Origin of the sequence: Bradyrhizobium sp. WSM2254, from assembly GCF_000472645.1 — a bacterium.
Classification (GTDB): domain Bacteria; phylum Pseudomonadota; class Alphaproteobacteria; order Rhizobiales; family Xanthobacteraceae; genus Bradyrhizobium; species Bradyrhizobium niftali.
In genome coordinates, this window is record NZ_AXAB01000014.1 from 1 (window position 1) to 115067 (window position 115067).

The 115067-nt window shown below is 64.8% G+C and carries 102 protein-coding genes (1 of these 102 running past the window's edge); 59 read left to right on the forward strand and 43 right to left on the reverse strand.

Annotation, left to right across the window (positions count from 1 at the left end):
• Positions 1–79: 79 nt before the first annotated feature.
• A complete protein-coding gene (locus A3M7_RS0110860) occupies positions 80–1114 on the forward strand; it encodes an IS110 family transposase (protein ID WP_027543953.1) in 1035 nt (344 codons plus the stop codon).
• Positions 1115–1467: 353 nt separating this feature from the next.
• Here A3M7_RS0110860 and rocD read toward each other — a convergent pair whose 3' ends face one another.
• Both rocD and A3M7_RS0110870 read right to left on the reverse strand, forming a co-directional pair.
• Positions 1468–2682: an ornithine--oxo-acid transaminase gene (gene rocD / locus A3M7_RS0110865; protein WP_027543954.1), complete on the reverse strand. Its 1215-nt coding sequence runs from the start codon at positions 2680–2682 to the stop codon at positions 1468–1470.
• A gap of 194 nt (positions 2683–2876) precedes the next feature.
• Positions 2877–4097, reverse strand: coding sequence for a cytochrome P450 (locus tag A3M7_RS0110870; RefSeq protein WP_027543955.1), 1221 nt, complete (start codon positions 4095–4097; stop codon positions 2877–2879).
• 105 nt (positions 4098–4202) lie between these two features.
• Here A3M7_RS0110870 and A3M7_RS0110875 point away from each other — a divergent pair, with 105 nt between their 5' ends.
• The 9 genes from A3M7_RS0110875 to A3M7_RS0110915 all read left to right on the forward strand — a co-directional run bounded on the left by A3M7_RS0110875 (position 4203) and on the right by A3M7_RS0110915 (position 16213).
• The gene (locus A3M7_RS0110875) at positions 4203–4745 is read left to right on the forward strand and encodes a phosphonopyruvate decarboxylase (RefSeq protein ID WP_027543956.1); all 543 of its coding nucleotides are present in this window, start codon (positions 4203–4205) and stop codon (positions 4743–4745) included.
• Entirely contained in the window at positions 4742–5332 is a 591-nt protein-coding gene (locus A3M7_RS0110880; protein ID WP_027543957.1) for a thiamine pyrophosphate-dependent enzyme, read from the forward strand. Before A3M7_RS0110875 ends, A3M7_RS0110880 begins: the two co-directional genes overlap by 4 nt.
• A gap of 136 nt (positions 5333–5468) precedes the next feature.
• Positions 5469–6170 carry a TetR/AcrR family transcriptional regulator gene (locus A3M7_RS0110885; protein ID WP_198033731.1) on the forward strand — a complete coding sequence of 234 codons (702 nt, stop codon included), beginning with the start codon at positions 5469–5471 and terminating at the stop codon, positions 6168–6170.
• Position 6171: 1 nt separating this feature from the next.
• Positions 6172–7362 (forward strand): efflux RND transporter periplasmic adaptor subunit, encoded by a 1191-nt coding sequence (locus A3M7_RS0110890; protein WP_027543959.1) that lies wholly within the window; start codon positions 6172–6174, stop codon positions 7360–7362.
• Between the two features lie 75 nt (positions 7363–7437).
• On the forward strand, positions 7438–10533 hold the full coding sequence (locus tag A3M7_RS0110895) for a MexW/MexI family multidrug efflux RND transporter permease subunit (RefSeq protein WP_027543960.1): 3096 nt from the start codon (positions 7438–7440) through the stop codon (positions 10531–10533).
• Between the two features lie 162 nt (positions 10534–10695).
• Positions 10696–13827: a GAF domain-containing protein gene (locus A3M7_RS46370; RefSeq protein ID WP_084302015.1), complete on the forward strand. Its 3132-nt coding sequence runs from the start codon at positions 10696–10698 to the stop codon at positions 13825–13827.
• A complete protein-coding gene (locus A3M7_RS0110905) occupies positions 13824–14213 on the forward strand; it encodes a response regulator (protein ID WP_018648152.1) in 390 nt (129 codons plus the stop codon). Before A3M7_RS46370 ends, A3M7_RS0110905 begins: the two co-directional genes overlap by 4 nt.
• On the forward strand, positions 14210–15457 hold the full coding sequence (locus tag A3M7_RS0110910) for an adenylate/guanylate cyclase domain-containing protein (RefSeq protein WP_027543961.1): 1248 nt from the start codon (positions 14210–14212) through the stop codon (positions 15455–15457). Before A3M7_RS0110905 ends, A3M7_RS0110910 begins: the two co-directional genes overlap by 4 nt.
• Before the next feature lie 9 nt (positions 15458–15466).
• Positions 15467–16213, forward strand: coding sequence for a hypothetical protein (locus A3M7_RS0110915; protein ID WP_027543962.1), 747 nt, complete (start codon positions 15467–15469; stop codon positions 16211–16213).
• Here A3M7_RS0110915 and A3M7_RS0110920 read toward each other — a convergent pair.
• The 12 genes from A3M7_RS0110920 to A3M7_RS0110975 all read right to left on the reverse strand — a co-directional run bounded on the left by A3M7_RS0110920 (position 16210) and on the right by A3M7_RS0110975 (position 29956).
• Positions 16210–17094: an ABC transporter permease gene (locus A3M7_RS0110920; RefSeq protein WP_027543963.1), complete on the reverse strand. Its 885-nt coding sequence runs from the start codon at positions 17092–17094 to the stop codon at positions 16210–16212. The genes A3M7_RS0110915 and A3M7_RS0110920 overlap by 4 nt on opposite strands.
• A 4-nt stretch (positions 17095–17098) precedes the next feature.
• Complete coding sequence (locus A3M7_RS0110925) at positions 17099–18040, reverse strand: ABC transporter permease (protein ID WP_027543964.1); 942 nt, start codon at positions 18038–18040, stop codon at positions 17099–17101.
• Between the two features lie 31 nt (positions 18041–18071).
• Positions 18072–19583, reverse strand: a complete 1512-nt coding sequence (locus A3M7_RS0110930) for an ABC transporter substrate-binding protein (protein ID WP_027543965.1) — start codon at positions 19581–19583, stop codon at positions 18072–18074.
• A gap of 23 nt (positions 19584–19606) precedes the next feature.
• The gene (locus A3M7_RS0110935) at positions 19607–20707 is read right to left on the reverse strand and encodes an ABC transporter ATP-binding protein (RefSeq protein ID WP_049823325.1); all 1101 of its coding nucleotides are present in this window, start codon (positions 20705–20707) and stop codon (positions 19607–19609) included.
• The gene (locus A3M7_RS0110940; RefSeq protein ID WP_027543967.1) at positions 20707–21696 is read right to left on the reverse strand and encodes an ABC transporter ATP-binding protein; all 990 of its coding nucleotides are present in this window, start codon (positions 21694–21696) and stop codon (positions 20707–20709) included. The genes A3M7_RS0110935 and A3M7_RS0110940 overlap by 1 nt, the downstream gene beginning before the upstream one ends.
• Complete coding sequence (locus tag A3M7_RS0110945) at positions 21693–22403, reverse strand: DUF1028 domain-containing protein (protein ID WP_027543968.1); 711 nt, start codon at positions 22401–22403, stop codon at positions 21693–21695. Before A3M7_RS0110945 ends, A3M7_RS0110940 begins: the two co-directional genes overlap by 4 nt.
• A 10-nt stretch (positions 22404–22413) precedes the next feature.
• Positions 22414–24219: a gamma-glutamyltransferase family protein gene (locus tag A3M7_RS0110950; protein WP_027543969.1), complete on the reverse strand. Its 1806-nt coding sequence runs from the start codon at positions 24217–24219 to the stop codon at positions 22414–22416.
• An 87-nt stretch (positions 24220–24306) separates the two neighbouring features.
• Positions 24307–25296, reverse strand: coding sequence for an ABC transporter ATP-binding protein (locus tag A3M7_RS0110955; RefSeq protein ID WP_027543970.1), 990 nt, complete (start codon positions 25294–25296; stop codon positions 24307–24309).
• Positions 25293–26279, reverse strand: coding sequence for an ABC transporter ATP-binding protein (locus tag A3M7_RS0110960; RefSeq protein WP_027543971.1), 987 nt, complete (start codon positions 26277–26279; stop codon positions 25293–25295). The genes A3M7_RS0110955 and A3M7_RS0110960 overlap by 4 nt, the downstream gene beginning before the upstream one ends.
• A gap of 13 nt (positions 26280–26292) precedes the next feature.
• Positions 26293–27264 (reverse strand): ABC transporter permease, encoded by a 972-nt coding sequence (locus tag A3M7_RS0110965; RefSeq protein WP_027543972.1) that lies wholly within the window; start codon positions 27262–27264, stop codon positions 26293–26295.
• A gap of 10 nt (positions 27265–27274) precedes the next feature.
• On the reverse strand, positions 27275–28255 hold the full coding sequence (locus A3M7_RS0110970; protein ID WP_027543973.1) for an ABC transporter permease: 981 nt from the start codon (positions 28253–28255) through the stop codon (positions 27275–27277).
• Positions 28256–28360: 105 nt separating this feature from the next.
• A complete protein-coding gene (locus A3M7_RS0110975) occupies positions 28361–29956 on the reverse strand; it encodes an ABC transporter substrate-binding protein (RefSeq protein ID WP_027543974.1) in 1596 nt (531 codons plus the stop codon).
• A 399-nt stretch (positions 29957–30355) separates the two neighbouring features.
• Here A3M7_RS0110975 and A3M7_RS0110985 point away from each other — a divergent pair, with 399 nt between their 5' ends.
• The 6 genes from A3M7_RS0110985 (at position 30356) to A3M7_RS0111010 (ending at position 38183) form a co-directional block, all read left to right on the forward strand.
• Positions 30356–30613: a DUF6489 family protein gene (locus A3M7_RS0110985; protein WP_027543975.1), complete on the forward strand. Its 258-nt coding sequence runs from the start codon at positions 30356–30358 to the stop codon at positions 30611–30613.
• Entirely contained in the window at positions 30613–31413 is an 801-nt protein-coding gene (locus A3M7_RS0110990) for a triacylglycerol lipase (protein ID WP_027543976.1), read from the forward strand. Before A3M7_RS0110985 ends, A3M7_RS0110990 begins: the two co-directional genes overlap by 1 nt.
• 47 nt (positions 31414–31460) lie before the next feature.
• On the forward strand, positions 31461–33011 hold the full coding sequence (locus tag A3M7_RS0110995; RefSeq protein WP_027543977.1) for a wax ester/triacylglycerol synthase family O-acyltransferase: 1551 nt from the start codon (positions 31461–31463) through the stop codon (positions 33009–33011).
• 10 nt (positions 33012–33021) lie between these two features.
• Positions 33022–34017: an alpha/beta fold hydrolase gene (locus A3M7_RS0111000; protein ID WP_027543978.1), complete on the forward strand. Its 996-nt coding sequence runs from the start codon at positions 33022–33024 to the stop codon at positions 34015–34017.
• 129 nt (positions 34018–34146) lie between these two features.
• Complete coding sequence (locus A3M7_RS0111005) at positions 34147–37383, forward strand: bifunctional cytochrome P450/NADPH--P450 reductase (RefSeq protein ID WP_027543979.1); 3237 nt, start codon at positions 34147–34149, stop codon at positions 37381–37383.
• Positions 37384–37508: 125 nt separating this feature from the next.
• On the forward strand, positions 37509–38183 hold the full coding sequence (locus A3M7_RS0111010; RefSeq protein WP_027543980.1) for a spermidine synthase: 675 nt from the start codon (positions 37509–37511) through the stop codon (positions 38181–38183).
• A gap of 29 nt (positions 38184–38212) precedes the next feature.
• Here A3M7_RS0111010 and A3M7_RS0111015 read toward each other — a convergent pair whose 3' ends face one another.
• Both A3M7_RS0111015 and A3M7_RS0111020 read right to left on the reverse strand, forming a co-directional pair.
• Complete coding sequence (locus A3M7_RS0111015) at positions 38213–38677, reverse strand: nuclear transport factor 2 family protein (protein ID WP_027543981.1); 465 nt, start codon at positions 38675–38677, stop codon at positions 38213–38215.
• 128 nt (positions 38678–38805) lie between these two features.
• Positions 38806–39720: an alpha/beta fold hydrolase gene (locus A3M7_RS0111020; protein WP_027543982.1), complete on the reverse strand. Its 915-nt coding sequence runs from the start codon at positions 39718–39720 to the stop codon at positions 38806–38808.
• A gap of 168 nt (positions 39721–39888) precedes the next feature.
• Here A3M7_RS0111020 and A3M7_RS0111025 point away from each other — a divergent pair, with 168 nt between their 5' ends.
• The 16 genes from A3M7_RS0111025 (at position 39889) to A3M7_RS0111100 (ending at position 53853) form a co-directional block, all read left to right on the forward strand.
• The gene (locus tag A3M7_RS0111025; RefSeq protein ID WP_027543983.1) at positions 39889–40272 is read left to right on the forward strand and encodes a hypothetical protein; all 384 of its coding nucleotides are present in this window, start codon (positions 39889–39891) and stop codon (positions 40270–40272) included.
• The gene (locus A3M7_RS0111030) at positions 40269–41351 is read left to right on the forward strand and encodes an alpha/beta hydrolase (RefSeq protein ID WP_027543984.1); all 1083 of its coding nucleotides are present in this window, start codon (positions 40269–40271) and stop codon (positions 41349–41351) included. Before A3M7_RS0111025 ends, A3M7_RS0111030 begins: the two co-directional genes overlap by 4 nt.
• Positions 41348–41941 (forward strand): GNAT family N-acetyltransferase, encoded by a 594-nt coding sequence (locus A3M7_RS0111035; protein ID WP_027543985.1) that lies wholly within the window; start codon positions 41348–41350, stop codon positions 41939–41941. The genes A3M7_RS0111030 and A3M7_RS0111035 overlap by 4 nt, the downstream gene beginning before the upstream one ends.
• 213 nt (positions 41942–42154) lie before the next feature.
• A complete protein-coding gene (locus tag A3M7_RS0111040) occupies positions 42155–42610 on the forward strand; it encodes a phasin (protein ID WP_027543986.1) in 456 nt (151 codons plus the stop codon).
• A gap of 165 nt (positions 42611–42775) precedes the next feature.
• The gene (locus A3M7_RS0111045) at positions 42776–44062 is read left to right on the forward strand and encodes a DUF445 domain-containing protein (RefSeq protein ID WP_027543987.1); all 1287 of its coding nucleotides are present in this window, start codon (positions 42776–42778) and stop codon (positions 44060–44062) included.
• Positions 44063–44249: 187 nt separating this feature from the next.
• Entirely contained in the window at positions 44250–45020 is a 771-nt protein-coding gene (locus A3M7_RS0111050) for an alpha/beta fold hydrolase (RefSeq protein ID WP_027543988.1), read from the forward strand.
• Between the two features lie 208 nt (positions 45021–45228).
• The gene (gene paaX, locus A3M7_RS0111055) at positions 45229–46095 is read left to right on the forward strand and encodes a phenylacetic acid degradation operon negative regulatory protein PaaX (protein WP_027543989.1); all 867 of its coding nucleotides are present in this window, start codon (positions 45229–45231) and stop codon (positions 46093–46095) included.
• A gap of 76 nt (positions 46096–46171) precedes the next feature.
• A complete protein-coding gene (gene paaA / locus A3M7_RS0111060) occupies positions 46172–47164 on the forward strand; it encodes a 1,2-phenylacetyl-CoA epoxidase subunit PaaA (protein WP_027543990.1) in 993 nt (330 codons plus the stop codon).
• Positions 47165–47174: 10 nt separating this feature from the next.
• Positions 47175–47462 carry a 1,2-phenylacetyl-CoA epoxidase subunit PaaB gene (gene paaB / locus A3M7_RS0111065; protein WP_008136594.1) on the forward strand — a complete coding sequence of 96 codons (288 nt, stop codon included), beginning with the start codon at positions 47175–47177 and terminating at the stop codon, positions 47460–47462.
• Entirely contained in the window at positions 47462–48238 is a 777-nt protein-coding gene (gene paaC, locus A3M7_RS0111070; protein ID WP_027543991.1) for a 1,2-phenylacetyl-CoA epoxidase subunit PaaC, read from the forward strand. The genes paaB and paaC overlap by 1 nt, the downstream gene beginning before the upstream one ends.
• Positions 48232–48735, forward strand: a complete 504-nt coding sequence (paaD, locus tag A3M7_RS0111075; protein WP_027543992.1) for a 1,2-phenylacetyl-CoA epoxidase subunit PaaD — start codon at positions 48232–48234, stop codon at positions 48733–48735. Before paaC ends, paaD begins: the two co-directional genes overlap by 7 nt.
• Positions 48736–48737: 2 nt before the next feature.
• Positions 48738–49820 carry a 1,2-phenylacetyl-CoA epoxidase subunit PaaE gene (gene paaE / locus A3M7_RS0111080; protein ID WP_027543993.1) on the forward strand — a complete coding sequence of 361 codons (1083 nt, stop codon included), beginning with the start codon at positions 48738–48740 and terminating at the stop codon, positions 49818–49820.
• Positions 49821–49921: 101 nt separating this feature from the next.
• Positions 49922–50371: a hydroxyphenylacetyl-CoA thioesterase PaaI gene (gene paaI / locus A3M7_RS0111085; RefSeq protein ID WP_027543994.1), complete on the forward strand. Its 450-nt coding sequence runs from the start codon at positions 49922–49924 to the stop codon at positions 50369–50371.
• Between the two features lie 32 nt (positions 50372–50403).
• Positions 50404–51735: a phenylacetate--CoA ligase PaaK gene (gene paaK, locus A3M7_RS0111090; protein ID WP_027543995.1), complete on the forward strand. Its 1332-nt coding sequence runs from the start codon at positions 50404–50406 to the stop codon at positions 51733–51735.
• Positions 51736–51787: 52 nt separating this feature from the next.
• Positions 51788–52792 carry a zinc-binding alcohol dehydrogenase family protein gene (locus A3M7_RS0111095; RefSeq protein ID WP_027543996.1) on the forward strand — a complete coding sequence of 335 codons (1005 nt, stop codon included), beginning with the start codon at positions 51788–51790 and terminating at the stop codon, positions 52790–52792.
• Between the two features lie 2 nt (positions 52793–52794).
• Positions 52795–53853, forward strand: coding sequence for a YeeE/YedE family protein (locus A3M7_RS0111100; protein WP_027543997.1), 1059 nt, complete (start codon positions 52795–52797; stop codon positions 53851–53853).
• Here the strand turns inward: A3M7_RS0111100 and A3M7_RS0111105 are convergent.
• Positions 53832–54746: a DMT family transporter gene (locus tag A3M7_RS0111105; protein ID WP_027543998.1), complete on the reverse strand. Its 915-nt coding sequence runs from the start codon at positions 54744–54746 to the stop codon at positions 53832–53834. The genes A3M7_RS0111100 and A3M7_RS0111105 overlap by 22 nt on opposite strands.
• A 101-nt stretch (positions 54747–54847) precedes the next feature.
• Between A3M7_RS0111105 and A3M7_RS0111110 the strand changes: the two genes are divergently transcribed.
• Positions 54848–56278, forward strand: a complete 1431-nt coding sequence (locus A3M7_RS0111110; RefSeq protein ID WP_027543999.1) for a PLP-dependent aminotransferase family protein — start codon at positions 54848–54850, stop codon at positions 56276–56278.
• A 61-nt stretch (positions 56279–56339) separates the two neighbouring features.
• Here A3M7_RS0111110 and A3M7_RS0111115 read toward each other — a convergent pair whose 3' ends face one another.
• From A3M7_RS0111115 to A3M7_RS0111135, 5 genes are all read right to left on the reverse strand, one after another.
• On the reverse strand, positions 56340–57563 hold the full coding sequence (locus tag A3M7_RS0111115; RefSeq protein WP_027544000.1) for a bifunctional alpha/beta hydrolase/OsmC family protein: 1224 nt from the start codon (positions 57561–57563) through the stop codon (positions 56340–56342).
• A gap of 27 nt (positions 57564–57590) precedes the next feature.
• Complete coding sequence (locus A3M7_RS0111120) at positions 57591–58253, reverse strand: sulfite oxidase-like oxidoreductase (RefSeq protein ID WP_027544001.1); 663 nt, start codon at positions 58251–58253, stop codon at positions 57591–57593.
• 4 nt (positions 58254–58257) lie between these two features.
• On the reverse strand, positions 58258–59580 hold the full coding sequence (locus A3M7_RS0111125) for an MFS transporter (protein ID WP_027544002.1): 1323 nt from the start codon (positions 59578–59580) through the stop codon (positions 58258–58260).
• A gap of 34 nt (positions 59581–59614) precedes the next feature.
• Complete coding sequence (locus A3M7_RS0111130; RefSeq protein ID WP_027544003.1) at positions 59615–60835, reverse strand: cytochrome P450; 1221 nt, start codon at positions 60833–60835, stop codon at positions 59615–59617.
• 66 nt (positions 60836–60901) lie between these two features.
• Positions 60902–61111, reverse strand: a complete 210-nt coding sequence (locus A3M7_RS0111135; protein WP_027544004.1) for a ferredoxin — start codon at positions 61109–61111, stop codon at positions 60902–60904.
• Between the two features lie 148 nt (positions 61112–61259).
• Here A3M7_RS0111135 and A3M7_RS0111140 point away from each other — a divergent pair, with 148 nt between their 5' ends.
• Positions 61260–61907, forward strand: a complete 648-nt coding sequence (locus A3M7_RS0111140; RefSeq protein ID WP_027544005.1) for a TetR/AcrR family transcriptional regulator — start codon at positions 61260–61262, stop codon at positions 61905–61907.
• Here the strand turns inward: A3M7_RS0111140 and A3M7_RS0111145 are convergent.
• From A3M7_RS0111145 to A3M7_RS0111160, 4 genes are all read right to left on the reverse strand, one after another.
• Positions 61904–62542: an aspartate/glutamate racemase family protein gene (locus A3M7_RS0111145; RefSeq protein ID WP_027544006.1), complete on the reverse strand. Its 639-nt coding sequence runs from the start codon at positions 62540–62542 to the stop codon at positions 61904–61906. The genes A3M7_RS0111140 and A3M7_RS0111145 overlap by 4 nt on opposite strands.
• A gap of 206 nt (positions 62543–62748) precedes the next feature.
• On the reverse strand, positions 62749–63762 hold the full coding sequence (locus A3M7_RS0111150) for an amino acid ABC transporter substrate-binding protein (protein WP_027544007.1): 1014 nt from the start codon (positions 63760–63762) through the stop codon (positions 62749–62751).
• 12 nt (positions 63763–63774) lie between these two features.
• Complete coding sequence (locus A3M7_RS0111155) at positions 63775–65124, reverse strand: aspartate aminotransferase family protein (protein ID WP_027544008.1); 1350 nt, start codon at positions 65122–65124, stop codon at positions 63775–63777.
• 3 nt (positions 65125–65127) lie between these two features.
• Complete coding sequence (locus A3M7_RS0111160; protein ID WP_027544009.1) at positions 65128–66000, reverse strand: MurR/RpiR family transcriptional regulator; 873 nt, start codon at positions 65998–66000, stop codon at positions 65128–65130.
• 87 nt (positions 66001–66087) lie between these two features.
• Here A3M7_RS0111160 and A3M7_RS0111165 point away from each other — a divergent pair, with 87 nt between their 5' ends.
• Positions 66088–67275, forward strand: coding sequence for an amino acid ABC transporter permease (locus A3M7_RS0111165; RefSeq protein ID WP_027544010.1), 1188 nt, complete (start codon positions 66088–66090; stop codon positions 67273–67275).
• Positions 67276–67277: 2 nt separating this feature from the next.
• Positions 67278–68384 (forward strand): amino acid ABC transporter permease, encoded by a 1107-nt coding sequence (locus tag A3M7_RS0111170; protein WP_027544011.1) that lies wholly within the window; start codon positions 67278–67280, stop codon positions 68382–68384.
• 178 nt (positions 68385–68562) lie between these two features.
• On the opposite strand, the gene A3M7_RS0111175 is transcribed toward A3M7_RS0111170, so the two are convergent.
• The gene (locus A3M7_RS0111175) at positions 68563–69981 is read right to left on the reverse strand and encodes an amidase (protein WP_027544012.1); all 1419 of its coding nucleotides are present in this window, start codon (positions 69979–69981) and stop codon (positions 68563–68565) included.
• Between the two features lie 116 nt (positions 69982–70097).
• Complete coding sequence (locus tag A3M7_RS0111180; RefSeq protein ID WP_027544013.1) at positions 70098–70874, reverse strand: SDR family oxidoreductase; 777 nt, start codon at positions 70872–70874, stop codon at positions 70098–70100.
• A 155-nt stretch (positions 70875–71029) separates the two neighbouring features.
• Here A3M7_RS0111180 and A3M7_RS0111185 point away from each other — a divergent pair, with 155 nt between their 5' ends.
• On the forward strand, positions 71030–72103 hold the full coding sequence (locus A3M7_RS0111185) for a tartrate dehydrogenase (protein WP_027544014.1): 1074 nt from the start codon (positions 71030–71032) through the stop codon (positions 72101–72103).
• Between the two features lie 200 nt (positions 72104–72303).
• Here the strand turns inward: A3M7_RS0111185 and A3M7_RS0111190 are convergent, their stop codons facing one another.
• The 5 genes from A3M7_RS0111190 to A3M7_RS0111210 form a co-directional block, all read right to left on the reverse strand.
• Positions 72304–72945: a suppressor of fused domain protein gene (locus tag A3M7_RS0111190; RefSeq protein ID WP_027544015.1), complete on the reverse strand. Its 642-nt coding sequence runs from the start codon at positions 72943–72945 to the stop codon at positions 72304–72306.
• A gap of 156 nt (positions 72946–73101) precedes the next feature.
• Entirely contained in the window at positions 73102–74175 is a 1074-nt protein-coding gene (locus A3M7_RS0111195) for a malate/lactate/ureidoglycolate dehydrogenase (protein WP_027544016.1), read from the reverse strand.
• A gap of 11 nt (positions 74176–74186) precedes the next feature.
• Complete coding sequence (locus tag A3M7_RS0111200) at positions 74187–75098, reverse strand: NAD(P)-dependent oxidoreductase (RefSeq protein WP_027544017.1); 912 nt, start codon at positions 75096–75098, stop codon at positions 74187–74189.
• A gap of 12 nt (positions 75099–75110) precedes the next feature.
• Positions 75111–76361 carry a Zn-dependent hydrolase gene (locus tag A3M7_RS0111205; protein WP_027544018.1) on the reverse strand — a complete coding sequence of 417 codons (1251 nt, stop codon included), beginning with the start codon at positions 76359–76361 and terminating at the stop codon, positions 75111–75113.
• Positions 76362–76393: 32 nt separating this feature from the next.
• On the reverse strand, positions 76394–77311 hold the full coding sequence (locus A3M7_RS0111210; protein WP_027544019.1) for a LysR family transcriptional regulator: 918 nt from the start codon (positions 77309–77311) through the stop codon (positions 76394–76396).
• A gap of 120 nt (positions 77312–77431) precedes the next feature.
• Between A3M7_RS0111210 and A3M7_RS0111215 the strand changes: the two genes are divergently transcribed.
• From A3M7_RS0111215 to A3M7_RS0111240, 6 genes are all read left to right on the forward strand, one after another.
• Entirely contained in the window at positions 77432–78247 is an 816-nt protein-coding gene (locus tag A3M7_RS0111215) for a putative hydro-lyase (protein ID WP_027544020.1), read from the forward strand.
• 92 nt (positions 78248–78339) lie between these two features.
• Positions 78340–79584, forward strand: coding sequence for an ABC transporter substrate-binding protein (locus A3M7_RS0111220; protein ID WP_027544021.1), 1245 nt, complete (start codon positions 78340–78342; stop codon positions 79582–79584).
• 32 nt (positions 79585–79616) lie between these two features.
• Positions 79617–80495: a branched-chain amino acid ABC transporter permease gene (locus A3M7_RS0111225; protein ID WP_027544022.1), complete on the forward strand. Its 879-nt coding sequence runs from the start codon at positions 79617–79619 to the stop codon at positions 80493–80495.
• A gap of 1 nt (position 80496) precedes the next feature.
• Positions 80497–81474: a branched-chain amino acid ABC transporter permease gene (locus tag A3M7_RS0111230; RefSeq protein ID WP_027544023.1), complete on the forward strand. Its 978-nt coding sequence runs from the start codon at positions 80497–80499 to the stop codon at positions 81472–81474.
• The gene (locus A3M7_RS0111235; RefSeq protein ID WP_027544024.1) at positions 81471–82202 is read left to right on the forward strand and encodes an ABC transporter ATP-binding protein; all 732 of its coding nucleotides are present in this window, start codon (positions 81471–81473) and stop codon (positions 82200–82202) included. The genes A3M7_RS0111230 and A3M7_RS0111235 overlap by 4 nt, the downstream gene beginning before the upstream one ends.
• Positions 82186–82890, forward strand: coding sequence for an ABC transporter ATP-binding protein (locus A3M7_RS0111240; protein ID WP_027544025.1), 705 nt, complete (start codon positions 82186–82188; stop codon positions 82888–82890). Before A3M7_RS0111235 ends, A3M7_RS0111240 begins: the two co-directional genes overlap by 17 nt.
• Before the next feature lie 252 nt (positions 82891–83142).
• Here the strand turns inward: A3M7_RS0111240 and A3M7_RS0111245 are convergent, their stop codons facing one another.
• The gene (locus tag A3M7_RS0111245; RefSeq protein ID WP_049823327.1) at positions 83143–83817 is read right to left on the reverse strand and encodes an aldolase; all 675 of its coding nucleotides are present in this window, start codon (positions 83815–83817) and stop codon (positions 83143–83145) included.
• 105 nt (positions 83818–83922) lie between these two features.
• On the opposite strand from A3M7_RS0111245, the gene ltnD reads away from it, so the two are divergent.
• The 6 genes from ltnD (at position 83923) to A3M7_RS0111275 (ending at position 93511) form a co-directional block, all read left to right on the forward strand.
• Positions 83923–84840 (forward strand): L-threonate dehydrogenase, encoded by a 918-nt coding sequence (gene ltnD / locus A3M7_RS0111250; protein WP_027544027.1) that lies wholly within the window; start codon positions 83923–83925, stop codon positions 84838–84840.
• Positions 84841–84856: 16 nt separating this feature from the next.
• Complete coding sequence (otnI, locus tag A3M7_RS0111255; protein WP_027544028.1) at positions 84857–85639, forward strand: 2-oxo-tetronate isomerase; 783 nt, start codon at positions 84857–84859, stop codon at positions 85637–85639.
• Positions 85636–86910, forward strand: coding sequence for a 3-oxo-tetronate kinase (gene otnK, locus A3M7_RS0111260; RefSeq protein WP_027544029.1), 1275 nt, complete (start codon positions 85636–85638; stop codon positions 86908–86910). The genes otnI and otnK overlap by 4 nt, the downstream gene beginning before the upstream one ends.
• A gap of 170 nt (positions 86911–87080) precedes the next feature.
• Positions 87081–88772, forward strand: a complete 1692-nt coding sequence (locus A3M7_RS0111265) for a methyl-accepting chemotaxis protein (protein ID WP_027544030.1) — start codon at positions 87081–87083, stop codon at positions 88770–88772.
• A 370-nt stretch (positions 88773–89142) separates the two neighbouring features.
• Positions 89143–92322, forward strand: coding sequence for an efflux RND transporter permease subunit (locus tag A3M7_RS0111270; RefSeq protein ID WP_027544031.1), 3180 nt, complete (start codon positions 89143–89145; stop codon positions 92320–92322).
• Positions 92309–93511: an efflux RND transporter periplasmic adaptor subunit gene (locus A3M7_RS0111275; RefSeq protein ID WP_027544032.1), complete on the forward strand. Its 1203-nt coding sequence runs from the start codon at positions 92309–92311 to the stop codon at positions 93509–93511. The genes A3M7_RS0111270 and A3M7_RS0111275 overlap by 14 nt, the downstream gene beginning before the upstream one ends.
• A gap of 105 nt (positions 93512–93616) precedes the next feature.
• Here the strand turns inward: A3M7_RS0111275 and A3M7_RS0111280 are convergent, their stop codons facing one another.
• The gene (locus A3M7_RS0111280; protein WP_027544033.1) at positions 93617–95134 is read right to left on the reverse strand and encodes an acetyl-CoA acetyltransferase; all 1518 of its coding nucleotides are present in this window, start codon (positions 95132–95134) and stop codon (positions 93617–93619) included.
• Between the two features lie 116 nt (positions 95135–95250).
• Positions 95251–96384: a nitronate monooxygenase gene (locus A3M7_RS0111285; RefSeq protein ID WP_027544034.1), complete on the reverse strand. Its 1134-nt coding sequence runs from the start codon at positions 96382–96384 to the stop codon at positions 95251–95253.
• A 271-nt stretch (positions 96385–96655) separates the two neighbouring features.
• On the opposite strand from A3M7_RS0111285, the gene A3M7_RS0111290 reads away from it, so the two are divergent.
• A complete protein-coding gene (locus A3M7_RS0111290) occupies positions 96656–98314 on the forward strand; it encodes an NAD(P)/FAD-dependent oxidoreductase (RefSeq protein ID WP_027544035.1) in 1659 nt (552 codons plus the stop codon).
• A 247-nt stretch (positions 98315–98561) separates the two neighbouring features.
• Positions 98562–99437 carry a glutathione-dependent disulfide-bond oxidoreductase gene (gene yghU / locus A3M7_RS0111295; RefSeq protein WP_027544036.1) on the forward strand — a complete coding sequence of 292 codons (876 nt, stop codon included), beginning with the start codon at positions 98562–98564 and terminating at the stop codon, positions 99435–99437.
• An 81-nt stretch (positions 99438–99518) separates the two neighbouring features.
• On the opposite strand, the gene A3M7_RS0111300 is transcribed toward yghU, so the two are convergent.
• From A3M7_RS0111300 to A3M7_RS0111315, 4 genes are all read right to left on the reverse strand, one after another.
• Positions 99519–100136: a flavin reductase family protein gene (locus tag A3M7_RS0111300; RefSeq protein ID WP_027544037.1), complete on the reverse strand. Its 618-nt coding sequence runs from the start codon at positions 100134–100136 to the stop codon at positions 99519–99521.
• Between the two features lie 184 nt (positions 100137–100320).
• A complete protein-coding gene (locus A3M7_RS0111305; protein WP_027544038.1) occupies positions 100321–101598 on the reverse strand; it encodes an acyl-CoA dehydrogenase family protein in 1278 nt (425 codons plus the stop codon).
• A gap of 348 nt (positions 101599–101946) precedes the next feature.
• Positions 101947–102327, reverse strand: a complete 381-nt coding sequence (locus tag A3M7_RS0111310) for a VOC family protein (protein WP_027544039.1) — start codon at positions 102325–102327, stop codon at positions 101947–101949.
• Between the two features lie 131 nt (positions 102328–102458).
• Complete coding sequence (locus A3M7_RS0111315) at positions 102459–103238, reverse strand: SDR family NAD(P)-dependent oxidoreductase (protein ID WP_027544040.1); 780 nt, start codon at positions 103236–103238, stop codon at positions 102459–102461.
• A gap of 178 nt (positions 103239–103416) precedes the next feature.
• On the opposite strand from A3M7_RS0111315, the gene A3M7_RS0111320 reads away from it, so the two are divergent.
• Genes A3M7_RS0111320 through A3M7_RS0111330 form a run of 3 tightly spaced genes read left to right on the forward strand, consistent with a single transcriptional unit; the run spans position 103417 to position 105569 of the window.
• Positions 103417–104205 carry an enoyl-CoA hydratase/isomerase gene (locus A3M7_RS0111320; protein ID WP_027544041.1) on the forward strand — a complete coding sequence of 263 codons (789 nt, stop codon included), beginning with the start codon at positions 103417–103419 and terminating at the stop codon, positions 104203–104205.
• Positions 104202–105188, forward strand: a complete 987-nt coding sequence (locus A3M7_RS0111325; RefSeq protein WP_027544042.1) for a phosphotransferase family protein — start codon at positions 104202–104204, stop codon at positions 105186–105188. Before A3M7_RS0111320 ends, A3M7_RS0111325 begins: the two co-directional genes overlap by 4 nt.
• A gap of 3 nt (positions 105189–105191) precedes the next feature.
• Positions 105192–105569 carry a DUF6285 domain-containing protein gene (locus A3M7_RS0111330; protein WP_027544043.1) on the forward strand — a complete coding sequence of 126 codons (378 nt, stop codon included), beginning with the start codon at positions 105192–105194 and terminating at the stop codon, positions 105567–105569.
• Positions 105570–105771: 202 nt separating this feature from the next.
• On the opposite strand, the gene A3M7_RS0111335 is transcribed toward A3M7_RS0111330, so the two are convergent.
• A complete protein-coding gene (locus A3M7_RS0111335) occupies positions 105772–106551 on the reverse strand; it encodes an enoyl-CoA hydratase-related protein (RefSeq protein WP_027544044.1) in 780 nt (259 codons plus the stop codon).
• A 210-nt stretch (positions 106552–106761) separates the two neighbouring features.
• On the opposite strand from A3M7_RS0111335, the gene A3M7_RS0111340 reads away from it, so the two are divergent.
• Positions 106762–108036 carry an acyl-CoA dehydrogenase family protein gene (locus A3M7_RS0111340; RefSeq protein WP_027544045.1) on the forward strand — a complete coding sequence of 425 codons (1275 nt, stop codon included), beginning with the start codon at positions 106762–106764 and terminating at the stop codon, positions 108034–108036.
• A 318-nt stretch (positions 108037–108354) separates the two neighbouring features.
• Here the strand turns inward: A3M7_RS0111340 and A3M7_RS0111345 are convergent, their stop codons facing one another.
• Together A3M7_RS0111345 and A3M7_RS0111350 are read right to left on the reverse strand one after the other, a co-directional pair.
• On the reverse strand, positions 108355–109932 hold the full coding sequence (locus A3M7_RS0111345) for a fatty acid--CoA ligase (RefSeq protein WP_027544046.1): 1578 nt from the start codon (positions 109930–109932) through the stop codon (positions 108355–108357).
• Between the two features lie 243 nt (positions 109933–110175).
• Positions 110176–111048, reverse strand: a complete 873-nt coding sequence (locus A3M7_RS0111350) for an SDR family oxidoreductase (RefSeq protein WP_027544047.1) — start codon at positions 111046–111048, stop codon at positions 110176–110178.
• Between the two features lie 105 nt (positions 111049–111153).
• Between A3M7_RS0111350 and A3M7_RS0111355 the strand changes: the two genes are divergently transcribed.
• The 4 genes from A3M7_RS0111355 to A3M7_RS0111370 form a co-directional block, all read left to right on the forward strand.
• A complete protein-coding gene (locus tag A3M7_RS0111355; protein ID WP_027544048.1) occupies positions 111154–111963 on the forward strand; it encodes a crotonase/enoyl-CoA hydratase family protein in 810 nt (269 codons plus the stop codon).
• Between the two features lie 163 nt (positions 111964–112126).
• Entirely contained in the window at positions 112127–113671 is a 1545-nt protein-coding gene (locus tag A3M7_RS0111360) for an acyl-CoA synthetase (RefSeq protein ID WP_027544049.1), read from the forward strand.
• Positions 113672–113770: 99 nt separating this feature from the next.
• Positions 113771–114580, forward strand: coding sequence for an enoyl-CoA hydratase/isomerase family protein (locus tag A3M7_RS0111365; RefSeq protein WP_027544050.1), 810 nt, complete (start codon positions 113771–113773; stop codon positions 114578–114580).
• Between the two features lie 165 nt (positions 114581–114745).
• A protein-coding gene (locus A3M7_RS0111370) for a YccF domain-containing protein (RefSeq protein WP_027544051.1) crosses the window boundary here: on the forward strand, positions 114746–115067 show its 5' portion. 83 nt of this gene lie beyond the right edge of the window; 322 of the gene's 405 nt are visible here — the first part of the coding sequence; the start codon lies at positions 114746–114748; its stop codon lies beyond the right edge, outside the window.

Here is a 115067-nt window from a genome sequence, read left to right on the forward strand (position 1 = left end):
TTATGATGGGGTGGACGCCCCGCCGACGGCATCGATGTGCCAAAGTGGAGGTGTTTAGCACCACTTAAGGGAGGCGTCCGTGGCAGAGGTTAGCATAATCGGTCTGGATATCGCCAAGCATGTTTTCCACGTTCATGGCGCGGATGGGAAAGGACGGACTTTATTCAGCAAACGGATCAGCCGGGGAAAGTTGCTGGATTTCTTCGCGGCTCAGCCGATCTGCACAGTAGCCTTAGAGGCATGTGGAGGAGCTCATCACTGGGCTCGGCAGCTCGCGCAGCTTGGCCATAGCGTTCGGCTGATCCCTCCCGCGTATGTAAAGCCATTTGTGAAGCGACAAAAGAACGACGCGATTGATGCTGAGGCGATCTGCGAAGCCGCGCAGCGGCCGAGCATGCGGTTCGTTGCCGTAAAGAGCGAGGAGCAACAGGCTGCGGGCTTGGTATTTCGAACCCGTGACCTGTTAGTGCGGCAACGAACCCAGCTCATCAACGCGATCCGAGGACACCTCACGGAGTATGGTTGGATCGCGCCCAAGGGGCCATCACATGTGGCGAAACTTACCGACCACATCGAAGAAGAAGCTATGGCCAGTTCACTTCCCGAAGCGGCCCGCCCCATGTTACGAGTGATGCTAGACCTGCTCGCCGAGTTGAATGGCAAGATCGCATATCTCGACCAGGAGATCGCTCGGCGCGCTCGCGAAGACGAGGTATCGCGCAGGCTGATGACCATTCCTGGCATTGGCCCAATCTCCGCCACCGCGATCGCCGCTCTAGCACCGCCGGCCGAGACCTTTTCCAAAGGCCGTGACTTCGCGGCATGGCTCGGTCTCACGCCTCTTCAAAGATCGACAGGCGGCAAGCAGAAGCTCGGTGCGACATCCAAGATGGGCGAACGCACGCTTAGGCGCCTCCTCATCATCGGCAGCAGCGCGGTTGTGCAACAGGCAAGCAAACGCGGTGCGCCAAGGGGTTCGTGGCTCGAACAGATGCTGGCTCGCAAACCACGCATGCTGGTAACAGTCGCCCTCGCCAACAAGATGGCGCGGATCGTCTGGGCGCTACTTATCAAGCAGGAGAATTACAGGGCTCCGGTCGCAGCCAAGGCGTGATCCTGGCGGACCTGAGGTCGTCGGAGGTGTAGTCGGTCGAAGGAGAGTATGGCGCAACAGTCGGCGAGACGAGGCCGGAAGAACCAGGCGTACTCATCGTGCCCAGAGCACGCTTTTATGATTTGGTTCCGGTCTGCGAACTCCCATACGGGCCCGCAGCTTCATCGCTGCACCATCAGAGGCCGGACAGATGGCAGCATCCGACTACGTGCCGATCTTCTTCAAAAATCGCTTGCATCTCGCGGGGCGTCCACAGATGAGTAATCGCCCGGTGATCAGCTTTCAGCGCACAAATGGCGGAATGGTTCGTTGTTGGCTGCGGCTGGCATTGCGATCTTCCGACGCAGGCAGCTTCAGGAGAAATCCTGCGTCAGGGTCGTGGCGAATTGCTCCAGCGCCCAGTCGACCTCGTCGCTGGTGATCACCAGCGGCGGGGCGATGCGGATCGTGTGCCCATGGGTATCCTTGGCGAGGATACCCTTGCCCTGGAGCGCCTCGCAGTAGCGGCGCGCGCGGCCGGCCTCGGGATGCAGCTCGACCGCCAGCATCAGGCCGCGCCCGCGCACGTCGCGGACCGTGTTGGCGCGGATGTCCTTCAAGCCTTCCAGAAGGCGCGCGCCCTGCCTGGCCGCGTTCTCGATCATGCCTTCCTCGACCAGCACGCGCATCGCCGCGCGCGCCACCGCGCAGGCCAGCGGGTTGCCGCCGAAGGTTGAGCCATGCTGCCCGGGTCGCAATGTCCCGAGCACTTCGTTGTTCGAGAGCACGGCCGACACGGGATAGAAGCCGCCGGACAAGGCCTTGCCGAGCAGGGTCACGTCGGCCTCGATTGCCTCGTGCTGTTCGGCGAGCAGCTTGCCGGTGCGGCCGAGCCCGGTCTGGATCTCGTCGAGCACCAGCATGACGTTGTTGGCCGTGCACAGCTCCCGCACCCTGGCGAAATAGCCGGCGGGTGGAATGATGACGCCGGCTTCGCCCTGGATCGGCTCGACCAGAAAGGCGACGGTGTTTGGCGTGATCGCTTGTTCGAGTGCCGCGGCGTCGCCGAACGGGATGATCCTGAAGCCCGGCGCGAACGGACCGAAGTGTCCGCGGGTCTCGGGGTCCGTTGAAAAGCCGACGATGCCCAGCGTGCGTCCGTGGAAATTGTCGGCGCAGACGATGATCTCGGCCTGGCCGTCCGGCACGCCTTTCACCTCGTAGCCCCATTTGCGCACCGACTTGATCGCGCTTTCGACCGCCTCGGCGCCGCTGTTCATCGGCAGCACCTTGTGGGAGCCGGTCAGCGCCGCGATCTCCTCGTAGAACGGGGCGAGCTGGTCGTTGTGGAAGGCGCGCGAGGTGAGCGTCAGCCTGTGTGCCTGTTCCACCATCGCCGCCAGGATCTTGGGGTGGCAGTGGCCCTGGCTGACCGCGGAATAGGCCGAGAGGCAATCGAGATAACGGTTTCCGTCGGTATCCCAGACCCAGACACCTTCGCCGCGCGACAGGACGACCCCGATCGGCTCGTAATTATGGGCGCCAAAGCGTGCTTCCGTTGCGAAGTAATCAATGACGGACGAGCTCATCTTTCGTCACTCCATTATTGCGTGCCGGCGACAACCGACTGCACCGCGCTCAAATTCATCCGGGCCCGGCGAGATGCGCGAAGCCGCGGATTTGCCTCCCTTTGTCAAATGGTTATGCGGATCCACCGAGGCAATCTTCCGTTAGCCTCCGCTACTGTGCATGGGGTTGTTTTCGACATTTTTGTTTTCGGGCCTCAGCCGATCGCGCAGGGCACGCTCAAAAAGCCGCGGAACCGTACCCGTCCGCCGCGCACCGGCTGGCCGTTCACGGCGAAGTTCGGGAAGCGCGCCAGGAAGCGCGAGATCGCGATGGCGCCCTCGAGCCGCGCCAGCGCCATGCCGGCGCATTGATGCGCGCCGGTGGCGAAGGCGAGATGCCGGTTCGGCGTCCGTGCGATGTCGAAGCTCTCGGGGGCGGGAAACTGCGCGGGATCGCGGTTGGCGGCCCCGATGCACAGCGTCACCGACGTGCCGGCGTCGAGCATGACGCCGCCGAGCTCGATCTTCTCGGTCGTCATGCGGTTGCCGAGCTGGTTCGAGCTCTCGTAGCGCAGGATCTCCTCCACCGCTGTCTTGATCATGTCGGGGTTGCCGATCAGCCGCTGCTTCTGGTCCGGATTCCGGTCCAGTGCCACGAGGCCGTTGCCGATCAGGTTGGTGGTGGTCTCGTGTCCGGCATTGAGCAGGAAGATGCAATTGTGCAGCAGCTCCTTCTCCGTCAGCCGCTCGCCGTTACCTTCTCCCTGGATCAGGCGCGTCAGCACGTCGCGGTCGGGATTGCCGGGTTTGCCGCGCCGGCGCGCGACCAGCGTTTCGAGATATGCGAGAAAGTCCTTCACCGCCTTGTTGCCGCGCGCGGCCGCTTCGCTCGACACCACGGGTTCGAGGGCGCCGAGGATCGCCAGCGACCAGTCGCGCAGCGGCGCGCGCTCGTCATGGGGCACGTCGAGCAGATTGCCGATCACCTCGATCGGGATCGAGGCGGCAAAATCCTCGATCAGCTCGCAATGGCCCTTGGCGGCGATGGCATCGAGCAGGCCATCGACCAGCTTGACGAGATCGCCCTCCATCCCCGCGATCGCGCGCGGCGACAGCGCGCCCATGATCAGGCGGCGCACGCGGGTGTGTGCCGGCGGATCGTTGAAGACGAGGCTCGTGGTGTGGTGCTCGTAGAGCGGGGTGTCGCCGTATTTCGGCGCGAACTCGCGCTTCTTGTCCGAGCTGAACGACTTGGTGTTCTTGTAGGTGGCGACGAGGTCGTCGTAGCGGGTCAGGAACACGGTGCCGTTCGGCAGGCGCTTGACCGGCTCGTTCTCCCGCAGTGCACGATAGGTCGGGTAGGGGTTGTCGTAGAACTCCGGCGTCAGCTTCTCGAGGTCGAAGCTTGCCGCCAGCTCCTTCGCATCTGCGTTCATCCCGTTATACTCGCCGGTTAGGGCCGATATGCCGTTTTTGTTGTTCTGATCGACGCGAGCATGCGTCTACAGTCTTCGCACCTTGCTAGCCGACCGGACAGGAAAATGCACGCCCGCGCTGACGCTGCCGACACGGCCCCGAATTGGCCCGACGATATTTTCGCGACATTGCAACGCTTCGACGTCCGGCAGGTGCCTTACGTGCCCGATGCCGGCCATTCGAAGCTGATCCAGCGCGTGCTGGGATCCACCACGATGCGCGGGATTCCCTTGACGACGGAAGAGGAGGGCGTGGCGCTTCTCGCGGGCGCCTGGACCGGCGGGCAGCGCGGTGTCCTGCTGATGCAGTCGAGCGGGGTCGGCAATTGCATCAACATGCTGTCGCTCATCCCGATCCTGCGCTTTCCGTTCCTCACGCTGGTGACCATGCGCGGCGAGTGGGGCGAGTTCAATCCGTGGCAGGTGCCGATGGGTTCGACCACGCAGGGCGTGTTCGAGCTCTCCGGCGTCAAGGTGCTGCGCGCCTCCAATGCGGCAGAGGTGCCGGCGGTGTTGGAGGCGGCCGCAGCGCAGGCCTATAACGCGCTCACGCCCACCGCTGTCCTGTTGTCGCAGCGCCTGATCGGCGCCAAGGTTTTCACCAGATGAGCAAGGCCAATCTCCTCGACCGCCGCCAGGTGGTCTCGACGCTGCTTGCGGACCGCAAGGATGTGGTTGCGATCGGCGGCCTCGGGGCCTCCACCAACGACATGTGTGCCGCCGGCGATCACGCCCGCAACTTCTATCTCTGGGGCGGCATGGGCGGCGCCGCGATGATCGGGCTGGGGCTCGCGCTGGCGCAGCCGAAACTGCCGGTGCTGGTCATCACCGGCGACGGCGAGATGCTGATGGGCATGGGCAGCCTTGCCACCATCGGGCTCCAGAAGCCGTCCAACCTCTCCATCGTGGTGCTCGACAACGAGGCCTATGGCGAGACTGGCGGCCAGACCAGCCACACCTCGGCCGCCGCCGACCTCGTCGGCGTCGCCAAGGCCTGCGGCATCCGGGACGCCCGCGCGATCTCGACCATGGCCGAGGTCGAGGCCTTTGCCAAAGCCGTCCACGACGTCTCGGCAGGGCCGCGATTTGCCAATGTGAAGATCGACAGCGCCAGCCTTGAGCGGATCTTGCCGAGCCGGGACGGGACCTACATCGTCAACCGGATCCGCGGCGATCTCGGCTTCCAGCCGATCTAGGTCCATTCCCCGCGGCGACCTCGCCTGCACGTAGGCCGTGCAGGTGGGGCAATTTCCACTGAAATTACAACGCTTCCAGGTTGCGATGCAGCATAATGCTTGACTTTTGCGTGGGTGAGTGCTTACTCACTATCCCATGAGCTCACTGCGAATGACGAGCGACCTGAGGCGTCAATTGATCCTCGGCGCCGCAAAGCGCTGCTTTGCCCGACACGGCTATACCGGCACCACGACCAAGAGCGTGGCGGCCGCCGCTGCCATTTCCGAAGCCCTGCTGTTCAAGCACTTCCCCTCCAAGGCGGCGCTCTACGCTGAAATTCTCAGCGACGAATGCGAAGCCGATCCGGCGCTGACGGACCTTCTCGAGCGGGAGCCATCCACCGCCACCATGGTCGAGCTGATCCGCGGCATGGTCCAGCACTTCCTCCGCATCGCCGATGGTCCGGACCAGGAAGAGGCCCAGCGCCTGCGACTGATGGCCACGAGTCATTTGGATGATGGCGAATTCGCCCGTTTGCTATATGCCAAGATCGAGAAGCTGATCGGGGCGGTCTTCATCGCCTCGCTCGAGCGTGCGGTTGCCGCCGGGGACGCGCGGCCCTGCACTGGCGATCCACTCAACCTGTTCTGGTTTGCGCATCATTCGTTGATGACGGCGGCCCTGACCAGGCTGCCGGCTACGCCCTGTCTCGCTTACGGCAAGGCGAACGATCTGGAGCGTCAGCTCTGTGAGTTTCTCCTGAGAGGTATCGGACTTAACGACGCCGCAATTGCTTCACATCTGGGCCGCGATCAGGCGCCGGGTGTCGGCAAGACGGCGATTGCAGAAAGTGCATGACATGAACATCGTAACCGAACACAAGATTTCGGGCGAACCGATCGACAAGGCTCCCAAGCGTCCGGTCCGGCCGGTGCTCTGGTTCGTCATCGTCGGCACGCTGCTCGGCGTGCTCGTCGGCGGCCTCGTCTGGTTCAATTACTTCCGCGGCCAGATGATCAAGCAGTTCTTCGCCAACAACAAGCCGCCGCCGACCGTGGTCAGTGCGGCCGAGGCGAAGTCCGAGGTGGTGCCTAACCTGCTGACCGCGGTCGGCGGGCTTGCCGCCGTGCACCAGGTCGATGTCAGCGCCGACGTCAACGGCCGCGTCACCGAGATCAAGTTCGAGCCGGGTTCGCATGTCGAGGCCGGCACGCCGCTGGTGCAGCTGTTCGACGCGCCCGATCAGGGCGATCTCGCCAACTACAAGGCGCAGGCGACCGTCGCGCAGCTCTCGCTCGATCGTGCCAAGCAACTGGCGTCGCGCCAGTTCGGCCCGCAGGCGACCGTCGATTCGGCGCAGGCCGCGTACGACCAGGCGCTGGCCGGCATCGCCAAGACCGAAGCGCTGATCTCGCAGAAGTTCGTGCGCGCGCCGTTCTCCGGCGATCTCGGCGTCCGCAAGGTCGAGGTCGGCCAATATCTGACGGCCGGTACGGCGATCGTGTCGCTGACCGATCTGTCGGAGCTCTGGGCCAACTTCACGGTGACGGAAAAGGACTCGGGCAACCTCAAGGTCGGCCAAGCGGTTCGGCTGAAGGTCGACGCCTATCCGGGCCGCACCTTCGACGCCAAGATCACCACGATCGAGCCGCAGATCTCGACCGACACCCGCAACATTCGCGTGCAGGCGACCGTCGCCAATCCGGAGAAGATCCTGAAGCCAGGCATGTTCGTGACCACCACGGTGGTGCTGCCGGACAAGCCGGCGGTGATCACCGTCCCGGAGACGGCGGTCGACTACACGCTGTACGGCGACTCCGTGTTCGTGATCACCGAGAAGAAGGAAGAGGACGGCAAGACCAGCCTCTCCGCGGTGCGCACGTTCGTGCAGACCGGCAACCGGGTCGAGGGTCGCGTCGAAATCATCAAAGGCGTGAAGCCGGGCGACAAGGTCGTCGCCGTCGGCCAGCTCAAGCTGCAATCGGGCGCGGCGGTGTCGATTTCGACCGACCCGGCCCCGCAGATCCCGGCGCAGCCGCCGCGCTACTGACACCGCAAACGTCGCAGCATGATCCGGCACGGCCGGATCATGTTCGTGCAAGTCAACGAAATCGAGATCGCCGCGATGCGCTTTACTGATATTTTCATCAAACGCCCGGTCCTGTCGGTCGTTGTCAGCCTGCTGATCCTGCTGATCGGCCTGCGCGCGGCGATGGTGCTGCCGATCCGGCAATATCCGAAACTGTCGAACACGGTCATCAACATCACGACCGTCTATCCCGGCGCATCCGCGGACCTGATCCAGGGCTTCATCACCACGCCGATCGAGCAGGCGGTCGCTTCTGCCGAAGGCGTCGATTACATGACCTCGTCGTCGGTGCTCGGCACCTCGACGATCCAGGTCTACATCAAGCTGAACTTCGATCCGAACCAGGCGCTCACCGAGGTGCTGGCCAAGACGAACTCGGTCAAATACCTGATCCCGAAGGAATCCAACGACCCGATCGTCACCAAGACGACGGGCCAGACCACGGCGGTGATGTATCTCGGCTTCTCCTCCGAGGAGCTGTCGGGCTCGGCAATCTCGGACTATCTGACGCGCGTGGTGCAGCCGGTGCTGTCGACCGTCGACGGCGTGGCCTCTGCCGACATCCTCGGCGCCCAGAACTTCGCGATGCGGCTGTGGCTCGATCCCGTGAAGATGGCCGGCCGCAATGTCTCGCCGGCTGACGTCGCATCGGCGATCGCCGCCAACAACTTCCAGTCCGCGGCAGGCCAGACCAAGGGCTATCTGATCGTCTCGAACGTCTCGACGAATACGGGCCTGACAGACGTCAACCAGTTCAGAAAGATGATCGTGAAGGCCAAGGACGGCGGCTTCGTGCGGATGGAGGACATCGCCACCGTCGAGCTTGCAGCCCAAAGCACGGACGCCAGCGTCGCCTTCAACGGCGAGCACGCGATCTTCATCGGCGTGCAGGCGACCCCGCAGGGCAACCCGCTGACGCTGGTCAAGGGCGTGCGCGCGCTGTTCCCCGAGCTCGAGCGCAACCTGCCGCCGTCGATGAAGATGAAGGTGGCCTACGATTCCACCAAGTTCATCCAGTCCTCGATCGACGAGGTCGAGAAGACGCTCGGCGAAGCCGTGATCATCGTGATCGTGGTCATCTTCCTGTTCCTGGCGTCATTCCGCTCCGTCATCATTCCTGTCGTCACCATCCCGCTATCGATGATCGGCGTCTGCACGCTGATGCTGGCGCTGGGATTCAGCTTCAACCTGCTGACGCTGCTGGCGATGGTGCTGGCGATCGGCCTCGTCGTCGACGACGCCATCGTCGTGGTGGAGAACATCCACCGCCATCTGGAGGAAGGGAAGACGCCGGTTCAAGCCTCGCTGGAGGGCGCGCGCGAAATCGTGGGTCCCGTCATCTCGATGACCATCACGCTCGCGGCCGTGTACGCGCCGATCGGCTTCCTCGGCGGCCTCACCGGCTCGCTGTTTCGCGAATTCGCCTTCACGCTGGCGGGCTCGGTGATCGTGTCGGGCGTGATCGCGCTGACGCTGTCGCCGATGATGTGCTCGGTGCTGCTGAAGAACACCGAAGAGGGCCGGTTCGCCAAGTTGGTGAACAGGGTGTTCGGCGCGCTGACGCGCTGGTATGGCCGCAGGCTCGACCGCTCGCTCGACTACAAGGCCATTACCGGTCTGTTCGCAGTGACGATCCTCGGGCTGGTCGGCTTCCTCTACATGCACACGTCGAAGGAACTGGCGCCGGAGGAAGACCAGGGCATTGTGTTCGCGGTGACCAAGGCGCCGAAATACGCCAACATCGATTATGTCGATTTTTACGGCGAGAAGCTCGACGAGAAATTCCAGAAATTCCCGGAGACCGATCTGCGCTTCGTGCTGAACGGCATCAATGGTCCGCAGGGCGGCATCGCCGGCATGCTGCTGAAGCCGTGGGAGGAGCGCAAGCGCTCGTCGATCCAGTTGAAGCCCCTGGTGCAGGCCGAGCTCTCCAAGATCGAGGGCGTGCAGGCTTTCGCCTTCAACCTGCCGCCGTTGCCCGGCGGACCCGGCGGCCTGCCGGTGCAGATGGTGATCAACTCCACCGCCGGATTCCAGACCGTCTATGAGCAGATGGAGAAGCTGAAGGACGCCGCGCGCAAGAGCGGCATGTTCATCGTCTCCGACAGCGACCTTGCCTATAACCAGCCGAATGTGCAGGTCACGATCGACCGCACCAAGGCCCAGGATCTCGGCGTCAACATGCAGAACCTCGGCAGCACGCTCGCGGTGCTGCTCGGCGGCAATTACATCAACCGCTTCAATCTCGAGGGCCGCTCCTACCAGGTGATTCCGCAGGTGCCCCGAGGCAAGCGGCTCTCGCCGGAATCGCTCGGCGGCTACTATGTGACGACCAACACCGGCCAGCAGCTTCCGCTGTCGACCGTGGTCTCGATCAGAACCAAGACCGATCCGAACTCGCTGACCCACTACAACCAGCTCAATTCGGCGACGTTCTCGGCCGTGCCGATGCCCGGCGTGACCGTTGGTGCTGCGGTCGACTTCCTCGAAAGCGAGGCCAAGAAGCTGCCGCAGGGTTTCAGCCACGACTATCTCGCGGACTCCAGGCAGTATGTGCAGGAAGGCAACCAGCTCGCGATCACCTTCGGCTTCGCGCTGATCATCATCTTCCTGGTGCTGGCAGCCCAGTTCGAGAGCTTGCGTGATCCGCTGGTGATCATGATCTCGGTGCCGATGGCGATCGTCGGCGCGCTGATCCCGCTGTTCTTCGGCGCCGCGACCATGAACATCTACACCCAGGTCGGTCTGCTCACCCTGGTCGGTCTGATCACCAAGCACGGCATCCTGATGGTGGAGTTCGCCAACGAGCTCCAGATCAACGAGCGGCTCGACCGCCGCTCGGCCATCGAGATGTCGGCCCGCATCCGCCTGCGGCCGATCCTGATGACCACGGCCGCGATGGTGACGGGTCTGATCCCACTCCTGACCGCGACCGGCGCGGGTGCGGCCAGCCGCTTCTCGATCGGTCTGGTCGTTGTCGCCGGCATGTCGATCGGCACGCTGTTCACGCTGTTCGTGCTGCCCGCCGTCTACGTGGTGCTGGCGACCGACCATCGCGCGGCGGCGGATTCCGAGCGGAACAAGCAGGTCAACGAGCTCGACCTCGGTTCCAAGGCGCTCCGGCCGACCTGAGACCGGTAGCAAGCGAATCGGAGGGCGGCAGCGGCCAATCCGCTGCCGCCCTTTTTCCGTTGTACCCGCCGGTGCTGATGCGGTGGCCACCGCGGCTGTTGGGCGGGCCCTTGGCCGGGCTCGCGAGAGACAAGGTCTCGTCTTCTTGCTAGGTTCCGCTGGATGAGCCTCTCCCTCCATCCCGACACCCCGCAAGCCAGGACGTCGCAGAGCGCGGCGCCGGATGGAGCAGTGGCCGGCGAAGCGACGGGGCGAGGGATCAGGATCCGGCTGTTCACCAAATACGTCGCACTGTTCGTGGCCGTCGTCGCCGTCGCGCTGCTTGCCAACGGGCTGTTCGAAGTCTTCTTCTACTATCGTGAGCACAAGGCCTCGCTGATCCGGGTCCAGCATGAGCAGGCCGAGGCGGCGGCCGCCAAGATCGGCCAGTTCGTCAAGGAGATCGAGAGCCAGCTCGGCTGGACCACGCAGCTGCCGTGGTCGGCGGACTCGATCGAGCAACGCCGGTTCGACGCGCTGCGGCTGTTGCGCCAGGTGCCGGGGATCACCGAGCTCGCCCAGGTGGATTCGAACGGCAAGGAGCGGTTGCGGGTCTCGCGGCTGGCGACGAACGCGATCGACAGCGGGATCGACCTGTCGACCGACCCGAAGTTCACCGAGGCGGTCGCGCATAAGGTCTATTACGGACCGGTCTATTTCCGCAGGGACTCCGAACCCTACATGACGCTGGCGCTGGCCGGCGCGCGCAAGGATTCCGTCGTCAGCATCGCGGAGGTCAATCTGAAGCTGATCTGGGACGTCGTCTCCCAGATCAAGGTCGGCGAGCACGGAGACGCCTATGTGGTCGGGCCGGAGGGGCGCCTGATCGCGCATCCCGATATCAGCCTGGTCCTGCGCAACACCGACATGTCGAACCTCGCGCAGGTCCGCGCCGCGCAGGCCGGAGGCGGTACCATGTCCGATCCGCTTCCCGAAGCGCGCAACATCCAGGGGCAGAAGGTGCTGACCGCATCGGCCCCGATCGAGCCGCTGCACTGGACCATGTTCGTCGAGCTGCCGGTCGAGGAGGCCTATGCCGCGCTCTATGCCTCGCTGCAGCGGCTTGCGATCGTGCTGCTGGCGGCGTCGATCTTCGCGGTGCTTGCGGGGATATTCCTCGCGCGCCGCATGGTGGGACCGATCCAGGCGCTGCGCAGCGGCGCCGAGCGGATCGGGGGCGGCGATTTCTCCCAGCGCATTGCGATCCGGACCGGCGACGAGCTCGAGGGGCTCGCCGACCAGTTCAACGACATGGGTGCGCGCTTGCAGGAATCCTACGCGGACCTTGAAAACAAGGTCGAGCAGCGGACTGCTGAATTGAGCGAGTCGCTGGAGCAACAGACAGCCACTTCGGAGGTTTTACAGGTGATTAGTTCGTCTCCGGGCGAACTCACGCCGGTGTTCCACAAGATGCTCGAGAATGCCACGCGAGTCTGTGGCGCGAATTTCGGGGTCATGAATCTGTGGGATGGCGAAACCTTCACTATGGCGGCTGATTACAACGTGCCGCCGGCGTTCGCCGCTTCGCGAAGAGACGTGGCGATCCGCCCTCATCCGGAGACTGCGCTCGCCGCCGTTGTCAGGACCCGCCAAGTTGTTCACGTTCACGATGTGCAAGACACGCCTGCTTATGTTGCGGGAGGTTCAAGCATTCGCGCAATCTCCGACCTTGCTGGCGCCCGCACGATCATTGTCGTGCCGATGCTAAGAGAAGGCGAGTTGATCGGCACGATCGCAGTCTATCGCAAGGAGGTCCGGCCCTTCACCGACAAGCAGATTGCTCTGGTCGAGAACTTCACCAAACAAGCCGTCATCGCCATCGAGAACGCGCGGCTGCTCAAGGAGCTTCGCCGACGCACGGATGATCTGACTGAGTCGTTGCAGCAGCAGACGGCGACCGCCGATGTGCTGAAAGTCATCAGCCGTTCGGCGTTCGACCTGCAAACTGTGCTGAACACCCTTGTCGGCTCGGCGGCTCGCTTGTGTGATGCGGACGAAGGCACGATCTTTCGGCCTAGCGATGGCGTCTTCTATTTGGCGGCAAGCTGCGGGCTTGACGCGGAGCAAGAAAACAAGCTTCGGACATTCGCTTCCGTACCCGAACGGGGAAGTGTGGTCGGGCGTACGCTGCTCGACGCCAAGACGGTTCATGTCCCGGATGTGCAGGCCGACCCGGAATATGCACCCTCGTCCGCTCGAAGGCGTTCAAACGTGCGTACGATGCTTGGTGTGCCTCTGCTTCGAGAGGGGACGCCAATCGGCGTGTTTGTCCTGACGCGGCATATGGTGCGGCCCTTTAGCGACAAGCAAATCGAACTCGCCACCACATTTGCAGATCAGGCCCTCATCGCGATCGAGAATGTCCGATTGTTCGAGGAGGTCCAGGAACGCACCAGAGAGCTGTCGCGGTCTCTCGATGATCTGCGCGCCGCCCAGGATCGCCTGATCCAGACCGAGAAGCTCGCCTCCCTCGGCCAGCTCACGGCGGGAATCGCGCACGAGATCAAGAATCCGCTCAACTTCGTCAACAACTTCTCGTCGGTTTCGACCGAGCTGATCGACGAGCTCAACGAGGTGCTCGAAGCGGCAAAGCTCGATGGCAAGACCAAGACGGAAATCGACGAGCTGACCGGCATGCTCAGGGGCAATCTCGAGAAGGTGGTGCAGCACGGCAAGCGCGCCGATTCCATCGTCAGGAACATGCTGGTGCATTCGCGCCAGGGTTCCGGCGAACATCGCCCCGTCGATATCAATGCGGTCATGGAGGAGAGCCTCAATCTCGCCTATCACGGCGCGCGCGCCGAAAGGCCCGCCTTCAACGTCACGCTCCAGCGCGCGTTCGACCCCGCCGCCGGCCTGGTCGACATCTATCCGCAGGAGATCACGCGCGTCTTCCTCAACCTGATCTCGAACGGCTTCTATGCCGCGGCCAAGCGCAAGGAGGGCACTGCGGAAGGTTTTGAGCCGATCGTGAGCGCCGCAACCAGGAGCCTCGGCGACAAGGTCGAGATCCGGATCCGCGACAACGGCACCGGGATTCCGCCCGAGGTGAAGGAGAAACTATTCAATCCGTTCTTCACGACCAAGCCGGCCGGTGAGGGCACCGGGCTCGGCCTGTCCATGAGCCATGACATCGTCGTGAAGCAGCATGGCGGCACGATCGACGTGAAGACCGAGCCGGGTGTATTCACCGAATTCATCATCACGCTGCCGCGCACGATGGCAGCGGGCGACACTGCCGGAGGCAAGACTTGAACGTTTATATCCTGGTCGTCGATGACGAGCCCGACGTCGAACCGCTGTTCAGGCAGCACTTCCGGCGCGACCTGCGGGCCGGCCGCTTCCAGATGGAGTTTGCTCCCTCTGCGGCCGATGCGCTGAGGCGTGCCGCCGAGGTTCGCGATCCTTCGCTGATCCTGATTCTGTCGGACATCAACATGCCCGGCATGAGCGGGCTCGACCTGCTGCCGAAGGTGCGCGCCGACTATCCGCACGTTCCCGTCATCATGATTACCGCCTATGGCGACGCCGAGACACGCAGAAAGGCGATCGAGCGAGGCGCCCACGGGCTCCTGACCAAGCCGATCGACTTTGCACTGCTGCGCCAGGAGATCGACACGAGGCTCGAGCAAGCCGCATGACTGCGACCATCCTCTTCGTCGACGACGAGCCGGACCTCGAGGCGCTGATCCTGCAAAAGTTCCGCAGGCAGATTCGCGACGGGCTGCTCACCCTCATGTTCGCCCGCGACGGCCTCGAGGCGCTGGAGGCGCTGGAGCAGAATCCGCATGTCGACATGGTGGTCTCCGACATCAACATGCCGCGGATGGATGGGCTGTCGCTGCTGGCAAAGCTCCAGGAGGCCGAGGACAAGAAGTCGACCATCATCGTCTCCGCCTATGGCGACATGAGCAACATCCGCATCGCCATGAACCGCGGTGCGTTCGACTTCCTGACCAAGCCGATCGACTTCGCCGATCTGGAAGCCACGATCCAGAAGACCATCGGCCACGTGGAGATGCTGCGCGAGGTGCGGCGGCGCCAGATCGAAGCCGAGCGCGCCCATGCCTCGCTGTCGCGTTTCTTCTCGCCGGAGATCGCAAGGCGCCTGGCTGCGGATGTCGAAGGCGGGATGGAGGTGCAGTGGCGCGATGTCGCCACCCTCTTCACCGACATCACCGGCTTCACGTCGCTGGTCGAGAGCGCGGCCCCGCAGACGCTCGGCGAGCTCCTCAACGAATATGTCGGCGGCATGACGGAGATCGTCTTCGCGCATGAGGGGACGGTCGCCAAGATCATCGGCGATGCGATTCAGGTGCTGTTCAACGCGCCCGGCGACCAGCCGGACTATGCGACGCGCGCGGTCGCCTGTGCCCATGATCTGGACGCCTGGGCGGAGGACTTCTCCGCGCGCTGGAGGGCGAAAGGCGTGAACTTCGGGGCGACCCGGATCGGTGCCCATGCCGGCCCGGCGCTGGTCGGCAATTTCGGCGGCAACCGCTTCTTCGACTACACCGCCTATGGCGACTCCATCAATATCGCGGCGCGGCTGGAAGCCGCCAACAAGCATCTCGGCACCCGCATCTGCGTCAGCTCCAGCGTCGCCGGGGCGGCCGAGAATTTTCAGGGCCGTCCCGTGGGCGAGCTGATGCTGCGCGGGCGCAGCGAGCCGCTGCGCGCGTTCGAGCCGCTGCCGCGGGCCAAATTCGAAGCGCCGGTGACGACGCTCTATTCCGAGGCTTTTGCCAAGATGGAGGCCGGCGACGCCGCCGCCATGCCGGCCTTTGCCGCGCTGGTCGGGATGCACGCCGACGATCCGCTGGCCGGTTTTCACCTGAAGCGCCTGCTCAACGGCGCCAAGGGCATTCGCATGCAACTGGAATAGGAGCCCGTCATGACGCGTGAATTCTCCGCCGGCAATTACCGTTTCATTCCGTCCGTGTTCCAGTATTCGGCCGGCGCAGCCGCGGACGAGGGCTATGAGATCGAGCGCGTCCGCTTTGATCGCCTAGTGCCGCTGGCCGAGGGCTTTGCGCTGGCGGCGAAGTTCATCCAGGAGGCCGGGCGTCCGCTCACCGCGTTCTGCGCCTGCGAGCTGCGCTCGCCGGTGGCCTTCAGCGAGGAAGGCTTTCGTGCGTTCAATCTGCATTATGTGAAGACGCTGTCCGAATGGGGCATCTTCGACGGCACCACCAATCCGGTGGCGCGCAGCAATGTCTGTCCCGAGATCGATCCGCCGTCCGAGCCGTCGTTCTACGCCTTCTCCTTCACGCGCCCGACGCGGTCGAAGGCGCCGAGCTTCGTGATCGCCGGCGGTGCCGAAGCACGCGAGGGCAGCGGCACTTATGTCGAGCGCACGGTGCGCTACCGCGACCTCAGCCCGGAGGGGCTGCGCGAGAAGGTGCGGTTCACCACCACCTCGCAGATGGAAATCCGGATGGCGGCCTTCGGCTTCGGCTGGAGGGACACCACGGGCGTGCAGGCCTATTCCGTGCACGACTTCCACCATGCGCTGGTCGACGAGCTGGTCCGCCGCGGCGCATTGCGCTCCGGCCTGACCTGGCACTATGCCCGCCCGCCGGTGGTCGATCTCGAGTACGAGATGGATTGCCGCCGCGTGATGCGCGAAGTGGTGATCTAGCGCTGACGCGGGTCGAGCGCGTCGCGCAGGCCGTCACCGAGCAGGTTCAGCGACAGCACCACGAGGAAGATCGCGAGGCCCGGCCAGATCGCCATCCACGGCGCCTGGGTCAGGAAGCGTTGCGCCGCGTTGAGCATGCTGCCCCAGGACGGTGCGGGCGGCTGCTGGCCGAGGCCAAGGAATGAGAGCGCGGCCTCGGCGATGATGGCGGCGGCGATCGACAGCGTCGCCTGCACCAGCAGCGCCGGCAGGATGTTGGGCAGGATGTGCGAGAACGCGATCCGCCAGCCGGGGTTGCCGAGGGCGCGCGCGGCCTCGACATAATCCTCGGCCTTGACGCTCAGCACCTGGCCGCGGGTCAGGCGGATGAAGATCGGGGTCGCCGAGATGCCGATCGCGATCATGGCATTGCCGAGGCTCGGACCGAGAAACGCGGCCAGGGCGATCGCCAGGATCAGGAACGGGCAGGCCAGCATCGCATCGGTGATCCGGCTGATCAGCGCATCGACAAATCCGCCGCGATAGCCGGCGAGCAGGCCGAGCGGCACGCCGACGCCGAGCGCGATTGCGACCGAGATCAGGCCCGCGAGCAGGGAGGCGCGCGCGCCGTAGACGATGCGGCTGAGGATGTCGCGGCCGAGCTCGTCGGTGCCGAACCAGTGCGCCGCGGTCGGCGGCTTGCGCACCAGGCTCCAGCTCGTCGCGATGGGATCATAGGGGACGATGAGAGGAGCAAGCGCCGCAAGCAGGATGAACGCCGTGATCACGACGAGTCCGAATACGGCGGCCTTGCGCTTGAACAACCGCCGCCGTGCGCGGCGCGCCGGGCTGTCCAGCTCGTAGGCTTGCGTGACGGGGCTGGGCAAGGCTGCATCGGTCATGGCGCTAGCCCCGAAGCCGCGGATTGACGAGGATATAGGCGACGTCGGCAACGAGGTTCAGCGTGATGTAGACCGTGGCCGTCACCAGCACCACGCCCTGCACCACCGCATAGTCGCGGTTGAAGACGGCGTCCACGATCAGCTTGCCGAAGCCGGGAATGGAGAAGATCTGCTCCGTCAGCACAGCGCCTGACAACAGCGTGCCGAGCTCGAGCGCGCCGAGCGTGATGATGGGCGTCAGCGCATTGCGCATCGCGTGCTTGAGGATGACTGAGCGCTCCGACAATCCTTTCGCGCGCGCCGTGCGAACGTAGTCGCTCTCCAGCACCTGGAGCATGGCGCTGCGGGTATGCCGCATCAGGATCGCGGAAATCGCGTTGCCGAGCACGAAGGCGGGCATGATGGTGGCGGCCAGGCTCGCGCGCCAGTTCTCGGTGAGCGGCACGTAGCCCGAGGCCGGCAGCCAGCCGAGCTCAATCGAGAACAGGAAGATCAAGAGGATCCCAAGCCAGAAATTCGGCGTCGAGATGCCCCACAGCGCAAACAGATTCGCGCCATAGTCCCACGCCGTGCCCTTCTTCACCGCGGAGACGATGCCGGCGGGAATACCGATGAAGAACGCGATCAGGATCGCCATCGAGCCGAGCTGGAGCGTCACCGGCAGTTTCTGCGCGATCAGCTCGCGCACCGGCATCTTGTTGCGCAAGGACTCGCCGAAATTGCCCGTGAGGACGCCCTTGAGCCAGTAGACATATTGCACGGGGATCGGCTGATCGAGCTTGTACTGCTGCCGGATCTGCTCGATCGCGGCGGGATCACGTTCCTCGCCGGCCATCACCAGCGCCGGATCGCCGGGCAGCAATTGCTGGAGCGAAAAGATCAGCACCGACACGAAGAACAGTGTCGGCACGATCTGCGCGATGCGGTGGGCGAGGAACTTCAGCATGACCCCACCTGTGTCCCGGGTGTTGCCGCGATCACTTGAACTTCAACCCGACCACGCGCACGAGGCCATCAGGCATCTGCCGGTAGCCCTCGAGCTTCTTCGTATGCGCGATCAGGAGCGTACGATGGTAGATGTAGATGATCGGCAGGTCGTCGAGCAGGACCTTGGTCAGCTTGGCGTAGGTCGCCTTGCGCTCCTCGACATTGGATGTGGCCCGTCCCTCTTCCAACAGCTTGTCGGCCTCGGGGTTCGCGTACACGCCGTCGTTCTGCGGCGCCTTGCTGCGCATGAAGATGTAGGAATTGCCGTCCGGGTCGATGCGTCCGCTCCAGTTGATCTGGAATACCTGGAACTCGCCGGCCTGCGCCTGCTTGAAGGTGGTCGCGAATTCGACGACGCGGACCTTGATGTCGAAGCCGGCTTCGGCGGCCATGGACTGCACGACCTGGGCGACGGCCTCGTACTCGGTGCCCTTTGGCACCATGTAGTCGACGGTGACGGGCAGGCTGACACCGGCTTCCTTCAACAGCGCCTTGGCCTTGGCGATGTCGCGACCCGGAATGGGGAAAGCCTTCTGATAGTATGGATGCGTCGGGCTGACCCATTGATTGCCCGGCGTAAACTCGCCGTTGAATACGACCTGGTTGATGGCCTCGCGATCGATCGACAGGCTGAGTGCCTGGCGCACCTTCGCGGATTGGCTGAGTGGCCCCTTGGTCTTGTCGTTGCCGATGTTGATGGTCAGGCCCTGATAGCCGAGCTCGGGCGCCGTCGACAGCACCAGCTTGGGATCGGCGCGGACGTCCTTGATGTCGGTGGCGAGCACGCGCTCGATCAAATCGAGTCCGCCGGACTTGAGGTTCGCAAGGCGCACCGTGGCATCGACGATCGGCAGGAACACGACGCGATCGATATGGATGTTGTCCTTGTTCCAGTAGTCGGCGAACTTCTCGAACACCATGCGATCCTGCTGCACGCGCTCGACGAACTTGTAGGGGCCGGCGCAGACCGGATGCAGGCCGAACTTGTCACCGGCCTCCTTCGCCGCCTTGGGCGAGACCATCATGCCGGAGCGGTCGGTGAGCTGGGCGATCAGGGGCGAGTACGGCGTCTTCAGCACCAGCTTGATGGTTAGGGGATCGACGACCTCGACATGATCGACGCTGGCGAGCTCGGATTTGCGGAACGAGGTCGGCAGCGTCATGTGACGCTCGATCGAGAATTTTGCGGCTTCGGCGTCCAGCGGCTCGCCATCGTGGAATTTGACGCCTGGCCGGAGCTTGATCGTCATCTCCTTGCCGTCGGCCGACGTCTCGTGGGACAGCGCGAGCTGCGGCACGATGTTGAGCTTCTCGTCGATGTCGAACAGCTTGTCGCAGAACGCGGAGAACACGATGCGGCCGACATAGGTGCGGCCGATGCTGGGATCGAGGATATCAGGGTCTTCGGCGATCCCGATGCGAAGCGTGGTCTGAGCCTGGGCCGTGCCCACGAGCGACGTCAGCAAGGCCGACGCCAGGATTGTCAAACGCATAAAGCTCATCGCTCTCAACCTCTATTTCACGGCTATGCGGGGTCCGTCCCCAATGGACTAACCCCGCCGCCGCGTGCTGCTTCCGGACCGCCGCTGAAGGCGGCAACCAATTTTTCAAGAACCGGCGAGAAACCGCCATCCATGGGGACGATGGCCGCGGAGGACGGCAGTTCCGACGTTCGGTGGCAAGCCGTTGCATGTCCGATGCCATCCGCGACAAGCTGAGGCATTTCGCTGCGGCAGCGGTCCACGACATAGGGACAGCGGGTGTGGAAGCGGCATCCCGGCGGCGGATTGAGCGCGCTGGGGATCTCCCCCTGGAGCACAATCCGGCTGCTTTTTGCCCGCGGTTTAGGCACGGGAATCGCGGACAGCAGCGCGCGGCTATAGGGGTGCCGGGGCGCGGCGAACAGCGCGTCCGCCTCCGCGGTCTCGACAATCTGGCCGAGATTCATCACCGCGACGTGGTCGGCGATGTGCTTGACCACGGCGAGGTCGTGCGAGACGAAAATGTAGGCAAGGCCAAGCCGGTCCTGGAGCTCGCGCAGGAGGTTGAGGATCTGCGAGCGGATCGAGACGTCGAGCGCCGAAACCGGCTCGTCGCAGATGATCAGTTTTGGCTCGACCGCGAGCGCGCGGGCAATGGCGATGCGCTGGCGCTGGCCGCCGGAGAATTCGTGCGGATAGCGTCGCTCGAGCCGCGGCTCCAGCCCAACCAGCCGCAGGATTTCCGCGACCCGTTCGCGCCGCTGTGCGGGTGGAACGAGATCGTGCAGCGCCAGCGGCTCGGTCAGGATCTGGCCGACGGTCATGCGCGGGTTGAGCGAGGCGTAGGGATCCTGGAAGATGATCTGCGCCTCGCGACGGAACGCGCGGAGCGCTCCGGCGTCGAGCGAGAGCAGGTCGCGGCCATCGAAACGGATCGTGCCTGCATCCGGCTCGATCAGCCGCAGCACCAGGCGGCTGACGGTGGATTTGCCGCAACCGGATTCGCCGACCAGGGCCAGCGTCTTGCCCGCCTCGAGCGAGAAGCTGACGCCATCGACCGCTTTGACATGCGCGAGTGCCCGGCCGAACAGCGAGCGCTCGGCGACGAAATGCTTGACCAGGCCTTCGACCTCGAGCAGCGCCATCACGACACCAGAAGTTCGAGCGGCGCGCGGATGCAGCGCGAGAGGTGACCGGGGCTGATTTCCACGAGCGGCGGCGGCGCCTTGGTGCAGGCGTCCAGCACGAAGGGGCAGCGTGCGGCGAAGCGGCAGCCGGCGGGCGGTTGCGCCATGTTCGGGACCATGCCTTCGATCGTCGCAAGCTGCTCGGCGCGGTGGTCGAGCCGCGGGATCGAGCCGAGCAGGCCGACTGTGTAAGGATGCTGCGGCGTCGCGAACAATTCATCCACCGGCGCGCGCTCGACGATCTCGCCCGCATACATCACCGCGACCTCGTCGCAGACCTCGGCGACCACGCCGAGGTCATGCGTGATCAGGATGATCGCGGCGCCGCTCGCCGCCTTCAATTCCCGCATCAGCTCCAGAATCTGCGCCTGCAAGGTGACGTCGAGCGCGGTGGTTGGCTCGTCCGCGATCAGGAGGCGGGGGTCGCACGCAAGGGCCATCGCGATCATCACGCGCTGGCGCATGCCGCCGGAGAGCTTGTGCGGATATTCGTCGACGCGCCGCTCGGGCGAGGGGATGTGGACGCGACGCAACAGCTCGATCGCGCGGTCCCGTGCGCTGCGCCGCGAGCCGCCGCGATGGCGCAGGATGGTCTCGATGATCTGGTCGCCGATGGTGAAGCTCGGGTTGAGCGAGGTCATCGGCTCCTGGAAGATCATCGCGAGCCGGTTGCCGCGGAGATCGCGCAGCGTCTGATCGGATGTCTTCAGCAGGTCGAAGCCGTCGAAGCGGATCGCGCCCGATATCTCCGCGCTTTGCTTCGGCAGCAACCCCATGATCGCGAGCGATGTCACGCTCTTGCCGCAGCCGGATTCGCCGACGAGGCCGAGCGTCGCGCCATTGGCGACGCTGAGATCGACACTGTCGACCGCATGGGTGACGCGGCCGTCGTCGCCGTGGAAGCGGATACGCAGATCCTTGATTTCGATGAGAGGGCTGGTGCTCATGATCGTCTTGCACGGGCCGCGGCGATGCTGGCGTCGATGACGCTGCGATCGGTGTTGCCGGCCAGGTTCTGCCGCGTCGGCATGGAGGAGCGGAAATGCACCCAGAGCTCGTGGCTGACCCGTTCGAGCCGCTCGAGCTCGCCGAGCGGATCGGGATGGTCGTCGGCGCGAATGTCCAGCGCCGGCCATTCCTCCTCGCCGTGGATCAGGAGCGCTGCGGACTGCTTGCCGCGCTTGTCGCCCCCGGCGGCCTCGCCCGCGCGCATCGCCGCGAGCAGGCGGCGCGGGAAGGGCAGGCTGTCATTGGCGATGTAGGTCTTGGCGGTCTCGTCGAGCACGTCAGGGCCAGCCAGCATGTTGCCGGCGATCGAGAAGCCGCTGCCTGCGACGTGGCCGCACCAGTCGACGCAGTCGCGCCCGGTATGCGCGGCAATCTCGCCGCTGGCGTCCATGATGTGGATCTGGCGGCTTTCGCGCCCGTCGTCGGTCGCGAGCAGGCTGGCGAGCACGTCATGCGCGTTCAGGCCTTCACGCAAGAGCTTGACGCCGTCGATGCCGTAATAGGGATTGACGAAGGCTTGGGTTGCGATCGCGCCGAGGCCGGCGGCGATATAGGGCACACGCGCGCCGACGGCGAAGAAGCGGGTCGCAACCGCGATGCCGAACTGGCCGGTGGCAGGATCGCGTGCGATGATCGACCAGGTCATATTCTGTCCATCAACGTCCTGCTGCGTAGCCCTGCATGCCGCGCGGGTTGGCGGCGGCGCGGCGGCGCACCCCGACGCGGGAGGCCGCGGTGAGGCGGCCTTCGGACCAGTCGGGGCCGATCTCGACGATATGCCCGCGTTCGCGCAGAGTCTCGATCGTCGCCTTCGGCACACGGTTCTCGACCACGAGCACGCCGGGGCGGGCGGTGCGCGGCCAGAACGAGATCGGGAAATGCTCGGAGTGCCAGGCCGGCGCGTCGATCGATTCCTGAAGGTTGAGATTGCAATGGACGTGGCGCAGGAAGAATTGCGTGATCCATTGGTCCTGCTGGTCGCCGCCCGGCGAGCCCCAGGCGAGATACGGCTCGCCGTCGCGCAGCGCCATGGTCGGCGACAGCGTGGTGCGCGGCCGCTTGCCCGGCGCGAGCGCCGCCGGATGGTCTTCCTCCAGCCAGAACATCTGCGCGCGGCTGCCGAGGCAGAAGCCGAGTTCGGGAATGATCGGTGAAGATTGCAGCCAGCCGCCCGACGGCGTCGACGACACCATGTTGCCGGCCTTGTCGATGATGTCGAAATGCACGGTGTCGCCGCGTACCTCGCCGAAGCGTCCGACCGTCGGCTCGCCGGCGCCGAGCGCGCCGACCGCTTCGCGCTGGCCTTCGGCGCGCCGTAGCTTGACGACACCGCCAAAGCCCTCGATCGAGCCGGGGCGGAAGTCGAGCGAGGCCTTGTCGGTGACGAGCTTGCGGCGTTCGTCGTTATAGGCGTCCGACAGCAGCGTCGCGATCGGGATCTCGTTGAACTTCGGATCGCCGTAGAATTTTTCGCGGTCGGCGAAGGCGAGCTTGGCGCATTCGATCTGGAGATGGATGAATTCCGGCCCGGTCGGGTCGAGCCCGTCGAGCGCAAAGCCCTTGAGCAGCGCGAGCTGTTGCAGCGTGACCGGGCCCTGGCTCCAGACGCCGGCCTTGCAGACGGTGTAGCGGCCATAGTCGTAGGTGAGCGGCTCCTCGACGGTCGGCTGCCAGCGCGCCATGTCGTCGGCCGAGAGAACGCCGCGATGCGGCGAGCCGCTGACGTCCATCACCTCCTGCGTGCGACAAAATTTGTCGATGGCTTCCGCGACGAAGCCGTGCGACCAGGCCCTTCGCGCACGCTCGATCTCGCCGTCGCGGCCACCGTCGCCACTCTCGGCCTCGCTCAGAATGCGGGCGTAGGTCGCGGCCAGCGTCTTGTTGGTGAAGAGCGTGCCGGGCCTCGGCACTTCGCCGTTCGGCAGGTAGACCGCGGCCGAGGTGGGCCAGTGCTTGCGGAATAGCTGCTCGACGGTCTGGATCGTGGCGCAGGCGCGCTCGACCAGGGGATAGCCGTCGCGCGCGTAGGAGATCGCGGGCTCCAGCACGTCGCGCAGGCGCATGGTGCCGTAGTCGCGCAAGAGCATCATCCAGGATTCGAAGGTGCCGGGCACGCAGGCGGCGAGCAGGCCGGTGCCCGGCACCATGTCGAGGCCCTCACTCTTGTAATGCGCGATGGTGGCGCGCGCCGGCGCTGGGCCCTGGCCGCAGATCACTTCGGTGCGGCCGCGCTTCACGTCGTGGACGATAACAGGCACGTCGCCGCCGGGGCCGTTCAGATGCGGCTCGACCACCTGGAGCGTGAAAGCGGTGGCGACGCCGGCATCGAAAGCATTGCCGCCCTTTTCCAGGATGGCCATGCCGACAGCGGTCGCAATCCAGTGCGTGGTGGCGACGACCCCGAACGTGCCCTCGATCTCGGGACGCGTCGTGAAGGGATCCGGATTGACGTTGCTGGCCATGGGATTTCGCTACCTTAATTGTCGCGCGCGCAATTGATCACAGGCGATGCCGTGCCGCCAATGCGCAGGCCGCATGGCACGCGCGCGTCACGCCGGTACCGGCGCGGTGTTAACCGCATGGCAGGCGACGCCGCCGATCAGTTCAGGGGCTTCCTTGCGGCAGAGATCGAACGCCAGCGGACAGCGCGGATTGAAGGCGCAGCCGGGCGGCGGATTGATCGGGTTCGGAATCTCGCCCTTGACCGGAATGCGCTGGCGGCCGCTCATGGCAAGATCGGGCACGGCGCCCAGCAGCATCTTGGTGTAGGGCATGCGCGGGCGGGCAAACAGCTCGCGGCCTTCCGCGATCTCGACGATGCGGCCGAGATACATCACGCCGACGCGGCTCGCCATGTGGCGGACGACGGCAAGGTTGTGGCTGATGAACATGTAGGTCAGGCCGAACTTGTCCTGGAGGTCGCGCATCAGGTTCAGGATCTGCGCCTGCACCGAGACGTCGAGCGCCGAGGTCGGCTCGTCGCAGACGATGAACTCGGCATCGGACGCGAGCGCCCGCGCGATCGCGATACGCTGGCGCTGGCCGCCGGAGAATTCATGCGGAAATTTCAGTCGGTCGTCGGGATGCAGGCCGACGAGGGTGAGCAGCTCGCCGACGCGCGCCTGGATGTCGCGCTCGCCCTGGATCAGGTCGAAGGCGCGGATCGGCTCGGAGATGATGGCATCGACCCGGAAGCGCGGATTCAGGCTCGCATAGGGATCCTGGAAGATCATCTGGATGCGGCGGCGCAGCTTTCGCCGCGCCGGCGCCTGCCGCGGGTCCGCCATCGAGACGCCGTCGATCTGGACGTCGCCGGAGCTCGGCGGCAACAGGCCGACCACCATCCGCGCCACCGTGGTCTTGCCGGAGCCGGACTCGCCGACCAGCGCAAAGGTCTCGCCCTTCCTGATGTCGAAGGTGACGCTGTCGACAGCCTTGAGATATTCGAGGTGCCCGCCTTCCAGCACGCGGTTGAGCCAGGGCTTCGAGACATCGAAGACGCGGCGCAGATTTGTGGCTTGGACGAACGGGGCGCTCATGCCGCGCTCTCCGCCGGCACATCGTCATAGAGATGGCAGGCGACCGACTGCGCCCCCCGCGGCAGTGGCTCCGGCCGATCGACGCGACAGCGGTCGAACGCGAACGCGCAGCGCGGATTGAACGAGCAACCGCGCGGAATCGCCGACAGGCGCGGCATGGAGCCGGGGATCTGCACCAGGCGCTTGTCCTCGCCCGCGAGCGTCGGTATCGCGCCCATCAATCCTTTTGCGTAGGGATGCAGCGGGTTCCTCACGACGTCCTGCACCGGACCGATCTCGACGACGCGGCCGGCATACATCACCGCGACGCGATCCGAGGTTTCCGCGATCACGCCCATGTCGTGAGTCACCAGCATCACCGCGGTACCGTGGTCGCGGCCGAGCCGTTTGATCAGCGAGATGATCTGCGCCTGCACGGAGACGTCGAGCGCCGTGGTCGGCTCGTCCGCGATGATCAGCTCCGGTTCGGCGCAGATCGCGAGCGCAATCACCACGCGCTGGCGCATGCCGCCGGAGAACTCGTGCGGATAGCCGTCGATGCGCTTTTCCGGCGCGGGAATCCCGACTTCGGCGAGCAGGTCGATGGCGCGGCGGCGGGCCGCCTGTTCGGACAGATTGAGGTGGGTCCGGATCGTTTCCACGATCTGGTCGCCGACCCGGTACAGCGGATTGAGCGAGGTGAGGGGATCCTGGAAGATCATGCCGATGCGTTTGCCACGGATGCGGCGCATCTCCTCCGGCGGCAGATTGTCGATGCGCATGCCTGCGAGATGAATCTCGCCGCCGGCGATGCGGCCGGGAGGATCGATCAGGCCGATTACCGCGAGGCCGGTGACGGATTTGCCGGCGCCGGATTCACCGACCACCCCCAGCACCTCGCCCTTGGCGATGTCGAAGGAGACGTCGTCGATGGCGCGCAACGTGCCGCGGCGGGAGGCGAACTCCACCTGGAGATTGCGGACGGAGAGAACAGGTTCGGTCATGGGCGACGCACACTCATCGAAGTTTCGGGTTGAGCGCGTCGCGCAGCCAATCGCCGAGCAGGTTGATGGAGAGGATCAGCGCGGCGAGCGCGAGCCCGGGGAAGGCGACGATCCACCATTCGCCCGCGAACAGATAGTTGTTGCCGATGCGGATCAGCGTGCCGAGCGAGGGCATGGTGTCGGGCAGGCCGACGCCGAGGAAGGACAGCGTCGCCTCGGTGATGATGGCGAGCGCGAGGTTGATGGTGGCGATCACCAGGATCGGGCCCATCGTGTTCGGCAGCACGTGCCGCAGCATGATCACGGGAGCGGGCAGGCCGATCAGCTGCGCGGCGGCCACGTAGTCCTTGTTCTTCTCGACCATCACGGAACCGCGCACGGTCCGGGCATAACCCACCCAGAAACTCAGGCCGATCGAGATCACCAGCACCACCAGCATGCTGGTCGCATCCAGCCGGTTGCCGAGGATTGATTTGGCGATGCCATTGACCAGCAGCGCGATCAGGATGGCGGGGAAGGTGAGTTGGACGTCGGCGATTCGCATGATCACGCCGTCGACCGCGCCGCCGAAATAACCGGCGATCAGGCCGAGCGCGATGCCGAGCGCACCGGCAAAGATCACGCCGGCCACGCCGACGGCGAGCGAGATACGCATGCCGTAGAGGATGGCGGAGAACACGTCACGGCCCTGCTCATCGGTGCCGAGCAGGAACGGGCTCTGGCCGTCGGCGGTCCACAGCGGCGAAATCCGCGAGTTCATCAGCTGAAGTTGCGCCGGATCGAACGGGTTCTGGACCGCGAGCACGGAGGCAAAGATCGCGAGCAGGAAGAACAAGACCGTGATGGCGGCCGCAACCATGGTGAGCTTGGAGCGGCGGAAGGAATAGAAGACGTCGCTGTCGAGCGCGCGGCTGAGCCAGCCGCGGGCAGCGTGGGTCGGCTGCGTGGTTTGCTTGTCGGAATTGGAGACGACTGCGTCGGACATGAAGGTTGCCTTATGTCGCGCGGCCGACGGTCGAGCGCAGGCGCGGATCGACCACGGTGTAGAGGATATCGACCACCAGATTGATGGTGACGAAAATCAGCGAGACCATCAGCAGGTAGGCGGCCATAATCGGTATATCGACGTTTTGCACGGCCTGAACGAACAGAAGTCCCATGCCCGGCCACTGGAACACGGTTTCGGTGATGATCGAAAATGCAATAACCGAGCCAAACTGGAGCCCGGCTACCGTGATCACGGGAATGAGCGTGTTCTTCAGCGCGTGGCCGAAATGGATGGCACGGGTCGTGAGCCCCCGGGCGCGGGCGAAGCGGATATAGTCGGTTCGCAGCACTTCGAGCATCTCCGCGCGCACCAGCCGCATGATCAGGGTCATCTGGAACAGGCCGAGCGTGATCGAGGGCATGATCAGCGCCTTTAGGCCCGACAGCGTGAGCAGGCCCGTCGTCCACCAGCCGAGCCTGACCACCTCGCCGCGGCCGAACGAGGGCAGCCAGCCCAATGTCACCGCGAACAGATAGATCAGGAGGATGCCGATCAGGAACGTCGGCAGCGAGATGCCGATCAGCGAAACCGCCTGGAATAATTTGGCGAGCGCGGTGTCGCGCTTCAGTGCCGAATAGACGCCCATCAGGATGCCGAACACCATTGCGAATACGGTCGCGCAGATCGCAAGTTCCAGCGTCGCGGGCATGCGCTCCATCAATAGCGTCGAGACCGGCTGGCGGAACTGATAGGAGATGCCGAACTTGAACTGCGCGGCGTCGCCGAAATAGCGCACGAACTGCACCGGCACGGGATCATCGAGGCCGAGCGACTTGCGCACGGCTTCGCGTTCGGCCGCCGACGTGTCGATCGAGACGATCTGGTTCACGGGATCGCCGGCGAATCGGAACATCGAGAACGCGATGATGCCGACGGCGAACATGACGCCGATAGCCTGAACGGCGCGGCGAAGAGTGAAAGCGAGCATTTCTTCCACTGTCCTTGGGTGTGCTTGCAGCCGACGTCTTTGTCAGCCGGAAAAAGGAAAGGTCCCGGAAGCCTGACGCTCCCGGGACCTTGTGTTCAACTGACGCTATTCCTTCTTGGTCGCCCAGTGGAACATGACCAGGTTGTCGGCGCGCTGCGGCAGGTTGACCTTCTTCGATACGCCCCAGGCCAGCGCCTGTTGGTGCAGCGGGATGTAGGACCAGTCCTTGTTGCCGATTTCGTAGGCCTGCTTGATCAGCTGGTTGCGCTTGGCGGTGTCGGTTTCGACCAGCACCTTGTCGGTGATGGCGTCGAACTCCTTGTTGCAGTAGCCGCCGAGATTGGCCTCGCCCCGCGAGGATTTCGCATCGTCGCGGCAGCCCATGATGTCAAAGAGCACGTTGTGGGAGTCCATCGTGCTCGGCGTCCAGCCCAGCATGTAGAACGAGGTCTGGTAGCCGCCTTGCTTCAGCACCTTGGCGAAGTATTGCGCCTTCGGCTGCGCCAGCAGATTGATCTTGACGCCGATGCGGGCGAGCATGCCGACGACGGCCTGGCAAATCGCGGCGTCGTTGACGTAGCGATCGTTCGGGCAATCCATGGTGACCTCGAAGCCATCGGGATAGCCGGCCTCGGTCAGGAGCTTCTTGGCGCCGTCGGGATCGAATTTCGGCCGCGCGAACTCCTTGGACAGTATGAACAGCTCCGGTGCGATCATCAGCGCCGACGGTGTCGCCAGCCCGCGCATCACGCGCGTCTTGATCAGCTCGATGTCGATCGCCTTGTAGAACGCCTCGCGGACCTTGATGTCCTTGAACGGGTTCTTGCCCTTGATGTTGGAGTAGAGCAGCTCATCCCGCATTTGGTCGAAGCCGATGAAGATGGTGCGCAGCTCCGGCCCCTTCAGCACCTGGGCATTCGGGCTGGAATCGACGCGGGAGATGTCCTGGATCGGCACCGGCTCGATGACGTCGACTTCGCCCGAGAGCAGGGCGGCGACGCGGGTGGCGTCGGAGGAGATCGGAGTGAAGATGATCTCCTTCAAATTGCCTTCGACCTTGCCCCAGTAATTGGGATTGGCCTTGAACACCGTCTTCACGCCGGGCTGATGGCTCTCGATGATGAAGGGACCGGTGCCGTTCTCATGAAGCGAGGCGTAGCTCGGCGTGGTCGCCGCCACCGGCGTCGGGTCGACGACGTTATTCTCCTCGGCCCATTTCTTGTCCATGATGTACCAGACATCCCACGCGTTATGCAGGATGGGGTTGGGCGAGGGCAGGACGAAATCGACGGTGTAGTCGTCGACCTTGACCACCTTGACATCGGGCGCAAGGCGGGTCTGCATATTCGACCCCTTCTTGCGGACGCGATCGGCCGAGAACACCACGTCGTCGGCGGTGAAGGGGTCGCCGTTGTGGAATTTCACGCCCTTGCGCAGATGGAAGCGCCAGCGGGTCGGCTCCGGGGTTTCCCAGCTTTCCGCCAGCGCCGGAATGATCTTGAGGTCCTTGTCGCGCGCGGTGAGGCCTTGATAGACGTGACCGAGATGGGCGTGGGTGGTGCTCTCGTTGAGCGTATAGGGATCTAGCGACTTCAGGTCACCCTGGTTGGCATAACGTAGCGTCTGGCTCGACGCTGGCGAGACCGCCAACGCAAGCGTACCGGCGAGCGTCGCCGCAAACAGAGTTCGTCCGACTGACATTCTTAACCCTCTCCACACTGCCACGCCGGTGATTTTTGATTGTTCGGCGGGCTGACTGATCCATGTTGCCCAGAGTTCACGACCCGTGCAAGCGCCATTCCAGCAAGGAACGCGCCAAGTTGCACCGCTGTGCAGCAATGCTGACCGGCAATCTAGGGGAGGTCGGCGCGCGAATGACATTCGACTTTCGACCTGTGAAGTCCCGGGATAAAGGGAAACTGGCCCTGTCGGCCGTTGGCGTCTCGGCCGTCCGCGCTGCGGTCGCGGCCGAGCGATTTGATTGACCATACCCGCCGATTGCGGGAGCCTGCGCCCCGCAGCGCGTCCGAGGTCGCTTGCGTTGCACACCGTGTCGCGGCGATACTCGGACAGACTGCTCGAATCTCATCCGGAGGGGACATGAAAGTTAACATCGAAATCGACTGCACCCCCCTCGAGGCCCGTCAGTTCTTCGGATTGCCGGACGTCTCGCCGATGCAGATTGCCGTCATGGACAAGCTACAGCAGCAGGTCCTGAGCAATATCGACAAGGTCTCGCCGGAATCGCTGATCCAGAGCTGGTTCACTTTCGATCCGAAGATCGCCGAGCGGTTTCAGGACATGTTCGTCACCATGGCCGGCCTCGGCGGAACGCGTAGCGGCGACAAGAAGAAGTAATGGCGCCCGGGCGGGACGGGCCGCAACCGTCAGACCGGCTTCGTCCGCCGGGCCTTGGTTTGCTGCTCGCCGAAGCCCGCGGGCTGTTCGAGTTCAACGCCAGCCTGCTGTTGTCGCCGGTCCTGATGCGCGCGCCCAGGGGCGACGGCCATCCGGTGCTGACGTTGCCCGGCTTTCTCGCCAGCGATCTTTCGATGGCGCCGATGCGGCGCTATCTCAGTGAGCTCGGCCATGAGGCACATGCCTGGCGGATGGGCCGCAATCTCGGCGGCCTGGGGCGGATGCGGGAGGCTCTTCGTGCCCGCCTCGCCGAGATCCACGCCGCGACGGGGCGCAAGGTCAGCCTGGTCGGATGGAGCCTCGGCGGCGTCTATGCCCGCGATCTCGCGCTCCAGGCGCCCGACATGGTCCGTTACGTCGTGACGCTCGGCAGTCCTTTCGCCAACGATGTGCGGGCGACCAATGCCACGCGGCTCTACGAGGCGCTGTCCGGCGAGCGGGTCGAGGATTTTGCCGACCTGCGCGAGGCGATCGCCGGCGATCTGCCGGTGCCGGCGACATCGATCTATTCTCGCGCCGACGGTGTCGTGAACTGGCGGACCTGCCTGTTGCGCCCCTCGGACCGGGCCGAGAACATCGAGGTGCACCTGGCGAGCCATATCGGGCTCGGCGTTAACCCCGCAGCGCTGTGGGCCGTGGCGGACCGGCTGGCGCAACCGGAGGGGGAATTTTCGCCATTTGACCGGGCAGGGCCGTTTGCCATTGCATATGCCCCGCCGGAGCGGGCAATATCGGCCTGACGAGAAGCGCCGCCCAAGGCGCCCGTCAAAGCTTGCGGGAGGGAACTATGGCTGACGGTAAGAAGCTGTCGTCGCTGGACGCGTCGTTTCTCTATCTGGAAACGCCGGAAATGCCGATGCATGTCGGCAGCATGGCGATCTTTCGCCTGCCCGACGATTACAAGGGCGACTTCTTCGAAGACTTCAAGGCGATGATCGTCTCGCGCCTGCACATCGCGCCGATCCTGAAGGCGCGGCTGGAGAAGGCGCCGCTCGACATCGATCATCCCTCGTGGGTCGAGGACGATCAGTTCGACATCGACCGTCACATTTTCCGCGCCAGCCTGCCGCAGCCGCGCGACCGCGCCACGCTCGAGCGCATCGTCGGCTGGATGCACGCCAAGCTCCTGAACCGCGCCCGCCCGCTCTGGGAGTTCTACGTGTTCGAGGGCATGAAGGACAACGAGGTCGGGCTCTATTCCAAGATGCACCATGCCGCCATCGACGGCGGTGCCGGCGCGGCGCTGACCAACATGATCTACGACATCTCGCCGATCCCGCGGAAGGTCGATCCGCCGGCAGCGGGAGCCAAGCCCGGACAGGAGCCGCGCGACATCGCCGCCAACCTGCTCGATTCCTACCAGCAGCTCTTCAGCCAGCCGCTCGATGCCTCGGCCGCTGCGAAGAACCTGCAGCTGCCGCGCACCGGCAAGAGCGACATCGGCTCGATCCTGTTCGACAATGCGATGTACCAGATCGAGAGCGCGGTGCGCTTCGCCGGCAACATCCCGACCGTGCTCAAGAGCGTGTCCGACGTGCTCGGCAAGGTCGCCGATCCGAAGTCGCGTGAGAGCCTGGCCAGCATGGTGTCGCCGCCGACCATGCTCAACAAGACCATCTCCTCGGAGCGCAGCTTCGCCGGCGTGTCGATCCCGCTGTCGCGGGCGAAGGCGCTGGCCAAGCAGGCCGGCGGCAAGCTCAACGACGTCGTGCTGGCGCTCGCCTCCGGTGTGGTCCGCCGCTATCTCCAGCAATACGGCACGCTGCCGGCGAAATCCTTGACCGCCGCCGTGCCGATCTCGCTGCGCGAGGAAGGCAACACCGAGGCCAACAACCAGGTGTTCGGCATGATCTGCGCGATCGCGACCAACATCGACGATCCCAAGGCGCGACTGGAGGCGATCATCGCGCAATCGACCAAGTCCAAGGAGATGTCGCATCCGCTGCGCGCCCTGATGCCGCAAGTGTCCAACATCTCGATGCTGGGTGCGCCGATCATGGTGCAGATCCTGGCGCTGCTCTACAGCCGCTCGAACCTGTCGGACGTGCTGCCGCCGGCCGCCAACATCACGGTGTCCAACGTGCCCGGGCCGCGGCAGACGCTCTACGCCGCGGGTGCCGAGCTGTTGCACATCTTCCCGGTGTCGATCTCGACGCACGGGCAGGCGCTCAACATCACCGTGCAGAGCTATCGCGACCAGCTCGATTTCGGTTTCATTGTCGGCGCCAACATCATTCCGCATGTGCAGGTGATGTGCGACATGCTGCCCGAGGAGTTTGCTGCGCTGGAGGCGGCCTATGCGCCGCCAGCGGCCGACGTCAAGGGCGCTGCTGAGTAGGAATGTCCCGATGATCGAAATGCCGCCGCTCAAGTTCGTGCAGACGAACGGAATCCGCATGGGTTATTACGAGGCCGGTCCGGTCTCCGACACCCCGCCGATGGTGCTGTGCCATGGCTGGCCGGAGCTCGCCTTCTCCTGGCGCCATCAGATCAAGGCGCTGAGCGAGGCCGGAATCCGGGTGATCGCGCCGGACCAGCGTGGTTACGGCGCGACCGACCGGCCCGAGCCGGTCGAGGACTACGATATCGAGCACCTGACCGGCGATCTCGTCGGTCTGCTCGATCATCTCGGGATCGACAAGGCGATCTTCGTCGGCCACGACTGGGGCGGCTTCATCGTCTGGCAGATGCCGTTGCGGCACGTCGACCGGGTTGCGGGGGTTGTCGGCATCAACACGCCGCATACCAACCGTGCCTGGGCCGATCCGATCGAGCTGCTGCGCGCGCGGTTTGGCGACAAGATGTACATCGTGCAGTTCCAGGACCCGTCGCGTGAACCTGACAGGATCTTTGGCAGTCGCGTCGAGCAGACCTTCGATGCGTTCATGCGCAAGCCGGCGCCGCGCCCGCCCGATGCGCCGGCAGAGGAAGTGATTGCCGGCGTGGGCGCTTCGCCGCGGGTCAATCTCGCGTTTCCGCAGATGATTGCGGCTTACGACGCGAAGCACGATCCGCGCACGCCGATCCTGTCGCCGGAAGAGAAGAAGGTGTTCGTCGACAATTTCACCAGAACGGGCTTCACCGGTGGCATCAACTGGTACCGCAACATGTCGCGCAACTGGACGCGCGCCGAAGGGCTCGATCATACGGTGCGCGTGCCGTCGCTGATGATCATGGCCGAAAACGACGCGGTGTTGCCGCCGTCTTCCGCCGACGGCATGGACAAGCTGATTCCCGATCTCGAAAAATATCTGGTCCGCGACAGCGGCCATTGGACGCAGCAGGAGAAGCCGGGAGAGGTCAGCGCCAAGTTGATCGAATGGCGTAGAAGGCGATTTGGGTGACGATGCCGTCGTCAGTGTAGATGGAACGTCATTCCGGGGCGCCCGAAGGGCGAACCCGGAATCTCGAGATTCCGGGTTCGATGCTGCGCATCGCCCCGGAATGACGCGATCAGGGGGAAGCGCACGTCAATGTCATCCAAGAATCGTCTGGACCCGATTCCGCAGCCGCCGACCAAGCCGGTGGTCGGCAACATGCTGTCGCTGGACTCGGCCGCCCCGGTGCAGCACCTGACGCGGCTCGCCAAGGAGCTCGGGCCGATCTTCTGGCTCGACATGATGGGCTCGCCGATCGTCGTCGTCTCCGGCCACGATCTCGTCGACGAGCTCTCCGACGAGAAGCGCTTCGACAAGACGGTGCGTGGCGCGCTGCGGCGCGTGCGCGCGGTCGGCGGCGACGGCCTGTTCACGGCCGACACCCGCGAACCGAACTGGAGCAAGGCGCACAACATCCTGCTCCAGCCCTTCGGCAACCGTGCCATGCAGTCCTATCACCCGAGCATGGTCGACATCGCCGAGCAGCTCGTCAACAAATGGGAGCGGCTCAACGCCGACGACGAGATCGATGTCGTCCACGACATGACCGCCCTGACGCTGGACACGATCGGCCTGTGCGGTTTCGAGTACCGCTTCAATTCCTTCTACCGGCGCGACTACCATCCCTTCGTCGAGTCGCTGGTGCGCTCGCTCGAAACCATCATGATGACGCGCGGTCTGCCGTTCGAGCAGATCTGGATGCAGAAGCGGCGCAAGACGCTCGCCGAAGACGTCGCCTTCATGAACAAGATGGTCGACGAGATCATCGCCGAGCGCCGCAAGAGCGCGGAGGGGATCGACGACAAGAAGGACATGCTCGCGGCGATGATGACCGGCGTCGACCGCTCGACCGGCGAGCAGCTGGACGACGTCAACATCCGTTACCAGATCAACACGTTCTTGATCGCTGGCCACGAGACCACGAGCGGCCTGTTGTCCTACACGCTCTATGCGCTCTTGAAGCATCCCGACATTCTCAAGAAGGCCTACGACGAGGTCGATCGCGTCTTCGGTCCCGATGTCAACGCGAAGCCGACCTATCAGCAGGTGACGCAGCTCACCTACATCACGCAGATCCTGAAAGAGGCGCTGCGGCTGTGGCCGCCGGCGCCGGCCTACGGCATCTCACCGCTGAGCGACGAGACCATCGGCGGCGGCAAGTACAAGCTCAGGAAGGGCACGTTCATCACCATTCTGGTGACGGCACTGCATCGCGATCCCTCCGTCTGGGGGCCAAATCCCGATGCCTTCGATCCCGAAAATTTCAGCCGCGAGGCGGAGGCCAAGCGGCCGATCAATGCCTGGAAGCCGTTCGGCAACGGCCAGCGTGCCTGCATCGGTCGCGGCTTTGCCATGCACGAGGCCGCGCTCGCGCTCGGCATGATCCTCCAGCGTTTCAAGCTGATCGACCACCAGCGCTACCAGATGCACCTGAAGGAAACGCTGACGATGAAGCCGGAGGGCTTCAAGATCAAGGTTCGCCCGCGCGCCGATCGCGAGCGTGGTGCTTATGGCGGGCCTGTCGCCGCCACGGCTTCGGCGCCGAAGACGCCGCGCCAGCCGACGGCGCGGCCGGGCCACAACACGCCGATGCTGGTGCTTTACGGCTCCAATCTCGGCACCGCCGAGGAACTCGCGACGCGCATGGCCGATCTTGCCGAGATCAACGGCTTTGCCGTGCATCTCGGGCCGCTCGACGAGTATGTCGGCAAGCTGCCGCAGGAGGGCGGCGTGCTGATCATCTGCGCCTCCTACAACGGCGCGCCGCCGGACAATGCGACGCAGTTCGTCAAATGGCTCGGCGACGATCTGCCCAAGGATGCCTTTGCCAATGTGCGCTACGCCGTATTCGGTTGCGGCAACAGCGACTGGGCCGCGACCTATCAATCGGTGCCGCGCTTCATCGACGAGCAATTGTCGAAGCACGGCGCGCGCGCGGTCTATCCGCGCGGCGAGGGCGATGCGCGCAGCGATCTCGACGGCCAGTTCCAGAAATGGTTCCCGGCGGCTGCGCAGGTCGCGACCAAGGAGTTCGGCATCGACTGGAACTTCACCCGCACCGCGGAGGACGACCCGCTCTACGCGATCGAGCCTGTCGCGGTGACCGCCGTCAACACCATCGTCGCCCAGGGCGGCGCAGTGGCGATGAAGGTGCTGGTCAATGACGAGCTTCAGAACAAGAGCGGGTCCAATCCGTCGGAGCGATCAACGCGCCATATCGAGGTGCAGCTGCCGTCCAATATCACCTATCGCGTCGGCGATCATTTGAGCGTCGTCCCGCGCAACGACCCGACGCTGGTGGATTCGGTCGCTCGCCGCTTCGGCTTCCTGCCGGCCGACCAGATCAGGCTTCAGGTCGCCGAAGGCCGCCGCGCGCAATTGCCGGTCGGCGAGGCCGTGTCGGTCGGCCGACTGCTCAGCGAGTTCGTCGAGCTGCAGCAGGTGGCGACGCGGAAGCAGATCCAAATCATGGCCGAGCACACGCGCTGCCCGGTGACCAAGCCGAAGCTGCTGGCCTTCGTCGGCGAGGAGGCCGAGCCGGCCGAGCGCTACCGCACCGAGATTCTGGCGAGGCGCAAATCGGTGTTCGACCTGCTGCTCGAATATCCGGCCTGCGAATTGCCGTTCCACGTTTATCTGGAAATGCTCTCGCTGCTGGCGCCGCGCTATTACTCGATCTCCTCCTCGCCGTCGGTCGATTCGGCGCGTTGCAGCGTCACGGTCGGCGTGGTCGAAGGGCAGGCCTCCTCCGGGCGCGGCGTCTACAAGGGCATCTGCTCGAACTATCTCGCCAACCGGCGCGCGGGCGATGCGGTCTACGCCACCGTGCGTGAGACCAAGGCCGGCTTCCGGCTCCCGGATGATCCATCGGTGCCGATCATCATGATCGGACCGGGCACGGGACTTGCGCCGTTCCGCGGCTTCCTCCAGGAGCGCGCCGCGCGCAAGGCGAAAGGCGCTGCGCTCGGTCCGGCCATGCTGTTCTTCGGCTGCCGCCACCCCGACCAGGATTTTCTCTACGCCGACGAGCTGAAGGCCTTGGCTGCAAGCGGCATCACCGAGCTCTTCACCGCATTCTCGCGCGCGGATGGACCGAAGACCTATGTGCAGCACGTGATCGCAGCGCAGAAGGACGAGGTCTGGCCGCTGATCGAGCAGGGCGCCATCATCTACGTTTGTGGCGACGGCGGCAAAATGGAGCCCGACGTGAAGGCGGCGCTCGTTGCGATCCATCGCGAGAAGAGCGGTAGCGATGCGGCCGCCGGTGCGCGCTGGATCGAGGAGATGGGCGCGAAGAACCGCTACGTGCTCGACGTCTGGGCGGGCGGTTAGCCGTAGATTGTAGGGTGGGTTAGCGAAGCGTAACCCACCATGTTTCAGCGCAGGCAGAACGAAGTTGGTGGGTTACGCCTTCGGCTAACCCACCCTACGATTTCCGATCGTGCTAAAGCTCGCGCATGATTCCCTGGGAAAAGATCGACACCGCCCAAATCCCCGGTTCCGATGGCGAACTCCGCCTGATGCGGCGCGGCAAGGAGTTCTCCATCATGCTCGGCACCAACGAGCTGATGAACAGCCGCCTGTCGGGCTCCGAGGCAGCGCTTGCGACATTGGCGGCGAAGCAGATCGAGAAGGTCGCAAAGCCCGTCGTCCTGATCGGCGGCCTCGGCATGGGCTTTACGCTGCGTGCAGCCCTTGCCGTGCTCGGCAGCAAGGCGAAGATCGTGGTGTCCGAGCTCGTGCCGGCGGTGGTCGCCTGGGCGCGAGGTCCGATGTCGCAGGTCTTCGGCGACAGTCTTGATGATGTCAGGGTGAGCATCCGCGAGACCGATGTCGCCGAAATCATCCGGACGAAGGGATCGGCCTTCGACGCCATTCTCCTCGACGTCGATAACGGGCCGGAAGGGCTGACCCGGAAGGGCAATGATGCACTCTACAACGCGAGCGGGTTGAAAGCGGCCAAGACGGCGCTGCGGCCGGGCGGCGTGCTCGCCGTCTGGTCGTCGGGGCCCAACTCGGCATTCACCAGGCGCCTTGGGAGCGCCGGCTTCGACGTGAATGAAGTCAATGTCCGCGCCACCGGCAGAGGCGGCGGCGCGCGCCACGTGATCTGGATCGCGCGGAAGAGCTAGGCGGTCTGCCTCTCTGCGCGTTCGATCCGTCAGAACATCGTGTTATTGTTCGCCGGATTTTCCGGGATCGGCTGCACGACGTCCCAGTGCTCGACGATCTTGCCGTTCTCCAGCTTGAAGATGTCGACGATTGCGTTGCCCCTTGCGCCGGGTTCGCGAACCGCGTGCACGTGGAGAATGACATATTCGCCGTCGACGAACGAGCGCTTGATCTCGCTGTGCGAGTTCGGAAACTTCTCGCGCAGGAAGCCGATGAACTTGCGAAAGCCGTCCGGACCATCCGCTGCATTTGGATTGTGCTGCACATAGCGGTTGCCCATATAGGCGATGGCAGCATCGGCGTCCTTCTGATTGAGGCCTTTCTCGTAGAAGGCAAGCACGGCGGTGCGATTGGCCTCCTCTTGCGCGCTGCCGGCGCTCGCGGCGCCGTTGCCGAGCGACAGCATGAGAATGGAGGCCGCAATCATTGCGACAGGCCGGACGATGAGGTGCATGGGAGCTCCGAGAGGCCGCAGCCTCTGTCTTGCGATTGAGGGAGGCCTGTATAGCTTCCGTGCCGGCATGCGTTAAGAGAGTAACCGGAAGCTCACATGGTCACCGCGAGGAGACTGCTCGCGTCGGTCTACGCCGCCTGTGCTGCCGCACCATGCGCGTGCTTGTCGATGGCCCCGATGATCTCGGGCCAGAAGCGCATCGGCAGCGCGTGGCCCATGCCCTCGATCATCAACAGCTTTGCGCCGGGGATCGAGGCGGCCGTGTCCTTGCCGCCTTCGGGATGGACCAGGGGATCAACCGTGCCGTGGATCACCAGCGTCGGCGTCTTCAGGCCGTGCAGCCGCTCCTTGCGGCTGCCGGACGCAAGCACGGCACGGAGCTGCCGGCCGACGCCGGCCGGATTGAGCCCGCGCGCGAACACGCGCTCGGCACGACCAGGATCGCGCGCTTCCTCTTCCGGAAAGGACCCGGCGCGCAGCACCTTCCAGGTCTGGCCGAAGCGGACGATGAACTCCTCCTTGCTGCGCGGCGGCGGTGCCATCAGCATCGCGGCGGCCTCGCGTGTCGGCGGCGGCACGCGCGGATTGCCTGTGGTCGACATGATCGAGGTCAGCGAGCGCACGCGCGCGGGAAACGACAGCGTCACCTCCTGCGCGATCATGCCGCCCATGGAGGCGCCGACCAGATGCGCCGACTTGATGCCGAGCGCGTCCATCAGGCCGACGGTGTCCCTGGCCATGTCGATCAGCTTGTAGGTCGCGGCGACGGGAATCTTGAGGAAGCGCAGCTTCAGCAGCTCGAGCGGCGTCAGGCGTTTGCCGCCCGTCAGATGGCTCGACTTGCCGATGTCTCGATTGTCGAAGCGGATCACGCGAAAGCCGTGCGCGGCGAGCTGCTCGCAGAACGCGTCGTCCCAATGGATCATCTGCGCCCCGAGCCCCATGATCAGCAACAGCGGCTCGGCGTTGTCGTCGCCGAAACTCTCGTAGCAAATGTCGATGCCGTTGGCGCGGACGGTCTGGGGCGGCTGATGGGCGTTCACGGGCGCGGTCCCTCCTGTTGATCGATGCTGTATCGCACGGTTTCCCGCCGCAAAGAAGCGGCGTGCGCATCAGCGCATCCGCTGCTTGCCGGTTGACCGGCACCGCGCAACGGTGTCGTATGGCGAAAAAAGAAGGGCATCGCAGCTCTCGATTTCAGGAGGACGCCGATGACCGACAAGACCAACGACCCCGTTGCGGTGTGGCAGAAGATGGTTGGCGAGATGGAGAAGGGGTTCAACTCTTTCGCCAATCAAGCCATGTCGTCGCCTGAGTTCTCGCAAGCGATGAATCGGGCCGGCGGCGTTGCTGCAGGTGCTCAGAAGCAGCTCGGCGAGCTCATGGAGAAGTACCTTGTCAGTATGAATCTGCCGAGCCGGGAGCAGGTCACGGGTCTTGCGGAACGGCTACAGTCCATCGAGGCCCAGATCGGCGAGATGAAGTCGATGCTGAGCCAGATGGCGGCCGGTTCCGGACTGTCGCAAGGCGTCGACGGTGCGCTGCGGCCGCCGCGGACGAAACGCCCGCCCTCCGAAGGCGGAGAGCCCAAATGAACGCGGCGACGGGACTTGATTTCGCTTCCATCCCGGAGCGCATCCAGTCCGAGGTGCAGCGCGCAATCCAGCGCAGCATCAAGGGCGTCGAATATTTCTCGACCTCCGGCCCGACGCTCGGCTCGACGCCGAAAGACGTGCTGCATTCGCGCGGCACGATGAGCCTCTACCACTATCGGCCGATGTCGGACGAGATCTACCGCGTGCCGGTGCTGATCGTGATGGCGACCACCAATCGCGGCTACATCCTCGACCTCGTGCCCGGCCAGAGCTTCATCGAGTTCCTCCTGAGGCGCGGCTACGACGTCTACATGCTCGACTGGAGCGCGCCGCGTCCGGAAGAGAAGAGCCTGCGCATGGAGGACTACGTCCTCGACTTCATCCCGGATTGCGTCCGCCGTGTGCAGGCGGATTCCGGCGAGCAGGACGTCTCCGTCATCGGCTACTGCTTCGGCGGCGTGCTGTCGCTGCTCTATGGCTCGATCCACAAGGACGGGCCGATGAAGAACTTGATCTGCTTCACCACACCGATCGACTTCCGCGAGATGAAGCTGTTCTCCAATTTCTCCGACCGCCGCTATTTCGACGTCGATCGCCTCGTCGACAGCGTCGGTAACGTTCCGCCGGAGATGATCCTGTCCTCGTTCGAGATGCTGCGTCCGGCCTCGCGCACGGTGAGCCAGATCCAGCTCTGGGAAAACATCTGGAACGACGAGTTCGTCAAGTCCTACCGGATGTTCGATCGCTGGGCGACCGATACGCTGCCGCTGGCTGGAGAATATTTCCGCACCATCACCAAGGACCTGATGTGGGACAACAAGCTGTTCAACGACACCATGTCGGTCGGCGGCCGCGCGGCGAAGCTCGAAGACATCAAGGTTCCGTTCCTGCATGCGGTCGCTGAGCACGACCACATCGTGCCCTATGATGCGGCAAAGCACCTGATCGCGAAGATTGGATCGGCGGACAAGGAGGAGGTGATGCTGAAAGGCGGTCACGTCTCGCTGGTCGCCGGCGCCAACGCGGTGAAGCGGCTGTGGCCGAAACTGGACTCCTGGCTGGGGAAGAGATCGACATGAGTGAGCAGCGTTCCTATCCGCGTCAGGTCAAGACCGACGCCGGCGAGATCGAGATCCGCCTGATGTCGCCTGCGGACGAAGCCGCGGTGCTCGCCTTCGGCAAGGGCCTGCCGACGCACGATCTCCTTTTCCTGCCACGCAACATCAGCGAGCCAAAAGTGCTCTCGGCCTGGGTCAAGGAGATCGAGCGAGGTGCGATCACGAGCTTGCTCGCGGTGAAGGACGGCAAGGTCGTCGGCTGCGGCACGCTGGTGCGCGATCCGCATTCCTGGTCGCCCCATGTCGGCGAGATCCGCATGGTGGTCTCACTCGACGTGCGCGGGAAGGGGGTGGGGCGGGCGCTGTCGCAGGAGACCTTTGCGCTCGCGCTCGGCGCAGGCCTGGAAAAGCTCTCGGTCCAGATGACGGTCGACCAGCAGGCGGCGATCGCGCTGTTCGAAAGCCTCGGCTTCAAGGCCGAGGCGCTGCTGCGCGACCACGTCCGCGACGTCGACGGCAAGACCCACGACATTGTCGTGCTCGGCCACAACATCGCGCAGGTCCAGGCCCAGATGGAGGCCTATGGGCTGCCAGGCGCCGTCCAGCACTAGGATCACAAAGACCGGCCGGGCACCGTTGCTCGGGAACCAATTGGTCAAGGAGGCATCATATTGCCTCCCAATCATGCTTTTCACGATTTCGTGATATCGCAGTGCAATATGAATATTGCATCGCACCATTAATTATGTCATATAAGCCGTGCCCCGGGCCAATGAGGACGGGGTGAGCCCATAGCTCAACCCAATGAGGATGGAGAGAACCCCATGACCACTGAAACCAACACTGCCTTCGAGGGCTTCAAGGACGCTTTCAAGAACATCCAGAACCTGGAAGTTCCCGAGGCCGCCCGCGAGTTCGTCAAGAAGACCGCCAACACCGCCAAGGACCGTGCTGCCGAGGTGTTCGCTGGCTCCGAGCGCGTGACTGCCGCCGTCGAGAACGCGGTGACCGAGTCCGTCACCGAGGCCGGCAAGATCAGCCGCAACATCCAGCAGGCGATCTACGAGGACGCCGAGGCGTTCTTCTCGGGCATCGACAAGCTCGCGTCCGCCAAGTCGTTCAGCGAAGCCGTCGAGATCCAGTCGAGCCTGCTCCGCTCCCGCGGCGAAGCGCTCGTCTCGCGCGCCAAGGCGACCACCGACTATCTCGGCAAGCTTGCCGCCAACGGCGCGAAGTCCGCTCAGGACAACTTTGCCAAGGTCTACAACAAGACCGCCTGATTGCGCGTCGCGTTGACAAACTGAATTTTGAGGCCCGCTTCGGCGGGCCTTTTGTTTTCTTGCGGCGCCGTCATTGCGAGCGAAGCGAAGCAATCCAGAGTCTTTCCGCGGAGACAGACTGGATTGCTTCGCTTCGCTCGCAATGACGAGTACTGTGATGCAGCCATGACCCCGCCCGCCACCTTCTCCTTCGACACTCCCGGCGACGCCGAACGCGCGGCCGAGTTGCGCCGTGTGAAAGCATTGGCGACGTTGGTGCTCGCCTCGACGCTGGCCTTGTTCGTCGTCGCGAAGTGGCTGCTGCCCGTGCATCCCGTGTTCGGCTTCATCGCGGCCTTCGCGGAAGCTGCGACCATCGGCGGGCTCGCCGACTGGTATGCCGTGGTCGCGCTGTTCAAGCGGCCGCTCGGCCTGCCGATCCCGCATACCGCGATCATCCAGAGCAACCAGGCCCGAATCGCCGACAAGCTTGGCGAATTCATCCAGGTGCATTTCCTCGAGGCCGGCCCCGTCGAGGCCAAGCTGAACGAGATCGATTTCGGCTCCTTCGTTGCCGACTGGCTGCGCGACCGCAAGCGCAGCGATGATCTCGCGCGTTTTGCGCTGCGCCTGCTGCCGGAGGCCTTCTCCGCGACCGAAAGCTCGGGCCTGATGACCTTCATCATCCGCCGCATGTCCTCGCAACTCCAGGCGATCGACCTTGCGCCGCTCGCGGCCGGCACGTTGCGCGGCTTCGTCGCGGAGGGGCGGCACCAGATCCTGTTCGACGATCTCCTGCGCGTGATGCACGAGACGCTGAACCAGAAGGAGACGATGGCGATGATCCGCGAGAAGGTGCGCGCGGAATTGCCGACCCTGCTCAGGCTCTACCGCGCCGACAAGTTTCTGGTGAACAAGATCGTGGCGTCCGCTACCGCTTTCTTCAATGAGGTGCGCAGCGATGCCAGACATCCGTTCCGCGGCGAGTTCGACCGCATGGTGCTGAGCTTCGTCGACCGGCTCGGCACCGACCAGGCCTATATCGATCGCATCGATGGCCTGAAACGCGATCTGCTGGCGCGGCCCGAGCTTGCTGAGCTTGCCCGCACCGTCTGGGCCAACACACGCTCCTTCATCGAGCGCAGCGCCTCCGGCGAGACGCAGGTGCTGCAGCATCATCTCGCCGGCATGTTCGTCGCCGCGGGTGAGGCTCTCGCCGGCGATGCCGAACTGCGCGGCGAGATCAACAAGGGTCTGGTGACGGTCCTGCGCAGCTTCGTTGCGGATCAGAAGAGCGGCGTCTCCACCTTCATCTCCGACCAGGTCAAGGCGTGGGACATGGCGCAGCTGATTTCGCTGATTGAAATCAACATCGGCCGCGACCTGCAATACATCCGCTTCAATGGCTCGCTGATCGGCGGCCTGGCCGGACTTGCGCTCTACTCCGTAGAATTGCTGCTTCGATTGCTGTGACTTTTGCGTCACGGACGTTAGCATTAACGCGCGGGCCTATTGTGGCCCCGCGTCTCTCCCGCTTGAATGTCGGGAACCGGCCGCCTAGCTGATTCATGTTGCGCTGCGGAACGTTCAAGAAACCGGCGTATTGGAATTCATGCCCATTGCCGGCATCGCGCCCGGCGCCTTCCCAAGGGAAACATTGATGACCGCTACTGCCCAGACGCTGCGCCCGCCGTCCCGTACCCTGATGTTTCTGGAAGGGCGCGCGATCCACGAGTTCGGCGCATTCCTCGGTGCGCTGCCGCTGCTGAGCCTCGCGCCGCGCGGCGATGGGCATCCGGTGCTGGTGCTCCCGGGCCTTGTCGCCTCCGATGCGTCCACCCGCGCGCTCCGCACGTTTCTGTCCGGCAAGGGCTACGCGGTGAGCGGCTGGCGCCAGGGCCGCAACTACGGCCTGCGTCCGGGCGTGCAGCATGCGATGGTCGATCTGGTCCAGGAGCTCAGCGACACCCATGGCCGCAAGATCAGCCTGGTCGGCTGGAGCCTCGGCGGCCTCTATGCGCGCCAGCTCGCCAAGATGATGCCCGCGCGCGTGCGCCAGGTGATCACCCTCGGCAGCCCCTTTGCCGGCGATCCGCGCTCCACCAATGCCTGGCGTGTCTACGAATGGGCAAGCGGGCAGAAGGCCGATCAGGTCGATCCGCGCTTCGGCGGCGAACTCGCCGTGCCGCCGCCGGTGCCGACCACCGCCATCTTCAGCCGCACCGACGGCGTCTGCGCCTGGCAAGGCTGCATGGAGAAGTCGGGCGCGCAGACCGAGAGCATCGAGATCGAGAGCAGCCATTGCGGCATGGGGCATCACCCCGCCGCGGTCTATGCCGTAGCTGACCGGCTTGCGCAGAAGGAAGGCCAGTGGATGCCCTTCGACCGCAGCGGCTGGCGCAGCCTGGCGTATCCCGATCCGCATCGGTGATGCTTCCTTCGCCTCTCCCCGGGTGCGGGGAGAGGCCGACACGCGAAGCGTGGCGGGTGAGGGGGAGTCTCCGCGAGTCCATCTCCCAATGAGTCTGCTGATGCAGCTCCTCACCCCAACCCTCTCCCCGTAAGAACGGGGAGAGGGAGGAAAGAAGCGTCGCTCCCGTCCATTGTCGCGCCCGCATCAAACGCGCTATGCCTCGCGCATGGCGCATCCATTGTCCCGCATCATCGACCAGCTCAAGCGCGAGCCGTCGCGCACCGGCTCCATCGTCATCACCGTGTTCGGCGACGCCATCGTGCCGCGCGGCGGCTCGGTGTGGCTCGGCACGCTGCTGGAATTCTTCGAAAGCCTGGACATCGACAGCGGTGTGGTACGCACCGCGATGTCGCGCCTGGCGGCCGACGGCTGGCTGACGCGTGAAAAGGTCGGCCGCAACAGTTTCTATCGGCTCGCCGACAAAGGCCATCAGACCTTCGAGGCCGCGACGCGCCACATCTACGATCCACCATCGTCGAACTGGACCGGGCGTTTCGAGTTGCTGCTGATCGGCAATGGCGAGGACCGCGATGCCTCGCGCGAGGCGCTTCGCAATGCCGGCTTCGGCAGCCCGCTGCCGGGCGTATGGGTTGCGCCGTCGGGCGTGCCGGTGCCGGACGAGGCTGCGGGCGCTATCCGTCTTGAGGTCTCTGCCGAGGACGACAGCGGGCGCCGCCTGCTCAGCGCCAGCTGGCCGCTCGATCGCACCGCGGACGCCTATCTGAGGTTCATGAAGACATTCGAGCCGCTGCACGCCGCGATCGGCCGCGGAACGACTCTCGCCGACGCCGACGCCTTCACCGCCCGGATCCTGCTGATCCACCACTATCGCCGCGTCGTGCTGCGCGATCCGCTGCTGCCCGAGAGCCTGCTTCCCGCGGATTGGCCGGGCAGGGCCGCCCGCGAACTCTGCGGCGAGATCTATCGCGCGCTGCTTGCTCCGTCCGAACAATGGCTTGATGGCCATGGAACCAATGAAAAAGGGCCATTGCCGGCGGCGCGAAAACTCCTGGAACGGAGGTTCGGCGCCTGATCTTTATGTTACAGAAATATCTTGCATGACGTAATTTATGTTATATATTGTCTCCCAATAAAGCGGGAGGATGCGCATGTACACCCAGGCGCTGAACACGGCCGAGACCGAGGATCGCGGTCTTGAGGACGCGGCCAGGGCTGCGCAATTCCAGGCTCGCATCGATGCGGAGGAACGCATCGAGCCGAACGACTGGATGCCGGCGGCCTATCGCAAGACGCTCACCCGGCAGATCTCCCAGCACGCCCATTCCGAAATCGTCGGCATGCTGCCCGAAGGCAACTGGATCACGCGCGCGCCGACCTTGCGCCGCAAGGCTGCGCTGCTTGCCAAGGTGCAGGACGAGTGTGGCCACGGGCTCTATCTCTACGCCGCCGCCGAAACGCTTGGCACCTCGCGCGAGGAGCTGGTCGACGCCATGCTCGCCGGCAAGGCCAAGTACTCCTCCATCTTCAACTATCCGACGCTGACCTGGGCCGACATCGGCACCATCGGCTGGCTGGTCGACGGTGCTGCGATCATGAACCAGATCCCGCTGTGCCGCTGCTCCTACGGTCCCTATGCGCGCGCGATGATCCGCGTCTGCAAGGAGGAGTCGTTCCACCAGCGCCAGGGCTACGAGATCATGCTGACGCTGTGCCGCGGCTCGGACGAGCAGAAGGCGATGGCGCAGGATGCGCTGAACCGCTGGTGGTGGCCGGTGCTGATGATGTTCGGCCCGCCCGATGCCACGAGCCAGCACAGCGACACCTCGACGAAGTGGAAGATCAAGCGCTTCTCCAATGACGAGCTGCGCCAGAAATTCGTCGATGCCACCGTGCCGCAGGCGCAATATCTCGGCCTCACCATTCCCGATCCCGGCATGACGCAGGATGCCGACGGGCACTGGCGCTACAGCGAGATCGACTGGACCGAATTCAAGCAGGTGCTCGCCGGCAACGGCCCGTGCAACCGCGATCGGCTTGCCGCGCGCCGCAGGGCGCACGACGAGGGCGCCTGGGTGCGCGAGGCGGCAGCTAGCTACGCCGCCAAGCGCGCACGTCGCCAGACCGCTCAAGCGGCCGAATAGGGAGATCACGATGGCCACGCCGAACACGCCGCTGTGGGAAGTCTTCATTCGCAGCCGCAACGGGCTCGCGCACAAGCATGTGGGATCGCTGCATGCGAGCGATGCCACCATGGCGCTCCAGGCCGCCCGCGACATCTACACCCGCCGCGGCGAGGGCCTGTCGATCTGGGTCGTGCCGTCCACTGCGATCACCGCGAGCGACCCCGCCGAGAAGGGCATGATGTTCGAGCCGGCGGAGTCGAAGATCTACCGGCATCCGACATTTTATGAGGTGCCTGAGGAAGTGGGGCATATGTGATGCCGATCGCCAACACCCAGGTCTCCGAAACGCCGCTGGTGCTCTACGTCCTGCGCCGCGCCGACGATGCACTGATCTTCGGTCATCGGCTGTCGGAATGGTGTGGACATGCGCCGATGCTGGAAGAGGACATGGCGCTCTCCAACATCGCGCTCGACCTCATCGGCCAGGCACGCGAGCTCTACACCTATGCGGCCAAGGCCGAAGGCAAGGACAACGACGAGGACAAGCTGGCTTACCTGCGCGACATCAGGCAGTACCGCAATCTGCTGCTGGTCGAGCAGCCCAACGGCGACTTCGCCCAGACCCTGGTGCGGCAGTTCTTCTATTCCGCCTTTGCCGATCTCTACTGGCGCGCGATGATGGCCTCACGCGATGTGACGCTCGCCGCCATTGCCGCCAAGTCCGAAAAGGAGAGCGCCTATCATCTGCGTCATGCCTCCGAATGGATCATCCGGCTCGGCGACGGCACGGACGAGAGCCATCGACGAGCGCAAGCCGCGATTGACCATCTCTGGGCCTTCACCGGTGAGATGTTTGCCGTCGACGACGGCGAACGCGCCCTGATCCATGCGGGTGTCGCCATCGATCCCGGTGTCTTGCGCGGGCGTTGGCTGCAGATGCTCTCCGATGTCGTCAGCGAAGCCACGCTCACGCTGCCGCAGAACGACTGGATGCAGCAGGGCGGCCGCGTGGGCCGGCACAGCGAGCATCTCGGCCATCTCCTGTCGGAGCTGCAATCGATGCAGCGTACCTTCCCGGGGCAGACATGGTGACGGTGCTCGAGAGCAGTGCCGATCTGCGCCAGCGCGCCTGGGATGCCGCGGCGGGCGTGGTCGATCCGGAAATCCCGGTGCTGACGATCGCCGATCTCGGCGTGCTCCGCGATGTCGTGCTCGACGGCGACCATGTCGAGGTCGCGATCACCCCGACCTATTCGGGTTGCCCGGCCATGAACATGATCGCGCTCGAAATCGAGGTCGCGCTGGAGCGCGCCGGCTTCCGCGGCTCAAAGGTACGCACGGTGCTGTCGCCGGCCTGGACCACCGACTGGATGAGCGAGGAGGGGCGGCGGAAGTTGCGCGCCTACGGCATTGCGCCGCCGCAGGCCTCAAGCTCGCGCCGCGCGCTGTTCGGTGAGCAGTCTGTCGCGTGCCCGCAATGCGGCTCTGTGAGGACCGAGCTGTTGTCCCAATTCGGCTCGACCTCCTGCAAGGCGCTGTGGCGCTGCAAGGCCTGCCGCGAACCCTTCGATTACTTCAAGTGTCATTGACCATGTCAGCAGCCGCACCGCGTTTCCATCGCCTGGCCGTCAACGATCTCCGCCGCGAGGCCTCCGACGCCATCTCGATGACCTTCGCCATCCCCGGCGAACTCGCCAGCGATTATGCTTTCACGCCCGGGCAGTACCTCACGCTCCGCACGATGCTGGACGGTGAAGAGGTGCGCCGTTCCTATTCGATCTGCTCAGGTCCCGACGATGGCGAGATCCGCATCGCGGTGAAGAAGGTCGATGGCGGTGCGTTTTCGAGCTGGGCCGCTGATGAACTCAAATGCGGCGACGAGCTCGACGTGATGACGCCGACGGGCCGCTTCGGCGTGGTCGCGCCGGCCGATACGGGGCGGATCCATGTCGGCTTTGCCGCAGGTTCCGGCATCACGCCGATCCTGTCGATCGTGAAGGGCGTGCTCGCACGCGAACCGGCTGGCCGCTTCTTCCTGTTCTACGGCAATCGTACGACCGACAACATCATGTTCCTCGAGCCGCTCGAGGAGCTCAAGGACCGGTTCATCGACCGCCTCTCGATCTTTCACGTCATCTCCGGCGAGGAGCAGGACATCCCGATCCTGCATGGCCGGCTCGACGGCGACAAGGTGAGGGTGCTGCTGCGCTCGCTGGTGCCGGCGGCAAGCATCGATCACGTCTTCATCTGTGGTCCGTCTGGCATGAGCGAGGACATCGAGGCGACCTGCCGCGATCTCGGTATCGCGGAGGAGCGCATCCACGTCGAGCGCTTCGTCTCGGAATTCGGCGGCAAGCCGCGGCCGAAGAAGGTCGTTGCGCCCGATGCGCCGCCGAAGGCGATCGCCTCGCTGATCATCGACGGCAAGCGACGCGACGTGCCGGTCGCCGAGGACGAAGCGATCCTCGATGCCGCGCTGCGCGCCGGCGTCGATCTGCCCTTCGCCTGCAAGGGCGGCATGTGCTCCACTTGCCGCGCCAAGCTGGTCGAGGGCGAGGCGCCGATGGACATCAACTATTCGCTGGAGCCGTGGGAGCTGAAGGCCGGCTTCGTCCTGACCTGCCAGGCGAAGCCATCGTCGGAGCGGGTCGTGGTCGACTATGACCATGTCTGATCGGGCGGGTCAGTGCCCAACAATGCAAATGCGTCGCATTATTTGACACCCTGAACCAACCGGCAGAACATCATGTGCAAGCAATTGGCCGGGAGAAGCGCGTGAACGTCAAAGCCGCCCTGTCGCCTGAGGATATTGCCCGCGCCTGCGCCGATGCGATGTGGGCGGAGGACGATGCCTCCAAAGGTCTCGGCATGGAGATCGTCGAGATCGGTCCAGGCCTTGCGACGCTGGCCATGACGGTGCGGCCGGACATGGTCAACGGTCAGCGCATCGCCCATGGCGGCTTCATCTTCACGCTCGCAGATTCTGCCTTTGCGTTTGCCTGCAACTCGCACAATGAGCGTGTGGTCGCGGCGCAGGGCCAGATCACCTTCATCAAGCCCGGCAAGCTCGGCGATCGGCTCATTGCGAAGGCGCGGGAGATCAGCCGCAGCGGCCGCTCGGGGATCTACGACGTGCGTGTCACCGCAGGCGACACCGTCATCGCGGAATTCCGCGGGCATTCGCGCGTCATTCCCGGAACGTGGCTGCCGGCACAAGACAAGTAAAGAAAAGAACAGACCAATGTGGGGAAACGAGGATGGCTCTGACCAGGCTCAAGGAAGGTGGCACCACCTATAGTGCCGAGATGGACGCGCATGAGCGCGCCTCGCGCGACGAGATCATGGCGTTGCAGAAGCAGCGGCTGGGCTGGTCGCTGAAGCACGCCTACGACAACGTCGCGCATTATCGCAACGCCTTCGACAAGGCGGGCGTGCACCCGTCCGACTTTCGCGAGCTCTCCGATCTCGCGAAGTTTCCGTTCACGGTGAAAACGGATTTGCGCGACAATTATCCTTTCAACATGTTCGCGGTGCCGCGCGAAAAGCTGGTGCGCGTGCATGCCTCCTCCGGCACGACGGGTAAGCCGATCGTCGTCGGCTACACCCAACGCGATATCGATACATGGTCGGAAGTCATGGCGCGGTCGATCCGCGCCGCCGGCGGCCGCACCGGCATGATCATTCATAACGCGTATGGCTACGGCCTCTTCACCGGCGGGCTCGGGGTGCACTACGGCGCCGAAAAGCTCGGCTGCACGGTGGTTCCGATCTCCGGCGGCATGACCGAGCGGCAGGTGCAGCTCATCAACGATTTCCGCCCCGACATCATCACGGTGACGCCGAGCTACATGCTGGCGATCCTCGACGAGTTCAAGCGCCAGAAGCTCGATCCGCGGCAGTGTTCGCTCAAGGTCGGCATTTTCGGCGCCGAGCCCTGGACCAATGCGATGCGCGGCGAGATCGAGGACGCCTTCGACATGGATGCGACCGATATCTACGGCCTGTCCGAGGTGATCGGCCCCGGCGTCGCGCAGGAGTGCATCGAGACCAAGGACGGCCTGCACATCTGGGAAGACCACTTCTATCCCGAAGTGATCGACCCCCAGACGGGCGCGGTGCTGCCGGATGGCGAGAAGGGCGAGCTGGTCTTCACCTCGCTCACCAAGGAAGCTTTCCCGGTGATCCGCTATCGCACCCGCGACCTGACACGGCTGCTGCCGGGCACGGCCCGGCCGGGCATGCGGCGCATGGAGAAGGTGACGGGCCGCTCGGACGACATGATCATCCTGCGCGGCGTCAACCTGTTCCCGACCCAGATCGAGGAGGTGCTGCTCGCCACCGACTGGTGCGGCGGCCACTTCATCCTCGAATTGACCCGCGAAGGCCGCATGGACGAGCTGACCATCATCGCCGAGGCCCGGCCCGAAAGCTGGGACGGCCGCGGTCTCGTCGACCATGCCGACCGGATCGCGACCCACATCAAGAACACGATCGGCATCAGCTCCAATGTGCGGGTGGTGGCGCCCGCCACGCTGGAGCGTTCGCTCGGCAAGGCCAGGCGCCTCTACGACAAGCGGCCGAAGGATTGACTTGACCACCCGTAAGGGCGACAAGGCCCGCGAGAAATCGCGGGTCTTTTCGATGTCACCAGCCGATACCAAAGCCGTCGAAGCGCGCTGTGTGCGCCTCAATGCCAAGGCCGAGAATGCGGCTGCGCTTGCGCCGGTTGTCGAGCGTCAGACGCTCGCGCGCGGTCCAAACGATCTCCTGATCGAGGTGAAGGCCGCCGCCGTCAATCCGTCCGACGTCAAGGCCGCGACCGGGCTGATGCCCTATGCCGTATTCCCGCGCACGCCGGGCCGCGATTATGCCGGCGTGGTGATCGATGGCCCGGCCGGCACCGTCGGCCGCGAAGTGTTCGGTTCCTCCGGCGATCTCGGCATCCGCCGCGACGGCACCCATGCCAGCCATCTCGTCGTCGAGCTCGACGCGATCGTGGAGAAACCCAAGACGGTGTCCTGGGAGGAGGCTGCCGGCATCGGCGTTCCCTTCGTCACCGCGATGGAAGGCTTTCGCCGCGCGGGCGTGCCGAAGAGCGGCGAGACGGTGCTGGTGTTCGGCGTCAACGGCAAGGTCGGCCAGGCCGCGGTGCAGATCGCGACCTGGCAGGGTGCGCGCGTCATCGGCGTGGTGCGCAAGGCGGAAGCTTATGAAGGCCACGCCAACGCGCCCATCGAGGTGATCGACGCCTCCGCGACCGATGTCGCCGCGCGCGTGCGGGAATTGACCAGCGGCAAGGGCGCCGACATCGTCTTCAACACGGTCGGCGATCCCTATTTCCAGGCTGCGCACAAGTCGCTCGCCTTGCGCGGCCGCCAGATCCTGATCGCCGCGATCGACCGCATCGTGCAGTTCAACATCCTCGAATTCTACCGGGGCCAGCACACCTATGTCGGCATCGACACGCTCGGCCTGTCTTCGACGGCGACAGGCGCGGTGCTACGTGACCTCGGCCCCGGCTTTGCAAGCGGTCACCTGAGACCGTTTCCGATCAAGGCGAATGCCGTCTATCCGCTGGAGCGCGCCAAGGAGGCGTATGTCGCGGTCGCCGGCTCTTCGCGGGATCGCGTGATCCTGAAGCCGTAGTCATGGACTCGTCCGCCCAACTCGTCATCCTCGCCGGCCTCGTCATCGGGCTCATTTACGGCGCCGTGGGTCTGCTCAGCGGCTTCTGCCTGATGAGCAGCATGCGCGGATTCCTCGCCGAAGGAGACGGCCGGCTGGTGCGGTCCTATGCGCTGGCGATCGCTGTCGCGATCGCCGCGAGCCAGGTCCTGGCCGGCAGCGGCGCCGTCGATCTCGGCAAGTCGATCTACCTGCAACAATCCTTCTCGGCGCCGGTGCTGTTCCTCGGCGGCCTGCTGTTCGGCTACGGCATGGTGCTGTCGAACGGCTGCGGCTCGCGCGCGCTGGTGCTGCTCGGCCGCGGTAATCTCCGTTCCTTCGTCGTCGTGATCGTGCTCGCCATCGCCGCGCAGATGACGCTCAAGGGCCTGATCGCGCCGGCGCGCATTGCGCTGGTTCAGGCCTCGCAAACCACGGTCAACACGAATTCGCTGCCGTCGCTGCTGGCGGCGCTCGGTCCCTCTGAAGCTCTCTCGCGGGCGATTGCCGCAGCCGGGATCGTCGTCGCCCTGATCCTGTTCGCGTTCGCCCACCCGGTGTTTCGCCGTTCGCCGGGCCAGATCGCGGCGGGCGTCATCGTCGGTGTCCTCGTTGCGAGCGGCTGGTTCGTCACCGGCTATCTCGGCGCCGACGACTTCAATCCCGTCCCCGTGACCTCGCTCACCTTCGTCGCGCCGATCGCCGATAGCCTGCAATATGCCATGCTCTCGACCGGCCTGACGCTGAATTTCGGCATCGCGACGGTTGCCGGCGTCTTCGCCGGCAGTCTGGCGACGGCACTCGCTACGGGTCGCTTCAAGCTCGAAGGCTATTCATCGCCGCGCCACATGCTGCGCTCAGGCAGCGGCGCCGCGCTGATGGGCACCGGCGGCGTGATGGCGTTCGGCTGCTCGATCGGACAGGGGCTCACTGGCGTGTCGACGCTGGCGCTGGGCTCGTTCGTTGCGCTCGCCGGCATCCTGCTCGGCACGACGGCAGGCCTGCGCGGCGTGCTGCGCGTTCAACCTCTCGCGATGGCCTGACTGCGCAGCAGACGATCCCCGAGCGTTGCCAGGCCGATGCCGGCGACGATCAGTCCGGCCGCGACAGCAAGGCTCATGTCGATCGGTTCGCCCAGCAGGATCGCCGCACTGGCGATGCCGACGAGTGGTGTCGCCGTCGTGCCGAGAGACGTCGTCAGCGCCGAGATGCTCTTGTTGACCATCGACATCGCCCAATAGGCAAGCGCCGTCCCGATCAGGCCGGAATAGAGGAACAGGAGCACGAGCCTCCATGACCATTCTGCGTGTGGCAGGCCGTCCGCGATTGCTGCGCTAACAGTCAGGACGATCGTTGCGACGAGTACCTGCCAGATCAGCAGCTGGAGCGGAGAGGCGATCCAGCGATGCGCGCGAATATAGATGATGTTCGCGGCCCAGGAGATCGCGGCCAGGATGACCATGCCGGCGCCGAGCACGACGTTGGTATTGGTCCAGTCGATCGATGCCGGGTTCAGAATCACGGCAAGGCCGATCAACCCAAGCAGCGCGCCGGCGAGTTTGGGCGCGGTCAGTGTATCTTTCGCCAGCAGGGGCGCGGCGATCGCGACCCAGAGCGGTGTGGTGTAGCCGAGCACGATGGCCTTGCTCGCGGGCAGGAAGCGCACACCGGCCGCAACCAGGACCGAGAACACCGTCATGTGCAGCACCGCCACGCTCAGGACCACAGGAATGTCGCGCCGGTCCGGGATCACCAGATTGTTGCTCAGTCCGAGGATCACGAACAGTCCGGCCAGCGCGATCCAGCTCCGGATCGCTGAAGCCCACAGCGGGGAGAGGAACTGGACGAGCTGCTTCGTCACCGACCAGTTCACGCCCCAGGCCAGCACGACGATGAGGAACAGGCCGACGGCGGCGCGGGGTGACAGGGAGTTCATTTCGGAGGTCCTTGAAGCAGTCCGGCCTGGCGGATAGCATCCGAGCTGGCACCAGCAAAAGTGCCAGATCGCGAAGGAATAAGGTGCCAGTTCCAGAAGAGATGATCGCCGGCCTGATCGAGCTGAAGCGGACCGGCGAGGAAGGGCTAATGGCTCAACTGACGAGCCAGCTCAGGGAGCTGATCGGAAGCGGCCGCATCGGCAGGGGCCGCGGGCTGCCGTCGAGCCGACAGCTTGCGAGCGATCTCGGCGTCTCCCGCAACACCGTGACCTATGCGTTCGAGCAGCTTGCCGCCGAAGGATATCTGGCTGCGTCGCGCGGGCGGCGCCCGGTCGTGACGGTCGACGGCGGTGAGCGTATCGTAGCAGCTGGCGCCGCGACATCACGTGTCCGCGCCGGCACGCCGCGCCTCTCTCCCTGGGCCTCGAAGCTCAAGCAGGCGGACTGGCCGATGTCCTATCTGGCGCAGCTGAAACCCCTGCGGCCGGGGCATGGCGATTTCAGGGAGTTTCCGAACGAGGTCTGGGTGCGCTGTCTGCGCCGCAGCGCCGTGCGTGCGGCCAGGCGCGAGCTCGGCCCCGTCAACCGTCCGCGCCTGCGCGAGGCGCTGGCGCATTATCTGGCAACCAGCAGAGGCGTTCGCGCCACGGCGGACCAGATCATGATCCTGCCGAGCGCACAGGCTGCGCTCACCTTGATCGCAGCTGCCGTCATCACGCAAGGTGACGAGGTCTGGGTCGAGGATCCCGGCTATCCCGGCGCCGCGGCTGCCTTCCGTGCCTCCGGCGCGCGCGTGACCGGCATCAGGCTGGACGAACAGGGCATGCAGCGGATGCCGGGCCTTGCGGCTCCAACGCTGATCTTCATGACGCCATCGCACCAGCATCCGACCGGCCGGCTGATGTCGCTGGCCCGCCGCACCGAGTTCTTGGGCATGAGCAAGCCCGGCAAGACCTGGATCGTGGAGGACGATTACGACGGCGAATTTCACTATGACAGCCGGCCGGTGCCGGCGTTGCAGGGGCTCGATGCCCATGGCCGCGTTTTCTATGTCGGTACGTTCTCGAAGGCGATGACCTCGGATATCCGTCTCGGCTATCTCGTCGTGCCGCCGGCGCTGGTCAGCACCCTGGAGATCGCGCAGCGGCATATCGGACTGATCGCCGCCAGCCATGTTCAGGAAGCGCTGGCCGAGTTCATTGCCGACGGGCATTTCCTCGCGCATCTGCGCCGGATGCGCCGGCTCTATCACGCACGCCGCGATCATCTCGTCGAGGGACTGGAGCGCCATCTTGGCGAGGTGCTCACGGTCGAAGTGCCCTCGGGCGGCATCCAGCTCGTCGCGCGTCTCAAGCGCGGTCGCGCTGATCAGGCCGCGGTCAAGGGGCTGGTCGAAGCGGGGGTCGAGACGCGCGCCTTGTCCAGCCTTGCGCTCGGCCGGCCGCGCGATCACGGCCTGCTACTCGGCTTTGCGGCATGGCGCGAGAACGAGATCAGCGCCGCCATACGGACAATGGCATCGTGCTTCTAGAGCATGATCCGGAAAAGTGTGAAGCGGTTTTCCGAAAAGATCATGCTCAAACAATAAGGCGTTAGTCTACGGCCTTGGTCACGATGCGGATCTCCGAGGTCAGCGTGCGATGCACCGGGCACTTGTCGGCGATCTCCATCAGCTTCTTGCGCTGTTCGGCATCGAGCGCGCCGTCCATCGCGATGTCGCGCTCGATCTGGTCGAGCATGCCCTCGCGCGTCTCGCACTCCGCGCAATCCTTGGCGTAGATCTTGGAATGTTTCAGCGTGACCGTGACGCGCTCGAGCGGCAGCGACTTGCGGTCGGCATAGAGGCGCATGGTCATGGAGGTGCAGGCCCCTAAGCCTGCGAGCAGGAAGTCATAGGGGCCGGGGCCGGCATCCTCGCCGCCGGCAGCGACCGGCTCGTCCGCCACCAGATGATGCGGCCCGACGGTGATGATCTGATTGAACTTGCTCTTGCGGGTCTCCTGCACCATCACCTTGCGCGGCTCCTCGACGAGATCGATCGCTTTTGCAGGCTTTGCGGCGTCGATGTAGCGGCTTGCCCAGGCCGCGATCACGTCGGCCGCGTAGAGCGCGTCGGCCGGCCTGGTGAGGAGATGGTCGGCGTGGTCGAGCGAGACGAAGCTCTTGGGATGCTTGGCCGCGACGAAGATCTTGGTCGCATTGTCGATGCCCACGGTGTCGTCGACCGGCGAGTGCATCACCAGCAGCGCCTTGTGCAGGCCGGTGACGTCCTTGATCAGCTCATGCTCGGCGATGTCTTCGAGGAATTCGCGCTTGATGCGGAATGGACGCCCGGCAAGCGACACTTCGACCTCGCCCTGTGCGCGGATCGCGTCGACATGCTCCCTGAACAGGCCGGTGACGTGGGCGGGGTCAGATGGCGCTGCAATGGTCACCACCGCTTTCGCCTCGGGAACCTTGCTGGCTGCGGCGAGGATCGCAGCGCCGCCGAGGCTATGGCCGATCAGGATCGACGGCGCCCTGCGCGTCGAACGCAGATGATCGGCCGCGCGCACGAGATCGGCGACGTTCGAGGAGAACGTCGAATTGGCGAAATCACCCTCGCTGGAGCCGAGGCCGGTAAAGTCGAAGCGCAGCACCGCGATGCCCTTGGCAGCGAGCGCGACCGAGATGCGCTTGGCCGCCAGCGTGTCCTTGCCGCAGGTGAAGCAGTGGGCAAACAGCGCGAAAGCTGAAGGTTCACCATCCGGCAGCTCCAGCGCGGCCGCGAGCTGATGGCCGCCTTCGCCGGTGAATTGAAAGCGTTCCGTCGGCATGGGCTTCCCCCGTCTCCTGGTTGAAACTTAGTCGCCTGAATAGCGCTGCTCGGTCCAGGGATCGCCGCGGTTATGATAGCCGCGGACTTCCCAGAAACCGGGCGCGTCGTCGGTCAGGAATTCGATCGCCTGGAGCCATTTGGCGCTCTTCCAGAAATACAGATGCGGCACGACCAGCCGCACCGGGCCGCCATGCTCCTTCGTCAGTGGCTGGCCGGACCAGCTATGGGCGAGCAGGGCATCCTCGGCAGCGAAGTCGTCCAGCGCGAGGTTGGTGGTGTAGCCGTCATAGGAATGCAGCACGACGAAGCGCGCATCCTCGCGCGGCCGGCAGGCGGCGAGCAGCTCCCGCGTGGCGAGGCCTTCCCAAAGGTTGTCGTAGCGCGACCAGGTCGTCACGCAGTGGATGTCGGAGGTGAACTGGGCCTGCTTCTGTGCAGTGAACTCGGCGAAGGTCCAGAACACCGGATGTTCGATCGCGCCGTAGACGTCGAGCCGCCAGCGCTCACGCGAGACCGGTGGCACGACTCCGAGGTCGAGCACCGGCCAGTCCTTGGTGAGGTGCTGGCCCGGCGGCAGCCTTTGATCTTCCGGACGCGTGATCTTGCCGGTGAGGAAGCGGCCCTCGCGCGCCCATTTCTCCTTGGTGCGCGTCAGCTTGCTGTCGGGCGGCTCGTTGTCGTCGGCCATCAGCTTACTCGTGGCGATGCATGGCGGAGGCGTGCTTGGTGTCGCGCATGGTGGAATAGATGATCAGCGACAGGCAGATGACGCCGCTGAGGTAGAAGTAGAACCATTCCTCGTGCCCGATGCTCTTGAAGTAGAGCGCGATCGCCGGTGCCGTGCCGCCGAAGATCGAGACCGTGATGGCATAGGGCAGGCCGACGCCGAGCGCGCGGACATTGGTCGGGAACAGCTCGGCCTTCACCACGGCGTTGATCGAGGTGTAGCCGGCGACGAACAGCCAGGCACAGCAGATCAGGATGAAGGCCATGAAGGGCGACTTCGTCTCCTTCAGCGTCATCAGCAGCGGCACGGTCGCGAGCGTACCGGCGACGCCGAAGAAGATCAGCAGCGGTTTGCGCCCGATCTTGTCGGAGATCGCGCCGTAGATCGGCTGCAGGATGGTCGCGAAGATCAGCGTGCCGAAGATCACGAAGGTGGTCTGGTCTTCGGTCAGCCCGACCGAGAGTTTGACGAAGGTCTGCATGTAGGTGGTGAAGGTGTAGAACGCGGCGGTGCCGCCGGCGGTGAGGCCCACCACCAGCAGCAGTTCGCGCGGATAGCGCAGCAGGTTGGTGATCGAGCCGGTCGGCTTCACCACCTTCTTGGCTTCCTCGAACGCCTCGGTCTCGTGCAGATTGCGCCGCATCACCGCTGCAAAGATCGCCAGCCCCGCGCCGATCGCGAACGGGATACGCCAGCCCCAGGCCTTCAGCTCCTCCGGCGTGAGGAAGACCTTTTGCAGGAGCAGCAGCACGATGATCGCGGTGAGCTGGCCGCCGATCAAGGTCACATATTGGAAACTCGAATAGAAGCCGCGGTGCCTGGGATCGGCGACCTCGCTGAGATAGGTGGCGCTGGCGCCGTATTCGCCGCCGAGGCTCAGGCCTTCGATCACGCGGGCCAGCGCCAGGATCACCGGCGCGGCAAGGCCGATCGTGGCATAGGTGGGTGTCAGCGCAATGATCAGCGAGCCGAAGCACATGAAGACGACGGACAGCGTCAGCGAGATACGCCGGCCGTAATGGTCGGCAAGGTAGCCGAAGAACCAACCGCCCAGGGGCCGCATCAGGAAGGTCGCTGCGAATACGACGGCGACGTTCAATTGCTGCACGACCGGGTCGTTGCCGGGGAAGAAGGCGGGAGCGAAATAGAGCGCGAACGCCGTATAGGCGTAGAAGTCGTACCACTCGACGAGATTGCCGATCGAGCCGATGAAGATCGCCTTGATCCGCCGCTCGGCGTCGGCGATGTCAATGTGGTCGGAGGCCGGTTGGGTTGCTTGCTCAGTCACGTCCGGCCTCTCTCCGTATCTCTGTTGGAGAGGCCTACATCGCCTTTCCGAGCAGAAATGGCAACTGGCGGGGGCCTCTCACCGTGCCCTGCGACCAGGTCACGGTGCCTGCCGGATCGAGCCCGAAGTCCGGAATGCGCTTCAGCCATTCCTCCAGCGCAACCTGCATCTCCATGCGCGCAAGGTTGGAACCGACGCAGCGGTGGATGCCAAGGCCGAAGGCGGCGTGGCGGTTCTCGCGGCGGTCGATCACGACTTTGTCAGCGTCCGGAAACATCTTGGGGTCGCGGTTGGCGGCCGGGAACGACAGCAGCACCATGTTGCCCGCCTTGACCGGGCAGCCTGAGATCGTGGTCTCCTTGACCACCTCGCGGGCCATGGTCACCGGCGAATAGGCCCGCAGCAGCTCCTCCACGGCGATCGGGATCAGCCCGGGCTCGGCGATCAGCCGTTCGCGGTCTGCTGGCGTTCTGGCGAGATGCCAGAGCGAGGAGCCGATCGCGCTCCAGGTGGTGTCGATGCCGGCGATCAGGAGCAGCCGCAGCGATCCCAGCACGTGGGACTCTTCCAACGGCTGGCCTTCCTTGTCCTTGGCGTTCATCAGATAGGAGATGAGATCGTCGGTCGGCTTCGATCTACGCTCCTCGATATGCGTCCTGAAATAGTCGCTCATCTCGTGCACCGCCTGGAGCAGCATGGTCTCGTCCTTGATGCCGAGCTCCAGGATCATGTGGATCCAGTTGACGAAGAGGTCGCTGTCGCTCTCGGGAATGCCGAGCATATGGGCGATGGCCCGAACCGGGATGTACTTGCTGTAGCGCGCTGCGGCATCGACCTTGCCGTCGGAGACGAAGCCGTCGATCAGCTCGTTGCAGATGGCGCGGACCCGCGGCTCGAGCTTCTTCATCGCGTCGGGCGTGAAGGGGGGCAGCAGCAACTGCTTGGCCGGCTTGTGCACGGGCGGATCGGAGGTGATCGGCGGGGCCGCGTTCCGGGAAATCTCCGGCCGGACGTCGCGGACGATGATGCGGCGCGAGGAGAAATGCTCGGAGTCGTTGGCGATCTCGCGCACCGCTTCATAGGTCGTCGGCATGTAGCAGCCGAGGAAGCGCTCGGTGTGCACCACCGGGCTTGCGGAGCGCAGCTCGTCCCAGATCGGGAAGGGGTCTTCCGTCCATTGCGGATCGGTATGGTCGAAATCGTTGACCCAATCGGTCACGGGCGGATGGGCGACAGGTTGGCTGACGTCGGACATCGCGGGGAAATCCTCAGGCTGTTGTTCGCTGAAATCACGCGCATGCGGGCATGCAGGAAGCCCGCGCTACTCCTCGATCACATCGATTGCGATTTCCGGGCAATTGGACTTGGCAAGCCAGGCCTTGTCTTCGAGCCCCGGCGGAACCGTGCCGTCGCCGGCTTCGCGGGCGTTGCCGTATTCGTCGAGCTCGAACAGCTCCGGCGCCAACGCCTTGCAACGGGCATGGCCCTGGCATTTGTCGGGGTCGACTTGAACCTTCAGTCGCTCTGTCATGGCGGCTTCCTTGGTCGTATGCGCGCGGCGTCCGAAGGACGGCGCGTTCCTCTTATGGGCGGCATTTGCCGCTCGTTCTAAGTTATATACTATTACATTCGCGACAGGCTTCCCCTGTCAAGCGCAAACTTATAGGCTTGGCCGCAACATGCGTTCACAACTCGCCCGCAAGCCCGAGAACACCTACCACCACGGCGATCTCCGCGATGCCTTGATCAAGGCCGCGTTGCGCGAGGCGGAGCAGGGCGGCGCCGAGGCGATCAGCATCAAGGCGCTGGCAAAGCAGCTCGGCGTCTCGCAGCCGGCGCCCTACCGGCATTTCGCCGACCGCGAGGCGTTGCTGGCAGCGGTGACGGCGGAGGCGTTCCGGCAGCTCAGCGCGATTCTAAGCGAGGCGATGGCAAAGCCGTCCAAGCAATCGAAACTATCGCGGCTGGCGCAGGCAACACTCGACTTCGGCCTGCGCCGCAACGGCATCTACCGCCTGATGTTCGCCTCGCGCACCGTGTCGTGCGCGGCCAAGGGCAGTGAGCTGCACACGGCCACGCGCGAGACGTTTGCGCTCGTGATCGAGGCCCTGGAAGTGCCTGCCGTCGGCTATTTGCGCGAACGGCAAGCGCTCAAGATCTGGGCGGCCGTGCATGGCGTGGTGATGCTGGCGGAGCAGGGCCTGTTCACCGGCGAGTCGGCGCATGCCACGCGCGAGGAACTGGTCGAGGATTTTGTGAACGAAACGAAGGCCGCGCTCGCTGCTGCGATCAAGGATGCGCGACGTCGGAAAAGGTCCGGCGCCTAGACCTTCGCTTTCAGCAGCCTCATTAGCTTGTCGACCGCGCTGTCCGGGGTCGTCACGACCGGGCGGCCAGTGGCTTCGGCGACCAGCGGCGCGGTTGCCGCGATGCTGAATTGCGCGAGTGCAATGACGTCGCAATCGCGCAAGTCCTTTGACGCCTCGACAATCAGCCTGTCGTGCGTGGCGCGATCGCCACGATCGAGCGCCGCCAGCGCGCCCTCGGCAAGCTTTGGCACGACCTGAGCGGAGGCCGGAAACTCCGGCGGCATCGAGGCCAGCGTCGGCGCGAAGGTCGAGAGCAGGCCGATGCGCTTGCCCATCGTCACCGCCCGTTCGATCATGGCCTCGTTCGGCTTGAGCACCGGCATCGGCGCATGTGCGTGCGCCACCGCCTCGATGCAGGGGCCGAAGGCCGAGCAGGTGAACAGGATCGCATCCGCGCCAGTGGCAGCGGCGTAGTCCCCGAGCGCCAGGAAGCGCTCGGTCATGGTGTCGTTGAGTGCACCGTCGCGCGCCAGATCCGCCGACAGGCTGTCGTCGAGCAGGTTCATCAGCCGCGCCTCTGGCCACGCCGTCGCGAACGCGGCCTCGATCGGGGCGATGGAATGCTTGAGAGCGTGGATGAGGGCGATGCGCATGGGATGTCTCTTCTCCCTCGCCCCGCTTGCGGGGCCGCGACGAGCTTCGCTCGCGCTGAGAGGGTGGGGTGAGGGGGATTCTTCGCGAGGACGGTGAGAGTTGGACTCGCGAAGACTCCCCCTCACCCGGATTGCTGCGGACGATGCTCTGCATCGCCGAGCGCAATCCGACCTCTCCCCGCATGCGGGGAGAGGTGAAGCACCGTCTACTTGAACGGCACGGCGTACATCAAGCCGCCCTTGTTCCAGAGTCCATTGAGGCCGCGGTCGAGCTTGAGCGGGCTCGCCTTGCCGACATTGCGCTCGTAGATCTCGCCGTAATTGCCGGTGGCCTTGATCGCCGTGACCAGCCATTTGTTGTCGAGCCCCAGCCGCGAGCCGAGATCGCCGGAGGCCCCTAACAGCCGCTGGATCGCCGGCGTCTGCGACTTCGCCATCTCATCGACATTGGCCTGGGCGACGCCGAGCTCCTCGGCCTCGATCAGCCCGTAATGCAGCCAGGTGATGATGTCGCTCCAGACCTCGTCGCCGTTGCGGGTGAAGGGCCCGAGCGGCTCCTTGCTGATGGTCTGCGGCAGCACGACGTAGTCGGCCGGGTTGGGCGCTGCGGTCGTCACCGCGCCGGCAAGCGCGGAAGCGTCCTGGGTCATGGCATCGCAGCGGCCGCCGAAGAAGGTCTGGTACATGGTGTCGACGCGGTCGAACACCAGCGGCTTCCAGTCGATGCCATTGGCGCGGCCGTAGTCGCCGAGCGTAACCTCGTGCGTGGTGCCCTGCGCGACACAGACGGTGGCGCCCTTCAGGTCCTTGATCTCCTTGACGCCGAGGTCCTTCTTCACGACAAAGCCTTGGCCGTCGTAGAAGTTGACCGGGCCCTGACGGAGGCCCAGCGTCACGCCACGCAGGTATGTTTGCGTCGAGTTGCGGTAGAGCACGTCGATCTCGCCCGATTGCAGCGCCGTGAAGCGATTCTGCGCCGTCAGCGAGACGTAACGCACCTTGCTGGCATCGCCCAGCACGCCGGCCGCCAGCGCGCGGCAATAGTCGACGTCGAGGCCCTTGTAGTTGCCTTGCGAGTCCGGCGCGGAGAAGCCGGCAAAGCCGGCGCTGACGCCGCACACCAGCGTGCCGCGGCTCTTCACCGTGTCGAGCGTCGCAGCCTGCGCGACCACCGCCGACGCCGCGAGCACGCCCGCTACGATAACCACTTTCCTCATCATGCTACTCTCCCCTCAGTGATTGACATTACGCAACACGTTGTCGACGGCGGTGCCGAGCTTGTCGACGATCAGGTCGATCTCGTCGGCCGATGCGATGTAGGGCGGCGCCAGCAGCACGTGGTCGCCGCGGACACCGTCCACGGTGCCGCCGCCGGGATAGCAGCCGAGCCCGTTGGCGAACGCCTCCGCCTTGATCTTCTGGTTGAGCTTCAGCGCCGGATCGAACGAGGTGCGGCTGGCGCGATCGGCGACGAGCTCGATCGCCCAGAACAGGCCGCGTCCCCTGATATCGCCGACATGGCGGTGATTGCCGAAGCGCTCGGTCAGTCGCTGCTCGAGCTGCCGGCCGCGCTCTTTCACGCGATCGAGCAGGCCGTCCTCGCGGATCACGTCCTGCACCGCGAGCGCGGCTGCGCAGGCGAGGGGGTGCGCCAGATAAGTGTGGCCATGCTGGAAGGCGCCCGAGCCGGCGCGGATGATGTCGATGATCTTGCCGCTCGCGAGCATCGCGCCGATCGGCTGGTAGCCGCCGCCGAGTCCCTTCGCGATGGCCTGGATATCGGGCGCAATACCTTCCTGCTGCCAGGCATGCGTGGTGCCGGTGCGGCCCATGCCGCACATGACTTCGTCCAGGATGAGCAGCGCACCGTGCCGGTCGCAGATTTCGCGCACTGCCTTGAAGTAACCGTCCGGCGCCGTCACCGCGCCGGCGGTGGCGCCGCCGACGGGCTCGGCGAGGAATGCCGCAATGGTGTTGGGACCGAGCCGTTGAAACTCAGCTTCGAGCTCGGCTGCGAGCCGCGCCACGAATTGCGCATCCGACTCGCCGTCGTGTTTCTCATGATAGGCAAAGGCGGGAGTCACATGGCTGAAGGCGGCCGACAGCAACGGCGCGTAGGGCGCCCGGCGCCAGGCATTGCCGCCGGCGGCGAGCGCGCCGAGCGTGTTGCCGTGATAACTCTGCCGCCGCGCGATGAAATGCTGTCGCTGCGGCTCGCCGCGCTCGATGAAATATTGCCGCGCGAGCTTGATGCTGGCCTCGATCGCCTCCGATCCGCCACTGACGAAATAGGCATAGGCGAGACCGCCGGGCTCGTGCCCGACCAGCGTCTCCGCGAGTGCTTCCGCCGGCTCGGAGGAGAAGAAGGCGGTGTGCGCATAGGCCAGCGTCGAAGCCTGCTTCGCCATCGCCGCGATCACGCGCGGATGCTGGTGGCCGAGGCAGGAGACCGCCGCGCCGCCGGAGGCGTCGATGATGCGCCGCCCGTCCTCGGCGAAAAGATAGACGCCTTCGCCGCCGATCGCCTTGGGCGGCGTTTCGCGCAACGAGCGGTGCAGCACGCGGCTGGTGCGAGCGGCCATGGATCAACCTTTCTCTGAGACGTAGGTGGCGGCCGCGGCGAGCCGGGCCTCGGTATTCTCCAGGCGCTTCTTCGCGGCCAGGCCGCCGAGCGAGAACGTCACCGCGGCAAGCGACTGCGCAATCGCGATGGCGCCGGTGAGGCTCGGGAAAAAGCCGGGAGAGGAGGCTGCTTCGAACAGCAGCACATGGTCGGCGCCCTCGGCCATCGGGGCCGACACGCTGTCGGCGATCGCAATCAGCGTCGCACCGGCGCGATAGGCGGCCTGCGCGACCCGGACGCTCGCGTGGGTGTAGGGCAGGAAGCCGATGACGATGACGGCTTCGCCGTGGCGGAAGGCCCCAAGATCGAGGTCGTCGGGACCGGACGCGCCGACGAGTTGCACCTGTTCGGGGCGGAACAGTCGCAGTTCGTAGTTCAGCAGTTCCGCGACGCTGCGGCAGCTGCGATAGCCTGCGATCCAGATCCGCTTTGCGTCGTGCAGCGAGCGGGCCGCCTCTGCAATCGGCTGCGCCGGAATGCGCGGGAGGCCGGCGGCCTCGGCCTCGAGCTTGTCGGTAACGAGCGCGACATCGGCGTGCGGACCATGACGCCGGCTCTTGGCGCGGCCGGAGAAGGGCGAGGTCTGCAAGGGCCGCCGCGCCTCGGTCAGCGCCGCGCGCAACTCGTCCCAGCCGGAATAGCCGATGGCTTTTGCAAGCCGCGTGAAGGCGGCGGGATCGGCGCCGGCAACGGCTGCGAGATCGCGCATCGAGCGGGTGGTGGCGTCGTAATCATTCGCGGCGACGAAGCGCCCGACCTCCTGCAAGCGCATCGGGAGCGATGGCAATGCAATGCGCAGTTCGCTCAGCGGCGAGGATTTCGCGGGCTCGGCCATGAAACATTTGTTGCATGAATTAGAGTTTGGTGCAACAGTTGACGTGCGCCGCCGGAAATCGCTGGTTTTGAGAAGGATTTTTGCGCTGTGACATCAGATGGTCCGAGACCGCCGCCGCGCCGCCGCTTTTTCGGCGCCTTCGGACGACGGGAACTGAAAGGCCTGTTCTGGCAGGTCCTGGTGGTCGGAATCGCGGTTGGGGTGATCGCCTTCCTCTGGTCCAACACCGTCACCAACCTGTCGGCCCGCCGCATCACCACCGGCTTTGCCTTTCTCGGCCGCGAAGCGGGCATGCCGATTGCCGACAGCCTGCTCGCCTATAATCCGCGCGACACCTACCTCTGGGCCTTCGTCGTCGGGATCGCCAACACTCTGCGTGTCGCGGTGATCGGCATCGTGCTTGCGACCATCCTGGGCACGCTGATCGGGATCTCGCGGTTATCGGCCAACTGGCTGTTGTCGCGACTCGCCGCCGTCTATGTCGAGACGCTCCGCGACATCCCGCTGCTGCTTCAGCTCCTGTTCTGGTACGTGCTGATGCAGGCATTGCCGGCCGCGCGCGCTGCGTTCCGGCCGCTCGAGGGGGTGTTCCTCTCCAATCGCGGTCTGATCCTGCCGGCAATCCCGATCGGGGCGCCGCAGCTCTGGGTGCTCGGCACCGCCGCGCTGGGCTGTGCCGTGTTCTATGTCTTCAGACGACGGCAGATCGCGCAGCAGATGCGGGACGGCAAGCCGCGGTCGGCATGGCCGTTCGCGCTCGGCCTCATCGTCGTGCTGCCGGCCGCAGTGTCGGTTCTGCTCGGCGTGCCCTGGGCGATCGAATGGCCCGAACTGCGCGGCTTCAACTTCGTCGGCGGGCTGACGCTGGCCCCGGAATATTTTGCGCTGTTGATTGCGCTCGTCACCTACACCTCGGCCTTCATCGCCGAGATCGTGCGCAGCGGCATCCAGTCGGTTCCGCGCGGGCAGTGGGATGCCGCCAACGCGCTCGGCCTGCGCCGCAGCTTCATGCTGCGGCAGATCATCCTGCCGCAGGCGCTGCGCGTGATCGTGCCGCCGATGACGAGCCAATACCTCAACCTGACCAAGAACTCCTCGCTCGCGGTCGCGATTGGCTACCAGGATGTGGTCTCGGTCGCCAACACCACGCTGAACCAGACCGGGCAGGCGATCGAGGCGATCGCGCTGATCATGGCGGTGTTCTTGACCATCAGCCTCGGCATCAGCTTCTTCATGAACTGGTACAATTCGCGTATCGCGCTGGTGGAGCGCTGAGCATGACGGCGATCACCGATAGTCCGGATGCCCCGCGCGCCGCGCGCCGCCCTCAGACGGGAAATCCGGTGCTGCGCTGGCTGCGCACCAATCTGTTCTCGTCGATTCCCAACGGCATTCTGTCGGTCGTGCTGCTGGCGATCCTCGCCAAGAGCATCTTCAGCTTCGTGCAGTGGGGCATCGCGAATGCCGTGTGGCTGACGCCCGCCAATGATTCCAGCGCGTGCCGTGCCGTCCGCGGCTTCGGCGCCTGCTGGGCGATCATCCCCGAGAAATATCGGTTCATCCTGTTCGGCACCTATCCGTTCGACGAGCAATGGCGGCCGGCGCTGTCGGTGGTGCTGTTCATCGCGCTGTTCTATCTCTCCAGCCGTCGTGCCTTCTGGCGGCGCGAGCTGGTCTATCTCTGGATCGGTGTGCTGGCGCTGATCAGCGTGCTGATGTGGGGCGGCGTGTTCGGCCTGTCCTTCGTATCGCAGGACCGCTGGGGCGGACTGCCGGTGACACTGATCCTGGCGACGTTCGGTCTCGCCTTCGGCTTCCCGCTTGGCATCCTCGTCGCGCTCGGCCGTCGCTCAAAGCAGCCGGCGATCCGCTCGCTCAACGTGCTCTATGTCGAGCTGATCCGCGGCGTGCCGCTGGTCAGCCTGCTGTTCATGGCGAGCGTGATGTTTCCGCTGTTCATGCCCAGCGGCTTCAACATCGACAAGCTGCTGCGCGCGCAGATCGCGATCATCCTGTTCGCGGGCGCTTACCTTGCCGAAGTCATTCGCGGCGGCCTTCAGGCCGTGCCGCGCGGACAATACGAGGCTGCCGATGCGCTGGGGCTGTCCTATTGGCGCAAGCACCGGCTGATCGTCCTGCCGCAGGCGATCCGCCACGTCATCCCGCCGCTGGTCAACACCTTCATCGCCTTCTTCAAGGATACCAGCCTCGTCCTGATCATCGGCATCTTCGACCTGCTGACGACAGCCAAGACGGCGATCATCGATCCGGCCTGGCAGCAGTTCTCGGTTGAGGTCTATATCTTCGTCGCCGCGATCTATTTTGTGTTCTGCTTCGCGATGTCGCGCTACAGCCGCGGCCTGGAGGCGACGAGCGGGCGGTGATCCTTCGCCTCTCCCCGCTTGCGGGGAGAGGCCGGAATTTGCGCAGCAAATTCCGGGTGAGGGGGAGTCTCCGCGAGTCCAGCTGTTACCGCGTTTGCGGAAGCAGCCCCTCATCCCAACCCTCTCCCCGTAAGAACGGGGCGAGGGAGTGCACCGGGCGCGCGGGGCGCAGTTCGCCTTACTTCTTCACCCGCGGATCGATCGGCGTGGTCCCGCGCACGCCCAGGATATCCTCCAGCACCTTCGCCCCGGCAATCACCTGGGCGTCGGCACGTGGCGCGCCGACGACCTGCAAACCGACCGGCAGGCCCGATGCCGTGAAGCCGCAGGGCAGCGACAGCGCCGGGCAGCAGGCGAGCGTGATGGCGTAGACGATGCCGAGCCATTCGATGTAGTTCTCGAACCTCTTGCCGTCGCATTCGGCGACGTAGCGGTTTTCGATCGGGAAGGGCGGCACGATCGTCGTCGGCACCAGCAGCAGATCATAGTTTTGGAAGAACTCGACCGCGCGGGCGGTCATGCCGACGCGCTGCGCCTCGGCGCGCGCGAGCTGCTCGACCGTGAGCTTGAGGCCTTCCTCGATATTCCAGATCACCTCGGGCTTGAGCAGGTCGCGCTTGGTGCGCAGCAGATTGGCCTTGGTGATCGCGAAATCGAAGGCGCGCAGCACGTGGAAGCATTCATGCGCCTCGCGCCAGTCCGGATGCGCCTCCTCGACGATGGCGCCCGCCTCCGCGAAACGTTCGGCGGCCTTGCGCGTGATCGCCTTCACTTCGGGATCGACCGGGGTGATGCCGAGATCAGGCGAGTAGGCGATGCGCTTCGGTTTCTTGCCCGCTTGGGCCGCCGACAGGAACGAGGTTGCGGGGGCCGGCAGCGACAGCGGATCGTCCGCATAGTCGCCGCTCATGGCATCCAGAAGCAGCGCGAGATCCTCGACGTTGCGCGCCATCGGGCCGACGACGCCGAGATTGCGATCGATACCCGATTTAGGGGTATGTGCGACGCGGCCGATGCTCGGCCGCATGCCGACGATGCCGCAGAAGCTCGCCGGGCTGCGCAGGCTGCCGCCCATGTCGGAGCCCTGCGCCAGCCAGGCCATGCCGGTCGCAAGCGCCACCGCTGCGCCGCCCGAAGAGCCCGCTGCCGATTTGGACGTATCCCAGGGATTGAGCGTGGCGCCGAACACTTCGTTGAAGGTGTTGGCGCCGGCGCCGAATTCCGGCGTGTTCGATTTGGCGTAGACGACTGCGCCATTGGCCTCGAGGTTCTCGACCATCAGGTCGGACTTCGCAGGGATGTTGTCCTTGAAGATCGGCGAGCCCTGCGTGTTCAGCACGCCGGCGACGTCGGTCAGGTCCTTGATCGGCACCGGCAGGCCTGCGAGCAGTCCGCGCGCCCCGGCCGGCTTCTGCATCAACGCCTTCGCGTTGGCCCGCGCGCGATCGAAGCACAGCGTCGGCAGCGCATTGACCTTGCCGTCGACCTCGGCGATGCGCTTCTCCAGCACATCCAGCAGTTCGAGCGGCGAGACGTCGCCGGACCGCAGCTTGTCGACGACGGTGCAGGCGGTTTCGCGGATCAGGTCTTGAGACAACTATAATACTCCTATGCTTATTCAATCGTCATTGCGAGCGCAGCGAAGCAATCCAGAAATGTATCTGCGGTGGCAGTCTGGATTGCTTCGCTGCGCTCGCAATGACAGGGATAGAATTAACCCCAACCCGCGCTGATGCCGCCATCCACCGTATAGATGACCCCGGACGTATAGCCAGCGCGATCCGATGCCAGGAACGCCATGAGGTCGCCGATCTCGCGCGCATGCGCGGGGCGGCCGAGCGGCAGGCTCTTCTGGAATTCCTTGTAGCGGCTTTCGTCGCCGAACTGGTGCTTGGCCCGCGTCTTGAGCAGGGTGACGTGGCGGTCGGTGCCGACAGGGCCGGGATTGATGCCGACCACACGGATGTTGTCGGCGAGGCTCTTGCCGCCGAGCGCGCGGGTGAAGGCCATCAATGCGGCGTTGCCGGCGCTACCGCAGATGTAATTGGCGTCGAATTTCTCGCCGGCCGCGCCGATGTCGTTGACGATGACCCCGGCGCCCTTCGCCTTCATCTGCGCGTAGATCTGCCGCGTGAGGTTGATGTAGCCGAACACTTTCAATTCCCAGGCGTGGCGCCAGGTCGCCTCGTCGATCTTGTCGATCGAGCCGCCGGGGATGTCGCCGGCATTGTTGACGAGGATGTCGATGTCGGCGGCCTCCTTGGCCAGCCGTGCGATGTCTTCGGTCTTGCGCAGGTCGACGATGCTCGTCGCGGCGTCGATCTGGTGAGCAGACCGCAAGCGGTCCGCCAGCGCCTTGAGCTGATCGCCGCTGCGCGCGGCGAGCAGGAGATGCGCGCCTTCCTCGGCGAACGCCTCGGCGGCGGCGGCGCCGATGCCCTTGGACGCGCCCGTGATCAGGACGCGCTTGCCACGCAGATGCAGATCCATGGGGGTTACTCGCAAGATGGGAACACAATGAAATCAGTAGGCGGTCGGCCGTGCCACGGTCAACATTGCAGTGCAGCGTTGCACTGCCCGCGACTTTGGTTCATTGCAGGGCGATCCAAAGACGGCGGCTGCCGGACCAACCAAGGACGTTCTCGATGAGCAAGAAACAATACCGGATCGCGGTCATTCCAGGCGACGGCATCGGCAAGGAAGTGATGCCCGAGGGCCTGCGCGTTTTGGAGGCAGCGGCGAAGAAGCACGGCGTGTCCCTGCATTTCGACCATTTCGACTTCTCGTCCTGGGACTATTACGAGAAGCACGGCCAGATGATGCCGGATGACTGGAAGGAAAAAATCGGCAAGCACGACGCGATCTATTTCGGTGCCGTCGGCTGGCCGGCCAAGATCCCGGATCACGTCTCGCTGTGGGGCTCGCTGATCAAATTCCGCCGCGAGTTCGACCAGTACGTGAACCTGCGCCCGGTGCGGCTGATGCCCGGCGTGCCGTCGCCGCTGGCGAACCGCAAGCCCGGCGACATCGATTTCTGGGTGGTGCGCGAGAACACCGAAGGCGAATATTCCTCCGTCGGCGGCCGCATGTTCCCGGACACCGACCGTGAATTCGTCACCCAGCAGACGGTGATGACCCGCACCGGCGTCGACCGCATCCTCAAATTCGCCTTCGAGCTCGCGCAGTCGCGGCCGAAGAAGCACCTGACCTCGGCGACCAAGTCGAACGGCATCTCCATCACCATGCCCTATTGGGACGAGCGCGTGGAGGCGATGGCCAAGAAATTCCCGGGCGTGAAGTGGGACAAGTACCACATCGACATCCTCACGGCGAACTTCGTGCTGCATCCGGACTGGTTCGACGTTGTCGTCGGCTCCAATCTGTTCGGTGACATCCTCTCCGACCTCGGCCCGGCCTGCACCGGCACCATCGGTATCGCGCCATCAGGCAACATCAATCCCGAGGGCGATTTCCCGTCGGTGTTCGAGCCGGTGCACGGCTCGGCGCCCGACATTGCGGGGCAGGGCATCGCCAACCCGATCGGCGCAATCTGGTCGGGTGCGATGATGTTCGAGCATCTCGGCGAGAAGGAAGCGGGCCGCTCGATCGTCGATGCGATCGAGCGCACGCTCGCCGAACGCACGCTGCGCACCAGGGATCTCGGCGGCAACGCCGACACCACGACCTGCGGCAAGGCGGTCGCGGAGATGGTGGACTGAGACGGGGTTTTACCCTCTCCCCTTGCGGGAGAGGGTGGCTTCGATGCGCAGCATCGAAGACGGGTGAGGGGTTCTCTCCGCGGAGACAGACCCCTCAGTCGTGGAATTTCTCTTCGCGGATAGAACCCCTCATCCGGCGCTTCGCGCCACCTTCTCCCACAAGGGGAGAAGGGAAGGGCAGTGGTGCGTGCCGGCGCGGCTTACACATATGATTTCCGCGCCGGATCGAAGATCGGCGGATAGTCGTTCTCATCGAGCAGATCGAGAAACGGATCGAGCCCCCTGGACTGGATGAGCCCGAGCTCCTGATGCGAGATCAGGTTCACGGTCAATATCTCCACCGGATCGCCAGCGATCTCCAGCGCCTCGGCGATCTCCTTATCGGGGCCGATGACTGGCGTGAGAAACAGAAACGTCTGGAAGTCCGTTCCTGCAACCGGCGGCCACGGCAGCGCGACGCGATGGCCGAAGCCGAACCAGGTTGTGTCGATGAACGGCAGATTGGCCAGCCAGCGCAGATTGGCGCAAACCTCCTCTGTCGGCTCGCGGACGTACCACATCAGCTCGGCACGCGGCTTGGCGTCGCCATGTGATCCCGGCATCCGCTGCTCGCTCATGCCGTTGGTCAGAAGCACGTAGCCTTCGTCAGATCCCTCTTGGCACACCGGCACGAAATCGCGGCCAAAGGCGTGGATGTCGATGCGGCGCTCCGCGCTGTCGGTGAAGCTGTGCTCGGGCTCGCCAAGTTCGCTTTCATAGATGGCGAGCCGATGCCGGTAGAGGTCGGCCGAGGGCGGCGGCGCGCTGGAGCCGGATACGAGCTTTGCGAGACGGGAGAGCATGTGAACCTCTGAGGCGGTGTGAGCCGGGATATCCGCGTTGTCGCCAGACAAGGCGGGCCGGTTCAAATCCGCGGCACGAGCTTCACATTAGTCCATATCGCCCTGCGCAATTGTGCAGGAGGCCTGGATGATGCCGAGCGATCTGCCTCGTTCCGACTAGCCGACGATCTTCTCGATCGCGGCCTGATCCAGCCCGAACTTCTGCCCGGCCGCGAGAATCTCCTGCCAGGTGGTCGGATCGACCGGGATGCCTTCGGCGAGGCGCTTTTTCTTGGTCTCGCGCTCGGGATCGCCGGCGATCAGCACCTTGTCGACGCCGGGAGCGGGCGGCGAGCCGGTGTGCCAGGCGACGAAGCTTTCGACCTCGCTCGCAAGATTTTCGCCGGTGCCGAGCTTGTTCGGGTCGATGACGATCGAGAGCATGCCGTTGAGGACGTTGTACTTGCCGTCGGACGGGCCCTTGACCGCCTGCCCGCCGGAGAGCGCGCCGCCGAGGATTTCGCACACCAGCGCGAGCCCCGAACCCTTGTGCTCGCCGAACGGCAGGATGGCGCCGTATGGCGGGATCACGGTGTAGCGCGGATTGGTGGTGGGCTTGCCTTCATTGTCGATGATGGTGCCAGGCTCGAGCTCGACGCCCTTGTTGTGGGCGACACGGGTCTTGCCTTGCGCGATCCTGCTGGTGGCGAAGTCGAGCACGATCGGATCCTTGCCCCTGCGCGGGATGCCGACGCAGAACGGGTTAGTGCCGTGGCGCGCATCGCTGCCGCCCCAGGGTGCCACGATCGGGCGCGAGATGACATTGACGAAGTGGATCGAGACCAGCCCGTGGTCGATGCACTGCTCGGCCCAGTGGCCGATGCGGCCGATGTGGTGCGAGTTGGCGAGACCGACGAGACACACGCCGTTGCGCTTTGCGCGCTCTGCCGCCAGCTCCATCGCTTCATGGCCGATCACCTGGCCGTAGCCGGTGAGGCCGTCGAGGGTGAGAAGCGGACCGGTGTCGAGCACGATCTTGACGTGCTGGTTCAGGGCGAGGCCGCCGTTGGTGACGCTCTGGACATAGCGCGGGATCATGCCGACGCCGTGCGAGTCGTGTCCCCTAAGATTGGCCTCGACGAGGTTGGTGGATACGAGCTCGGCCTCGCGATCCGAGGAGCCGCCGGCCTTGACGATGGCGCGGATGGCGTTGGTGAGCGGCTCTGCCTTGATGGTGCGATAGTCGGCCATTGTCGTTGCTCTTATCCTTTCACGATCCGGCGGCAGTGGACCCATGCCGCTTCAATCAGGTTTTCGCTCGCCTCCGGCGTGCGGAACGCCGAATGCGCCGACAGCGTCACGTTCGGCAGTCTTGTCAGCGGATGATCGCCGGGCAGGGGCTCGATGTTGAAGACGTCGAGGCCGGCATGGCGGATGTGGCCCGACTTCAGCGCGTCGATCATGGCGGCCTCGTCGACGACCGCAGCGCGCGCGGTGTTGATGAGGATGACGCCGGGCTTCATCGCAAAGATCTTCTCCCGCGTGATCATGCCGCGCGTCTCGTCGTTGAGCAGCAGGTGCAGCGACACCACGTCGCTGGTCGCCAGCACGGTGTCGAGATCGGTGAACGTGACGCCCGGATGGTTCTTCGGCGAGCGGTTCCAGGCGATCACCTTCATGCCGCTGCCCGTGGCGATGCGCGCAACCTCCGCTGCGATGCCGCCGAAGCCGATGAGGCCGAGCGTCTTGCCGGTGAGCTGCATGCCGTCTTCGCGCAGCCAGTTGCCGACGCGCATCTCGCGATCCATCATCGCGATGACGCGGGCCGAAGCCCACATCAGCGCAATCGCGGATTCAGCCACGGCGGTGTCGCCATAGCCCTTGATCAGGTGCACGGAGATGCCGAGCTCGGCGAGCTCTTCCGGGTTCATGTAGCTGCGCGCGCCGGTGCCGAGGAACACGACGTGCTTCAGGCCCGCGCATTTCCTCGCGACCTCGGTCGGCAGCGCGGTGTGGTCGATGATCGCGATCTCGGCGCCGTCGAGGATTTCCGGGTATTGCTCGGGCTTGATGTCCGGATCCCTGTTGATCCGCACCTTGGGATCGCCGGGCTGCTCCAGCCGCTCCATGATCACGGCGAGGGCTTCGTTGGCGTCGACGAAAACTCCGCGCATGGCTCTCTCCGGTCAGGACGCGACGCCGGCGATCGCTAACACGGTGTGCATCAGCACGTTGGTGCCCGCGGCGCAGTCGGGCTGCGTGGCGTCTTCCAGCTCGTTGTGGCTGATGCCGTCCTTGCAAGGCACGAACACCATCGCCGCCGGCATCACGGTGTTGAGATTGCAGGCGTCATGACCGGCGCCGGAGGTGATGCGGCGAGAGGAATAGCCGAGCGTCCTGGCCGCGTTCTCGACCGCCGCGATCAGCTTGGGATCGAAATGCGTCGGCTGCTTGCGCCAGACCAGGTCGATCTTGACCTCGACCTTGCGGCGTGCGGCGATCTCGGCAATCGCGGCGCGCAGGTCGCGATCGAGCGCGTCCATGATCGCCCCATCGGCGCTGCGGCAATCCATGGTGAAGGCGATCTCGCCGGGTATGACGTTGCGCGAGGGGTTGGCGATCACGGCCTCGCCGATGGTGCCGACCGCGTTCGGCCCGTGCTTCTTGGCGATCGCCTCCATCGCCAGCACGATTTCGGAGAGCGTGGCCAGCGCATCGCGCCGCAGCGGCATCGGGGTCGATCCTGCATGGCTCTCGAAGCCGGAAATCTTGCCGTCATACCACAGCACGCCCTGGCCGGAATCGACGACGCCGATGGTCTTGCCCTCGGCCTCCAAAATCGGGCCCTGCTCGATATGCAGCTCGACGAAGCAGCCGAGCTTCTGGAAGCCGACCGGCTTGTCGCCGCGATAACCGATGCCGTCGAGCGCCTGGCCGACGGTGGTACCCTCGGCGTCCTTGCGCGACAGGATGTCGTCGGTGGTGAAATCGCCAACGTAAGCTGCGGATGCCATCATCGCCGGCGCGAACCGCGAGCCTTCCTCGTTGGTCCAGTTGACCACGCAGATCGGCGCTTCGGTCTCGATGCCGGCGTCGTTCAGCGTGCGGATCACTTCCAGTGCGCCGAGCGTTCCCAGGATGCCGTCATATTTGCCACCGGTCGGCTGGGTGTCGAGATGCGAGCCGATGCCGACAGGCAGCTTCGACATGTCGCGTCCCTTGCGCAGGCCGAACTGTGAGCCGAGCGCATCGACATGAACCTCGAGGCCGGCGGCCTCGCAGGCCTTGCGGAACCAGTCGCGCACCTGCTTGTCTTCGCTGCTCAGCGTCAGCCGCCGCACGCCGCCCTTGGCCGTCCCGCCGAATTGCGCGGTCTCGTGGATGGAGCCCCAGAGGCGGGCGGAATCGATTTGCAGGTTGGTGGCGGCTCGGCTCATGCGGTCAGTCTCTCGTTGGTCCGGCGGCTTTTTCAATGACCCGCCAGCGCGGGCGCGTCAACCGCGAGGCTGCTCTGCGCAATCTGACATGCAAGCTCGGCGACGCGCTCCACCGCCACGACGTCGGGCGAGGCGAGCCAGCTTGCCGTGAACGTCAGCGGCGTGATTTCGAGATCGGTGTCGAGCAGTTGCAGCCGCCCGTCGGCGAGTTCGTTCTCGACGATCGCGTCGGGGATCACGGCGATCCCGAGGCCCTCGACCGCCATGTGGATGACGGTCGCGAGCGACGCGGAGGCATGCAAGCGGATCGGCGGCAATTCGGGCCGGTCGAACACCTCGCGCACGACCTCGTAGGGCCTGGTCTTGCGCGGGAAGGTGATGATCGGAAAACGCGCGAGATCGGCGCGCGTCACCGGGCCCTTGCCGAGGCCGAGCGAGGGGCTTGCGAGAAAACCGATCGGGTAATCGGCGAGCACGCGGTTGTGCACGCCGGAGGCGGACAGCGGCCCCACCACGAAGGCAAGCTCGATCTCCTGCGCGAGCAGGCGTGCCGTAAGGTTCGGCGTGATGTCGACCTCGATCTCCAGCGACAGGTTCGGATAGAGCTCGTTCACGCTCTTCACGAGGCGCGGCAGCCAGGTGTGCACGATGGTCTCGGCCACGCCGAGCCGCATCACGCCGCGCATCGCCGAGCGGTCGCCGACCTCGGCCATCATCTGGGCGCGCAGGCCGATCAGCTTCTCTGCATAGACCATCATCTGCCGCCCGCTCGGCGTCGGCGAGGCCACGCGATGATCGCGGTTGAGGAGCTTCACGCCCATCTCGCGCTCGAGCTGGGCGATGCGCTGGGAGATCGCCGGCTGGGTCGTGTTGAGCCTTTGTGCGGCGCCGCGAAAGCTGCCGAGCTTCACAACCCAGAGGAACGTCTCGATTGACCTGAAGTCCAGCATTGGAAGGATTTTCCCGATCGATAAAAGAAATTTATCGATATTGATTAGAAAGGAAGATTAGACTTTATAGCACGCTTGGTGTTGGCTTGTCTTTGTCGAGTTTATAGGCAGGTCGATTACATGACTGTTTTGGTGGCAGTGCAGCAAACTGAAACACCCGACACCCTCCCGAGCCGCAAGGCCCGGCTCGCCTATCGCGGCGGCGAGGTGGGCTCCACCGCCGGGGTCGCCCCCGGCTTCGTCCAGGGCAATCTGGCGATCCTGCCGGCGGAATATGCCGGCGCCTTTCACCGCTTCTGCCAGCTCAATCCGAAACCCTGCCCGATCATCGGCATGTCCGACGTCGGCAGTCCGCATATCCCCGCGCTCGGCGCCGACCTCGACATCCGCACCGACGTTCCCCGTTACCGCGTCTGGCGCGACGGCGAAGTCGTGGACGAGCCGACCGACGTCACCAAGTACTGGCGCGACGATCTCGTGACCTTCGTGCTCGGCTGCTCCTTCTCGTTCGAGGAAGCGCTGCTCGACGAGGGCATGCCGATCCGCCATATCGAGCAGAACGTGCGCGTGCCGATGTACCGCACCAGCATTGCCTGCGGCGAGGCCGGTCCGTTCGCCGGCCCCATGGTGGTGTCGATGCGTCCGTTCAAGCCGGCCGATGCGATCCGCGCGGTGCAGATCACTTCGCGCTACCCCGCGGTGCACGGCGCGCCCGTGCATCTCGGCCATCCGCATCTGATCGGCATCAAGGACATCGCCAAGCCCGACTATGGCGATCCCGTGCCGGTCGCCGATGACGAGATCCCGGTGTTCTGGGCCTGCGGCGTCACGCCGCAATCGGTGATCAACGCCGCGAAGGTACCGTTCGCAATCACGCATTCGCCCGGCCTGATGCTGGTGACGGATCTCAAGAACAGGACCATGGCCGTGATTTAATGGGCAGCGTTTGCTGCTTCTTCAGGCTTTACGCTATCTGCCAATCGCTTCATTCGATACGCGCAAAATTCGAATAACAGGGGACTTTGCCTATGACGATCACTCGCCGCGACGTTCTGCTCGGAGCCGCCGCCACTGCCGCACTGATCCCGCTAGCCGCCCGCGCGCAAACTTCTGAAGTGGTGATCGGTGCGACCTATCCCTTGTCGGGCTCAGGCGCCCAGGTGGGTGTCGATGCGCAGCGCGCGTTCGAGACCGCGATCGACATCATCAACAACGATCAGGACTTCGACCTTCCGCTCGCGAAGGGCGTGGGCCTGCCCGGTCTCGGCGGTGCCAAGATCCGTATCGTCTATGCCGACACCCAGGGCGACCCGCAAAAGGGGCGCGCCGAAGCCGAGCGCCTCATCACGCAGGAAAAGGTCTGCGCCATCCTCGGCTCCTATCAAAGCGCGGTCGCAGTCACGATCAGCCAGATCTGCGAACGTTACCAGACTCCGTTCCTGTCGGCAGACAACTCCTCGCCGAGTCTGCATCGCCGCGGCCTGAAGTATTATTTCCGCGCCTCACCGCACGATGAGATGTTCTCGGCCGGGATGTTCGATTTCCTCGATGCGATGAAGAAGAAGGGCGCCAAGGCCGAAACGCTGGCGCTGTTCCACGAAGATACGATCTTCGGCACCGACTCTGCCAATGCGCAGACCAAGCTCGCCACCGAACGCGGCTACAAGATCGTCGCCGACATCAAGTACCGCGCCAACTCGCCGTCGCTCTCGGCTGAAGTCCAGCAGCTCAAGGCCGCCAATGCCGACGTGCTGCTGCCCTCGAGCTACACCACCGACGGCATCCTGCTGGTCAAGACCATGGCTGAGCTCGGCTACAAGCCGAACGCCATCGTGGCGCAAGCTGCCGGCTTCTCCGAAAAGGCACTTTACGACGCCGTCGGCGACAAGCTCGAGGGTGCGATCACCCGCGGCAGTTTCTCGCTCGATCTCGCCGCCAAGCGGCCGATGGTCGGCAAGATCAACGATCTGTTCAAGGCGAAGTCGGGCAAGGACCTCAACGACAACACGTCGCGGCAGTTCATGGCCATGATCATCATGGCGGACGCCATCAACCGCGCCAAATCCACCGACGGCGAGAAGATCCGTGACACGCTGGCCGCGACCGAGATGTCGGGCGAGCAGACCATCATGCCCTGGAAGCGCGTCAAGTTCGACGAGTCGGGCCAGAACAACGATGCCGATCCGGTCCTGCTGCAATATGTCGGCGGCAAGTTCGTCACCATCTTCCCGTCGCAGGCGGCGGTTGCCGATGCGATCTGGCCGATGAAGTAAGCGATCAGGTTGCGGGCGGGGGACGAAGCGACGTGACAGCTGAAACGATTATCCAGAGTCTTGCGAGCGGCCTGCTGATGGGGCTGCTTTACGGACTGATCGCCGTCGGCCTGGCGTTGATCTTTGGCCTGATGGACGTCGTCAACTTCGCCCATGGCGAATTCCTGATGCTGGCGATGTACGTGACGTTCTTCCTGTTCACGTTCTTCGCGATCGATCCGCTGCTGTCGGCGCCGCTGGCCGCCGCTGCCTTGTTCGTATTGGGAGCGGTGGTCTATCTCGTGATCGTGCGGTTTGCGATGCGCGCCAAGGCCAATGTCGGCATGGTGCAGATCTTCGCGACCTTTGGCCTTGCGATCGTGATGCGCGGCCTGGCGCAGCTGTTCTTCACGGCCGACTACCGCAGCGTCCCCAACTCATGGCTCGGCGGCAAGACGGTATCGGTCGCCGGGATCTTCCTGCCGCAGCCGCAGTTGTTCGGCGCACTGGTCGCGATCGCCGCGTTCGGCGGGCTCTATTTGTTCATCAACCGCACCGATTTCGGCCGTGCGCTGGAAGCGACCCGCGAGGATCCCGGTGCGGTGGCCCTCGTCGGCATCGACAAGAACCGCGTGTTCGCGCTCGGCTGGGGCCTCGGCGCTGCCCTTGTGGGGCTCGCCGGCGCCATCATGGCGAGCTTCTTCTACATTTATCCCGACGTCGGCGCATCCTTTGCACTGATCGCCTATGTCACGGTGGCGCTCGGCGGCTTCGGCAGCGTGTTCGGCGCATTCGCCGGCGGCATCGTCGTCGGTCTCGTCGAGGCCACCACCGCGCTCGTGCTGCCGCCATCATTGAAGTCGGTCGGCATCTATGCCGTCTATCTCCTCGTGGTCTTTATCCGGCCACGCGGCCTGTTCGGATCGATGTGAGATGGACAAGAGCTTTACAGAGCGGCGTCGCCGCGAACTCCTCGTTGCAGCTTGCCTTACGGTCGCCGCTGCGCTCGTGCCGTTGTTCGTCAAGAATCCAAACGTCCAGAACATCATGATTTTGACGCTGATGTTCGGGGCGCTGTCGCAGAGCTGGAACATCCTGTCCGGCTATTGCGGGCAGATATCGCTCGGGCACGCCCTCTATTTCGGCTTGGGCGCCTATACCACCACGCTCTTGTTCACGAAGTTCGGCGTGCTGCCCTGGTTCGGTATGCTCGCCGGCGGCGCCATCTCCGCCTTGATCGCGCTGGCGCTCGGCTATCCCTGCTTCCGCCTTGGCGGCCACTACTTTGCGATCGCCACCATCGTGATCGCCGAGATCGGCTTGCTGCTGATCCAGAACTGGGAATGGGCGGGTGCGGCCCTCGGCATCGAGATGCCCGTGCGCGGCGACAGCTGGTTGAAATTCCAGTTCGCCCGCAGCAAGCTGCCGTACTTCTATTTCGCGCTGGCGCTCGCCTGCATCGCCTGGTTCGTCACCTGGTGGCTGGAAGACTCGAAGTGGGGCTATTGGTGGCGCGCGGTGAAGGACAATCCCGACGCAGCCCAGAGCCTCGGCGTGGTCGTGTTCGATTCCAAGATGGGGGCTGCGGCCGTCTCTGCCTTCCTGGTCGCGGTCGGCGGTAGCTTCTATGCCATGTATGTTTCCTATATCGATCCCGGAAGCGTCATGGGCTTCCAGTTCTCGCTGCTGATGGCGTTGCCGGCGGTGCTCGGCGGGATCGGCACGCTGTGGGGGCCGCTGCTCGGCGCTGTGATCCTGATTCCGCTCACCGAGCTGACGCGCTCCTATATCGGCGGTTCCGGCCGCGGCGTCGATCTCATCGTCTATGGCACGCTGATCGTCGTGATTGCGCTGGCGCGGCCGGAAGGTCTGATCGGGCTGTTCTCGCGCCGCAAGGGAGCTTCGCGATGACCGCGCTCCTTGAAACCCGCGGCGTCTGGCAACGTTTCGGCGGCCTTGTTGCCAACAGCGATGTCTCGATCTCGGTCGGGCGCGGCGAGATCGTCGGCCTGATTGGTCCCAACGGCGCCGGCAAGTCGACGCTGTTCAATCTCATTGCGGGCGTGCTGCCGCCGACGCAGGGCTCGATTATCTTCGACGGGCAGGATGTGACCAACCTGCCGGCGGCCGAGCGCTGTCAGCGCGGCGTCGCGCGCACCTTCCAGGTCGTCAAGAGCTTCGAGACCATGACGGTCATCGACAACGTCATCGTCGGTGCGCTCGTGCGCAACACCGTGATGCGCGAGGCCCGCCGCAAGGCGCATGAGGTGCTGGAATTCACTGGCCTTGCCGCACGCGCCGACGTGCTGGCGAGCGATCTCGTTCCGGCCGAGAAGCGCCGCCTCGAGGTCGCCCGTGCGCTTGCGACCGAACCAAAATTGCTGCTGCTCGACGAGGTCCTCACCGGCCTCACGCCGACCGAGGCGCAGACCGGTGTCGCGCTGGTGCGCAAGGTCCGCGATGCCGGCATCACCGTGCTGATGGTCGAGCACGTCATGGAGATCGTGATGCCTCTGGTCGACCGCGCCATCGTGCTCGACCTCGGTAAGGTGCTGGTCGAGGGCAAGCCTGCCGACGTCGTTCGCGATCCCAAGGTGATCAGCGCATATCTGGGAGATCGTCATGCTGTCAGTGCATGAAGTCACGACCGCCTATCAGGGCCTGGTCGCGATCTCCGCGGTCTCGATCGAGGTCGAGAAGGGCGAGATCGTGTGTGTTGCCGGCGCCAACGGCGCCGGCAAGTCGACGCTGCTCAAATCCATCGCCGGTGCCGAACGTCCGCGTTCGGGCACCGTGACCTTCGACGGCAAGCGCCTCGACGGCATGGCGCAGCACCACATCACGGCCACCGGCATCGCCTATGTGCCGGAGAACCGCCGCCTGTTTCCGCGGCTGTCGGTGCGCGACAATCTTCGCCTCGGCAGCTATCTCTACCGCGGCGAAGCGAACCGGGAAGAGCCGCTCGATCTCGTCTTCACGCTGTTTCCGCGTTTGTCCGAACGTCTGGAGCAGCGGGCCGAGACACTCTCCGGCGGAGAGCAGCAGATGCTGGCCATCGGCCGCGCGCTGATGACGCGCCCGCGGCTGCTGATGCTGGACGAGCCGTCGCAAGGCATCATGCCGAAGCTGGTGGATGAAATCTTCCAGGCGGTGAAGCGTATCCGCGACGCCGGCATGACCGTGCTGATCGTCGAGCAGCGCATGGCCGAGTGCCTGGAGATCGCCGACCGCGCCTACATTCTGCAAACCGGCCGCGTGCTGATGCAGGGCGCGGCAGCCGAAATCAGGGGTAATCCGGACGTGCGGAAGGCGTATCTAGGGCTGTAGCGGCGCGCACACTGCCGTAGCCCGGATGAGCGAAGCGATATCCGGGGCAGGTGGTCCCGCTGGGGCTGTAGACGCAAGTGTTGGGCATGTGCGTCCCACACTCTCGACGTCATCGCCCGCGAAGGCGGGCGATCCAGTATTCCAGAGACGTTAGTGGGATACGGAGGGGCCGCGGCGTACTGGATTCCCCGCCTTCGCGGGGAATGACAGTGGTGGGTAAGGCAGCACTGTCGTGCTCCTCACGAGGCGACGCTAATGCCCGTGCCCATGCTCCGGCAACGTCACCCCGAACACCTTCACCAGATCCTTCACCTGCTCCGGCGACAAATAGCGCGGGTTCATCCCGCGCAGCAGCAGGTACAGCTTCGCCGTCTCCTCCAGTTCCTCGGTCGCGAACACGGCAGCCTCCAGCGTATCGCCGGCAACCACCGGGCCGTGATTGGCGAGCAGCACGGATGAATATTTCCCCGCCAGCCCCTTGATCGCATCCGCCACCGCAGGATCGCCGGGGCGGTAATAGGGCACGAGCGCGGTCGCGCCGCATTTCATCAGATAATAGGCCGTCATCGGCGGCAGCGCGGCGCGCGGGTCGATCTCGGGCAGCATCGACAGCGCGACAGAATGCGTCGAGTGCAGGTGCACGATCGCGCGTGCACTGCCGCGGGTGTCGTAGAGCGCGGTGTGCAGCGGAACTTCCTTGGTCGGCGCATCGCCCGAGATCGGCCGGCCCTGGCTATCCAGCCGCGACAGCCGCGCCGGGTCGAGGAAGCCGAGCGAGGCATTGGTCGGCGTCACCAGCCAGCCGCCATCGTCAAGCTTGACGCTGATATTGCCGGACGAGCCCGGCGTCAGTCCGCGCTCGAACAGGGACCGTCCGAAGCGACAGATATCCTCACGCAGCCTTGTCTCGTTGCTCATGGCGGTCATGACCGCTTGTCTCACGCTTTGGCAGCGCGGCCAAGCCGTGTTATCGGTTCGCCGAGCCGCCGCAAGGGCCGGCTATCCGGGAAACGTTTCGCAAGGGTCAGTTGCATGTCCGCCTCCACGTCACAAAATCAGCGTATCGCCGTCATCGGGCTCGGCTCGATGGGATTTGGCATGGCGACCTCGCTGAAGCGCGCCGGCCACGCCGTCACCGGCTGCGACGTCTCGGCCGATGCGGTGGCGCGCTTCGTGAAGGACGGCGGCGCGGGCGCCGGGACGCCGGCCGAGGCGGCCAAGGACGCCGATATCGTCGTCAGCGTCGTCGTCAATGCAGCGCAGACCGAGACGATCCTGTTCGGCAAGGACGGCGTCGCCGAAACCATGCCCAAGGACGGCGTCTTCCTGTCGTCGGCCACCATGGATCCCGACGTCGCGCGGCGCCTGGCCAAGCAACTCGAGGCGACCGGCCGGCATTATCTGGATGCGCCGATCTCCGGCGGAGCGCAGCGCGCCGCGCAAGGCGAACTGACGATCCTCGCCTCCGGCAGCCCGGCTGCCTTCGCAAAGGCGCGGCCGGCGCTCGACGCCATGGCCGCAAAGCTCTACGAGCTTGGCGATGCCGCCGGGCAGGGCGCCGCCTTCAAGATGATCAACCAGTTGCTGGCCGGCGTGCACATCGCCGCCGCCAGCGAAGCGATGGCCTTCGCGGCAAAGCAGGGCCTCGACATCCGCAAGGTCTATGAGGTGATCACGGCCTCTGCCGGCAATTCCTGGATGTTCGAGAACCGCATGCCGCATGTGCTCGACGGCGACTATACGCCGCGCAGCGCGGTCGAGATCTTCGTCAAGGACCTCGGCATCATCCAGGACATGGCGCGCAGCGCCAGATTCCCGGTGCCAGTCTCCGCGGCCGCGCTCCAGATGTTCTTGATGACGGCTGCCGCCGGCATGGGCCGCGATGACGACGCCTCGGTCGCGCGCATGTATGCGCAGGTCACCGGCGTGAAGCTTCCCGGCGACAAGTAAGGACAAGAGGATTCCAATGCCCCGTTTCGCCGCCAATCTCTCGATGATGTTCACCGAGGTGCCGTTCCTCGATCGCTTCGATGCTGCCGCGCAAGCCGGCTTCACCGCCGTCGAGTTTCTCTTTCCCTACGAGCATCCGGCCGAGGCGGTCGGCGAGCGGCTCAAGCGCAACGGCCTCACCCAGGCGCTGTTCAACCTGCCGCCCGGCGACTGGAATGCGGGCGAGAAGGGTTTTGCCGCGCTCCCGGCCCGCTTCGCCGATCTCAAGGCGAGCCTCGAGACCGCGCTGCCTTACGCCAAGGCCACCGGCGTCAAGCGCCTGCACCTGATGGCCGGCCTTGCCAACCGCGGCGAGCGCGTCGCGATCGAGGCGTTCTACAAGTCGGTGGCGTGGGCGGCGGAGTTCTTTGCACCGCACGGCATCGACATCGTGCTCGAGCCGATCAATGCCCGCAACGTGCCCGGCTACTTCCTCAACGATTTCGGCTTCGCGCGCGACCTGATCCAGGAGTTGCGGCTTCCGAACCTGAAGCTCCAGTTCGACATCTATCACTGCCAGATCATCCATGGCGACGTCACCATGCGGCTGCGCGAGATGATGCCGATCATCGGCCACATCCAGATCGCCAGCATCCCCTCGCGCAACGAGCCCGATGGCGAGGAGCTGAACTATCCCTTCCTGTTCGAAGAGCTCGACCGGCTCGGCTATGCCGGCTTCGTCGGCTGCGAATACAATCCGCGCGGCAAGACCATCGACGGCCTTGCCTGGTTCAAGCCCTATGCGGGAGTGAAGCCGTGACTCTTGCACTGGGTTGCATCGCTGACGACTACACCGGCGCCTCCGATCTTGCCAACACGCTGACGCGTGCGGGCCTGCGCACCGTGCAGACCATCGGCATACCTGCCGATGATCTGGCGCTGCCCGAGGTCGACGCTGTCGTCGTGTCCTTGAAGAGCCGCTCGATCGAAGCAGGCATCGCTGTATCGCGCTCGCGCGCGGCGGAGACATGGCTGCGCGGCCGCGGCGCGCGCCATGTGCTGTTCAAGATCTGCTCGACCTTCGATTCCACCGACGCCGGAAATATCGGTCCGGTGATGGACGCGTTGCGCGACGATTGTGGCGAGGGCATCGTTCTGGTGACGCCGGCCTTCCCGGAGACCGGCCGCACCGTCTACCAGGGCAACCTGTTCGTCGGCGCGGTGCCGCTGAACGAGAGCCCGCTCAAGGACCATCCGCTCAACCCGATGCACGATTCCAGCCTGGTGCGCGTGCTGGCGCGCCAGAGCAGGACACAAATCGGCCTCGTCGATCTCGCCACCGTCACGCGCGGCGCGGATGCCGTACGGGCACGGCTGGCCGAACTCGCGGGCAAGGGCATTGGCGCTGCGATCATCGACGCCGTCTTCGATCGCGATCTCGAAACCATCGGCCTCGTGGCCGCCGAACATCGGCTGTCGGTCGGCGCCTCCGGCATCGGCCTTGGACTGGCGCGGGCGCTGGTGTCGACCGGCAAGGTCAAGTCGAATGCGGCAGGCAGCGAATCCGGAGCTGCCGTTGGTGGACCGGCGGCGTGTCTTGCCGGCAGCTGCTCGCAGGCCACGCTCAAGCAGATCGCCAGCGCTGAACAGGTCATGCCGGTGTTTCATCTCGATCCGGACCGTATTCTTACGGGAGCGGACGAAGCACAGCGTGCGCTGGACTGGGCAAGGCCGCGACTGGCCGAGGGTCCGGTGCTGATCGCATCGAGCTCGACACCGGATCAGGTCTCAGCGCTTCAGGCACGTCACGGCCGTGACGCGGCCGGACATGCCATCGAGCAGGCGATGGCCGACATCGCCGAAAGCCTCGTGAAATCAGGCGTGCGACGATTGGTCGTTGCCGGCGGCGAGACGTCCGGCGCCGTGGTCGATCGGTTGAAGATTCCCGGATTTCTCGTCGGGGTGGAGATCGCTGCGGGCGTTCCGGTGCTGCGCGCGGTCGGCGCCGGGGGCGACATGCTGCTCGCGCTGAAGTCCGGCAATTTCGGCGGCCCGGAGTTTTTCTCCGATGCGCTTAGGCTCATGCGCTGAGCGCAGAGCGTTCTTAGCTGCCTGTTCATCTCTTTCAGGCTCCGTACTCGTACGGAGTCGTAGTTAACATCTGCTCAGTCGCTCTGTTGTCTGATGTCGGCGTCGCTCCCTTTGGTTGATTCTTTTCACCTCCCGGACGCGCGCCCGCGCCAGCATAAAGAGACCCGACTATGTTCGCCAAGATTTCCATCCGCGCCAAGATCATCAGTGTCGTGGCGTTCCTGCTGGTCGCGATGACCGGCATGGGCCTGCTCGCGGTCATGAAGATGCGGTCGATGAACGCGAACACCACCGACATCACCACGAGCTGGATGCCCAGCGTGCGGGTGCTCGGCGAGATCCGGGCCAGCGTCATCACCTACCGCAACGTGGTACGCCAGCACATGCTGTCCGAGACCCTTGAGGAGAAGCTGGCCAACGAAAAGACGGCCAGCACCGTCATCGAGGCGCTCGCCAAGTCCCGCAAGGCCTACGAGCCGATGGTCACCTCTCCCGAGGAGCGGAAGCTGTACAACGAATGGGCCAAGCTTTGGGACGACTATAAGAAGGGCACCGAAGAGGTTTTCGCGTTGTCGCGCAAGGAGGCCGGCAAGGTCCCGCACGAAGCGCAGGAGCTGAACACCAAGACCGTCAACAAGATCGGTCTTGCGTCGGATGAGGTCCTGACCAGGGACATCGAGCTCAACACCAAGGGCGGCGACCAGGCGGCTCAGGATGCAGCCGACAGCTACCTCTTCGCCTTCATGCTCGTTTCGATCATTCTTGGTGTGGCGGTCGTGGTCGGAATCGGCGTCGGCTTCTATCTCGTCCACGACGTCTCCAGCGGCATCGCCTCGATCGTCGAGCCGATGCAGGCGCTGGGCAAGGGCGACCTCTCCGCCGAAGTCCCGCATCGCGGCGAGAAGACCGAGATCGGTGCCATGGCCGACGTGCTCCAGGTCTTCAAGGAAGCGCTGATTGCCAAGAAGGCCGCCGACGAAGCCGCAGCGGCCGACGCCGAAGCCAAGATCGAGCGCGGCCGCCGCGTCGACAACATCACCCACGAATTCGAAACGATGATCGGCGAGATCGTCCAGACCGTGTCATCGGCCTCGACCCAGCTCGAAGCTTCCGCCTCGACGCTGACCTCGACCGCCGACCGCTCCCAGCGGCTCGCGACCACCGTTGCCGGAGCTTCGGAAGAAGCCTCGACCAACGTGCAGTCGGTGGCTTCGGCGACCGAGGAGATGGCCTCCTCGGTCGGCGAGATCAGCCGTCAGGTGCAGGAATCGGCGCGGATGGCCGGCGACGCCGTCGGCCAGGCCCGTGCCACCACCGAGCGCGTCAGCGAGCTCTCCAAGGCGGCTTCCCGCATCGGCGACGTCGTCGAGCTGATCAACACCATCGCCGGCCAGACCAACCTGCTGGCGCTGAACGCCACCATCGAGGCGGCGCGCGCGGGCGAAGCCGGCCGCGGCTTCGCCGTGGTCGCCTCCGAGGTGAAGGCGCTCGCCGAGCAGACTGCGAAGGCGACCGGCGAAATCGGCCAGCAGATTTCCGGCATCCAGGCGGCGACCAACGATTCGGTCGGAGCGATCAAGGAAATCTCCTCGACCATCGAGCGTCTGTCGGAGATCTCGTCGGCAATCGCGGCGGCCGTGGAAGAGCAGGGCGCGGCGACCCAGGAGATCGCCCGCAACGTGCAGCAGGCGGCGCAGGGCACCCAGCAGGTCTCCTCCAACATCGCCGACGTTCAGCGCGGTGCGACCGAGACCGGCACCGCCTCCTCGCAGGTGCTGTCGGCCGCGCAGATGCTGTCGAACGACTCGAGCCGGCTCAAGACCGAGGTCGGCAAGTTCCTGACCAACGTTCGCGCCGCGTAAGTCAAGTTACAGCTAACTCCGTCATCCCCGCGCAACGGCGAAGCCGTTGTCGCTGGAGGTGTGATCCCTGGTGCGCACTTGCGCACCAGGGTGAGCCTCGAAGGATGAGCGGCCCCGATGCAGCCGGGCCGTCGCCCTTCGAGGGCCGCTGAAGAAGCGGCCACCTCAGGGTGACGGTGACGCAGGTTATGCGGCGTCCTTCGTTCATCTTCGCATAGCTGCGATGCTTATTCCGCAGCGCGGTAGCACGGAAGTGAAGAGCACGCTGTCGCTTGGCATTGGCGCTGTCGGCGGTGCTCGGGTAAACGGGAAAGAGGATCCCCGTCGGGGCGGATTCCGTATCCCTGCTTGACCTGGAATTGCCTGGCGCATGATTGCTCTGGTCCGTATTGCCCTGAGCCGACCCTATACGTTTGTCGTGCTCGCGCTCCTGCTCCTGATCATCGGACCGCTGGCAGCGCTGCGGACGCCGACCGACATCTTCCCCGACATCCGCATTCCCGTGATCGGCGTGGTCTGGCAGTACACCGGCCTGCCGCCCGACCAGATGTCCGGCCGCATCACGACGCCGTTCCAGCGCGCACTGACGACGACGGTCAACGACATCGAGCACATCACGGCCAATTCCTATAACGGCTTTGGCATCATCAAGATCTTCTTCCAGCCGAACGTCGACATCCGCACCGCCAACGCGCAGGTCACGGCGATCTCGCAGACGTTGCTCAAGCAGATGCCGCCGGGCGCGACGCCGCCCTTGATCCTGAACTACTCGGCCTCGACCGTGCCGATCATCCAGGTGGCGCTGTCGGGCGACGGGCTGACCGAGCAGAACCTCGCCGACATCGGCATCAACCAGCTCCGCACGCCGCTGGTCACGGTGCCGGGGGCCGCGATCCCGTATCCGTTCGGCGGCAAGCAGCGCCAGGTCCAGATCGATCTCGACCCGACCGCGCTCCAGGCCCGCGGCCTGTCCGGCCAGGACGTCGCCAATGCGCTGGCCGCGCAGAACCTGATCACGCCGGTCGGCACCCAGAAGATCGGCACCTTCGAGTACAACATCCAGCTCAACAACTCGCCGCTGAAGATCGACGAGCTCGGCAATCTGCCGATCAAGACCGTCAACGGCGCGATGGTCTATGTGCGCGATGTCGCGACCGTCCGCGACGGCAATCCGCCGCAGACCAACATCGTCCATGTCGACGGCAACCGCTCCGTGCTGATGATGGTGCTGAAGGCGGGCGCGACCTCGACGCTCGATATCATCGCCGGCATCAAGCAGAAGGTGATCGAGGTCAAGGACCAGCTCCCGGACGCGCTCAAGATCGGCTTTATCGGCGACCAGTCGGTGTTCGTTCGCGGCGCGATTCAAGGCGTCGCCTTCGAGGGCGTGATCGCGGCGCTGCTCACCAGCGTCATGATCCTGCTGTTCCTCGGCAGCTGGCGCTCGACCATCATCATCGCGGTCTCGATCCCGCTGTCGGTGCTGGGCGCCATCATCATGCTGTCGGCGATCGGGGAGACGCTGAACATCATGACGCTCGGCGGTCTCGCGCTCGCCGTCGGCATCCTCGTCGACGACGCCACCGTGACCATCGAGAACATCAACTACCATCTGGAGCAGGGCAAGCCGGTCGAGCAGTCGATCCTCGACGGCGCCAACCAGATCGTCACGCCGGCCTTCGTCTCGCTGCTCTGCATCTGTATCGTGTTCGTGCCGATGTTCTTCCTCACCGGTGTCGCGCGCTTTCTGTTCGTGCCGATGGCCGAAGCCGTGATGTTCGCCATGATCTGGTCGTTCATCCTGTCGCGCACGCTGGTGCCGACCATGGCGAACTACCTCTTGCAGGCCCATGTCCATCACGAGGGCGAACCGCCGAAGTCGCGCAATCCGCTGGTCTGGTTCCAGCGGGGCTTCGAGGCGCGGTTCGAGCGCATCCGCAGCTTCTATCGCGGCCTGCTCGGCATGGCGCTGGCGCATCGCGCGGTGTTCGTGATCGGCTTCCTCTGCGTCGTCGGTGCGTCTTTTGCGCTGGTGCCGTTTCTCGGGCGCAACTTCTTCCCCGCGGTCGATGCCGGCAACATCCTGATGCACGTCCGAACCCAGGTCGGCACCCGCGTCGAGGAGACCGCGAACCAGCTCGCCGATGTCCAGAAGGCGATCCGCAAGCTGATCCCGGGCGAGATCGAGACCCTGACCGACAACATCGGCATGCCGATCTCCGGCATCAACATGACCTACAACAACACCGGCGTCATCGGTCCGCAGGACGGCGACATCCAGATCAAGCTCAGGGAAGGCCACAAGCCGACCGAAGAGCATGTGCGCGTGTTGCGCGAGCAGCTGCCGCGGCTGTTTCCCGGCGTCAGCTTCGCATTCCTGCCGGCCGATATCGTCAGCCAGATCCTGAACTTCGGCGCGCCCGCGCCGATCGACCTTCAAATTCGCGGCGCCAATGTCAGCGCCAACTTCGCTTACGCCAACAATCTGCTGGCCAAGGTCCGCAAGATCCCCGGCGTTGCCGATGCGCGCATCCAGCAATCGCCGAACAACCCGACCTTCAATATCGATGTCGACCGCACCCGTGCGCAATATGTCGGCCTGACCGAGCGCGACGTCACCAACAGTCTCGTGGTGAACCTCGCCGGTTCCTCACAGGTGGCGCCGACCTACTACCTCAATCCGGACAACGGCGTGTCCTACTCGATCGTGATGCAGACGCCGCAATACCAGATCGACTCGCTCAGCGCGCTGCAGACGCTGCCGATCACCGCCGCCGCCAATTCGCAGTCGCCGATCCTAGGCGGCATCGCCGACATCAAGCGCTCGACGTCGAGCGCGGTGGTGTCGCAATACGACATCCAGTCGATGGTGCAGATTTTTGCGACGACCTCGGGCCGCGATCTCGGCGCGGTTGCCGCCGACATCCGCCGGGTGATCGCCGACACCGCGAAGGAGGTGCCGAAGGGATCTTCCGTCGTGCTGCTCGGACAGGTGCAGACCATGAACAGCGCCTTCACCGGCCTGCTGTTCGGCCTGCTCGGCGCCGTCGTGCTGATCTACTTCCTGATCGTCGTGAACTTCCAGTCCTGGTCCGACCCGTTCGTGATCATCACGGCGCTGCCGGCCGCGCTCGCCGGCATCGTCTGGATGCTGTTCATGACGGAGACGACACTGTCGGTCCCGGCGCTCACCGGCGCGATCATGTGCATGGGCGTTGCCACCGCCAACAGCGTGCTCGTGATCTCCTTTGCGCGCGAGCGCTACGAGGAGCTCGGCGATCCCGTTGCGGCCGCGCTCGAAGCCGGCTTCGTCCGGTTCCGTCCCGTCCTGATGACCGCGCTCGCCATGATCATCGGCATGGCGCCGATGGCCCTGGGGCTCGGCGAGGGCGGTGAGCAGAATGCGCCGCTCGGCCGCGCCGTGATCGGCGGACTGATCTTTGCAACCTTTGCCACGCTGATGTTTGTTCCCGTGGTGTTCAGTATGGTACACAAGAAACAAGGCGCCAAAGCCGCCGCCCCTTTGGAGACTCCGCATGTCGCCCACTGAATCCCGCTCGCCGGTGTCGCACCGGAAACTGGGCATCTTCGGCGTGGTGGCGCTGATTGCGGCAGGCCTGGTCGTCGGCACCGGCATCCGCGCGCGCGAGGAGCAGGGCTCCAGGTTGAAGGAATGGACCGATGATCAGGCCGTTCCCAGCGTCGCCGTGACCCAGCCCAACGCCAAGGTGCTCAACGCCACCCTCGATCTGCCGGGCCGACTGGAAGCCTACTACCGTGCCCCGATCTTCGCGCGCGTGTCGGGTTACCTGAAGAGCTGGAGTGCCGACATCGGCGCTCGCGTCAAGGCCGGGCAGGTGATTGCCGAGATCGAGGCGCCCGACCTCGACCAGCAGCTCTTGCAGGCCCGTGCCGACCTCGCCAGCCAGCAGGCCAGCGCAAGGCTGTCGGAGGCCACGCTGAACCGCCGCAAGACGCTGGTCGCCTCCAATTTCGTCTCCGCGCAGGAAATCGATGAGCGCACCGCCGATCTTTCCAACAAGAACGCCGCGGTGCATTCGGGGCAGGCCAATGTCGAGCGGCTGGAAGCGCTCGCCGGCTACAAGAAGATCACCGTGCCGTTCGACGGCGTGGTCACGGCGCGCGATACCGACGTCGGTGCGCTGATCAATGCCGGCGGCGGCTCGGGCCCGGCGATGTTCGTGGTCTCGGACATCACCAAGCTGCGCGTCTATGTCAACGTGCCCCAGAATTACGTGCCAGCGATCAAGATCGGCGCCAAGGCCACCATCGCGCTGCCGGAGTATCCGAACCGGACCTTCCAGGCGACGGTGGAGGCCTCCTCGCAGGCCGTCGACGTCGCCTCGGGTACCACGCGCATGCAGCTTGGCCTGGACAATTCCTCAGGCGAGCTGATGCCCGGCGGCTATGCCAGCGTGAAGCTGAGCCTGCAGCGCGACTCCGCGCCGCTCAGCATTCCCGCCAGCGCGCTGATCTTCAACGGCAGCGGCCTGCGTGTCGCGACCGTCGGTGCGGACGACAAGGTGCTGTTCAAGACCGTGACCATCGCCCGCGATCTCGGCCGCGAGATCGAGCTCGCCTCAGGCATCGCAGCCGATGACCGCGTCATCACCGCCCCGCCGGACGGCCTGTCCGACGGCGATCAGGTCCGCGTCGTCGGTGCCGGCGCCAAGGGCAAGCCGGCCACCGCCTCGGAAAAGCAGGCGCCGAAGGGCTGAGGCGGCCCTGTAGGGTGGGCAAAGCGAAGCGTGCCCACCACGGCTAGTGATCGCAGAGAGAATGGTGGGCACGGCGCAAGAGCGCCTTTGCCCACCCTACGAAAGCTAAGCCATCCGCCACTGCGGTACGCCATCGTCGGCCATCGCGATCTCGCCAAGCGAGCCGACCGGCGTCCTGTCCATGTCGAGCAGATGCGCCAGCGTTGCCGTATCGCCCGCCGGTATCCGCGCCAGCGTGCGGCGGTCATCTTCCGTGCGCAGCATGACGACACCGTGCTCGACGTCGCCGCCGCGGCCATAGAGCACCGTAAAGCTCTCGACCTTGCCCTTGCCTGAGGCTTCCGCGACGAAGTCCGGCACCGCGCGCTTGTTGCGGTCGGCCTCGGCCTGCACGCTCGTCTCCTGCGCCAGCGCCGCGCGCGGAGGCGCCTTCGAAACCACCAGCGCATGATGCTTGGTGACGAAGCCGCCCTGGCCGTAGAGCAGGCCGAGCCTGGCGCCATCGCGCAGGCGCCGCACCATCGCGCAGGCCGCATGCGTCATGTAGGTGTTGAGCGGCGCGCCGAAGAAGGTGAGGCCGCCGGTCACGGTCGGCTGCACGTCGGCGGAAAGGCCCAGTGTCCGCCGCGCCATCTTGGGCACGCAGGGGAAGCAGCTATAGAGCTCGATCGCGTCGAAGTTTTTGCCGTCGCCGCCTGCGAGGTCCATCACGGCTTTCAACACCGCATTCTGCGGATGGCTCTCGTAGAACTGATCGCGCAGGAGATAGTCGCGCGGCTCTTCCGCCGAGGCGCCGCCGAGCGGATAGACCAGTCTGTCCTCGGCGATGCCGGCCGCGCGCGCCTTGGCAAGGCTGGTGAGCAGCAGTGCGCCGCCCATATTGACGCTGGGGTTGGCCACCATGAGCTTGTTGTAGGGCCAGGCGATGAGACGGTTGTCCGCGGTGGGCGTCGTGATCTCGTCCGGCGTATGGCGTCGCTTCAGCCAGGCGTTTGGATTTTGCGCGGCGGCTTCGGAATAGCGCGACCACAATGTCCCCGACTCCGCCATCGCCTCGCGCGGCGTCTGGCCCCAATGCGCGGAGGAGGCCGCCTCGTAGAACGGATAGACGGTGACGGGCCGGAACACGCCGAGCTTCACGGCCAAAGGCTTCTGGAACGCCGCGCCGCGTTTCGGCTCCTCGACATCATGCGCGAACGGCGTCCATGGCAGCTTTGCGCCTGCGCGCTCGGCCTTGGTCGCCGTCGACTGCGCTTCGGCGCCGCAGACCGCGGCGACGCTGCATTCCCCGCGCGCGATGCGCTTTGCCGCCTCGTGGATGTAGCGGATCGGACTCTCGCCGCCGACCGGGCCGTAATAGCAATGCGAAGGTGTGACGCCGAGCCGCTGCGCCAGCAGCTTCTCCGGATCGCGGTAGCGCCAGCTCAGGAAGTTGACGATGTCGAGCGATTGCACTTCGCCGAGCAGCTTTGCCCCGGCATCCTGCTCGGCACGCCGTAGCGCCTGTTCCAGTAGATCGAGCGGCTCGAGGCCAGCGGTGATCTCCTTGGGACGGTCGACGATCTCGCCGATGCCGACGATGACGGGGATGCGGTCTTCGGGGGTATTGGTATTGTCGGTCATGGCCTCAATTCACGATATCAGTTGCTTCGTCATTGCGAGCGAAGCGAAGCAATCCAGAATCTTTCCGCGGCGGCAGTCTGGATTGCTTCGCTACGCTCGCAATGACGATGTGGATGTTACTCCGCCACCAGCGCATTCAAGTGCTCGACGGCCTCGGCAAACTCTTCCTTGAACTCCTGCACCACGGCGCCCGCCGATTTCACGCTGTCGATCAGGCCGACGCCCTGACCGACAAAGTAGCTGACGAGATCGCGCGCCTTGGCGTTGCCGGCCGCCGCCGCGCGGTCGATCGCGTTGAAGGCGTCGCGGCTGACGATGCTTTGCAGCGGCATCGGCAGCGCACCGGGGCTTTCCGGCGCGCGGTCCCAGGCATCCGTCCAGACCGAGCGAAGCTGCCGCGCCGGCTTGCCGGTGCGTCCCTTCGACCGCACCGCGTCACGCGAGGACGCGGCGATCATCTTTTCGCGGAAGATTTCCGTGGTCTCGGCCTCGACGGTTGCGAGCCACACCGAGCCGGTCCAGGCGCCGGCTGCGCCCATCGCCATGCAGGCCGCCATCTGCCGTCCCGTCATGATGCCGCCGGCCGCCAGCACCGGCACGTCGCGGATCGGCTTGATCGCCTTGATCACCTCCGGCACCAGCACCATGGTCGATACCTCGCCGCAATGGCCGCCGGCCTCGGTGCCCTGGACCACGAGGATGTCGACGCCGGCCGCGACCTGGCGCAGCGCGTGCTCCTTGGCGCCGACGAGAGCTGCGACCGGCACGCCGTGCTTCTTGCCCATCTCGATCATCGCTTTCGGCGGCACGCCGAGCGCGTTGGCGATCAGCCGGATCGGATGATTGAACGAGACCTCGAGCAGCTGAAGCGCCGTCTTCCCGTCGAACGGCTGCGGCTGGTTGTCGGCCACGTCAGTGGTCGTCAGCTCGATGTCGTACTTCTTCAGGAGGTCGCGCGTGTAGTTGCGATGCTCTTGCGGCACGCGCGCTTCCAGGCTCTTCCAGGTGACGTCCTTCTCGCCCGCAGTCGAGATGTTTTCGGGGATCAGCACGTCGATGCCGTAAGGCTTGCCGTCGACGTGGTCGTCGATCCATTTCAGCTCGCGTTCGAGCGTATCAGGCGTGTGCACAGTGGCACCTAACACGCCGAAGCCGCCGGCGCGGCTGACGGCGGCGACGACGTCGCGGCAATGGCTGAAGGCGAGCAGCGGGAACTCGATGCCCAGCATGTCGCAGATCGGCGATTTCATGGCTCTCTCCCGGCGGCGGCCGTCGCGCTGCTGTTGTTGCCTTGCGTTCTTGTTGTCCTTGGCGAAGGCCGTGCGACGCTAACCCATCGTCGCCGGCGATGCCAAGCCGGATTTCGCCGCGCATCTTGTGTATAGGCGCCACGCCGCGCGAGGAGCCATTCCGTCGCGCAAAATAAGCAGAGCTGCGGCCGCGAAGGAGCCTCTTGCGCTTTGGCCGGCCTGAGAGAATGCTGGCGCACAACAACAGAAAACAACGAGGGAGCGCCAACCAATGTCGCCAGCGCAATCGAGTCCGGCCCAGGCCAGTGAAGCCTACGACGTGGTCGTCGTCGGCGCCGGCTTTGCCGGCATGTACATGCTGCATCGGCTGCGCGGGCTGGGCTTCTCGGCGCGCGTTTACGAGCAGGGCGGCGGGGTCGGCGGCACCTGGTACTGGAATCGCTATCCGGGCGCGCGCTGCGATGTCGAGAGCATGCAATATTCCTATTCGTTCTCGGAGGAGCTCCAGCAGGAATGGGACTGGAGCGAGCGCTACGCGCCGCAAGCTGAGATCCTGAAATACGCCAACCATGTCGCGGATCGTTTTGATCTGCGCCGCGACATCCAGTTCGACACGCGCGTCGAGCGCGCCGTCTTCGATGAGCAGGCCAACAGCTGGTCGGTGACGATTTCCGACGGAAAGACGGTCGAAGCGAAGTTTGTCGTGCTCGCCACCGGCTGCCTGTCCAACGCGCGCAAGCCCGACATCCAGGGTCTCGAAAACTTCAAGGGTCCCGTCTACCACACCGGCAACTGGCCGCACGAACCCGTGGATTTCGCCGGCTTGCGCGTCGGCCTCATCGGCACCGGTTCATCCGGCATCCAGTCGGCCCCCATCATTGCCGAGCAGGCAGGGCATCTCACCATCTTCCAGCGCACTGCGAATTTCTCGATTCCCGCCCGCAACGCCGCGTTGACCGACGAGGAACGCAATGCGTTCCGGAAGAACTATCCGGAGATCCGCCGCTTCGCCCGCGAGATCGCGCGTAACGGCATCTATGCCGAGCAGCCCGATCGCGGCGCCCTCGACGACAGTGAGGCTGCCAGGCGCGCGACATACAAGGCGCGTTGGGATCGTGGCGGGCTCACCTTCATGTACGCCTACAACAATCTCGGCCTGGATCTGGCCGCGAATGACACCGCCGCCAACTACGTGCGCGGCAAGATCACCGAGATCGTCAAGGACGCCACGACCGCGAGATTGCTCCAGCCGAACAGCCATCCGATCGGCACCAAGCGCATCTGCATCGACACGGACTACTTCGCGACCTTCAACCGGCCGAACGTCTCGCTGGTCGATATCAAGGCCAATCCGATCGAGGAGATCACCGCGAACGCGGTCCGTGTCGCTGGGACGGATCATGAGGTCGATGCGCTGGTGCTCGCGACCGGCTTCGACGCCATGACCGGATCGGTCGCCCGGATCGACATTCGCGGTCGCGGCGGGCGGACGCTGACCCAGAAATGGGCCGAGGGCCCCAAGACCTATCTCGGCCTGATGAGCGCAGGCTTTCCTAATCTCTTCATCATCACCGGGCCCGGCAGCCCGTCGGTGCTGTCGAACATGATCGTCTCGATCGAGCAGCATGTCGACTGGATCGCCGACTGCCTCGTCCACATGCGCCAGCAAGGCCTTGCCACGATGGAGGCGGGGGGAGAAGCGGAGGACAGGTGGGTCGCGCACGTCAACGAAGTTGCCCATGGCACGCTCTATCCGCAGGCCAATTCCTGGTACATGGGCGCCAACATCCCCGGCAAGCCGCGCATCTTCATGCCCTATATCGGCGGCGTCGGAGTCTATCGGCGGATCTGCGACGAGGTCGCGGCGAAGGGGTATGAGGGGTTTTTGCTAGGGCGTGCGGAGCAGGGGCTGACTGCGGCCGCGTCCTGAGCCTGGCACTTTCCGATCGTCATTCCGGGGCGTCGCGGAGCGACGAGGCCGGAATCCATTTCTCCGGGCATTCCCGGGGCCTGATGGATTCGGGCTTGCCCTCCGGGCGCCCCGGAATGACGGCGGGGAAGTGGCTTGCCATGACGAAACGTAGAGTTGCCCCGTCCGGCAATGCATTTCTGCACCCTTGCCATCGGCCGTTCGCGGGCTAATTAATGCAGACGCATCTTTCCGCCGGAGCCCCCGCATGACCGACGCCCCCGCCTACGTGCCGCCCAAAGTCTGGACCTGGAACAGGGAGAATGGCGGGCAGTTCGCCAGCATCAACCGCCCTATCGCCGGCCCCACCCACGACAAGGAGCTGCCGGTCGGCCGCCATCCGCTCCAGCTCTATTCGCTGGCGACGCCGAACGGGGTGAAGGTCACGGTGATGCTGGAGGAGCTTCTGGCGCTCGGCCACAAGGGGGCCGAATACGACGCCTGGCTGATCAGGATCGGCAATGGCGACCAGTTCGGCAGCGGCTTCGTCGACATCAACCCGAACTCGAAGATCCCGGCGCTGATGGACCGCTCCGGCCCTGAGCCTGTCAGGGTGTTCGAGTCCGGCTCGATCCTGTTCTATCTCGCCGAGAAGTTCGGCGCCTTCCTGCCGAAGGACGTCAAGACCCGCACCGAAGCGATGTCCTGGCTGTTCTGGCAGATGGGCAGCGCGCCGTATCTCGGCGGCGGCTTCGGCCATTTCTACGCCTACGCGCCGACCAAGATCGAATACGCCATCGACCGTTTCGCGATGGAGACCAAGCGCCAGCTCGACGTGCTCGACCGGCGCCTCGCCGACAACGAATATCTCGCTGGCAACGAATACACCATCGCCGACATCGCGGTGTGGCCCTGGTACGGTGCGCTCGCCAAGGGGCTGGTCTACGGCGCCGGCGAATTCCTCTCGGTGCAGGACTACAAGAACGTGCAGCGCTGGACCGACGAGATCGCCAGGCGTCCGGCCGTGAAGCGCGGCCGCATGGTCAACCGTGTCTCCGGCGATCCCGCCAGCCAGCTCCACGAGCGCCACGACGCCGGCGATTTCGAAACCAAGACGCAGGACAAGCTCGAGCCGGCGACGTAGGTGCGTAGGGTGGATCAGCCGAAGGCGTAATCCACCATCTCGTTGCAAGAATTCGGCGGATTACGCTTGCGCTAATCCGCCCTACGATTTCTTCGCTCCCTCCGCCGCCGGAAACACCACGCGGTCGTCGGTGCGGCAGTAGCGGTCGGCGAACATGCGGCCGATCGGGTGGTAGCGGTCCATGTGCACCCGCATCGCCTTGTCGTCCCAGAGTTCGTCGCGGATGTGGAAGTGGATGCCTTCGCCCATGATCAGCCGGCGATCGTCGTTGACGTCGATCAGTTTCCAGAGCTTGCACTCCATCGCCCAGGGCGTGTCGGCGAGCCGCGGCACCGCGATCCTCGTCGAGGGGGCGAGCTTCAGGCCGAGATAATCGGGCTCGCCGGTGTCGGGCGGAAAGTCGCCGCTGGACTCATGCATCGCCCGCGCCAGCGGCTCGTCGGCGATGTTGACCACGAATTCACCGGTTCGCTGAATGTTGAGGAACGTGTCCTTGTCCTGTCCGTTCGGCTTGCGGTTCGCCGCGAACATGCAGAGCGGCGGATCCTCGCAGAAGGCGTTGAAGAAGCTGAACGGTGCGGCGTTGACCACGCCGGTCGGTCCGATCGAGGTCACCCACGCGATCGGCCGAGGCAGGATGAAGGACGTCAGCACCTTGTAGCGCTCGCGTGGCGTGAGGTCGCTGGCGGCGTAGTCCATGAGGGCTCCTGGACGGAAGGCTCGCTTTCTACACCTCGCCCCGCTTCCGGGGAGAGGTCGAATTCGATCGTAGATCGAATTCGGGTGAGGGGGAGTCTTCGCGAGTCCAGCTGTCACCGTCCGTGCGGAGGCTCCCCCTCATCCCGACCTTCTCCCCGCAAGCGGGGAGAAGGAGAAGAGAACATCACGCCATGCTCAGCTCGTGCCGGCCGACGACCATCCAGTGCACCTCGTCCGGACCGTCGGCAAAGCGCAGGTGGCGCACGTCCTGGTACATCTCGGCGAGCGGGGTCCAGTGCGAGATGCCGGTGGCGCCGTGCATCTGGATGGCCTGGTCGATGATCTTGCAGGCGCGCTCGGGCACCATGGCCTTGACCATGGAGACCCAGACGCGGGCTTCCTTGTTGCCGAGCACGTCCATGGCCTTCGCCGCCTTCAGCACCATCAGCCGCATCGCCTCGATCTCGCAGCGCGCCTGCGCGATGATCTGCATGTTGCCGCCGAGATGAGCGATCTTCTTGCCGAAGGCTTCGCGGGTGAGGCCGCGCTGCACCATCAGGTCGAGCGCCTTCTCGGCCTTGCCGATGGTGCGCATGCAATGATGGATGCGCCCCGGTCCGAGGCGGAGCTGCGAGATCTCGAAGCCGCGGCCTTCGCCGAGCAGAATGTTCTCCTTCGGCACGCGCACGTTGTTGAAGCGCATATGCATGTGGCCGCGCGGGGCGTGGTCCTGACCGAACACGTACATGGGCCCGAGCACCTCGACGCCTGGCGTGTCGCGCGGCACCAGGATCTGCGACTGCTGCTTGCTCGGCGCCGCGTCCGGATTGGTCTTCACCATCACGATGAGGATCTTGCAGCGGGGATCGCCGAGGCCGGAGATGTAATATTTCTCGCCGTTGATGACCCATTCGTCGCCGACGAGCTTTGCCGTCGTCGAGATGTTCTTGGCGTCGGAGGAGGCGACGTTCGGCTCGGTCATGACATAGGCGGAGCGGATCTCGCCGTTCAGCAGCGGCTTCAGCCACTTCTCCTTCTGCTCCTTGGTGCCGACGCGCTCCAGCACCTCCATGTTGCCGGTGTCGGGCGCAGAGCAGTTCATGGTCTCGGAGGCCAGTGGGCTCTTGCCGAGCTCGGATGCGATATAGGCATAGTCGAGATTCTTCAGGCCCTGGCCGGTCTCGTCATCGGGCAGGAAGAAGTTCCAGAGGCCTTCCTTCTTGGCCTTGTTCTTGGCGACCTCGAGCACCTCGAGCTGCTTCGGCGTGAAGCTCCAGCGGTCTTCCTTGCTCTCTCCGGCCTTGGCGAACTCGATCGACATCGGCTCGACGGTGTCGCGAATGAACTTCCTGACGTGATCGTACAGCGGCCGGACCTGGTCCGACATCCTGAGGTCGTTGAGCTCGTCGCCGGGGTTGAGGGTGTAGTTGGTGGTGCGGGGAATGTAGGTGTGTTTTGTCATTGTTCCTCCCGGTTCACTGAAGCGTACTGGCCGCAAGAATAGTCGCAGCGCGGCCAAAGCGCGAGCACGCATTTTTCACGCGAGCCATGCCACGCAATGGAATATCGCGAGGGCGTTTGAAATGTTGTTTGAAGGGGCGCGCTGGGCACGCCGCGCCACACTCTCCGCCGTCATCGCCCGCGCAGGCGGGCGATCCAGTATTCCGAGACGGCAGTGATTGAACCGAGAAGTTGCGGCGTACTGGATTCCCCGCCTGCCGCCTACGCTAAAGCTTCGGCGTCCCTGGACCGCAACCTCGGCGAAGCCTTGGCGTAGCCGGGTCGCGGGGAATGACAGCATCATGAGCGATCAGCTCGGCATCCGATGCATCGCGCAGATCTTGTTGCCGTCGAGGTCGCGCAAGTACGCGAGATAAAGCTTGTTCCCCGCGCCCTCGCGGATGCCGGGCGGATTCTCGATCGGCTTTCCGCCGGCGGCGATGCCGGCGGCGTGCCACTTGTCGACCTGCTCAGGCGAGTTGGCGGCAAAGCCGATGGTGCCGCCGTTCGCACAGGTCGCCGGTTCGCCGTTGATCGGCTTCGTCACCGAGAACACGCCGGTCTTGGTGATGTAGAAGATGCGGTGGCCGTCGACCCGTGCAGGCCGCACCTCGAGCGTGCTCAGCAGGCTGTCGTAGAAAGCCTTCGCCTTGTCGAGATCGTTGGTGCCGATCATGATGTGTGAAAACATTTGCCCTGTCCCCTCTGCGCTCACAAAATGAGAAGCCGTAGGGTGGGCAAAGCGCAGCGTGCCCACCACGACCTTCGAAAGTATTTCTGGTGGGCACGGCGCAAGAGCGCCTTTGCCCACCCTACCAGATATCAAAACGCCGTATAGCCGCCGTCGATCACGAACGTGTCCGCGGTGTGATAGGACGAGGCCTTGCTCATCAGATACACGGCGATGCCGCCGAAATCGCTAGCCTCGCCGAAGCGGCGCTGCGGAATGCGCGGCATCACATTGGCGACGAACTTGTCGTTGGCCATGAGCCCTGCGGTCATGTCGCTCTTGATCCAGCCGGGCAGGATGGCGTTTGCGGTGACGCCGTGGCGCGCCAGCTCCACGCCGAGCGCGCGCACCAGCGCGTTGATGGCAGCCTTGGTCGCGGCATAGTGCTCGTTGCGCGCGGTGCCGAAGATCGAGGCGAGGCTCGAGGTCGCCACCAGCCGGCCGAAGGGATCGCCGGCATTGGCGCGGTCGGTCATGTGTCTGGCGGCCGCCTGGAACGCGTGGAACACGCCGTCGAGATTGGTCGCAAACATCGTGCGCCATTCCTCCTCGGTGCGCTCGATGAAGGAGCGTCGGCCGCCGCCGCCGATGCCGGCATTGGCGAAGCAGCCGTCGACCCGGCCGAAGGTGTCGAGCGTGTCCTTCATCGCGGCATCGACCGAGGCCGGATCGGTGACGTCGCACACGCGGCTATCCACCTTGCCGGCAAGGCCCGCCAGGCTCGCGGCAGCGCTGTTGTTCTTGTCAGGATTGCGGCCCCAGATCGACACGTTGCAGCCCTGGCCGGCCAGTGCCTGCGCGATGCCGAGCCCGATGCCGCCATTGCCGCCGGTGATCACGGCGACGCGGCCGGAGAGGTCGAAAAGGTTCATGGCGCGTTTCCCGTTTTGGCAAGACTTCCTGGCATGATGCGCATCAGCCGCTGCGCGCAAGATTGCTTGCCATGCTCTGATCACCATGGACAAGAGCGCGCCAAAAATCAAATATGCGACCCGGCAAAACTAATTCCGGTCTGCGAAACTGACGCAGGCCGCAACTGACGAGGAAACCATGCAGTTCAAACACGTCACACTCGATTTCGATGGTTCGGTTGCGATCCTCAAGCTCGACCATCAGGAGGTGATGAACGCGGTCTCCATGGACATGCTGAGCGGCCTCGCCGACGCGCTCGATGCGATCGAAGAGAAGAAGGACGAGGTGCGCTGCGTCGTGCTGACCGGCGCGGGGCGGGCGTTCTGCACCGGCGCCAATCTTCAGGGCCGCAACAACCAGTCGAAGAAGACCAAGGCCGGCCTGACGCTGGAGATCGGCTTTCACCCGTTCCTGCGCCGCATCCGCAATCTGCACTGTCCTATTGTCACCGCGGTCAACGGCCCGGCGGCGGGCGCCGGCATGAGCTTCGCGCTGCTCGGCGACATGATCCTGTGCGCGCGCTCGTCCTATTTCCTCCAGGCGTTCCGCCGCATCGGCCTCGTGCCGGATTGCGGCTCGACCTGGCTGCTGCCGCGCCTCGTCGGTCGGGCCCGCTCGATCGAACTGTCGCTGATGGGCGAGCGGCTCCCGGCCGAGAAGGCGCTGGAATGGGGCCTCGTCAACCGCGTCTACGATGACGGCGTGCTGATGGAGGAGGCGATGAAGCTTGCGCGTGATCTCGCGAGCGGCCCGACGGTTGCGCTGTCGCTGATCCGCAAGCTCTACTGGGATAGTCCGGAGAATTCCTTCGAGGATCAGCTCAATCTCGAATTCCAGTGCCAGCTTCGCGCCGGCGACACGCAGGATTTTCGCGAGGGCGTCGGCGCGTTCCTTGAGAAGCGCCCCGCGCAGTTCAAAGGCAAATGATCGAGGCGGCGCTTTCCCGCAGCGTCACGCGCTGGTGCGAGGGGGCGACCGGCGTCACCGGCGCGGCAAAGCTGTCCGGTGGTGCCAGCCAGGAGACCTGGCGCTTCGACATCGTGCATCCCAAGGGGCCGATCGGTGCGATCCTGCGCCGCTCGCCGAAGGGTTATGGCGCCGCTCCAACGCGCGCGGCGGGGCTCGGCGCTGAAGCGCAACTGATGCAGCTCGCCTATGAAGCCGGCGTGCCGTCGCCGCGCGTGATGCATGTCTTGACGGCCGAGGACGATCTCGGCACCGGCTTCATCATGCAGCGGGTCGAGGGCGAGACCATCGCGCGCAAGATCCTGCGCGACGACGAGTTTGCGGCGGCGCGGCCGCATCTCGCGCGGCAAATCGGCGGCGTGCTTGCGGGCCTGCACAGGCTGCCGCTGGACAAGCTGCCCGAGTTGCGGCGCATGACCGCGGCGAAGGAGATCGGCGAGTTCGAGCGCGACTATCGCAGTCTGAACTGGCCCAAGCCCGTGTTCGAGCTGGCATTGCGCTGGCTGCGCGACAACGATCCCGGCCCCTCCGCCGAGGAGACGCTGGTGCATGGCGATTTCCGCAACGGCAATCTCATCATCGGTGCCGACGGCGTCCGCGCCGTGCTCGACTGGGAGCTTGCGCATCTCGGCGATCCCATGGAGGATCTCGGCTGGGTCTGCGTCAATTCCTGGCGTTTCGGCGAGATCGACAAGCCCGTCGGCGGTTTTGGCACGCGCGAGGAGCTGTTCGCAGGCTATGAGGCGGCGGGCCGAAAAGTCGATCCGGCGCGCGTAAAATTCTGGGAAGTGATGGGCACGCTGCGCTGGGGCATCATGTGCGGCGGCATGATGCAGCGGTTTCGCGAGGGCCCGGACCATTCCATGGAGCGCGCCATGATCGGGCGCCGCGCCTCCGAGACCGAGATCGATCTGTTGCGGCTCTTGGCGCCGCGCGGGAGCTGACGCATGCAGGACGAACCGACCCCGGTCGAGCTGACCAAGTCAGTCGCCGATTTCCTCCGGAGCGACATCACGCCGCTGATCTCCGGCCATCAGGCCTTCAAGTTGCGCGTCGCCATCAACATCCTCGACCTCGTCACGCGGCAGCTGACGCAGGAGCAGGGGAGCGATGCGAAAGAGGTGGAGCGGCTGCGTGCACTGCTTGGCATTGACGGCTCGGTGACGGATCTCAACCGGGTGCTGGCCGAGCGCATCGCCAGGGGCGAGCTCGACCTCGCAACGCCGGGCTTCGCCGAGCATCTGTGGGCGACGACGATGGACAAGCTCGCGGTGGACCAGCCGAACTACGCCTCTTACAAGCGCGAGCTGGAGCGAGGCGGGTAGGCCTATCCCATCGTCGTCCCGGCGAGGGCCGGGACCCATACCGCGTGATCTATCGGTTGTGAGCGGTATGAGTACCGAACGACGAGTCTTCGCCAAACCTCTTCCTGTGGCTATGGGTCCCGGCCTTCGCCGGGACGACTCGGGGAGGAAGTTGCGCACGACTTTCCGCGGTGCGCGCTGCTGCCCTACGCCGCGCGACTCCCTACTTCCCCACCCATTTCGGCGGACGCTTCTCCGAAAACGCCTTCGGGCCCTCGATGTAGTCCTGCGAGGCCACCATCGCCTTCACCGCCGGATATTCCCGCTGCTCCTCGATCGCCTGCTCCAGCGAGACGGCGAGGCCCTTCTGGATGGCCTGCTTCGAGGCCCGGATCGACATCGGTGAGTTCTTGGTGATCATCTCCGCCCAGCGTAGCGCGGCCGTCAGTGCCTCGCCCTGCGGCACCACTTCGTTGACGAAGCCGAGCTCGAGCCCTTCCTTGGCGCTGACATGACGCGCGGTCAGGATCATGCCCATGGCGCGCTTGAGGCCGATCTGCCGCGGCAGCCGGTGCAGGCCGCCGGCGAGCGCGGCGAGCCCAACACGCGGCTCGGGCAGGGCGAAGGTGGCGTTTTCCGAGGCGATGATCAGGTCGCAGGCGAGCGCGATCTCGAAGCCGCCGCCCATCGCGACACCATTCACAGCGGCAATGATCGGCTTGTCGCAGTCGAAGCGCGCAGTGAGGCCGGCAAAGCCGCCCTTGTCCCAGCCGCGTTTTCCCCCGGCCGCCTGCCACTTCAGATCGTTGCCGGCGCAGAACGCCTTGTCGCCGGCGCCGGTGACGATCGCGACCCATTGCTCGGCATCGGCCGAGAAATCGTCGAACACCTTCTGGAGCTCGAAATGCGCGTCGGTGTGCAGCGCATTGTAGACCTCGGGCCGCGACAGCGTGACGATCGTGATCGGTCCCTTGCGCTCCACCTTGGAAAATTTCAGCTCCATCGCTCGCTCCCGCATTTTCTCCTGAAGGAATATTGCCGGCATACTAGCGCGCGCGAGCGCCGGAGCACCATCGAATTGCGCGGGCGCGCCTTGCGTGGCTGGCACGTCTCGGCTTGCTTGACACGCGCGTGCTCTTCTCACCTTAATCGTGCGAAGCAAAGCGCGGTTAGCGCCTTAACGCAAAACGAAAAAATCATCCGGGAGAGAATCGTGGATTTCTCATTACCAACAGATCTCGTCGCCTATCTCGGAGAGCTCGATCGTTTCATCGAACGCGAGATCAAGCCGCTGGAAGCGGCCGACGACAACATCCGTTTCTTCGACCATCGCCGCGAATGGGCGCGCACCGATTTCGAGAATGGCGGCCTGCCGCGCCATGAGTGGGAGGCGCTGCTGCGCAAGGCCAAGGATCTCGCGGACGCCGCCGGTCACCTGCGCTTTCCAGTGCCGAAGCAGTATGGCGGCAAGGACGGCTCCAACCTCTGGATGGCGGTGATCCGTGAGCATTTTGCCGCCAAGGGCCTCGGGCTGCACAACGACCTTCAGAACGAGCATTCCATCGTCGGCAATTTCCCTGTTGTCACCATGCTCGACCGCTACGGCCGCGATGACCAGAAGGCGATGATCGACGGCTCGATCAAGGGCAAGTACCGCATCACCTTTGGCCTCACCGAGCCGCATCATGGCTCCGACGCGACCCACATGGAAACGCGCGCGGTGCCGGCGACCCGCGACAACGTCAAGGGCTGGATCATCAACGGCGAGAAGATGTGGACGACCGGCATGCATGTCGCCACCCACTGCGCGCTGTTCGCGCGCACCTCGGGCAATGACGGCGATGCGCGCGGCATCACCTGCTTCCTGGTGCCGGCCAAGAGCCACGGCGTCAGGATCGAGGAGTACATGTGGACTTTCAACATGCCGACCGATCATCCCCGCGTCAGCTTCACCGACGTGTTCGTGCCCGAGGACGCGTTGTTCGGCGAGGTCGGCCGCGGCCTGTCGCTGGCGCAATGCTTCGTGCACCAGAACCGGATCCGGCAGGCCGCGAGTTCGCTCGGCGCCGCCGTCTACTGCATCAACGAAAGCGTCAGATATGCGCGCGAGCGCAAGCCGTTCGGCAAGGCGCTCGCCGAGAACCAGGCGATCCAGTTCCCGCTGGTCGAGCTCGCGACGCAAGCCGAGATGCTGCGTCTGTTGATCCGCAAGACCGCCTGGGAGATGGACCGGCTCACCGAGGAACAGATCGAGCGCACCCTCTCCGACCGCGTCTCGATGTGCAACTACTGGGCAAACCGCCTCTGCTGCGAATCCGCCGACCGCGCCATGCAGGTCCACGGTGGCATGGGCTACTCACGCCACAAGCCGTTCGAGCACATCTACCGCCACCATCGGCGCTACCGCATTACGGAAGGCAGCGAGGAGATCCAGATGCGCAAAGTGGCCGGGTTCCTGTTCGGGTATATGGGGCCGGGGAAGCATTAGGTCGCCGCGGCGCTCTCTCCCCGAGTCGTCCTGGCGAAAGCCAGGACCCATTACCCCAGGGAGAAGTCGTGACGTGAGATGGCAACCGCGAGTCTTCGCCAAACTCCTCCCTGTGGTAATGGGTCCTGGATCAGCGCTCCGCTTCGCTATGCTTGTCCAGGACGACGTGAGACCCCCAATGTCGTCCCGGCGAAGGCCGGGACCCATAACCACGAAACGCAATTTGGCGAAGACAGGTCATTGCCGATCTTCGCCAAATCGAATTCGGTGGGTATGGGTCCCGGCCTTCGCCGGGACGACGATGTGGATAGGGCAGGCCTAATTCACCCTTCTATCCTTCCCCGCCCAATACGGCTCGCGCAGCTGCCGCCGCAGGATCTTGCCGCTCGGATTGCGCGGCAGCGCCGGCAGGAACTCCACGCTCTTCGGCGTCTTGAACCCGGCGATGCGCTCGCGGGTAAAGTTGATGATGTCGGTGGCGCTCGCCTGCTTGCCGGGCTTCATGACCACCACCGCCTTCACCGCCTCGCCCCATTTGTCGTCGGGCACGCCGATCACGGCAGCTTCCGCGACGTCGGGGTGATCGCACAGCGCGCTCTCCACTTCGGCCGGATAGATGTTCTCGCCCCCGGAGATGATCATGTCCTTGATGCGGTCGTGGATATAGAGGTAGCCGTCCTCGTCCATGTAGCCGGCATCGCCCGTGCGCAGCCAGCCGTCGCCGCGCAGCGTCGACGCGGTTGCTTCCGGCAGGTTCCAGTAGCCGGCCATGTTGGAGCCCGAGCGCGTCGCGATCTCGCCGACCTGGCGCGGCGGCAGCGGCTTGCCGTCCGCGTCCAGGATTGCGAGCTCGACACCGGGCAGCGCCTTGCCGGCCGAACGCATCCGCTCCAACCCCTCGACGTGATCTTCCGGCGGCAGCGCGACGATGGTGCCTGTCGTCTCGGTCATGCCGTACATCTGCACGAAGCCGCATTTGAAGACCTCGATGCACTCTTTCAGCAGCGCTGCCGGGATCGGCGAGGCGCCATACAGCATGTATTTCAGCCGCGAGAAATCGACCGTCCTGGCGCGAGGCTGCCGCACGACGAACTGCATCGCCGCCGGCACCATGAACAGTTTTGTGATTCCGGACTGCTCGAAGAAATCCAGAACCTTGGTCGGATCGAACTCGCGCGCGATTACGCCGCGGGCGCCGTGATAGAGTCCCATGACGCCCCAGCCGGAGCCGCCGATGTGGAAGATCGGCATCGCGACCAGCGACACGTCGTCGGTCGACCACCGGTTCCACTCCGGCTTGTCTTCGGCATTACCGGTCTGCACGAGATTGAGGAAGTTCGCATGCGACAGCATCGCACCCTTCGGCTTGCCCGTTGTGCCTGAGGTGTAGAGCTGGATCGCGATGTCCTTCGTGTCGATCGGCACCTTTGGATCGTCGCCGCTTTGCGCATCCCGCCAGGCCGTAAAATCCTGCCATTCCGGCGCGCCGCCTTCGGTGGTGATGATCGTGCGCACGCCGGGCAGCTTGTCCTTGATCTGCGAGACCAGTGTGAGGAACTCCGGTCCCACGAACAGCACCGGCGCCCTGCAGTCGCCAACGATGAAGGCGACCTCGGGCCCGGCAAGCCGCCAGTTCACCGGCGCCATCACCACGCCGGCCTTCATCGCGCCCATCAGCAGCTCGAAATAGAGGTCGCTGTTCTTGCCGAGATAGGCGATGCGCTCGCCCTTCTTCACGCCCATCGCCAGAAGCGCGTTGGCGACCTGATTGGTCTTCACGTCGAATTCGGCAAAGCTGGTGACGCGGCCCTCGAACTCATAGGCGGTGGCATTGCCGCGGCTCGCCGCGCGCTCGCGCACCATGTCGGCGAGATTCGCCAATGGCTGTGTGGACATGTTCCTCCCGTGGCGTCTTGTTTTTATGCCTGGGAGTGTGGCGTCATCCGCGCGTGAAGACAAGATGGGAGCCACGCTGTCGTCCCGGCGAAGGCCGGGACCCATAACCACTGAACGCAATTTGGTGAAGACTGGTCATGACCAATCTTCGCCAAACTGGATTCGGTGGCTATGGGTCCCGGCCTTCGCCGGGACGACGACGGAATGTGGAGCGGCGTCTTCAAGCCTCTCGTTACAAGGAGATCACCCCCGCTTCGCCCGGTCCTTCTCGTTCTGGGCCATGATGCTCTCGCGCGCGGTCTTCCAGTCGTCGTCGCTCCAGTCGCGGAGCTGGTAGAAATTGCCGCCCATCGCGAGCGCCTGGGCGCCGTCCATGGCGATGGTCTCGCCGGAGATCCAGTCGCAGCCGCCGGAGATCAGGAACACGGCGACGTTCTGCAATTCCTCCATGGTGCCGACACGGCCCATCGGGTTCATCGCCTTGGTGCGCGCGCCGGCTTCGTCGCCCGGCTTGATGCGCTTGCTCATGCCCTCGGTCGGGATCTCGCCGGGCGCGATGGTGTTGAGGCGGATGCCGTATCTGCCCCATTCGGTCGCAAGCGACATCGTCATGGCGTGGATCGCCGACTTGCTCATCGCCGACGGCACCACATAGGGCGAGCCGTTGCGCACCCAGGTGGTGGTGATCGAGACGACGTTGCCCGGCTGCTTCAAGGCGATCCAGCGCTTGCCGACCGCGTGCGTGACGTAGAACGTGCCGTGCATGACGATATTGGCGACGGCGTCGAACCCGCGCGGCGACAGCTCCTCGGTGCGCGAGATGAAATTGCCGGCGGCGTTGTTGATGAGGTCGGTGAGGGGCGCTTCGCGAAAGATGTTTTCGACCATCTCCTCGACCGCGAGCGCGTTGCGGATGTCGACGCCGTGGCTGGTGACGCGTCCGCCATGGAGATCCATCAGTTCGGTTGCGGTCTCGTCGCACACGATCTTGCGCCGGCCGCAGATGTGCACGTCGGCGCCGAGCTGGAGGAAGCGCGCCGCCATCGACTTGCCGAGTCCGGTGCCACCACCGGTGACAAGGATGTTCCTGCCGGCCAGAAGATTTTCCTTGAACATGGCTGTTTCTCCCGTACGGATTGTCAGTTAATTGGTCGATTGACTAAATCCGGCCGCTGGCTTCCTGTAAAGCGGCACTGAACAAGAACAGGGGAGAATTCATCCATGGAAGAGCGCGTCTCGATCTCGATCTCGGAAGGCGTCGCCGACGTGCGCCTGGTGCGCGCCGACAAGATGAACGCGCTCGATCAGGCCATGTTCGAGGCCCTTGTTGCCGCAACCGACCGGCTTTCGAAGGAAAAAGGCGTGCGTGTCGTCGTGCTCTCGGGCGAGGGCCGCGCCTTCTGCGCCGGTCTCGATATGGGGCGTTTTGCCGCCATGAAGGAGAAGGGCGGCAACGGAATTCCGGGTGGCGAAAATCGCGACCTCACCAAGCGGACGCATGGTCAGGCGAACTTCCCGCAACAGGCGGTGTGGGGCTGGCGACAGCTTCCGGTTCCCGTGATCGCGGCCGTGCACGGCGTTGCCTTCGGTGGCGGCTTCCAGCTCTCGCTCGGTGCCGACATGCGCTTCCTCTCCCCCGATGCGCGGATGTCGGTGATGGAGATCAAATGGGGCCTCGTGCCTGATATGGCGGGCACGCCGATCCTGGCCAGTCTCGTGCGCGACGACATCCTGCGCGATCTCACCTACACCGGCCGCATCTTCTCCGCGCAGGAGGCGATGACTTATGGCCTCGCCACGCGCATCTGCGACGATCCGCGCGCCGCAGCGCTCGACGTCGCGCGCGAGATCGCCGGCAAGAGCCCCGACGCGATCCGTGCCGCCAAGCGTCTGCTCAACAATCTCTCGGTCGATCCGGGCCCGGCGCTGCTTGCCGAGTCGGTCGAGCAGCAGAAGCTGATCGGCAGCGCGAACCAGACCGAGGCGGTGCGCGCCAATCTCGAAAAGCGCGCGCCGAGGTTTGCGGATTAGCGACTTGTCATTCCGGGATGCGCCGTAGGCGCAGGCCGGAATCCATCGAGCCGCATTGTCTGCGGTGAAATGGATTCCGGGTTCGATGCTTCGCATCGCCCCGGAATGACGAGCTGAGTGGTGTCCAAGTTTCTCAACCCGACGAAAGATCGGACAACAACAAATGAGCGAAACGTCAAAGTTCCTCGGCATCGTCTCCGGCGAGCGCCGCCGTGCCCACGCCGAAGTCGCTGACCGTGCCGACCGCATCGCGAGTGGCCTCAGCAAGATCGGCGTCCGCCAAGGCGATTGCGTCTGCATGCTGATGCGCAACGACATAGCCTTCCTCGAGTCCGCCTACGCCGCGATGCGGCTCGGGGCCTATGGCGTACCGATCAACTGGCACTTCAAGCCGGAGGAGATCAACTACATCCTTGGCGATACCGGCACGTCCGTCCTGATCGGTCATGCCGACATGCTGCACGCCCTGCGCGATGCGATTCCCAAGGGCGTCACCGTGCTCAGCGTGCCGACGCCGCCGGAGATCCTGTCCAGTTACAAGATCGATCCGGATCATCTGGCGCCCCCGAATTTCGCGATCGAATTCGAGACATGGCTCGCGCAGCATCAGCCTTATGACGGCCCAATCGTGCCGCAGCCGATGAACATGATCTACACGTCGGGCACGACCGGCCACCCCAAGGGCGTACGGCGCAATGCGCCGACGCCGGAGCAAGCGGCTGCCGGCGAGCGCATGCGCGCGATGATCTACGGTCTGAAGCCCGGCGCTCGCGCGCTTTTGCCGGGCCCGCTTTATCATTCCGCGCCGAACTCGTTCGGCATCCGCGCCGGCAAGCTCGGCGGCGCGCTGGTGCTGATGCCGCGCTTCGAGGCGGAAGAGTTTCTGGAGCTGATCGAGCGCTACAAAATCGACACCATCTTCATGGTGCCGACCATGTTCATTCGCCTGATGAAGTTGCCGGAACAGGTGCGCAAGAAGTACGACGTCTCCTCGCTGCGTCATATCATCCACGCGGCAGCGCCTTGCCCGGCCGGTGTCAAGCGCGCCATGATCGAGTGGTGGGGGCCGGTGATCTACGAATTCTACGGCTCGACCGAATCCAGCGCCGTCACCTTCGCGACCTCGGAGGATGCGTTGAGCAAGCCCGGCACGGTCGGCAAGATCTCGCCCGGCGCCGAGCTGCGCTTCATCGGCGAGGACGGCCGCGTGCTGGGCGTGGGCGAGATCGGCGAGATCTATTCCCGCATGGCCGAACTGGCCGATTTCACTTACCACAACAAGCCGGAGAAGCGCGCCGAGATCGACCGCGACGGCTTCGTCACCTCCGGCGATGTCGGCTATATCGACGAAGACGGCTACGTCTTCATCTGCGATCGCAAGCGCGACATGGTGATCTCGGGCGGCGTCAACATCTATCCGGCCGAGATCGAATCCGTGCTGCACGCCGTGCCCGGCGTGCATGATTGCGCCGTGTTCGGCATCCCCGACGCCGAGTTCGGCGAGGCGCTGATGGCCGTGGTCGAGCCGCAAGCCGGCGTCACGCTCGAGGCCGCCGATGTCCGCGCGCGGCTGAAGACCTCGCTCGCCGACTACAAGGTGCCCAAGCACATCGAGATCCGCTCCGGGCTGCCGCGCGAAGACTCCGGCAAGATCTTCAAGCGCCGCCTGCGCGATCCATATTGGGAGCAGGCGGGCCGGAAGATCTGACAGTGCGTAGCTCGGGTGAGCGAAGCGATACCCGGGACGGTGAGAGTAAAGTCCCGGATGTCGCTTCGCTCATCCGGGCTACAAAAGGTGGGGACTTCCATGAGCGACGCAGCAGGCGCAGACAAGACGCAAGAAGTCCTCTACGAGGTCGCCGACCATATCGCGACCATCACGTTGAATGCGCCGGAGCGCATGAACACGATCTCCGGGCCGATGCTGAACGATCTGGCGCGGCTGCTAACCGAGGCCAATGAGGACAAGAACGTTCGCGTCGTGATCCTCACCGGCAAGGGGCGGGCATTCTGCGCGGGTCTCGATTTGCGCAAGGAGCGCGACGGCAATGGCCTCAGCGCGGCGTCCTCGCCGACCACCATCAACCTGCGCAACACGCCGCCAACGGTTTTGCAGGCGATGGACAAGCCGACCATCTGCGCCGTCAACGGCGGCGCCGCCGGCTACGGCATGGACACCGCGCTCGGCTGCGACATCCGCATCATGGCGGAATCCGCAAAACTCGCGGCCGCCTTCGTCAAGCGCGGCGTGGTGCCGGAGTCCGGCGGCACCTGGCTGCTGCCGCGCATGCTCGGCTGGGCCAAGGCCTCCGAGCTGATCTTTACGGGCCGAACGCTGAGCGCACGCGAGTGCCTGGAATGGGGCCTTGCCAACGAGGTCGTGCCGGACGCCGACTTGATGAGCCGCGCCACTGCGATTGCCCGCGAAATCGCAGCCAACGCGCCGCTCGCGGTGCAGGCCTCCAAGCGCATGATGCGGATGGGCCTCAACGAAAACTTCTCCGACCACGTCCACCACGTCTATCTTCAGCTCCTGCCGCTATTTAAGACGCAGGACATGGCCGAGGGCATGAAGGCCTTCATGGAGAAGCGCGCGCCGAAATTCGAGGGGCGGTAGCGGTCGTTTGTAGCCCGGATGGAGCGAAGCGTATTCCGGGGCCTTTCGAGGCCGCTGGAATCCCGGATTGCGCAGCGCTCCATCCGGGCTACGCGTCTCGCATGACGCTGCGCGACCTCGGCGGTCGTGCTATACAGACGGGGACATTAACTTCCGGATCATGCCATGGCTCCCGTCTCCATCCTGCTCAACATCCTCTGGATCCTCATCGGCGGCGCCTGGATGGCGTTCGGCTGGCTGGTCGCCGCGGTCATCATGGCCGTGACCATCGTCGGCCTGCCCTGGGCGCGAGCGGCGTTCAACATCGCCGTCTATACGCTGCTGCCGTTCGGCTCGCGGGCGGTCAACCGCTACGACGTCACGGGTGTCGAGGATATCGGCACCGGGCCGCTCGGGGTGATCGGCAACATCATCTGGTTCGTGCTGGCCGGCTGGTGGCTGGCGCTCGGCCACCTCGTGACCGCGCTGGTCCTCGCGATCACCATCA

Coding starts and splice junctions, on each gene's coding strand:
- A3M7_RS0111230 (WP_027544023.1), top strand. CDS start 80,497: ATGGACAAGAGCTTTACAGAGCGGCGTCGCCGCGAACTCCTCGTTGCA.
- A3M7_RS0111285 (WP_027544034.1), bottom strand. CDS start 96,384: ATGAAATCGCCGATCTGCGACATGCTGGGCATCGAGTTCCCGCTGCTC.
- A3M7_RS0111270 (WP_027544031.1), top strand. CDS start 89,143: ATGATTGCTCTGGTCCGTATTGCCCTGAGCCGACCCTATACGTTTGTC.
- A3M7_RS0110950 (WP_027543969.1), bottom strand. CDS start 24,219: ATGGCCAGCAACGTCAATCCGGATCCCTTCACGACGCGTCCCGAGATC.
- A3M7_RS0110870 (WP_027543955.1), bottom strand. CDS start 4,097: ATGAACGCAGATGCGAAGGAGCTGGCGGCAAGCTTCGACCTCGAGAAG.
- A3M7_RS0110920 (WP_027543963.1), bottom strand. CDS start 17,094: ATGACCGATGCAGCCTTGCCCAGCCCCGTCACGCAAGCCTACGAGCTG.
- A3M7_RS0111010 (WP_027543980.1), top strand. CDS start 37,509: ATGATTCCCTGGGAAAAGATCGACACCGCCCAAATCCCCGGTTCCGAT.
- A3M7_RS0111170 (WP_027544011.1), top strand. CDS start 67,278: ATGACGGCGATCACCGATAGTCCGGATGCCCCGCGCGCCGCGCGCCGC.
- A3M7_RS0111280 (WP_027544033.1), bottom strand. CDS start 95,134: ATGACCGACAATACCAATACCCCCGAAGACCGCATCCCCGTCATCGTC.
- A3M7_RS0111265 (WP_027544030.1), top strand. CDS start 87,081: ATGTTCGCCAAGATTTCCATCCGCGCCAAGATCATCAGTGTCGTGGCG.
- A3M7_RS0111345 (WP_027544046.1), bottom strand. CDS start 109,932: ATGTCCACACAGCCATTGGCGAATCTCGCCGACATGGTGCGCGAGCGC.
- A3M7_RS0110890 (WP_027543959.1), top strand. CDS start 6,172: ATGAACATCGTAACCGAACACAAGATTTCGGGCGAACCGATCGACAAG.
- A3M7_RS0111205 (WP_027544018.1), bottom strand. CDS start 76,361: ATGAGCCGAGCCGCCACCAACCTGCAAATCGATTCCGCCCGCCTCTGG.
- A3M7_RS0111335 (WP_027544044.1), bottom strand. CDS start 106,551: ATGGAGCTGAAATTTTCCAAGGTGGAGCGCAAGGGACCGATCACGATC.
- A3M7_RS0111185 (WP_027544014.1), top strand. CDS start 71,030: ATGAGCAAGAAACAATACCGGATCGCGGTCATTCCAGGCGACGGCATC.
- A3M7_RS0111160 (WP_027544009.1), bottom strand. CDS start 66,000: ATGGCCGAGCCCGCGAAATCCTCGCCGCTGAGCGAACTGCGCATTGCA.
- A3M7_RS0111190 (WP_027544015.1), bottom strand. CDS start 72,945: ATGCTCTCCCGTCTCGCAAAGCTCGTATCCGGCTCCAGCGCGCCGCCG.
- A3M7_RS0111300 (WP_027544037.1), bottom strand. CDS start 100,136: ATGGACTACGCCGCCAGCGACCTCACGCCACGCGAGCGCTACAAGGTG.
- A3M7_RS0110885 (WP_198033731.1), top strand. CDS start 5,469: ATGAGCTCACTGCGAATGACGAGCGACCTGAGGCGTCAATTGATCCTC.
- A3M7_RS0111210 (WP_027544019.1), bottom strand. CDS start 77,311: ATGCTGGACTTCAGGTCAATCGAGACGTTCCTCTGGGTTGTGAAGCTC.
- A3M7_RS0111130 (WP_027544003.1), bottom strand. CDS start 60,835: ATGTCCGACGTCAGCCAACCTGTCGCCCATCCGCCCGTGACCGATTGG.
- A3M7_RS0111155 (WP_027544008.1), bottom strand. CDS start 65,124: ATGGCCGCTCGCACCAGCCGCGTGCTGCACCGCTCGTTGCGCGAAACG.
- A3M7_RS0111095 (WP_027543996.1), top strand. CDS start 51,788: ATGTCACCAGCCGATACCAAAGCCGTCGAAGCGCGCTGTGTGCGCCTC.
- A3M7_RS0111330 (WP_027544043.1), top strand. CDS start 105,192: ATGCAGGACGAACCGACCCCGGTCGAGCTGACCAAGTCAGTCGCCGAT.
- A3M7_RS0111015 (WP_027543981.1), bottom strand. CDS start 38,677: ATGCACCTCATCGTCCGGCCTGTCGCAATGATTGCGGCCTCCATTCTC.
- A3M7_RS0111320 (WP_027544041.1), top strand. CDS start 103,417: ATGCAGTTCAAACACGTCACACTCGATTTCGATGGTTCGGTTGCGATC.
- A3M7_RS0111135 (WP_027544004.1), bottom strand. CDS start 61,111: ATGACAGAGCGACTGAAGGTTCAAGTCGACCCCGACAAATGCCAGGGC.
- A3M7_RS0111115 (WP_027544000.1), bottom strand. CDS start 57,563: ATGCCGACGGAACGCTTTCAATTCACCGGCGAAGGCGGCCATCAGCTC.
- A3M7_RS0110965 (WP_027543972.1), bottom strand. CDS start 27,264: ATGTCCGACGCAGTCGTCTCCAATTCCGACAAGCAAACCACGCAGCCG.
- A3M7_RS0111350 (WP_027544047.1), bottom strand. CDS start 111,048: ATGTTCAAGGAAAATCTTCTGGCCGGCAGGAACATCCTTGTCACCGGT.
- A3M7_RS0111310 (WP_027544039.1), bottom strand. CDS start 102,327: ATGTTTTCACACATCATGATCGGCACCAACGATCTCGACAAGGCGAAG.
- A3M7_RS0111290 (WP_027544035.1), top strand. CDS start 96,656: ATGTCGCCAGCGCAATCGAGTCCGGCCCAGGCCAGTGAAGCCTACGAC.
- A3M7_RS0111050 (WP_027543988.1), top strand. CDS start 44,250: ATGACCGCTACTGCCCAGACGCTGCGCCCGCCGTCCCGTACCCTGATG.
- A3M7_RS0110990 (WP_027543976.1), top strand. CDS start 30,613: ATGGCGCCCGGGCGGGACGGGCCGCAACCGTCAGACCGGCTTCGTCCG.
- A3M7_RS0111365 (WP_027544050.1), top strand. CDS start 113,771: ATGAGCGACGCAGCAGGCGCAGACAAGACGCAAGAAGTCCTCTACGAG.
- A3M7_RS0111045 (WP_027543987.1), top strand. CDS start 42,776: ATGACCCCGCCCGCCACCTTCTCCTTCGACACTCCCGGCGACGCCGAA.
- A3M7_RS0111245 (WP_049823327.1), bottom strand. CDS start 83,817: ATGACCGCCATGAGCAACGAGACAAGGCTGCGTGAGGATATCTGTCGC.
- paaE (WP_027543993.1), top strand. CDS start 48,738: ATGTCAGCAGCCGCACCGCGTTTCCATCGCCTGGCCGTCAACGATCTC.
- A3M7_RS0110995 (WP_027543977.1), top strand. CDS start 31,461: ATGGCTGACGGTAAGAAGCTGTCGTCGCTGGACGCGTCGTTTCTCTAT.
- yghU (WP_027544036.1), top strand. CDS start 98,562: ATGACCGACGCCCCCGCCTACGTGCCGCCCAAAGTCTGGACCTGGAAC.
- A3M7_RS0111100 (WP_027543997.1), top strand. CDS start 52,795: ATGGACTCGTCCGCCCAACTCGTCATCCTCGCCGGCCTCGTCATCGGG.
- A3M7_RS0110985 (WP_027543975.1), top strand. CDS start 30,356: ATGAAAGTTAACATCGAAATCGACTGCACCCCCCTCGAGGCCCGTCAG.
- A3M7_RS0110945 (WP_027543968.1), bottom strand. CDS start 22,403: ATGACCTGGTCGATCATCGCACGCGATCCTGCCACCGGCCAGTTCGGC.
- A3M7_RS0110940 (WP_027543967.1), bottom strand. CDS start 21,696: ATGAGCACCAGCCCTCTCATCGAAATCAAGGATCTGCGTATCCGCTTC.
- paaB (WP_008136594.1), top strand. CDS start 47,175: ATGGCCACGCCGAACACGCCGCTGTGGGAAGTCTTCATTCGCAGCCGC.
- A3M7_RS0111110 (WP_027543999.1), top strand. CDS start 54,848: ATGATCGCCGGCCTGATCGAGCTGAAGCGGACCGGCGAGGAAGGGCTA.
- A3M7_RS0110935 (WP_049823325.1), bottom strand. CDS start 20,707: ATGGCGCTGCTCGAGGTCGAAGGCCTGGTCAAGCATTTCGTCGCCGAG.
- A3M7_RS0111150 (WP_027544007.1), bottom strand. CDS start 63,762: ATGATGAGGAAAGTGGTTATCGTAGCGGGCGTGCTCGCGGCGTCGGCG.
- A3M7_RS0111035 (WP_027543985.1), top strand. CDS start 41,348: ATGAGTGAGCAGCGTTCCTATCCGCGTCAGGTCAAGACCGACGCCGGC.
- A3M7_RS0111200 (WP_027544017.1), bottom strand. CDS start 75,098: ATGCGCGGAGTTTTCGTCGACGCCAACGAAGCCCTCGCCGTGATCATG.
- A3M7_RS0111215 (WP_027544020.1), top strand. CDS start 77,432: ATGACTGTTTTGGTGGCAGTGCAGCAAACTGAAACACCCGACACCCTC.
- A3M7_RS0111220 (WP_027544021.1), top strand. CDS start 78,340: ATGACGATCACTCGCCGCGACGTTCTGCTCGGAGCCGCCGCCACTGCC.
- A3M7_RS0110970 (WP_027543973.1), bottom strand. CDS start 28,255: ATGCTCGCTTTCACTCTTCGCCGCGCCGTTCAGGCTATCGGCGTCATG.
- A3M7_RS0110960 (WP_027543971.1), bottom strand. CDS start 26,279: ATGACCGAACCTGTTCTCTCCGTCCGCAATCTCCAGGTGGAGTTCGCC.
- A3M7_RS0111180 (WP_027544013.1), bottom strand. CDS start 70,874: ATGGATCTGCATCTGCGTGGCAAGCGCGTCCTGATCACGGGCGCGTCC.
- A3M7_RS0111305 (WP_027544038.1), bottom strand. CDS start 101,598: ATGACAAAACACACCTACATTCCCCGCACCACCAACTACACCCTCAAC.
- A3M7_RS0111315 (WP_027544040.1), bottom strand. CDS start 103,238: ATGAACCTTTTCGACCTCTCCGGCCGCGTCGCCGTGATCACCGGCGGC.
- A3M7_RS0110880 (WP_027543957.1), top strand. CDS start 4,742: ATGAGCAAGGCCAATCTCCTCGACCGCCGCCAGGTGGTCTCGACGCTG.
- A3M7_RS0111040 (WP_027543986.1), top strand. CDS start 42,155: ATGACCACTGAAACCAACACTGCCTTCGAGGGCTTCAAGGACGCTTTC.
- A3M7_RS0111025 (WP_027543983.1), top strand. CDS start 39,889: ATGACCGACAAGACCAACGACCCCGTTGCGGTGTGGCAGAAGATGGTT.
- paaD (WP_027543992.1), top strand. CDS start 48,232: ATGGTGACGGTGCTCGAGAGCAGTGCCGATCTGCGCCAGCGCGCCTGG.
- A3M7_RS0110930 (WP_027543965.1), bottom strand. CDS start 19,583: ATGAGCTTTATGCGTTTGACAATCCTGGCGTCGGCCTTGCTGACGTCG.
- rocD (WP_027543954.1), bottom strand. CDS start 2,682: ATGAGCTCGTCCGTCATTGATTACTTCGCAACGGAAGCACGCTTTGGC.
- A3M7_RS0110975 (WP_027543974.1), bottom strand. CDS start 29,956: ATGTCAGTCGGACGAACTCTGTTTGCGGCGACGCTCGCCGGTACGCTT.
- A3M7_RS0111325 (WP_027544042.1), top strand. CDS start 104,202: ATGATCGAGGCGGCGCTTTCCCGCAGCGTCACGCGCTGGTGCGAGGGG.
- paaX (WP_027543989.1), top strand. CDS start 45,229: ATGGCGCATCCATTGTCCCGCATCATCGACCAGCTCAAGCGCGAGCCG.
- A3M7_RS0111360 (WP_027544049.1), top strand. CDS start 112,127: ATGAGCGAAACGTCAAAGTTCCTCGGCATCGTCTCCGGCGAGCGCCGC.
- paaC (WP_027543991.1), top strand. CDS start 47,462: ATGCCGATCGCCAACACCCAGGTCTCCGAAACGCCGCTGGTGCTCTAC.
- A3M7_RS0111355 (WP_027544048.1), top strand. CDS start 111,154: ATGGAAGAGCGCGTCTCGATCTCGATCTCGGAAGGCGTCGCCGACGTG.
- A3M7_RS0111000 (WP_027543978.1), top strand. CDS start 33,022: ATGATCGAAATGCCGCCGCTCAAGTTCGTGCAGACGAACGGAATCCGC.
- paaK (WP_027543995.1), top strand. CDS start 50,404: ATGGCTCTGACCAGGCTCAAGGAAGGTGGCACCACCTATAGTGCCGAG.
- ltnD (WP_027544027.1), top strand. CDS start 83,923: ATGTCCGCCTCCACGTCACAAAATCAGCGTATCGCCGTCATCGGGCTC.
- A3M7_RS0111005 (WP_027543979.1), top strand. CDS start 34,147: ATGTCATCCAAGAATCGTCTGGACCCGATTCCGCAGCCGCCGACCAAG.
- A3M7_RS0111195 (WP_027544016.1), bottom strand. CDS start 74,175: ATGGCCGACTATCGCACCATCAAGGCAGAGCCGCTCACCAACGCCATC.
- A3M7_RS0111105 (WP_027543998.1), bottom strand. CDS start 54,746: ATGAACTCCCTGTCACCCCGCGCCGCCGTCGGCCTGTTCCTCATCGTC.
- A3M7_RS0110875 (WP_027543956.1), top strand. CDS start 4,203: ATGCACGCCCGCGCTGACGCTGCCGACACGGCCCCGAATTGGCCCGAC.
- A3M7_RS0111030 (WP_027543984.1), top strand. CDS start 40,269: ATGAACGCGGCGACGGGACTTGATTTCGCTTCCATCCCGGAGCGCATC.
- A3M7_RS0110955 (WP_027543970.1), bottom strand. CDS start 25,296: ATGAGCGCCCCGTTCGTCCAAGCCACAAATCTGCGCCGCGTCTTCGAT.
- A3M7_RS0110910 (WP_027543961.1), top strand. CDS start 14,210: ATGACTGCGACCATCCTCTTCGTCGACGACGAGCCGGACCTCGAGGCG.
- A3M7_RS46370 (WP_084302015.1), top strand. CDS start 10,696: ATGAGCCTCTCCCTCCATCCCGACACCCCGCAAGCCAGGACGTCGCAG.
- A3M7_RS0111275 (WP_027544032.1), top strand. CDS start 92,309: ATGTCGCCCACTGAATCCCGCTCGCCGGTGTCGCACCGGAAACTGGGC.
- A3M7_RS0111145 (WP_027544006.1), bottom strand. CDS start 62,542: ATGCGCATCGCCCTCATCCACGCTCTCAAGCATTCCATCGCCCCGATC.
- A3M7_RS0111120 (WP_027544001.1), bottom strand. CDS start 58,253: ATGGCCGACGACAACGAGCCGCCCGACAGCAAGCTGACGCGCACCAAG.
- A3M7_RS0111240 (WP_027544025.1), top strand. CDS start 82,186: ATGCTGTCAGTGCATGAAGTCACGACCGCCTATCAGGGCCTGGTCGCG.
- A3M7_RS0111140 (WP_027544005.1), top strand. CDS start 61,260: ATGCGTTCACAACTCGCCCGCAAGCCCGAGAACACCTACCACCACGGC.
- otnI (WP_027544028.1), top strand. CDS start 84,857: ATGCCCCGTTTCGCCGCCAATCTCTCGATGATGTTCACCGAGGTGCCG.
- A3M7_RS0110915 (WP_027543962.1), top strand. CDS start 15,467: ATGACGCGTGAATTCTCCGCCGGCAATTACCGTTTCATTCCGTCCGTG.
- A3M7_RS0111235 (WP_027544024.1), top strand. CDS start 81,471: ATGACCGCGCTCCTTGAAACCCGCGGCGTCTGGCAACGTTTCGGCGGC.
- A3M7_RS0110925 (WP_027543964.1), bottom strand. CDS start 18,040: ATGCTGAAGTTCCTCGCCCACCGCATCGCGCAGATCGTGCCGACACTG.
- paaA (WP_027543990.1), top strand. CDS start 46,172: ATGTACACCCAGGCGCTGAACACGGCCGAGACCGAGGATCGCGGTCTT.
- A3M7_RS0110895 (WP_027543960.1), top strand. CDS start 7,438: ATGCGCTTTACTGATATTTTCATCAAACGCCCGGTCCTGTCGGTCGTT.